The sequence below is a fragment of the Carboxylicivirga sp. M1479 genome (assembly GCF_007097485.1).
Lineage (GTDB): Bacteria > Bacteroidota > Bacteroidia > Bacteroidales > Marinilabiliaceae > Carboxylicivirga.
The window spans coordinates 57,672-146,646 of sequence record NZ_VKDE01000006.1; the positions used below are offsets into that span (position 1 = coordinate 57,672).

Annotated in this window: 73 protein-coding genes (1 of these 73 running past the window's edge); 37 read left to right on the top strand and 36 right to left on the bottom strand. The window is 36.8% G+C overall.

Going from position 1 to position 88,975, the window contains the following annotated elements:
- The 8 genes from FNN09_RS05965 to FNN09_RS05995 form a co-directional block, all read right to left on the bottom strand.
- A protein-coding gene (locus FNN09_RS05965) for a terminase large subunit (protein WP_143300583.1) crosses the window boundary here: on the bottom strand, positions 1-1,063 show its 5' portion. Its footprint begins 605 nt before the window's first position; only the first 1,063 of its 1,668 coding nucleotides appear in the window; it begins with the start codon at positions 1,061-1,063; the stop codon falls past the left edge of the window.
- Positions 1,044-1,457, bottom strand: a complete 414-nt coding sequence (locus FNN09_RS05970) for an HNH endonuclease (protein ID WP_143300584.1) — start codon at positions 1,455-1,457, stop codon at positions 1,044-1,046. The genes FNN09_RS05965 and FNN09_RS05970 overlap by 20 nt, the downstream gene beginning before the upstream one ends.
- Entirely contained in the window at positions 1,444-1,869 is a 426-nt protein-coding gene (locus FNN09_RS05975; RefSeq protein WP_143300585.1) for a hypothetical protein, read from the bottom strand. The genes FNN09_RS05970 and FNN09_RS05975 overlap by 14 nt, the downstream gene beginning before the upstream one ends.
- An 83-nt stretch (positions 1,870-1,952) precedes the next feature.
- On the bottom strand, positions 1,953-2,171 hold the full coding sequence (locus tag FNN09_RS05980; RefSeq protein ID WP_143300586.1) for a hypothetical protein: 219 nt from the start codon (positions 2,169-2,171) through the stop codon (positions 1,953-1,955).
- Entirely contained in the window at positions 2,161-2,328 is a 168-nt protein-coding gene (locus FNN09_RS21095) for a hypothetical protein (RefSeq protein ID WP_185968893.1), read from the bottom strand. Before FNN09_RS21095 ends, FNN09_RS05980 begins: the two co-directional genes overlap by 11 nt.
- Before the next feature lie 60 nt (positions 2,329-2,388).
- Positions 2,389-2,961 (bottom strand): hypothetical protein, encoded by a 573-nt coding sequence (locus FNN09_RS05985; RefSeq protein ID WP_143300587.1) that lies wholly within the window; start codon positions 2,959-2,961, stop codon positions 2,389-2,391.
- Positions 2,962-3,093: 132 nt separating this feature from the next.
- Positions 3,094-3,339, bottom strand: a complete 246-nt coding sequence (locus tag FNN09_RS05990; RefSeq protein WP_143300588.1) for a hypothetical protein — start codon at positions 3,337-3,339, stop codon at positions 3,094-3,096.
- A 25-nt stretch (positions 3,340-3,364) separates the two neighbouring features.
- Positions 3,365-3,658, bottom strand: coding sequence for a hypothetical protein (locus FNN09_RS05995; protein ID WP_143300589.1), 294 nt, complete (start codon positions 3,656-3,658; stop codon positions 3,365-3,367).
- A gap of 501 nt (positions 3,659-4,159) precedes the next feature.
- Here FNN09_RS05995 and FNN09_RS06000 point away from each other — a divergent pair.
- Positions 4,160-7,252 carry a DEAD/DEAH box helicase family protein gene (locus FNN09_RS06000; RefSeq protein ID WP_143300590.1) on the top strand — a complete coding sequence of 1,031 codons (3,093 nt, stop codon included), beginning with the start codon at positions 4,160-4,162 and terminating at the stop codon, positions 7,250-7,252.
- A gap of 22 nt (positions 7,253-7,274) precedes the next feature.
- Here the strand turns inward: FNN09_RS06000 and FNN09_RS06005 are convergent, their stop codons facing one another.
- The gene (locus FNN09_RS06005) at positions 7,275-8,567 is read right to left on the bottom strand and encodes a hypothetical protein (protein WP_143300591.1); all 1,293 of its coding nucleotides are present in this window, start codon (positions 8,565-8,567) and stop codon (positions 7,275-7,277) included.
- Positions 8,568-8,732: 165 nt separating this feature from the next.
- Between FNN09_RS06005 and FNN09_RS21100 the strand changes: the two genes are divergently transcribed.
- The 10 genes from FNN09_RS21100 to FNN09_RS06050 all read left to right on the top strand — a co-directional run bounded on the left by FNN09_RS21100 (position 8,733) and on the right by FNN09_RS06050 (position 11,811).
- Complete coding sequence (locus FNN09_RS21100; protein WP_185968894.1) at positions 8,733-8,903, top strand: hypothetical protein; 171 nt, start codon at positions 8,733-8,735, stop codon at positions 8,901-8,903.
- 176 nt (positions 8,904-9,079) lie between these two features.
- Positions 9,080-9,328 (top strand): hypothetical protein, encoded by a 249-nt coding sequence (locus tag FNN09_RS06010; protein WP_143300592.1) that lies wholly within the window; start codon positions 9,080-9,082, stop codon positions 9,326-9,328.
- 29 nt (positions 9,329-9,357) lie between these two features.
- Entirely contained in the window at positions 9,358-9,726 is a 369-nt protein-coding gene (locus FNN09_RS06015; RefSeq protein WP_143300593.1) for a hypothetical protein, read from the top strand.
- Positions 9,727-9,748: 22 nt separating this feature from the next.
- On the top strand, positions 9,749-10,183 hold the full coding sequence (locus FNN09_RS06020) for a hypothetical protein (protein ID WP_143300594.1): 435 nt from the start codon (positions 9,749-9,751) through the stop codon (positions 10,181-10,183).
- Between the two features lie 232 nt (positions 10,184-10,415).
- Positions 10,416-10,613 carry a hypothetical protein gene (locus FNN09_RS06025; RefSeq protein ID WP_143300595.1) on the top strand — a complete coding sequence of 66 codons (198 nt, stop codon included), beginning with the start codon at positions 10,416-10,418 and terminating at the stop codon, positions 10,611-10,613.
- Positions 10,614-10,620: 7 nt separating this feature from the next.
- Positions 10,621-10,803: a hypothetical protein gene (locus FNN09_RS06030; protein WP_143300596.1), complete on the top strand. Its 183-nt coding sequence runs from the start codon at positions 10,621-10,623 to the stop codon at positions 10,801-10,803.
- A gap of 6 nt (positions 10,804-10,809) precedes the next feature.
- Positions 10,810-11,055, top strand: a complete 246-nt coding sequence (locus tag FNN09_RS06035) for a hypothetical protein (protein WP_143300597.1) — start codon at positions 10,810-10,812, stop codon at positions 11,053-11,055.
- Positions 11,056-11,062: 7 nt separating this feature from the next.
- The gene (locus FNN09_RS06040; RefSeq protein WP_143300598.1) at positions 11,063-11,335 is read left to right on the top strand and encodes a hypothetical protein; all 273 of its coding nucleotides are present in this window, start codon (positions 11,063-11,065) and stop codon (positions 11,333-11,335) included.
- Complete coding sequence (locus tag FNN09_RS06045) at positions 11,328-11,624, top strand: hypothetical protein (RefSeq protein ID WP_143300599.1); 297 nt, start codon at positions 11,328-11,330, stop codon at positions 11,622-11,624. Before FNN09_RS06040 ends, FNN09_RS06045 begins: the two co-directional genes overlap by 8 nt.
- Entirely contained in the window at positions 11,617-11,811 is a 195-nt protein-coding gene (locus tag FNN09_RS06050; RefSeq protein ID WP_143300600.1) for a hypothetical protein, read from the top strand. The genes FNN09_RS06045 and FNN09_RS06050 overlap by 8 nt, the downstream gene beginning before the upstream one ends.
- An 81-nt stretch (positions 11,812-11,892) precedes the next feature.
- Here FNN09_RS06050 and FNN09_RS06055 read toward each other — a convergent pair whose 3' ends face one another.
- On the bottom strand, positions 11,893-13,743 hold the full coding sequence (locus FNN09_RS06055) for a recombinase family protein (RefSeq protein WP_143300601.1): 1,851 nt from the start codon (positions 13,741-13,743) through the stop codon (positions 11,893-11,895).
- Positions 13,744-13,754: 11 nt separating this feature from the next.
- Between FNN09_RS06055 and FNN09_RS06060 the strand changes: the two genes are divergently transcribed.
- On the top strand, positions 13,755-14,153 hold the full coding sequence (locus FNN09_RS06060; protein WP_221932429.1) for a S9 family peptidase: 399 nt from the start codon (positions 13,755-13,757) through the stop codon (positions 14,151-14,153).
- 291 nt (positions 14,154-14,444) lie between these two features.
- On the opposite strand, the gene FNN09_RS06065 is transcribed toward FNN09_RS06060, so the two are convergent.
- Positions 14,445-15,257, bottom strand: coding sequence for a hypothetical protein (locus FNN09_RS06065; RefSeq protein ID WP_143300603.1), 813 nt, complete (start codon positions 15,255-15,257; stop codon positions 14,445-14,447).
- A gap of 157 nt (positions 15,258-15,414) precedes the next feature.
- Between FNN09_RS06065 and FNN09_RS06070 the strand changes: the two genes are divergently transcribed.
- The 4 genes from FNN09_RS06070 (at position 15,415) to FNN09_RS06085 (ending at position 18,767) form a co-directional block, all read left to right on the top strand.
- Positions 15,415-16,371 carry an alpha/beta hydrolase gene (locus FNN09_RS06070; RefSeq protein WP_143300604.1) on the top strand — a complete coding sequence of 319 codons (957 nt, stop codon included), beginning with the start codon at positions 15,415-15,417 and terminating at the stop codon, positions 16,369-16,371.
- Positions 16,372-16,571: 200 nt separating this feature from the next.
- Entirely contained in the window at positions 16,572-17,246 is a 675-nt protein-coding gene (locus FNN09_RS06075) for a hypothetical protein (protein ID WP_143300605.1), read from the top strand.
- A gap of 239 nt (positions 17,247-17,485) precedes the next feature.
- The gene (locus FNN09_RS06080) at positions 17,486-17,800 is read left to right on the top strand and encodes a hypothetical protein (RefSeq protein WP_143300606.1); all 315 of its coding nucleotides are present in this window, start codon (positions 17,486-17,488) and stop codon (positions 17,798-17,800) included.
- A gap of 301 nt (positions 17,801-18,101) precedes the next feature.
- Positions 18,102-18,767: a DUF4386 domain-containing protein gene (locus FNN09_RS06085; RefSeq protein WP_143300607.1), complete on the top strand. Its 666-nt coding sequence runs from the start codon at positions 18,102-18,104 to the stop codon at positions 18,765-18,767.
- A 246-nt stretch (positions 18,768-19,013) separates the two neighbouring features.
- Here FNN09_RS06085 and FNN09_RS06090 read toward each other — a convergent pair whose 3' ends face one another.
- Positions 19,014-19,238 (bottom strand): hypothetical protein, encoded by a 225-nt coding sequence (locus tag FNN09_RS06090; RefSeq protein WP_143300608.1) that lies wholly within the window; start codon positions 19,236-19,238, stop codon positions 19,014-19,016.
- 210 nt (positions 19,239-19,448) lie between these two features.
- Between FNN09_RS06090 and FNN09_RS06095 the strand changes: the two genes are divergently transcribed.
- From FNN09_RS06095 to FNN09_RS06115, 5 genes are all read left to right on the top strand, one after another.
- Positions 19,449-20,135 carry a hypothetical protein gene (locus FNN09_RS06095; protein ID WP_143300609.1) on the top strand — a complete coding sequence of 229 codons (687 nt, stop codon included), beginning with the start codon at positions 19,449-19,451 and terminating at the stop codon, positions 20,133-20,135.
- 183 nt (positions 20,136-20,318) lie between these two features.
- On the top strand, positions 20,319-21,044 hold the full coding sequence (locus FNN09_RS06100) for a fibrobacter succinogenes major paralogous domain-containing protein (RefSeq protein WP_185968896.1): 726 nt from the start codon (positions 20,319-20,321) through the stop codon (positions 21,042-21,044).
- A 46-nt stretch (positions 21,045-21,090) separates the two neighbouring features.
- Positions 21,091-21,522 (top strand): hypothetical protein, encoded by a 432-nt coding sequence (locus FNN09_RS06105; protein ID WP_143300611.1) that lies wholly within the window; start codon positions 21,091-21,093, stop codon positions 21,520-21,522.
- A gap of 219 nt (positions 21,523-21,741) precedes the next feature.
- Positions 21,742-22,161 carry a hypothetical protein gene (locus FNN09_RS06110; protein WP_143300612.1) on the top strand — a complete coding sequence of 140 codons (420 nt, stop codon included), beginning with the start codon at positions 21,742-21,744 and terminating at the stop codon, positions 22,159-22,161.
- 185 nt (positions 22,162-22,346) lie between these two features.
- Positions 22,347-23,021 carry a GPP34 family phosphoprotein gene (locus tag FNN09_RS06115; protein ID WP_143300613.1) on the top strand — a complete coding sequence of 225 codons (675 nt, stop codon included), beginning with the start codon at positions 22,347-22,349 and terminating at the stop codon, positions 23,019-23,021.
- A gap of 729 nt (positions 23,022-23,750) precedes the next feature.
- On the opposite strand, the gene FNN09_RS06120 is transcribed toward FNN09_RS06115, so the two are convergent.
- Positions 23,751-26,405 (bottom strand): hypothetical protein, encoded by a 2,655-nt coding sequence (locus FNN09_RS06120; RefSeq protein WP_143300614.1) that lies wholly within the window; start codon positions 26,403-26,405, stop codon positions 23,751-23,753.
- A gap of 430 nt (positions 26,406-26,835) precedes the next feature.
- Here FNN09_RS06120 and FNN09_RS06125 point away from each other — a divergent pair, with 430 nt between their 5' ends.
- The 6 genes from FNN09_RS06125 (at position 26,836) to FNN09_RS06150 (ending at position 36,100) form a co-directional block, all read left to right on the top strand.
- A complete protein-coding gene (locus FNN09_RS06125; protein ID WP_143300615.1) occupies positions 26,836-27,948 on the top strand; it encodes an efflux RND transporter periplasmic adaptor subunit in 1,113 nt (370 codons plus the stop codon).
- A 109-nt stretch (positions 27,949-28,057) separates the two neighbouring features.
- Entirely contained in the window at positions 28,058-31,225 is a 3,168-nt protein-coding gene (locus FNN09_RS06130) for an efflux RND transporter permease subunit (RefSeq protein ID WP_143300616.1), read from the top strand.
- On the top strand, positions 31,215-32,540 hold the full coding sequence (locus FNN09_RS06135) for a TolC family protein (RefSeq protein WP_143300617.1): 1,326 nt from the start codon (positions 31,215-31,217) through the stop codon (positions 32,538-32,540). The genes FNN09_RS06130 and FNN09_RS06135 overlap by 11 nt, the downstream gene beginning before the upstream one ends.
- 5 nt (positions 32,541-32,545) lie before the next feature.
- Positions 32,546-33,601: a sensor histidine kinase gene (locus FNN09_RS06140; RefSeq protein WP_143300618.1), complete on the top strand. Its 1,056-nt coding sequence runs from the start codon at positions 32,546-32,548 to the stop codon at positions 33,599-33,601.
- Positions 33,594-34,361, top strand: coding sequence for a LytTR family DNA-binding domain-containing protein (locus FNN09_RS06145; RefSeq protein ID WP_143300619.1), 768 nt, complete (start codon positions 33,594-33,596; stop codon positions 34,359-34,361). Before FNN09_RS06140 ends, FNN09_RS06145 begins: the two co-directional genes overlap by 8 nt.
- 89 nt (positions 34,362-34,450) lie before the next feature.
- Positions 34,451-36,100: a sulfite reductase flavoprotein subunit alpha gene (locus tag FNN09_RS06150; protein ID WP_143300620.1), complete on the top strand. Its 1,650-nt coding sequence runs from the start codon at positions 34,451-34,453 to the stop codon at positions 36,098-36,100.
- A gap of 62 nt (positions 36,101-36,162) precedes the next feature.
- Here FNN09_RS06150 and dnaB read toward each other — a convergent pair whose 3' ends face one another.
- Positions 36,163-37,707: a replicative DNA helicase gene (dnaB, locus tag FNN09_RS06155; protein ID WP_143300621.1), complete on the bottom strand. Its 1,545-nt coding sequence runs from the start codon at positions 37,705-37,707 to the stop codon at positions 36,163-36,165.
- Between the two features lie 234 nt (positions 37,708-37,941).
- On the opposite strand from dnaB, the gene ispE reads away from it, so the two are divergent.
- Entirely contained in the window at positions 37,942-38,757 is an 816-nt protein-coding gene (ispE, locus tag FNN09_RS06160; protein WP_143300622.1) for a 4-(cytidine 5'-diphospho)-2-C-methyl-D-erythritol kinase, read from the top strand.
- A 112-nt stretch (positions 38,758-38,869) separates the two neighbouring features.
- On the opposite strand, the gene FNN09_RS06165 is transcribed toward ispE, so the two are convergent.
- The 4 genes from FNN09_RS06165 to tgt form a co-directional block, all read right to left on the bottom strand.
- Positions 38,870-39,193: a biotin/lipoyl-containing protein gene (locus FNN09_RS06165; protein WP_143300623.1), complete on the bottom strand. Its 324-nt coding sequence runs from the start codon at positions 39,191-39,193 to the stop codon at positions 38,870-38,872.
- Between the two features lie 11 nt (positions 39,194-39,204).
- A complete protein-coding gene (locus FNN09_RS06170; RefSeq protein WP_143300624.1) occupies positions 39,205-40,749 on the bottom strand; it encodes an acyl-CoA carboxylase subunit beta in 1,545 nt (514 codons plus the stop codon).
- A 170-nt stretch (positions 40,750-40,919) separates the two neighbouring features.
- A complete protein-coding gene (locus tag FNN09_RS06175; RefSeq protein WP_143300625.1) occupies positions 40,920-42,002 on the bottom strand; it encodes an LptF/LptG family permease in 1,083 nt (360 codons plus the stop codon).
- A gap of 132 nt (positions 42,003-42,134) precedes the next feature.
- On the bottom strand, positions 42,135-43,265 hold the full coding sequence (tgt, locus tag FNN09_RS06180) for a tRNA guanosine(34) transglycosylase Tgt (protein WP_143300626.1): 1,131 nt from the start codon (positions 43,263-43,265) through the stop codon (positions 42,135-42,137).
- Between the two features lie 211 nt (positions 43,266-43,476).
- Between tgt and FNN09_RS06185 the strand changes: the two genes are divergently transcribed.
- The 7 genes from FNN09_RS06185 to FNN09_RS06215 all read left to right on the top strand — a co-directional run bounded on the left by FNN09_RS06185 (position 43,477) and on the right by FNN09_RS06215 (position 49,248).
- Positions 43,477-44,595, top strand: coding sequence for a glycosyltransferase (locus FNN09_RS06185; RefSeq protein WP_185968897.1), 1,119 nt, complete (start codon positions 43,477-43,479; stop codon positions 44,593-44,595).
- Positions 44,586-45,194, top strand: coding sequence for an RNA polymerase sigma factor (locus FNN09_RS06190; protein WP_143300628.1), 609 nt, complete (start codon positions 44,586-44,588; stop codon positions 45,192-45,194). Before FNN09_RS06185 ends, FNN09_RS06190 begins: the two co-directional genes overlap by 10 nt.
- A 52-nt stretch (positions 45,195-45,246) precedes the next feature.
- Positions 45,247-45,867, top strand: coding sequence for a 16S rRNA (guanine(527)-N(7))-methyltransferase RsmG (rsmG, locus tag FNN09_RS06195; RefSeq protein ID WP_143300629.1), 621 nt, complete (start codon positions 45,247-45,249; stop codon positions 45,865-45,867).
- A gap of 132 nt (positions 45,868-45,999) precedes the next feature.
- A complete protein-coding gene (gene rpmH / locus FNN09_RS06200; RefSeq protein WP_143300630.1) occupies positions 46,000-46,158 on the top strand; it encodes a 50S ribosomal protein L34 in 159 nt (52 codons plus the stop codon).
- A 163-nt stretch (positions 46,159-46,321) separates the two neighbouring features.
- Entirely contained in the window at positions 46,322-47,110 is a 789-nt protein-coding gene (locus FNN09_RS06205; protein WP_185968898.1) for a PASTA domain-containing protein, read from the top strand.
- Between the two features lie 88 nt (positions 47,111-47,198).
- On the top strand, positions 47,199-48,251 hold the full coding sequence (locus FNN09_RS06210; protein ID WP_143300632.1) for an RluA family pseudouridine synthase: 1,053 nt from the start codon (positions 47,199-47,201) through the stop codon (positions 48,249-48,251).
- A gap of 25 nt (positions 48,252-48,276) precedes the next feature.
- Positions 48,277-49,248, top strand: a complete 972-nt coding sequence (locus FNN09_RS06215) for a D-alanine--D-alanine ligase (RefSeq protein WP_143300633.1) — start codon at positions 48,277-48,279, stop codon at positions 49,246-49,248.
- On the opposite strand, the gene FNN09_RS06220 is transcribed toward FNN09_RS06215, so the two are convergent.
- The 14 genes from FNN09_RS06220 to FNN09_RS06285 all read right to left on the bottom strand — a co-directional run bounded on the left by FNN09_RS06220 (position 49,249) and on the right by FNN09_RS06285 (position 76,658).
- On the bottom strand, positions 49,249-53,619 hold the full coding sequence (locus tag FNN09_RS06220; RefSeq protein ID WP_143300634.1) for a hypothetical protein: 4,371 nt from the start codon (positions 53,617-53,619) through the stop codon (positions 49,249-49,251).
- Positions 53,620-53,640: 21 nt separating this feature from the next.
- A complete protein-coding gene (locus FNN09_RS06225; protein ID WP_143300635.1) occupies positions 53,641-58,365 on the bottom strand; it encodes a hypothetical protein in 4,725 nt (1,574 codons plus the stop codon).
- Between the two features lie 1,440 nt (positions 58,366-59,805).
- Positions 59,806-60,063 (bottom strand): hypothetical protein, encoded by a 258-nt coding sequence (locus tag FNN09_RS06230; protein ID WP_143300636.1) that lies wholly within the window; start codon positions 60,061-60,063, stop codon positions 59,806-59,808.
- A gap of 116 nt (positions 60,064-60,179) precedes the next feature.
- On the bottom strand, positions 60,180-61,205 hold the full coding sequence (locus FNN09_RS06235; RefSeq protein WP_143300637.1) for a hypothetical protein: 1,026 nt from the start codon (positions 61,203-61,205) through the stop codon (positions 60,180-60,182).
- Between the two features lie 162 nt (positions 61,206-61,367).
- The gene (locus FNN09_RS06240; RefSeq protein ID WP_185968899.1) at positions 61,368-62,087 is read right to left on the bottom strand and encodes a helix-turn-helix transcriptional regulator; all 720 of its coding nucleotides are present in this window, start codon (positions 62,085-62,087) and stop codon (positions 61,368-61,370) included.
- A 2,481-nt stretch (positions 62,088-64,568) separates the two neighbouring features.
- A complete protein-coding gene (locus tag FNN09_RS06245) occupies positions 64,569-66,116 on the bottom strand; it encodes a hypothetical protein (RefSeq protein ID WP_143300639.1) in 1,548 nt (515 codons plus the stop codon).
- A gap of 45 nt (positions 66,117-66,161) precedes the next feature.
- Positions 66,162-67,565, bottom strand: coding sequence for a hypothetical protein (locus FNN09_RS06250; RefSeq protein ID WP_143300640.1), 1,404 nt, complete (start codon positions 67,563-67,565; stop codon positions 66,162-66,164).
- Positions 67,566-67,598: 33 nt separating this feature from the next.
- Entirely contained in the window at positions 67,599-69,011 is a 1,413-nt protein-coding gene (locus FNN09_RS06255; RefSeq protein ID WP_143300641.1) for a hypothetical protein, read from the bottom strand.
- A 136-nt stretch (positions 69,012-69,147) separates the two neighbouring features.
- Positions 69,148-69,828, bottom strand: coding sequence for a response regulator transcription factor (locus FNN09_RS06260; protein ID WP_221932430.1), 681 nt, complete (start codon positions 69,826-69,828; stop codon positions 69,148-69,150).
- 256 nt (positions 69,829-70,084) lie between these two features.
- Positions 70,085-71,095: a DUF4097 family beta strand repeat-containing protein gene (locus FNN09_RS06265; RefSeq protein ID WP_143300643.1), complete on the bottom strand. Its 1,011-nt coding sequence runs from the start codon at positions 71,093-71,095 to the stop codon at positions 70,085-70,087.
- A gap of 564 nt (positions 71,096-71,659) precedes the next feature.
- On the bottom strand, positions 71,660-74,530 hold the full coding sequence (gene gcvP, locus FNN09_RS06270; RefSeq protein WP_143300644.1) for an aminomethyl-transferring glycine dehydrogenase: 2,871 nt from the start codon (positions 74,528-74,530) through the stop codon (positions 71,660-71,662).
- A 210-nt stretch (positions 74,531-74,740) separates the two neighbouring features.
- A complete protein-coding gene (locus FNN09_RS06275; protein ID WP_143300645.1) occupies positions 74,741-75,382 on the bottom strand; it encodes an MBL fold metallo-hydrolase in 642 nt (213 codons plus the stop codon).
- Between the two features lie 140 nt (positions 75,383-75,522).
- The gene (locus FNN09_RS06280; RefSeq protein ID WP_143300646.1) at positions 75,523-75,876 is read right to left on the bottom strand and encodes a four helix bundle protein; all 354 of its coding nucleotides are present in this window, start codon (positions 75,874-75,876) and stop codon (positions 75,523-75,525) included.
- A 131-nt stretch (positions 75,877-76,007) separates the two neighbouring features.
- On the bottom strand, positions 76,008-76,658 hold the full coding sequence (locus FNN09_RS06285) for a protein-L-isoaspartate(D-aspartate) O-methyltransferase (RefSeq protein ID WP_143300647.1): 651 nt from the start codon (positions 76,656-76,658) through the stop codon (positions 76,008-76,010).
- A 524-nt stretch (positions 76,659-77,182) separates the two neighbouring features.
- Between FNN09_RS06285 and FNN09_RS06290 the strand changes: the two genes are divergently transcribed.
- The gene (locus FNN09_RS06290) at positions 77,183-77,893 is read left to right on the top strand and encodes a sugar transferase (RefSeq protein WP_143300648.1); all 711 of its coding nucleotides are present in this window, start codon (positions 77,183-77,185) and stop codon (positions 77,891-77,893) included.
- Between the two features lie 53 nt (positions 77,894-77,946).
- Here the strand turns inward: FNN09_RS06290 and FNN09_RS06295 are convergent, their stop codons facing one another.
- The 4 genes from FNN09_RS06295 to FNN09_RS06310 all read right to left on the bottom strand — a co-directional run bounded on the left by FNN09_RS06295 (position 77,947) and on the right by FNN09_RS06310 (position 86,602).
- Entirely contained in the window at positions 77,947-80,745 is a 2,799-nt protein-coding gene (locus FNN09_RS06295) for an alpha-amylase family glycosyl hydrolase (RefSeq protein ID WP_143300649.1), read from the bottom strand.
- A gap of 71 nt (positions 80,746-80,816) precedes the next feature.
- Entirely contained in the window at positions 80,817-82,073 is a 1,257-nt protein-coding gene (locus tag FNN09_RS06300; RefSeq protein ID WP_143300650.1) for a hypothetical protein, read from the bottom strand.
- Between the two features lie 43 nt (positions 82,074-82,116).
- Entirely contained in the window at positions 82,117-83,595 is a 1,479-nt protein-coding gene (locus FNN09_RS06305) for a RagB/SusD family nutrient uptake outer membrane protein (RefSeq protein ID WP_143300651.1), read from the bottom strand.
- Between the two features lie 55 nt (positions 83,596-83,650).
- On the bottom strand, positions 83,651-86,602 hold the full coding sequence (locus FNN09_RS06310; RefSeq protein ID WP_143300652.1) for a SusC/RagA family TonB-linked outer membrane protein: 2,952 nt from the start codon (positions 86,600-86,602) through the stop codon (positions 83,651-83,653).
- A gap of 521 nt (positions 86,603-87,123) precedes the next feature.
- Between FNN09_RS06310 and FNN09_RS06315 the strand changes: the two genes are divergently transcribed.
- Positions 87,124-88,155 carry a LacI family DNA-binding transcriptional regulator gene (locus tag FNN09_RS06315; RefSeq protein ID WP_143300653.1) on the top strand — a complete coding sequence of 344 codons (1,032 nt, stop codon included), beginning with the start codon at positions 87,124-87,126 and terminating at the stop codon, positions 88,153-88,155.
- The last annotated feature ends 820 nt before the right edge of the window (positions 88,156-88,975 follow it).

Consider the following 88,975-nt stretch of genomic DNA (forward strand, 5'->3'; position numbering starts at 1 on the left):
GACCTTCTAACCATTCATCTTGTGTTATAAATTCACCTGCACCATTCAACCATTGATTTAATAATTTAGTTCTAAATTCTAATTGATATGTGCGTTGATAAATAGCGGTCTTTTTATCTTCCATAAGTCCCTCTAAACTAATCAGGTATGGGATTGATGGATTGCTTTTAATGTAATTGCTTTCATCTTGCCAATCATCACCTTCATCAAGTTCAAATATGAAGGCTAAACTCCTATCATCATCAACTTCACCTGTTAATACACGTGAATAGTATTCATATTGATTATACCCATACCCAACACAGGATAAACCAGCAGTGGTAATTTTTAAAATGTGCCCCTGTTTTCTATGTCGCATGGAGTTTTTAACCACGTTAACTAATTTATCATCAGGGTGTTCATGTATTTCGTCTGCAATTACAAAAGAACCACGAAGGCCATCCATAGACTTGGCATTTTTTCCAAGTGCTAATGCTTTACTATTATTTAGTTTACAGGTGATTTTACTTGCTTCATCCCTTATGAAAAAGATTTTAAATAATTCAGCTAAATTTCTATCATTCTGAATATATTTAGCCAAATCACCGAGAACTATTTTTGCTTGATCTTGCTTGGTTGCTATTGTATATAACTCTTTGCTAACTTCTTCATCTAATAGTAAATGGATAAGTGCAATAACACCCGCAAGTCCTGACTTACCATTTTTTCTGGCTACCTGACAAAAACTTTCTTTAAATCTCCTATATCCGTTATCATCTACCCAACCAAATAAAGATGCTACAAATGCTATTTGCCATTCCATTAATTTAATGGGTGAACCTTCAACTATATTAAATAATGAGCATAGTTCAATAACTTCATCAGCTAATTCATAATCAAAATGATAAACAAATCTTTCATCTTTCTCTATTCTTTCTAAATCTTGAAAATGTCGTGAAGCTGCTAATTTCATTTTCTTACAGCTTTCAACATCACCTGTTAATATTTGTACAAAGTATTTTTCTAATTTATGTGCGCCTTCTGCTTGGTATTGAGTAAGATGTTTAATCTTTCTTAATTCCATTCATTTCAACCATTTTTAATAGTTTTTCTTTCAGTTTTTTTGATTTATATTCTGATAATTTTAACTGTTCACAATGGAAAGGGAAAACTATATTAAACCATGTTTCAATTGTGAATGATATGTTATCTAATTCTGTTTTTGTAGAATGCGATGATATTGATAAACCTTGTAAATTATCAGGAATAAATTTTAAATATGGGGCTAACCTCATTGGGATAATATGGTCAATATGGTCAATTGCATAACCTGAATATGTACATACTTTATCCCGTTGTTTTATTACTTTTTTTAAGTCACCCCAATCTGTTGAGTTATAAACCTGTTTAGCTTTTTTTGATGCTAAATCTTTTGTTCTTGTATTTTTCTTTTTGGGTTTAACGTTAGTCCTTGGCATTTAATCTACTTGCTCTATTTTTTAAGAAGGATTTAATTGAATTATCATCATCATCTTCTTCTTTTTTTGGTAAATACTTTGATGCAGTTATCATTTTTTGGGGTGTTAATGATAGTGTTGTAAATACATCTGTTTGTAGTCTAATAGTTGCGTTTAATTGGCTAACCATTTTTAAGTCACCACCATCTACAGCTGTCTGTAATTTCTTAATATTAGATTCAAGTTTTACGTATTTTTCTATTAACTGCTGATGGGATTTTATCAGGATTGAATTTTCTTTCAAATCCTTAACTACTTGTTTGAATAATTTTTTTTCTTCTTCTGTAAAAATCCTTGGTGCAACCATTCTTTCAACTTGGTTGATATTATCTATAATTTCTCTACCATGTTTTACTTGTGCTGCATTATCCATTTTATAATTCTCATTTCCTTTTTTTACCGTTGTGTAAAAAGCGGTGCTCTATGGCGTTCTGTATCAATGTTTTACAGAAGCATTTACACCCCACCCTTATTAGTATTCTCTTTAGTATTTTTGTACAGCATATACACACCATAAATAATTGCTGTAATCATCCCAAATATTTGAATGAAAGTAGGTATGATTAAAGGTAATAGTACAACGAACCATGTTACATTAACTAACTCCATTACTTTCAATACACCTAACGCTATTGATAGAATAGTAGGTGTAAATAGTTTTAGTTTATTCTTCATCTTTCTTTGGTAGTTCGTTTTGAATCAATTCAGATTTATTAATTAGATCTGTTAGTTCATTAAATCTAAATGGTGTAATAACATTAGATGTTCCAATGATTTTTATTAGTTCATTGATTAAGTCAACATCTATTTTTAAATACTTTTTTTCTTGCATGTTCTATATTATTTTTTTAACATCTCCCTCTATTTATATAACGTTTAAGTCTATAGTAATTCAGGTATTTACATCATATTTTTTCATAATATTTTGTATTGACTTACAATCAATCAAATCTTCAAATGAATTCGCAATAAACATTGACTTTTTACTATTATTCAATTGATACTTCTTTTGATTATAACCTTTTCTTTTACTGTCAATTATTGCATTTCTAACGGATGCACCACATTCTTTTTTTGATTGAATAACATTAGTACTCATCATCTTGAGTAGCTGATTCATAAAGTAATCTCCTTTAGTATAACTCTGGCTATCAATTACTTCAGGTCTAACATTGTACTTTTCAATGTTATCTAAATAAAATTGGGTAATTTCTTCTATGTATTCAGGTGATAGTTCAACAGATGGTGGTGGTTCAATGGGTTCAATATCTTCATCTTTTTCAGGGTTCAAATAAGCTTTACTAACACCTGATGAATACAGTTGCTTAACAGGCTTATCAAATAGTATTTGATTATATTGAATATCTGTTATATTGAAGAATTCTAATAATTCATCATGTGGCATTGTGCCAATGTGTAGGTCTAATAATTCTCTATTTGGCTTAATTTTAATTCTTCTTTTCAATTCATTGGTTATTGTTTTTTAATGGGGTTATAAAGTGGTACAGTAGCTATTATCATGCGTTCTTTTTCTGTGATATCAAAAAGTACTTTCAGATTTTTAGTGTGATAAAAAAGATATTCACCATCTTCTTTTTTATCCCATTGCAATACTACCTGTTGGTTTAACTTTTAATAATTCTATTTTTTTCATTAACATTTTGGTTAATGTTTCTTTTTTCACTCTTTCCATTGGCGTAAATGTCACTGTTACATTATCATATCTATTATTAGCCCAAATAATTTTGGAATTCAAATCTTTTATTTCAGTATTATTAATACCTATTATACATTCATAAATGCATTCATTACTGTTGTGTATTTTACATATTTTTTTATTCATTTTTATCTTCTTCTTTTTTGTCCTATTAAATAGGTGTAGCAATTTTAATTTCTTCAATACCATCACCAAAAGCTATATCAAACTGTACTCTATCCAATTCTATAAACCATCTATAATTTTCAAAATTCATATATTCAAAATCTAACCGATTATGAATAATTACATACTTTATAATATTACCTGATTGATACCATACAAGGGGTAAATTTCTACCATCTACATTGATATAGTATGAATGTATATCATATTCGTTTGATTGCTTATAATCGCTTGAAATAGCCTTAATAACTTTATTCTGTTGTTCTTTTGTTTTTATCATTGTTCATTATTTCATTTTATAATAATCTATAGTATTATATATAAATATTAAATTATGAAAAAGCTGATTATTGATATTATTATGGATTTATTTTAAACTTTTTTCATATTTATATAGTACCATATAATGACTAAAGATTATTGTTTTAATATTATTTGATATTTTATTATCTATAATTTTCAATTTATAGTATGAAATGTGACAGCCACCCCCCAATTTTCTCTATAGTAGATTTTCATGGGGTGGTTGTCACTTTTTTTTAATTATTTTACTTTTTATTATAACCTTACACACAACACATTACATCATTTCATACACTAATTACAACCGATTTCACCTATTTTTAAACTTTTTTGACTTTTTGATATAGATATATAAAGAGGTGTAAATGTTACACGAATTTATTTTATGGTTTTTAGGTGGTAGGAGTTGCAAGCCTACCACCATTTATTAGAAATCATTTAATAGTGTATCATTTCAAAAAAAGACCATTAAAATAAAATGAACATCTATGATGAAGCGTTATTACGAATTAGAAATAATGATAAAGAAGCAATAACAGAATTAAGAAATTCTAACCCTATTTACATATTTCGTGACCATGAATACAATACGGCATACCGTGTATTAAAAGGTGAAAATTCATACCACCAATTGAAAGAAGCAATTATTGAAGAAAATACACCGAAAGATGAAAGAAAGTGTTTTTTATTCAATCGGGTATATGATAAAAAAAGACTATTAACACATTGCCGTTATCCACATACAGTTATAGTTGATATTGATGGAAAAAATCAAACTATGATGGATGCTTTAACCAATGATATGAATGTATCAACACACTCCGAAGCATTGGAAAAACTAAATAACATATTTAAAAATGATGAACATTGTTTACTTACCTCTTATTCAGCATCAGGTAAAGGTTTAAAGGCCGTTTTTCAGGTGATAAATGAATTATGGTTACGCACCATCAACCATCACCCACAAATCAAAAATTGGCTTGAAAAAGACATTAAAACACCAACTGAATTTAAAGCCTATCATGAAGATTTAGTATCAACATGGCAAGAACACAATTATAATAGAGTATTAGAACATTTATCACAATACAATGTACAATACCATAAAGAATTGGGTGTTGAAAATAACTATTTAGATAAAGTTGCTTCAATACCTGTACAAGTAATGTATAGTGTTAATTCAAAAGGTTTTCACATTAATAAAGATGCTTATTTACTTACATCAGATTTAAAAGATTTTGAAGAAGTTAAAGAATTAGCAAAAAAGCGAAATAAGGCTATTTTAAAGGGTGAAAAATCATCCCATGACAAAAGCATCAATAATGAACAGATAGTTAAAATTAACCAATTCTATGTGGATAATTTAACCCACTATTTAAAAGGTTTATCAAAAAAAGAAGCAGGTAAGTTAATTAACAATGAAACACTTAAAACATATTGTGAACATGGTCAATCATCGTACCCTATTCGTTTAGCTGCTAAACATCTAAATAATAAAGGTAGAAGGTTTATCTATGCTATATTCAAAAAGCATTATAAAGGTGATAGATTTGCTAATTTAACAATAGATTTTGAAACATTTAACCACCATCTAAATACATCAATAACAGGTAAGTATATTGAGTTATTATATAACAAGATTAACATCAACATACCCCTTTTAAATACCTCAAATAATAGTGATTTATTTGGTAATAATTACAACACACAATTATCTTTCAATATTTATGTAAGTGAAAGAAAATCAGAACTATTTAAAATATTTGATGATAATAAAAATGTAATACTAAAAGCAAAAGCAGGTGGCGGTAAAACTACACTGATTCAAAAGTATATTGATAACTGTTTTTCAAATGGATATAAAAGAATAGCTTTTGTTATTCCGAAAAACAGTTTAAACCACCAACAAAAAGAAATAATTACCGAACAAATCATTAATGAAGACTTTACCAATGATTTCAAATTAGTTGAAAACTTTGGTAATGGTAATTACTTCAAAAATGAAGATTATGGTGAAGATGAAAATGTATTAATCTTATCATCTACACCTAAATTACAAAACATCACTAAATACTGTGATTTAATAATAGTTGATGAATTACAGAATTTAGTAGCATATGCGAATGAAATCAAATCAAATCTAAAAGGTTATGATGGTAAGTTATTATTAATGACTGCTACCCCCGAACCTTATTTAATAGGTTTAAAAATGGATGAATACCACTATGTAAATCTTATTAAATCAAATGATGAAAAAAAGAATATAATGGTACATCTATCATTAAACCATAACAAGTTATTAGATAGGTTAATAGATAAGGATAAGAAGCAAATGATTTTTTATAATGATTTTGACGAACACACCAAAATTCAAACAAGAAATAAAGGTATTGAGTTCTTCAGCTTATCATCTCAAGAAAAAGAAAAATATCATTGCTATAATGTCATTGAAAGTCAGTTATTAGATAACAATCGTAAATATATTTCAACATCATATATTAGTGATGGTATCAACTTCCAAAATGAAGAATGGGATGATTTAATAATAATGGATAATGGTACTGTCTCAATATTTGAAATTTACCAACTATCAGAAAGATTTAGAAAAGTTGAAAATCTAAATATTTACTACATAGCTACACCACGAATTTTTGGTCATTATCAACCAATTCTATTTAGTGAAATGACTAACCACAATTCATTTAATGAAATAGTTACGCAACTACAAATAGAAGAAAATGAGCTAAACCGATTAAATAAAATAGGTATTGAATTAGTTGATAATAAGTACATGATAAATGATGGTAATGAATATATCTTAAATAAAGATGCTATCAAATTAGATTTACTAACACAGTATTTTAATAGCATCTATCAAACTAACCAACAGGGGTTTAAAGAATTGATAGAATATTATTTTGAAGCTGAATTCAATTATAATGACCTGAAAGAAAAGATATCATCACAAAAGGTAATCAACCAATCAATTGATATTTATAAGAAATACCATAATGAATTAACAATGATTTATGATGAAATTTCCATTAAGCAGAAAATATCAATAAAAGATATTGTGATATTAAATGAACATCAGGATAGGATAAGAAAATACAACAATAGAAAAAAAGAAGTTGAATCTATAGAAATTGAAATTACTGATGATGTATTAAACAAAATAACATTGAACAAATCTAATTACACCAATTGGTTCAATAGAAAAAAGTGTGAAATGTTAGGTAGTAATATGAATGGTGATAATTTGAATAGTGCTTCATTTTTAGAGTGGGAACAACAGAACACCATGAAAGATATAATAGTTAATTCACCGTTTTTAAAAGATTATGAAAGAGGTAAAACATCATATCAATATGTTGATTTAGATGATTTAGTGGATTTTATCAAACGCAGCAATGAAGTATATGAAAAATTTAAAACACAAATGAATTACCATTTTGAATTGAATGCTACATCATTAAATAAATACATCAGAAATATTAAAAGGCATTTTATAACCAAACGTGTAGGGCGTGAAAAAAGAAATATAGTTATAATAAAAAACCCTGATAACTAAAAGCTATCAGGGTTTCATTTTGTTAATTCTCATGTGGGTTTTTGACTTTCTTTTCTTCCCCATTTTTACCAACATAACTTGATGCTGCTTTCAATATACGTTCAACTACACCAACACTATCAAAAGTTAAAGCACCACTTTCATCTTCATTTCTATCACGTAATGGGTCTTTATGAATTTCAGTTAGTACTTTGGTTAAGTATTCAGACACACTTTCATCACTACCACGCTTCTGTATTTCACGTGTAAAAGCTATAATAGATTTAGCTAATGTTGCTTTATACGCATAATCTTCAGCTATGTTTTTTTGTTTTATATAGCGTTTTGAACAAAATGTAGCACCAGCGATTGAAATACCAATTGCTGTTACTTTCCCGACTAACTGTGGAATCCATTTTAAACCTTCTTCATAACTCGCAGTTGCTATAACAATAGTTAGAATAGTAGCAACTACAATTAAACCTATTGCTCCACCTATCCAAGCGCCCAATATATAAGAATTTTTCGCTTCCGTGTATCTTGAAATAAATGATGCAGCAATACCTTCAGCATGTTTTAAATCTAATGCTGTTTCAGCTTTTTCTATTAATTCATTTATTTTATTCTCTTTTCCAACAACTTCAACTATGGAATTATGCATTCCCTCAATTTGTTTTTCGTAGTTTGATATGTTTTTAGCGAATGTTTCTATTTTTAGTCTTTTTTCTTCTGCGGCTTTTAATTCACTTTTAATTAATTCTTCTGTTTTAACAACTTCATCAAAACTTAATTTAGATTTTTTAACGACACTGTTAATTTCAGTTTCCAATTTACTTACATCTTTAGTATCGTTACCTAAATCAATTAGTAAGGAATCTAATTTAAGCCGACTTTGAGCAATATACCTTAAGCTTTCTTTCGCCTGTTCAATTTCACGTATTGATTTTTGGTAGTTTTTACGTGTTTTATTAATCTCTTTGGCTTCTGTTAGATAATCATCAGTAGTTTTAGACATATTATCTAATCCTGATGTAATAATAATTTGTCGTAACATACCAAGTTGATCAATAACATGATTTACATTAGCAACATTTTGATATAATGATGTGTAGTGTTGTAATATCTGCTGTCGCTGCTGCTTAGTAATTAATTTAATTGTATCATTTTCTATAGATAGTAATAACTTCTCCCTAACATATCTGTATCTCTCTGGTATTTCCGATACAAAGACTTCATTTCTTTCAATATGACCATTACTTTCCGTTTGCTTCACAAACGAATCATATAAGTCACCCTTATCTAATATCTTCTTAAGATTTAATGTTGTTGCTATCATAACGCCTTTGTATTAGTAGAATTAGTGGAATAAGTATAATAATTATTTATTACACCTACGTCAGTAAAGGATAGTCCATAATAAATCTAAATAAAAATTTTCATCAAAATCGGCAAAAAATGAGTTTCACCATTTGATATATAATATCAAAACAAACTTATAACCATGAAAGAAGAATTAACTAAACGTGAATTACATGATGTATTTGACCAATTATTAAAAACAGGCGCAACACCATACGAAATATTACATGAATTTGAAGAATACAAATTCAATCAAATTAGGCTGAAGAAAATTAATAAGCTAAAAAATAATATCAGAAACAATGAACAATAATAAAGCAGACCGAATATCAATAATTTCAATTGCCTTTATATTAACGCTATTAGTGTTATTTCTAATGGTAGCACCCATTTTACACCCTTTTTCATTGGTAGTGATACTATGTAGTGTTTATGTAATAGGTGATATTATAATAGCTTATATGAGCTTAAAAAAAGAAACAGAAATGAATGAAAGATAATGTATATGAATTCGGTCAACATATAGCAACAATAGCTGATAGATTAGATTTACCAGCAACTATTGTAAATCATGATAATAATAGCATGGCTATTAAGGTAAGAGTGATTTCACTGAAGAAAAAAGAAAGGTTATTATCATCATTCAATTATGGATATTATAAAAAACTTGGCGTTATTGATACCTATGAAGATACTGATGGTATATTAGATGATGTATATTTTAGAATTATTTGTTAGATTTGAATTAAATATTAAATATAAAATCTATGGATATACCTACAGGCTCTAAAACACTAGTTGATTTACTAAATAATGTCCAATTAGTTGAACACTATAGAGACTGTCTAGTACAACTTTATTCTTTTTCTTCTATAGGTTATAAAATAGATAAAGTAAGGTTAATTAAACACATAATGTACTTTGATTTCATAAATAAATTCTATCAACTTGATGAGATAGAAAACAATAAAACCAGTATGTTATTTAATACAAAAGAGGAGAATGATGAACATGCAAATACATATTTAAAACTTTGTGATGATTGCGTAAAAACAATGGTAAAAAATAAGACCTTCACAAAAGTACTTGATTGTATTTTAATTTTAAGTGATAATAGAGACGAAAGCGAATTATAGATAATAATTAAAACATATAGCTATGAGCGAAAAGGAAAATTTGAAGAAATACAAAAATGCTGAAAAACTTAAAAATGCCAATTTAGGATATGATGTATTTAACGGTAATGAGGTAGGTCGTATTGTTAATAATTTTATCACAACAACAAAACAAGCACAGTTTTATTATCGTGGTTTTAGTTCTGAAATTTCAGTTGATAATACATATAAGTTCCTGCGTTATCTTTTTAAGTTTGGCAGATTTACACCTGAACAATTAGATCATGTTATTAAATTAGCTAATGACGAAAAGGATTTAAAAGAATTAGATTTATTAGATAAATTAGAAGAACAACAAAAGCAATTAGCAGATAAGATTGCCAAAATCAAAGAAAAGAAAACAGCAAAGGGTAAAGGTGATGAACTTAATGAAATCGTGAAAGATTTGAAACCTGCTAAAACAGAAGTAAAGAAATAAATATTTATCTACAATAATGTTTTTGAGGTGGTCATATTGACCGCCTTTTTTTGTGTCTAATCATAAAATAGAGAAATAATTAATAAATTTTCTTTCATTGATATTCAGGTACTTAATGTTCTATATTAAAATAAATAGAAAAATAAATAAAATAAAATGAAACCTTTTAGTAAAAAAAACAGTACCAGATGTAGAAATAAATATTTAAATAAACATTTTAATAAATAGATTTATGAAAAAAGTAAAACAAAATTACAAATTGAAAAAAGTAAAAGAACACACTTACATGTTATATCAAAGTGATAACATTTACACCAACATCATGATTGAAGCAATTAGTGATGATGTAGCTGTTAGTGTAGCAAATGACCACATACCACTATTAGAAGGGTGTGTATTAGAAGAAGAAGTATTAATTAATTTAAAATAAATAAAAAATGGAAAAAGAGAAAACAATAACAATTACCTATCAACAACTATTATCATTTAGTCATAATTTATTAGAGATAGCAGGTTTTGATGATGAGCAACATAACTACTTGGTACAATGCCAAGGTTATGATGAAGATTATGAAATTGAAGATGAAACAAAGGAATTTTTTAATAATAATTTAAAATAATAGAGCATGTACGAAAATTTAAGAACATTAAAAAAAGAAGAATTTAACAGATTAAGTAAAAGTGATTTATTTGATTTAATCCATGGTAAAAAGATTACAAAATCTAAACCATTATCAAAAAATCCTCAAAGAATGAGAAAAGAAGAATTGATAACACATTATCAGCAACATGTTAAAGTGATTGCCAATCTTCAAAAAGAAAATAAATTATTGAATAATAGAATATTAACAATCAAAAATACATTAAAATAAGATAGATATGAAAGAAGAATTATTAGAAGAATTTATTAAAGTGTGGAATTCACAAATACAAGACCAATTCACATCAGTTTATGTGTGTGAAGATTGTTTATCAACTGATGTAAAAACTTATTACAATATGGTTAGCATCAATAAAAACACAGGTGAATATGATGATATAGGTGAATATGATTGTGATGTGTGTAATGAATGTGGTGAATATATTGAGTTAATTGAAGTTGAAAATATTGAAGAATATAAAGAATTATTAAAAGAAAAAGATAATGGATAAAAAAGAATTATTAGAAGAATTTATTTCAGAATTTAAAAGACAAAACAATGATACATCTGATTTTGATTATGATGTATATGTATGTGATGAATGTCTATCAACTCAAGTAAAAGGATTTTACGATATGGCTATGTTATATCATAACAATCCATCAGATGTTGAAGTAGATGGTGAATTAATTGAAAACCATTGTGATGAATGTGGTGGTGATTACGTTGATTTAATTGAAGTTGAGAGTATTGAAGAATATAAAAAAATGTTGAATGAAAAATATGGTGACAATGAGTAGAAATTTTTATAGATGTAAAAAATGTAAATCATTAGATATACAACAGAATGCAGGTGTATGGGTAGATGTAAATTCAGGCGTATGTGGTGAACCAGACTATGAATTTGGTGATGATGGTATATGGTGTGTTAATTGTGATGATTATACAGAATTAGAAGAATGTGTATTAATACCAAAAGGTGAATAACCAACTGAAAAATGAAAACTTTTAATAGTATCATTTCAAATTAAAAACCCTGATAACGAAAGCTATCAGGGTTTTTTGTATTTATTTATTTCTTCTATCATCTGATTTTACTATTTCCTTATATTCATTGTAATCATATACAGTACCATCATCTGTTAAATATTTCTGTAGTTCTATACGCTCTTTAAACTCTCTTTCAATTCTATTGAATGAAGTACTATGTATCTTATCAATATCTTGGTAATATTGCTCTAAATGCTCTCTTTCTTCGCCTTCTGCTTGTTCTAATTTATCTAATCTTGATTGATGGTAATTATACTCACGATTATTAAAAAATCTATTAAATCTAACTTCATTTAAAGGTACAATAAAATCTAATTTACCACCTGTTAAAAAATACCTTTTTAAACCACCTACTAATTCAACACACACTATTACATTATCACCTTTAAATGTATCTTCTTTGATAGTGTATACATGTAATTTACTAACAACATTATCAATCAATCGCCTTAATTTATCACTATCACCTTTTATATTAAATAAGAAAGATTTGTAATCATTGTACTTCTCTTTATACTTTAATAGATTGTTTATTTCTGATTTATATTCTTCAATATCACCTGATAGTTTAGATTGTTTCTTTTTGATTGTACCATGTTGTTTTTCAAGTAATTTAGCATCAATAAAAGATAAGCTACTAACATTTCTAATAAATTGTTCTTCTTCTTTAACTGCTAATTCTAATTCTTTTTTTGATTCAGTTATAAAAATCTTAAAATCATTGATTTTATCATCAATATTATTCAATGATAAATCTTTACTAAATGCGTGATGTAGTGAATTACCTTGATGTATTAGATATTTCCAAACAGCACTATTAAATTTATCAACCCTAATAGAGTGAACACCTTTACATCTTTCAGAATATTTTAACCCATGGCATTTGTATCGGGTGTATGTTTTTTTAATACCCTTATAATTAGTTGTAGTTCTTGCTATGGTCATAGCACATCCACATTCACCACATCTAACCATTTTAGAAGGAAATAGATAATTATATCTATTTGAATGACCAACATTACTACGTGATTTTCTAATTTCTGCTGCTGCTTCAAAAACACTATCTGAAATTATTCGTGGTGTTGGGTATGTACCTTGTTTGATATACTGTTTATTTGCTAATATCTTATTAATAGTAGTATCACACCATTTATCACGCTTTATCATTTTTTTTCTACCTAATAATTTACCTTGATTATGTAGGTTTTGGTGTTTAGTTGGTATTTGGTGACTATCAAGATATTGCATTATCTTTTTACTACCGTATTTTCTATTTATATAAAGGTCAAAAATCAAATTAACTATCTTTTTTTCATCATCATTTATAGATATTACACCTGTATCAATATCAACATTATAACCATATGAAGCATAACTCAAGCCTGGACTTAATCCATCATTTTTCCTTTTTAAAACACCTTTTTCTTTTCTTGCTTCAAGTGTAGATAACTCATTTTCAGCTATTGATGAAATTATTGAAAAAACCATTTTAGTGGATGGATCAGGTACATAATTACCATTTCTATCTATATGAAATAATGATATTTGTTCTTTGAGTGAAAATATATTAACCTGTAAATCAATTAGTTCATCAGTTACAGTCATCACATCGGAATTCTTACGACCAAAACGAGAAATTTCATGTATACCCACTTCATCCACATCATCTTTATTAGTCCTGATGTATTCCATCATTTCTTTATAAATAGGTCTATCAAAAATTGGTAATTTACCTGATTTCTTTTCTTCGTATATTTTTAGAATATTGTATTCTTTGTTATTTGAATAATGTTTTTTTAACATCAAAGTTGATGATGAAGTATCTTGTTTTTTTGTAGACACTCTGGAATAGATAATTACATTCTTCATTTTCAATCAGTTTGATTATTGATATAACAAATGTAATTATTGTTGGGTTATTTTCCTATGATATCGGGCAGTCGGCGCATAAGAATGTGGAAGAATACCGTCGTCGCTCACCAGCATGGAACACCCATAAATTTAAAAACACACCACTGCTCATTCATACAAATACCAACGACAACGATGTGCATGTGTTGGAAGTGGAGCATCTGATTAAATCCTTAAAGGCCGACAATAAAAAGTTTGACTATGAAATTTACCAGGATGTACCGGGTGGTCATTCTTTTGATCGTATGGACACAAAAATAGCCAAAGAGATACGAGTGAAAATTTACAAACACATGAACCAATACTTAAAACCTGAGAATCCGATTAATGATCTCAAGGATATTCAAAAAGCAGGCTATCGGTTTTAGAGGATTGTATTTAATTACCAGTATACCTTGCTCATAATTGGCATTCACCTTAACTACACTCAAAGGCTATACCTCAACATTTAATAGCTAAAGCCATTAAAGAATCAAGCCCCTCAACTGAACCTTGAGGGGCTTTTTAGTGCTTATCATTCAAACCGAGCTTATAAATTAGAACTTCTTCACGAGTATTTAAAGTATCTAAAAACCAGGCTTTAGAACCTGAAGTGAAGCAAGTTGTTTTGAGCGAGTTTCAATGCTCAAAAAATTTAAAAGGCATTTTCAAATCAAACACTACGGCTTCATTACCCCGTTAAAATAAATCACTTGAGTAGTATCTAAAGGTATTTCGTACGACACCTCTAACCCTGTAGGCATAGGAGAAACATGCATATTCAACTTAAATTCATCTTGCTTTGAGTATTTAATGGTGTAACTCTTACCAACACTAAAATCGTTTACTTCATAAAAGCATTTTTGCTTACGGCCATCTTTGAAATAAATGGTAGCCAATTCATCGGCCATCAACTCCAATTGATAAATATTATGTTGTTGTATGGAATCGGGCACTGTAAAGGGGTTATGACTAATCAAACCCGACTGATAAGCATCGCCTGTTGTTTGCATAGGGTTTAAAAATAATTGCCATGTACCAACCAGCTCCTGTTCGGTATTAGGGTATACCGCTTCGCCCAGTTTGCCACTCAAAATATTCAAGTACATTTTATTTTGCACTAACAAATCCTGCCTCTCCTCTACCACCCTATTGAGCGAATCCACTAAATAAATAAGTGAATCTTCATACACGCGCATCTGGCTCGATAAACTGTTCCATACCGCATCAAAGTGCTCTGCACCTTTATCAATGGGCTCATTTACCAAAGAGGCATCTAAAGCTTGTGTTTTTACATGTTGATAAAAGTTATCGTATTGCTTCCAATAGCGAAGTAGTTGCTCATAATCGCCTTTTAGTTTCATATGCGAACTATACAAGGTATCTAAAGTAAACTGAATTTCTTTTTTGGTTTGAGACTGCACATCTGCTAATTGCGCACCACAGAGAATAAGTATACTAAGTGCGAGGCTTTTTATTTTAATAGAATTCATAACTAACACGGTTTAAGTTTTTTATCACTATTCAAGATAAATAATCAAGCGATCAATATCCAGTATCAATTGACCAACGACCAATTTTTATTAACGAGCAGTATATAATACTCTTAACAAAGTAAATATTGTATATTTGACATAAACACCTAATACAATGAAACTAACCACCCTACTCTTTATCATCCTGTTAGGCATCAACAGTAGTGCACAAACAACATTTGATGAATCGCCAATTTCAGTAGAAACAACCACCGGCACTTTAGCAGGCACCTTATTGGTGGCTAAAGGTAAAAGCCCCTCTCACATTATAATAATCATACCGGGTTCAGGCCCTACTGATAGAAATGGCAATGCAGGTTTTACTTTACACACCAACGCCTATCAAATACTAGCGCACGATTTGGCAGCCAAAGGCATCTCTTCGCTTCGGTTTGACAAACGTGGCATTGGCCAAAGCCATCAGGCCGCCATCGCTGAAGAACAGCTACGCTTTGATAATTTTGTTGATGATGTACTGGCTTGGATAAGCTTGGTAAAGCAAGATAATCGCTTCTCAGAAGTATACTTATGCGGTCACAGTCAGGGTGCTTTAATTGGTATGCTGGCAGCTCAAAAAACAAAAGTTGCAGCCTACATATCCATCGCAGGAGCAGGTTTTCCCATCGATGAAGTATTAAAAAAACAATTAAAACCCAAGTTACCTGATGCTCTTTACAGTGAAGCGGAATCTGCCATTGACTCGCTTAAAATGGGAGAAACAGTGAATAAAATCAATCCCTATTTATACAGTCTATTTCGCCCTAGCGTGCAGCCCTACATGATTTCGTGGATGCACTACCATCCTTGCAGCGAGATACAAAAGCTTAACATCCCTATACTACTCATTCAGGGTACAACTGACTTGCAGGTAACTGTAGAAGATGCTGAAAACTTAAGCATGGCAGCGCCCAAGGCTAAATTGGTACTTATCGATGGGATGAATCACATACTAAAGGAAGCTCCTGCAGAGCAAAAAGCTAATATGGCAACATATACCAATGGACAGTTGCCTGTTGTACCTCAGCTAATTGATGAAATCGTGCTTTTTGTACGTGGTGATGAGGAGATATGAATTATCTAACGGCTTATGAAATATTAATTAATCAAAGAAATAAGCACATTAAGCATCAATTATCATACATTCATCATCAAAAACAATCAAATCGCCATACAGCAAATCGTAATGTAAAATAAACACCTTACACTTATCGATTTAGCTACAATTGGGATTCATCGCACACTATAACACCCAAACACAATAATCTTATTCCGATGAACTCAAAACAAAACTGTAGCATTGCTATGCTGATGGCTGTCAATCAGGTGTTGAACACCAATAAAAAACAACTGAACGACATTAAGGCCATGGTAACCTCCATGAAAGAATTTAATGTTATTATTGGCAAAATAAAGGTCATCCATCGACTCCAGTCCTATCATACATGCCATCGTTATTACGAGCAAACAAAAGACGATTGTGAGATGATTAAAACAACAGTGCAGATGGCAGCTGCCCTTTATGTATATGCCAATACCTTTGACGAAAGTGATCTAACATCGCGTGTTATGATTACACCAGCTGGACTGAGAAAAATGCCCAATAATAGTTTGAAAAACGTTTGCAAAAGCATCTATCGAATCGCTCTTTCTGAAATTGATCACTTGTGCAAGTTTGGCATTAATAAAGCACTACTTGAGAAACTAAAACAGGAGATTGACAGTTTTGAAAAGAACACCGCACGACCCAAAAATAACATAATGACTACAACACAAATGCGGTTAGAACTTCAGGAATTACAACACAAAGCAGAAGAATTACTTACTAAACGTTTAGACAAAATAATGCTCTTACTGGAAGTAACTCAACCCAAAGCCTACAAAGCGTATTTAGATGCACGCTCAATAAAAGAAATGGAGAACTCTGTATTGGCAGATGAGGTCGTGTAAAATAAATTCTATTATCAGCAAGGAGCTATTGAAGATGAGGACTAAATCGTGCTAAACAAGCGAACTAATAAATGAATTTTGATAACTAATAACTGTTCAGCAGATACAAAGCTCAAAAGTTTGGTATTTTAGAAGTGAAATAGAAAGCATGAGGCTTTATATATTATAGTTCTGTATAATTTAACGCAACCCAATTGGTATTTCAAAGTCTATATAGAAAACAGACTTAAAGAAGAATTATGAATAACTTAAAACTCATAGGATTATACCTCTTATTTATTCTTTTTACTTCTTGTAATCGTGACGAAGTAAATTTACATGGAGAATTCGAATTTATTGCTGAATATTCAACCACAGTAATCACTGGAGGTTTCGTCGGAATTGCTGAAAGAACTTTTAAAATAGGAGAAGTATATAAAGGTACAGACAAAGGAGAGGCAACAATTAGAATAAGAATAGCAGAGCATACTAAATTAAATGAAGATTGTCCGAAAAGTTGGTGTTATCAGGAATTTATAGAAGTTCCCAATGAATTTTTGAAATTCGTTAAATGACTTGTAAATCATAAAAATATAATAAACTACACACAATAAACCGCAATAAACCATAAGGGCTCCACATAAAGTGTGAACCATCTCAGCTTAGGCGACTAGCGTTAAAGCTTGATTTGACCTATACTAAACTGGAAAGTTTATAGGCTTAAATTCCTTTACGCTTCAAAGCCACGTTCATTTTTCATCAAAAAGCTACGTGAATATTTACTTCCTATCTACTATTGAAGTTGAGCATTTGATTAATTACTCCTAATTTTAGTAAACGTCAATTATAAAGCAGCTCTGACTTAAAAATACAGCGATGTACACTTCTAAAAACACAGGAAGAATTGTCGGGATTTTATTCCTAAGTTTAATGATTGCATATACAATTGGTGCTCTTATAATCGACCCAATTCTAAATTCATCCAATTACCTAATTGAGGCTTCAGAAAGTAAGAACAAGTTATTAATAGGAGTATTTTTAGAACTACTTAATGGGCTTGCTTATCTGGGAATTGCAGTACTACTCTATCCAATCATAAAAAGGTTGAATGAGAGTTTAGCTATTTTATATGTTGGATTTCGAATTATTGAATTTGCCATGCAAATGCTTAGCGATATGAGTCCTCTTGTATTAATTACGGTGAGTCAGGACTATATTCTATCTAACATGCCAGAATCAAGCTCTTTTCAGCCTTTAGGTTCAGCATTATTAACACTTCGTTTTTGGGCTAATCAAATGGTATTTATTACCTATAGCCTTGGAGCTTTAATCTTCTATTACTCGGCTTATCATTTAAAACTTTTTCCACGACTCTTATGCATTTGGGGACTTATTGGTGCCCCTATGGTATTAGTCAATGTATTTTTGGATTCTATAGATCATAGTCTTGTAATAGATTTAGGTGTAGTAATGGGATTGAACGAAATAGTTTTAGGCATATGGCTTATAGTTAAAGGCTTTAACACAATTCAAAGCAAATGACCTATTGCCTGAACCTATAAAACACACAGCACAATAGCTATCTACTGTTGATAAGCCATTACCTTCGTTCGGTAAATGGCGACATGCAGTTGCTAAATCGTTATTGCAAAGCACTAAAGCGATGTATTAAATAGCTGAACTATGTCAGTAAGTCATCAAACCCTTGCTGTAGATAGCTAAATAGGCTTATACGCTATATTAATCGCCTGCTAAAATGGCTAAACCCTATCCTACATTGTAATAATCCTATGTTGCACCCGATAACATGCCATCTACAGTGGTTAAAACGCCATCTGCAAAGGATAAATCGCCTTTTACATTGGATAAAACCCACCTTGCAAAAGAAAGAACCCCTTTGACTGTTACTACAAACCATGTTGCTATACCTAAAACGCCATCTACATTTACTATTACCCCTTCGGCATTAGCTACCAGCCTATTCGCATTCAAACCCACCCTATCTACTATCATTGTATATATTATGTATATGCATAAAAATTTCATTCATCAATAATTTTATTCTCTTCATCATAAAAATCGATACACTTATCACTAAACAGGCAAAAACAGCGATTCAGAGGTGTTACGTTTTTCGTTTTCTGCTATTAACTAAATGAAGGGCCTTTCTTCTCACACAAAGAGATGCCTCTATACTAAACTTTTAATTTTAAACACAACTAAATGGATTCAAGACAAAACAACAAACAGGCGATGTATAGGGCCGTCAACAATGTTTTCAATACATTTCCGCAAGAAGTAGATACCATACCTGCTCTGAAAAGCAATGTATTGGCATTTGATGATTTGCTCAGCAAGATTGATAAAATGCACCAGGTGCAAATGGACTACTCGTCGGCCAATAGCAAACTGAAGCTAAAGGAAGAGGAAGAAATGATACAGGCTACTATTCAGGTAGCTGCGGCCATTTATGTGCATGCGCACAGCAACAACATGCCCGACCTTAAATCGAAAGTGAGCATTACTCCTTCGGACTTAAAACAAATGACTGATAAAGAACTGAGCACTAAGTGCCTGAATATTTATGAGCTGGCACTTAGCCTGGTTGATAATCTGGCTGATTATGGTGTAACTACCGAGAGTGTTGGAAAGCTAAAAAAAGAGATTGATGATTTTACAGCTTTATTAGCAGCACCACGCAGCGAAATAGTTACCCGCTCACAAGCTACGGGCGAGCTAAAGGAATTATTTGCTCAGGTCGACGATTTATTGAGAAATCAAATAGACAAACTGATGCTAATGCTCGAAATGTCTCAACCAAAGGTGTATAAAACTTTTAAGGCAGCCCGCATTATTGTCGACCTCAAAGGCAGTAAAGCCCAGGAGGAAGAAACAACGGTAGAGGTTTAATTTTACAACTCCCCTTTGGGTGTGGAAAGGGGAGTTTGTTTTAATATGTTGATAACTTATGGCTTATCAGCAAATAGAGTAAGAGGCATTTTGGTAGTTTAGGGGGAGAATAGAAATAGAAGAATGCTGTATCGATTAGTTAGACAAATATTAGCATATCCAATAACCCAAAAATATAATACGATGAACAACCAGATTAAATTTATCCTAAGCATTTTAACATTATTTATACTCTTTATTAGTTGCGAAAAAGATGAAGTACAGCCCCAAGGAAAGACAAACGCTATTTTTAATGAATCTTTAACCTATGGGACAGTTATCGATATAGATGGTAATGTTTATAGAACAATTGAAATCGGAAACCAGGTATGGATGGCTGAGAATTTAAGAGTTACTCATTTTAATAATGGAGAATTAATATCTCGTGGCCTTATTAAAATGCATGGATACCCAAGTACAGCAGGTAATGAACCAGAGTATGGTAGTTACAATGAGACAAATGACAAAGACAGTATTGCAACATTTGGACTACTTTACAACTGGGCTTCAGTTTCTGATAGTCGTGGGATTGCACCAAAAGGTTGGCATATACCTTCCAAAGAAGAATGGGAACTATTAATATCAACACTAGGTGGTGGTACTGAAGCTGAATTAAAATTGAGAGAAGTAGGAAAAACACATTGGTATTATTTAAATCTTGGAGATAATACGTCAGGTTTTACAGCTCTTCCTTCAGGTCAATATAATACAGGCAATTTTTATGGTATTGGAGACTGGACAGCTTGGTGGACATCAACTGGAATGGACGACTTAAGTGCTTTTGCAAAACAAAGTAGTACATTATACCCTGGTGAAATAAGGTCTACTCCTTTACACATGGGGTTGTCAATTAGGTGTGTGAAAGATTAAATAACATTCGGCAAGTCGTTAGTGCCTATAAAAAAAATCAAGAACTATGAAATTCAACAAAATTCTATTTGTAGCCTTTTTATTGACCATTAGTGTCAATTGCTTTTCACAAATTTCTGTTACTAGTTATTCAATTTATTCATTAGGAATTAGCACAAGTCAGAATAAGACAATTAGTGGGGAATTAAAAACTTTTGCCAACCGAAGCGTAGATGATCTTCTTTTTGAAGTTGACGTATTTTATAACTTTAAACCAAGTGACTTTCACAGGTTTTCGGTAGGTGTAGGTCTTAATTCTGAATTATTTGCAGGGTCAGACCCTATAAATGCATTTACAATACCTGTCCAATTGGAAATTTATCCGTTACAGGATTTCAAAAGGTTCTCAGTTTTATTCGAATTGACACCACAATTTATTATTGAAGATGATGTGAACGTGAGAAGTCTTTGGGGGCTTAGGTATACATTTGGCAACTAAAAGAATAAAGATTCATAATTATTCTTCCCCCGCTATCGCGCGAAAAAACGTTCGACGAAGTCAATCCTTTCGCGTGGTAATATTAAAACAAACTACACGAGGAGACACGTGCGGCAGCAACTGATAGCACATTCCCCAACATATGTGTAAATGATTAATTACTATCTTTAATTAGATATATGAAGTTGAAATTGCAAGAATATAACAAAACAGAAATAGATGAGTAAAATTAGAATAAAAAGAAATACTGGATGGGTTGGTACATGGAGTGCAATAGAAATTTATATTGACGATAAAAAAGTTGGCGCAATAAATAACCATGAAACCCAAGATTTTATAGTTAAAGATGGGAAGCAAGAAGTTTATGCAAAAAGTGGTTGGGATTGTAGCCAAAAAGTGAAGCTGAATACTAGTGAAAACGAAATAAGAGTTCTGAAGCTGACTCAATTTAAATACCTAGCCTGGGCTTTGCCAATCATTTTCTCCTTAATGTTGTTTTATGGTCTGGGAAAAGATGCACTGAATTTAAACGGGTATTACTTCTCAATTATAATTTTCACATTGGGTTCTTATCCCTTATTCTACAACATAATCGGAAAGAATAATATATTCAGGTTAACTGAAATAGATAAGAAATAAGGTGCTGCAAACCATCAATCCTTTCGCGTGACAATAACAAACCACACAAGGTGACTCGTGCAGCTGCGAAGGGAAATTTATACACTTCGCTTAGCACGCTTAGTATGAATTATGTACTTTAGAACCATTAATTACGATGATTATAGGAACTACATTCATATATCATTCCATCAACACCAAAAGCCATGAAACTAGATATCCTCTCACAATTCCTTTTGATAGCTCATCATCCAAGCAAAAAACGTTTTCTTGTTTCGGAACAGCACATAAATCACGGCATTATAGGAGCAGCCTTGTTAGAAATGAACCTTGCAGAACAGCTAAAAGTCGAAAATGGTAAACTTCGATACATAAAAGGTGTAAGGTCAGATAATGCTGTCATTGCCGATATAGCAGGGCTTATTCGTGATTCTAAAAAAAACAGGAAAATAAGATATTGGATCAGCAAACTTAGTCGGAAATCGCACCACTATAAATGGGCCATTCTATCCGATTTAGAGAAACGCAAAATCGTACACATTGAACATCATAAATTCCTGGGACTCATTTCCTATAAAAAAAGCTACCTGATAGAAAGCAATACACGCAACGAATTAATTTATCAGTTGAATAAAAAAGCTTTACACGGGAGAAACCTGGATAATGAAGACCTATTGATGTTAGGCCTGATTGAAGCCTGCCAAATGCATCGAGTTATTGCTTCGGACCGACAGGAATTAAAAAAATTAAAGAAAGCCCTTAAGGTGATTATAAAAGACAGCCCGATTGCTGGTGCCGTGGACACAACCATTAAAGAAGTTCAGGCAGCCCTGTTAGGTGCCATGGTAGCAACTACCGTTATTACAACAGCCTCCAATTAACAAGTGCTACCAATAACATTCAAGGCCAGATGTAAAAGCCTCCGCTATCGCGTGATAATATCAAACAAACCACACGAGAGGACTCGTGCGGCAGCGTAGAGGGATTTATTATTCAACTAAAGCATTTAACAGCAAGCCGCTCAGCCGTAGGGCATTCATCTTTTGGAGCAGATAAACGCTATTTCTGCACCTATCTGCGTAATCTGCGGGAAATTTCTCTTTAATTAATTACCTCATCTATACTTACTGTCCTTTTGTATGATCCCCGCTATCGCGTGAAACATCGTTAACGAAGTCAATCCTTTCGCGTGATAATAACAAACCATACGAGGTGACTCATGCGGCAGCGTAGGAGGAATTTCTTATTCAACAAAAGCATTTAACAGCAAGCCGCTCTAGCCGTGGGGCATTCATCTTTTGGAGCAGATAAACGCTATTTCTGCGCCTATCTGCGTAATCTGCGGGAAAGTTCTCTTTAATTAATTACCTCATCTACACTTACTGTCCTTTTGTATGATCCCCGCTATCGCGTGAAACATCGTTGACGAAGTCAATCCTTTCGCGTGATAATAACAAACCATACGAGGTGACTCATGCGGCAGCGTAGGAGGAATTTCTTATTCAACAAAAGCATTTAACAGCAAGCCGCTCTAGCCGTGGGCATTCATCTTTTGGAGCAGATAAACGCTATTTCTGCGCCTATCTGCGTAATCTGCGGGAAATTTCTCTTTAATTAATTACCTCATCTATACTTACTGTCCGTTGCGTATGGTCACTGTCGTAATCAAAAACCATATTGCCATTGGGGTACATGGTAATGGAGTTTAAAGGATACCACACAATGGCTTTTCCCACCTCAACACCATTCAGGCATTTCAGCTCATAAGTACCACTGGTAGGCTTGCTTATTTGCAGGTGACTATTGTTTTTAATCTTCATCGAAAACAATAGAACATTGCGTTTCTTATAGGTTTCAATTTTCACCACACCAGCATCGTTAATCACAAATTGCATGCTTAATAAACCTCGGTATACATCTGCATTGTTTTTGTAAAAATCAGGGTTATTCTTATTCATTAAGTTACGAACGGTAATACCTGATATGTGTCCGCCATTTTGCGACAAGAGCTGTAGTGTGGAGAACAAAGCGACCATGTGTCGATTGACAGATTGTTGCTCTAATTTCTTCATATACGACTCAATCTGATCTTCGGCACTAAAAGAAGCACTCGACATTAAAATAGGTACATCCTTGGTCAAGCCCTCAATCTCTCCTACAACGCCACGCACAACCACTTCATTTTTGGAATCAACCGTAATTTTTGGTTCGAAATTCACTTTATCAGTTGGAAAAGATAAGAGGTCTATTTTAGTTCCATCAGATTTGTACTTGCCATAAAACGCCAACTTCTTACCCTCGGGTGCTTCAAAAGTGATGTTTTCATTTAAAATAGGCTGTGCCCTATTGGATAAGCCAAGCACCAAATGAGCTGGCTGATCGCTACTAGCCATTACCCGATTACCAATGTTTACGCGACCAGTATAATTGATTAAAGCATATACATTCCCCTGCTTACCCACGTTAAAAGCCTGGGTGAAAACATTATTACTACAGGCCACAGGCATAAACCACTCCAAAGAGCCTCCCTGATCAAAAGTAGCAAACCATAAATCACGACTGCCGCCCACAGCAGCATACTGTTTGCTTCCTATGGTTATCACATCGGTAAACCACCCGCTTACCACATACTTTCCGTTTTCTGAAACAGTACGATCACCAACAAACAATTGTCCCTCATTACCCTGCTCCAATGATTGCGCAATCATTTGCCAAATATTATTTAGGCGACTATCATTATTAATCTTAATAGCCAAAGGCGTGTAGCCCTCATAGTCGGGCATTACCGATCCAATGGGTGCATTAATATAGGTTGGGTCGGTAATAGTGTAAGGGCGCCCGTCAACCAAAATAGAATAACCTTCAACCTGCTCTGAGAAAGCAACAGCTGCAGCCATATGACTAAAATAAGTTAAAGCCACGGCATCAACACCCAATAACTCATTTACTAAGCGAGTGAATAGAACGGTGCGATCCTCACAATCAGAGTAAGGATAGTAGAATAACTCATCGGGGAAAAACATTTTTTCTTTATTGAACTGATCTCTATCCGTTTTATACTCAAAAGAATTATGTAAGTAATCAAGCAAATAGCTAACAGCCTGCGTCTCACTTTTCCCTTTCAAACGAGGTTTTAAATACTCATATAAGGTTTCTTTTACCGTTGATGACATGGCAGCATTTAAATAGACCGTACTCACTGTTTGAGGATATGAGGCTAAAAATTCCATGACTGTTTTATCCATATTCAGACTTAAAGCCTCTGTTTCGGATGGCAGTGTAGTAGTTCGTACCACAGCATTCTCTGCCTTATTAAAATTAAGCGCATAGGGCAAATGCAAGTCTACCTTATTGCTGGCTCCACCAAAATCCTGCTTATAAGTCATCATGCCATCAATGCCCTTTTTAGCTCCCATCAAGTAAAAGTTACTACCCTCAATGTTGTAATAAGGTAATTCGTAAACCTCTTGCATAAAAGGCACCAATAAATAAACTGAACTGGCAGCATAACCAATTTTAACCTGATAACCTGCTTGATTAAGCATGGCCCATTGCCACATAATTCGATTATTCTTATTCTTATACAAGAGCTTGGCAGAACGATCAACTAACTGATAAATACCCCAATCGTTAAGCTTCTTATCCTCGGCATAAGCTATTAACGATTCAACATAAACCTGGTAATACACCGAGGTAAAGTCATCCCAATAATTAGCAAAAGAAGACGACTTAACAGAGTTTAGGCTGAGGTCTTTCATGCGCTGATCAATTTGCAATGTGGCTGTACTACCAAAGAAATCAACACTCAATGGCACCGCGTATGATGAAGCGCTTGCTGGCACCTGGTAAATCGGTCGTATGGAATAAGCGGAAGCTTCAGATAAAACCACTTCGGGCTGTAATGCTTCGGGTATGGCAACTGGCTCAAGATTATCAACAGGCTTCACCTCTGCTCTAACAGGCTTGTATTCGGGCTGAGCAATTGGCTTGGGCACTTCAACAGATTTCACTTCAGCCTCAGTTGGCTCCACCTCGGTAAAACCTTTTTTCAGATATTTTTTAAAAGCGGTATTCATTTTCTTTAAACGAGCATCGTACTCCTCCTGCATCCGCTTCATATTAGCTGCGTACTCCTTATTCATTTTATTGAGTTGTGCAGCATATTTCTCATCCATCTTTTTAAATGGATCATCCTGATCAATTTGTCCAAAGGCCACATTTAACGCACTTAACAGCACGAGTGACAACAACACTAGTCGCTTCATAATTATGTTATTTAGGTTAGTGACTACCCTATTTGAGTAACACAAAGGTAGGCTAAACAAAAAGTGTTCCAATAATTTTTTTTGTTTCCCGCTGATTGACCTGATAAATGCGGATTTTTATTCACTTGGCTAAGGGCGCACTGATTAAGCAGTTTACCTGCAATACGCATTAACTATTTTATCAAGCACATTTTCAATTCATCAAATTACCATTTTTTCAATTCTCCAGTTCATCGATTTATCAAACAATTCAACCAAATCTATGTTTCATACGTTTTTTTTCTAGATTCATTCAATCGAACTTGGCACTATAAAATAAAACACCAACATTTGCGTCGACTAAAATTCAACAACAGCTTAACTATCAGCTATAGTATTGAATCTTATGTCTTTTATCTTGTATCTATAAAAACAAATTATACCCACTGTTATGAATAAAAAAGGAGTTTCACTGGCAATTGCGGTTGTTATTGTGATTTTTGCCGTTGTATTTTCCAAAATCATCTCGGCTTCAAAAAATGAAGCTGCAAAAGAACTTCCTGCTAAAAAAGGTGTTTTGGTTAATGTTATTTACCCTGAGTTAGAAACAATTGAGCACCACTACAAAGGCACGGGCAAACTAAGAGCCATTGATCGTTTTGAAATATTCTCACAAGTAGACGGTCAGCTATTACCATCGGCCAGAAGCTTTAAAGAGGGTAAGAGTTATAAAAAAGGCGAAGTAATGCTTGAAATTGACCAACAGGAATTTTACATGACGCTACTTTCTCAAAAAAGTGACTTCATTACCTTAATCACTTCCATATTACCCGACTTAAAATCTGATTACCCCGATTCTTATCCTGTTTGGAGGCAATATGTATCATCCATTGATGTTAATAAGAAGCTACCTGCCATACCTGAAGCTAAGAGCGACCAGGAGAAATTCTATTTGTCGGGCAAAGGAATTTTAAGCAAATACTACTCGGTAAAATCAGGAGAAGAAAAAATAATAAAGTACACCATTCGAGCACCATTCTCGGGTGTTGTAACCTCTGTAAGCGCCGAAGCTGGAACAGCTGTTCGTCCAGGCTCTGCAATGGGCACCATGATTAGCACTTCGGGCTATGATTTAGAGATTACCATTCCAATGGCTAACATGGATCAAATAAAGGTAGGTACGGAGGCAAAGCTGAGCTCTTCTGAAATTAGTGGTTTATGGACTGGAAAAGTAGTGCGCATAAGTGGAGATATTGATGAGCAATCGCAAAGTGTAAAAGTGTTTATTCGCACTAAAGGGCCTGAACTTAAAGAAGGTATGTATCTAAATGCTGAAATAGTGCAGCAACCTTTGCAAAATGCCATGCGCATACCGCGTAAAATGATCGACAATAACAATCATCTGTATACCATATCTGACAATGCACTTAAGCTACAACAGGTCCAGGTAATCACTAAGCAAGGTGACTACGCTATTATCAAAGGCCTTGAAGAGGGAACACCAATTCTTTCCACAGTTATTAAAAGTGCTTATGATGGCATGGCTGTAAGGGTTAATGAGTAATAATTATTAATGGTCAATGAATAATTGTTAATTAACTGTTCCCGTTCGGGGTATATCGTTTCGGGTTTCGACCACTGACTAATCACTACTGACAAATAAACTATCAAAAATGAAAAACCTCATAGCCTATTTTATGAAATTTCCAGTGGCTGTTAACCTTATATTGGTTATGACGCTTCTGTTTGGTTTCCTATCCTTAACAGGCATTCAAAAGAACTTCTTTCCCAATACCCCGCAACGTTTTATTTATGTTGACATCGTTTATCCGGGTGCTTCGCCTGAAGAAGTGGAAGAAGGAGCTATTCTTAAAATAGAAGAAAACGTTAAAGGCCTCGAAGGGATGGAACGCATCACTTCCGTATCGCGCGAAAACTCTGGTACTGTAACCATTGAAATGGTAAAAGGCACTGATATGGATGAGGCTTTAATTAAAGTCAAAAACGAAGTAGACCGCATCGCATCATTCCCTATTGCCATCGAATCGGTGGTAACCTATAAACATGATGATGTTAATTTCTCCATCAACTTTGTAATTACGCCCAATGAAAACACTAACATATCACTCAAATCACTGAAGGAAACTGCTCGCAACATGGAGCACGACCTCTTGCGAAAAGATGGTATATCGAAAGTTAGTATCGGAGGCTATCCCAATGAGGAAATTGCCATATTACTGAAAGAAGATGCTCTGGAATCCTATAGCATTACCTTTAGTGAAGTAGCTCGTGCTGTTGCCTCTACCAACTTAATAATGACAGGTGGAAGCATTAAAGATGGTGAAGAAGAATTGTTTATTCGGGTACGAAACCGCGAGTATCAAAGCGAGGGTTTGGAAGACATTGTGATTCGTAATACACCCAACGGGGGAATCATTCGCCTTAAAGATGTAGCCACCATACAAGACCAATGGGCAGATGCCCCATCGGAGGTACTTTTCAATGGCAAGCAAGGTGTAGTGCTTACTATTCAGAATACTTTCTCGGAAGATATTATGACTGCCACAGATGCGGTAAAAGAGTACATTGGCGAATTTAACGAGAGTCAGGATCAGCTGACAGCAACAGTCATTCGCGACCAGAGCGACCTTTTGAATCAACGTATTGAATTGCTTGGTAAAAACGGCATCATCGGTATTGTGCTTGTCCTCTTGTTTTTATCCTTGTTTCTTAATCCGCGTATTGCTTTTTGGGTGGCATTGGGTATCCCATTTTCCATGTTGGGCATGTTCATCCTAATCCCAGGGACTCCGGTTACCATCAATATGTTATCCTTGTTTGGATTAATACTCGTACTGGGTATATTGGTAGATGATGCCATAATAGTGGCCGAAAACATTTACCGACATTGGCAGATGGGGAAAAAACCGATTAAAGCAGCCGTTGACGGTACCTTGGAAGTAACGCCTGCTGTACTGTCTGGTGTACTTACCACCATGATGGCATTCTCGGCTTTTATCTTCCTCGATGGCCGCATGGGCGATATGTTTAAAGAAATATCCATTGTGGTTATTGCCATTTTGTTCGTCTCACTTATTGAGGGACTCATTTTGTTGCCTGCCCACGTAGCTCACTCCAAAGCTCTTAAACCCGATTACAAAAGTAAATGGGTGCAATACATGGGTTGGGCCGAAAGCGGATTGCTTAAGTTGAGAGACATTACCTATATGCCAATGGTTAAATTGGCAGTAAAATACAAAACCATCACTTTAGCTGCGTTTATAGCAATGTTTATCATGGCTATTGGTATGGTGCAGGCACGATGGGTTAATGTTACTTTTTTTCCACAGGTCGATGGCGATCATATATCCATTAGTTTAGCGATGCCTTCAGGTACCGACGAATCGGTCACCCAAAAGGAAATTGACAAAATTACAGAAGCTATTTGGGAGGTAAACGAAGAGATGAAGCCGCTACAACCTAATAGTGCCGGCATCGTCAAACAAACATTCCAACAATTTTCCGGCAGTGGCAGTAAGGCCTCTGTTCAAATAACCTTGTTAGATGGCGAGTTAAGAGCATCAACAACAGATGATGTAACAATACGCATTAGAGAGAAAGTGGGAGACATTGCAGGTGCCGAAGCCTTGTTATTCGAGGGATTTAATCCCTTTGGTAAAGCATTAGTTATTTCACTGGTGGGTAACGACAATGAAACCTTGAGAAAAGCGAAAGAAGAATTTAAGCATGCTCTCAACAACATGCCAGAGGTAACTGATGTGTCAGATAACACCCCAATAGGTAATCGTGAGGTTGAGCTCACTTTAAAAGAGAAAGCACATCACCTGGGCATCTCACTTCAGGATGTAATTGGACAAGTACGTGAAGCTTTTTGGGGCAATGAGGCTCAACGATTACAACGAGGACAAGACGAAGTGAAAGTATGGGTAAAATATAGCGAAGACAACCGTAAATCAATCGGTCAGCTGGAAGATATGAAGATTCGCCTTGGCAACGGAGTGGCCTATCCCCTATCCGAACTGGTAACCATGAAAACAGTTAATGGTTATTCAAGTATTCAGCACCTCGACTTTGATCGTGAAGTACAAATTGAAGCCAACCAAAGCGACCCAACGGCTTCCTTACCCGATATTATCAAGAAAATTGAAAACGAAGTACTAGCACCTATATACGCCAAGTACCCAGGGGTAAAAGCGAACTACGACGGTCAAAAGCGCGAAAGTAAAAAAGTAGGCGATTCAATGGCCAAGGTAATGCCTATCATTCTTTTACTCATGTTTTGCGTGGTTATCCTTACGCTTCGTTCGGTAACACAATCGATTCTGGTTTACCTGATGATTCCATTAAGTTTAGTCGGTGTAATATTGGGTCACTGGATTCACGGTATGTCTTTAAGTCTGATGTCGGGAATGGGTGTTATTGCCTTAATTGGTGTGATGATTAATGATTCCTTGGTACTAATTAATGCTCTCAATATCAATTTAAAAGATGGAATGACATATGAAAAGGCACTTTTAGAAGCGGCCCTATCGCGTTTCCGCCCCATCATTCTTACAACCTTAACCACTATTGCCGGTATGGCTCCAATGCTGCTCGAAACAAGTATGCAAGCACGCTTTTTAATTCCAATGGCCATCTCAGTTAGTTATGGTATGGCCATGGCCACCACTACTACGCTAATACTTTTACCAGTGATGTTGTTAATTGCCAATGGCACACGCCTAAAGTGGAAACAAGTAATACTTGGACAAGAAGTAACACGTGAAGAAATTGAACCTGCTATTAAAGAAATTAAATACATTGAAGAATATGAAAACTAGATATACTGCCCTTGCCATTCTACTTAGCATATGCTTGACATCCTTTGCTCAGCAGGCACCCGATTCAACGGAGCAGCTGACCTTATCTAAAGCTGTTGAGATAGCATTGCTTAATAACTATGATATTAAAATTGCCAGTGCTGATCGTGAAAAGGCTAAAAACAACAACTCCATTGGCAACGCTGGATTACTACCATCGCTTAGTGTAAGCGGTGGCACCGACTACTCTAAGAGCGATACGAAAATGGAAATTCTGGGACAGCCAGAGACCATTGAGGTTGATGATGCTAAATCGATGAGTTACAATGCTAATGCCAGGATTGATTATACACTGTTCGATGGTTTTGGCAATATTTATACCTACAGAAAACTACAAAGTGCAGATGCTCTTCAGGAAACCATTCTGCGTCAGCAAACAGAAAACACCATGGTACAAGTGGCAGAACGTTACTACCAGGTTTGTCGCTCACAACAGAATTTGCACTTGGCCAAGGAGTCGATGCGCATTAGTCGCGAACGCCTGCAAAAAGCACTCGATCAAAAATCCTATGGACAGGCCAACCAACTGGATGTATTAAATGCCGAGGTGGATATGAATAATGACAGTACAACGGTATTACAAACCGAGCAAGCATTTATTCAAAGCATAAAAGATTTGAATTTAGTGTTGGGCGTTCCTATCCAAAACACATACGAGGTGGATAATTCAATTACCTATCGCGACGATTTTAAGGCTGATGAAATTATTGCTGCCGCATTATTAAATAACACACGATTGGTGGCCCAGCAGCAGCAACAGCAAATTAGTAATCTCGATATAAAGATTACCAGTGCCGACAAATACCCCACCTTATCGGCCTATGGCCAGTACGGCTACAATCGCCAGGACAATGATGCAGGCCAATTGCTTTACAACGAAAATATGGGAACAACTGCTGGTCTTGCACTTAAATTCAATGTATTTAACGGACGACAGCAGAATACGCGGGAGAAGAATGCTAAGTTAGATTACATCAGCCAGCAAGAACGCACCTACCAGGTTAAATCGGAGATTGAAAGAGATGCATCTAATGCCTATACCGATTATATTTACAAGCGTAGAATTGTTGAGCTGCAGCAAAGCAGTATGAAGCAGGCTCGCCTTAACTTTGAACAAACACAGGAGCTTTTTCAAATTGGGCGTGTCACATCCATCGAGTTCAGAGCTGCACAGCAAAATCTTTTAAACGTGGCGGCTCAGTTTAACGATGCTCAATACAAAGCCAAAGTGGCAGAATTTTATCTATTGCAATTAAGCGGACAACTTATTCAGTAAGCATTATGGATGCTCTATTTATTAGAAACAATAAGCTTAAACTACTTCTTACACCCTTTATTCTCATTGGAATTATTGTAATTTCAATGGCCTTAACAGTGATATTCCAATATCGTACCATTACCGATATTAGCAATATGCCACTTGAAAGGATGATAATTGGATTTATAGAATCCCTCTTACTGGTTTTCTTTTATAATTATGCCATTCGTAAACTCAATGTTAAGTACCCTTGGAAACGTAACTGGCTAATACGGTCCTTATTGGACTTTGCCTTAGCCATTTTCATTCCCGTACTTATCATTAGCATTATGAATCTGGGACTTAGTAAAGGGTGGATACCAAATCATCATAAAGATGAAGAGTTCAAAGTATTCATCTTTATTATGCCGCTAATGATTAGTGCACTTCTACTGGTAGTGGTTGAAATGATTATTGCCAGTGAAGAACGCACCCAGCTGGAAGTAAAGCTGGCGCACATAGAAAAAGAGCAAATCAACTCCAAGTACACCGCTCTCAAAGAGCAGCTTGACCACCATTTTCTTTTCAATAACCTAAGCGTATTATCATCGCTTATTTATGAAAGTACCGAAAAAGCTGATCGCTTCATTCAGGATTTTGCAGCCATTTACCGCTACGTTTTATCGATAAACAAGCAAGACTTAGTAACAGTGGAAGAAGAACTGGAGTTTATTAAAACCTATTTGAATCTTTACAAATTCAGATTTGAGGATGGTTTTGAATATACTGTTGAACTGGATGATGAATCGAAACAATACCTTTTGCCACCCTTATCCTTACAGGTATTAGTCGAGAATGTATTCAAACACAACATCGTATCGAGCAACAAACCACTTCGACTCTCTATTAAGGCGGTTGATAACACTTTAACCATTACCAATAACATTCAACATAAACACGACAGGCAAGCATCTACCAATACAGGACAGGCTAACTTGCTTGAAAAATATAAGTTACTCAACAGTGATATTCCTGTTTTTAAGGTTGAAAATGATCAATATATTTCGCAAATTCCAATGATAAAGCCAGCTCATGATTAAGGTATTAATTGCAGAAGACGAAAAGCCTTCAGCCCGAAAGCTGAAAGCCATGCTTGAAACAGTTGCTCCTGATTTCCAAATAATAGACATCTGCGAGTCAGTTGAAGAGTTAATTCTATTCCTCAATCAAAACACAGTTGACCTTATCTTCTTAGACATTCATTTGGCCGATGGAAATAGCTTTGAAATATTTAAAAACACCCAAGTTCAAACACCGATTATTTTCACCACTGCCTACGATCAATATGCTATTCAAGCTTTTGAACACAATAGTATTGGATATCTATTAAAACCAATTGCAGCCGATAAACTTTCGCAAGCCATCCAAAAATTCAGAAGTAATTATCACGAAGACACACCTCCAACAATAGACTACGCACAATTGAGCAAAGCCATTGCGCTGCAGCAAAGCGAAACATCCTTTCGCGAGCGTTTTATGGTCTATTATCGTGGTATAATAAAAACCGTTAACACCAACGAAATAGCCTATATTTATGCCGAAAACAGAGGCGTATTTATCTGTACGCATAAGGGGCGTATTTACGATATTAATCAAACCCTGGAGCAACTCAACGAAGAACTAAATCCACGCGTTTTTTTCAGAGCCAACCGCAAATTTATTGTGTCGATAAACGCTATTGTTGAGGCACACCTTTATTCAAAAAGCAAACTCAAATTAGAACTCAAGCCACCAGTTGATAACGACGTTATTATTTCCAGCGAAAGAGCTTCTAAATTTAAACAATGGCTCTCGAAATAGGCAAACATTTAAGGCTTGGTATTGTTACATAAACAAAGGCTAACGCAGATAGCTTCTACTTTAATTTCAACAATAAACAAGCAACATAAATGGGATTTTTCAGCACACTATTAAAAACAAAAGAAAAACCACTCACCCTCAACGTTAAAAATAACATAAGTTGCCCTCCGGTAACGATATTGTATGGCACAAAAACAGGCAATGCACAGTTTATAGCACAGCAGGCACACAAATATTTCCACCAATGTGGCATTGAAAGCGAGTGCCATAATATGGCCAAATACGATGTGGGAAGATTACCTTCAGAAAACAAAGTATTAATCGTCATCAGCACCGATGGAGAGGGAGAATTACCGCCCAATGCCCGCCAATTTTCGCAGTTACTGGATCTTGCCGACATGCCTGCTTTAAACAACTTACAATATTCAATATGTGCCCTGGGCGATTCGAGCTACGATGTTTTTTGTGGTGCGGGCAAATTAATTGATCAACAACTAAAAAAATTACAGGCCAAGCCAATTATTAATCGGGTTGATTGTGATTTAGACTTTAAAAAATCGGCTTTACAGTGGATACAAAATACGCATGATACACTGGTGGGAATTAATAAACCTACTGAAACAATCTCAAAAGCAGAGTTGGAAGCTCCTGACTTTATGACTGCAACGTTAAAAAGTCGAAAACAATTAACAAAGGCTGATGTTGAACAAGCTGTTTATCATATTGAGTTGGATAATTGTCAGAACCAGGTAAAATATGCAGCGGGTGATTGTATCGAAATAATTCCAAGTAACCCCCAAAAGTTAGTTGCCGAAATAATTAGCAAATTAAAACTGGATGGCTCGCAAACCCTAATTTCATATAACCATTCATTGGAGTATGCACTCACTTATCAGTTCGAAATAACCAAACTAAGTCGCCTGGTTATTCGACGATATTTAAAAGTGTACAAGGGCAGTGAGCTAGACAAGTTGTATAACAACAGAGAAGAGCTAAGGGCTTTCATCAGTAATTCCGATGTATTGGATTTAATAACCGACTATCCAGGCTCCATGGATGCCGATGAATTTGTAAGTACACTTCAACCCATCAATTCACGTTATTACTCGATTGCATCGGGCTATCAAAAGAATCCTAAGCAAATCGACTTAACGGTAAAAACGGTGCGTTTTCAACTAAAAGAAAGACAATACCAAGGCGCTGGATCAACCTATGTTAATGAAAGCCTTGAAGAGGGCACCAACATTAATTACCGTCTGGTTGCTAACCCATCGTTTCATCTGCCCGAAACCAAAGACACACCAGTTATATTAATTGGTGTAGGAACAGGAATTGCTCCTTACAGGGCTTTTCTACAGGATTTAGAAGCACAAAACATTCGAAAAAAAGCCTGGTTAATCTGGGGCGATAAACATCAGTCGTCTGACTTTTTGTATGAGGACGAAATAATTGACTACTACAAAAATGACACACTCGCATTTATCAATACCGCCTTTTCACGCGATCAGGAAGTTAAAGAGTATGTGCAAAACCGTTTAGTTGATTATAAAGAGCGCCTGTTAGAATGGTTAGATAAGGGAGCTATCATTTACTTGTGCGGACATAACAAAATGGGCGATGCCATTAAGAAAACACTCATTGAGCTATACATATCGGAAAAAGGGATGAGTGAACAGGAAGCTAAAGCCAAGCTCAAACAACAACGCGACAACAATATTATACGTGAAGATTTATATTAGCATACATTCCAAACGAAACCAAGTATAGATAAGGCACGCCAATTAGCTGTGCCTTATTTTATTTAAAAGGGCACATCGCTATTAAAACCTGGTCCTTCAGGAAACTCTGGCAAATGTTGCCCACCAGCACCTGAGTCACCTCCTGCGGTCTCGTTCATTTTAGACCCAAAGGTTTGGGCTGGCGTAGCTGGCGCCATGGCATTATCATCAAATTCTGTATCTTCCACATCCTGGAAACGGGCTAATTCGGCTCTAAATCGTAAACGCACATCAGCTGTAGGACCAGCACGGTGCTTGGCAATAATCAGCTCGGCCATACCAATCAAGGAGTTACCTTGCTCATCTTCAGTAATTCGATAGTACTCGGGGCGGTGGATAAAACACACCATATCGGCATCCTGCTCAATGGCTCCAGATTCACGAAGGTCAGATAACTGAGGTCGTTTTCCTTCTGCTCCTGCACGTCCTTCAACACCACGGTTCAACTGCGACAGAGCAATAATAGGCACATCCAACTCCTTGGCCAGTCCCTTTAGGTTACGCGAGATTAAACTCACCTCTTCCTGACGAGAACCAGGATTCATACCACTGGCATTCATCAGCTGCAAGTAGTCAATAATCACACATTGTATATCATGCTGCTTCTTTAGGCGTCGACACTTAGCTCGTAACTCAAAAACAGATAGACCTGCCGTATCATCCACAAAAATTGGCGCATCAATCAGGTTCTGAATCTTATGATCGAGCTGCTCCCACTCATAGGGTTCCAGATTACCCTTCTTAATTTTATCGGCCGATAATTCTGTTTCCGTAACTATTAATCGGTTAACCAATTCGATGTTTGACATCTCCAAAGAGAAAATGGCAACAGGCGTTTTATTGTCCAGGGCCATCTTGCGTGCCATGGATAAAATAAAGGCTGTTTTACCCATCGCTGGACGAGCCGCAATAATAATTAATGCTGATCCCTGCCATCCCGATGTAATCTTATCAATAGCCGTAAATCCCGATGATACACCACTCATACCATCCGCACGCTCCGATGCTTCTTTAATACGATCAATGGCATCCTGTATAACGGGGTTAATTTGCGTAGCATCACGTTTCATACTTCCCTGCGAAAGCATAAAAAATGTACTTTCAGCCTCTTCCAGCAAATCATTTACATCAATAGAGTCATCATAGGCCTTACCCTGCAAATCACTGGAAATATGAATCATTTGACGCTGCAGATATTTCTGCCAGATGATGCGCGCATGGTATTCGATGTGAGCAGCCGATGCGACCTTGGAGGTTAGTTGTGTCACATAAAACGGACCACCAACTTCTTCCAGCTTACCCATTTTCTTAAGCTGCTGAGTAACCGTTAACATGTCAACGGGCTGCTCATGCGCTTCCAAATCCATAATCGCTTTATAAACATGCTGATGGGCTTCTTTATAAAAATGTTCGGGCTTCAACAACTCCGACACATTTAAAAAAGCTTCCTTCTCTAATAACAAAGCACCTAAAACCGCCTCCTCAAGATCTGTTACCTGTGGGGGCAATTTGCCCATTTCTAGACCTGCTGCAGGCTTTTTGCGATTTGAATACTTGTTATCTGCCATATGGAATTTGGAAAAATTTGCGGACAGCAAAGATACACATTGCAAGCAAAAGAGCGGTATAAAATCCATATTTTGATGAGATAAAGTAAGGCACAACAGAACCTCATCCCATCAGTCCCTCATGCAAATTAAGTACCCAACAACACTAAATTCCAACACCTTACACCATCATCGAAAGTATTAGTTTTTATAAACCAAACAGATAAGCTTTCTTTGTCAAAAAAATACGAATAGATGATCTGTTATCCCAATGCTAAAATTAACATAGGCTTAAATGTGGTAGAAAAAAGAAGCGATGGCTACCATAATCTGGAAACCATTTTTTATCCTATTCCACTGTGCGATGCCCTAGAAGCTGTTCATACATCCGAGGACAAGGAGCCATACACCTTTAGTTCATCTGGAATTAAAATCGATGGGAAGGATGAAGATAACATTTGCATCAAAGCCTTGCATTTGATCAAAGAACACTGTCAATTGCCAGCTCTAAAAATACACCTGCACAAACTTATACCCTTTGGCGCTGGCTTAGGTGGTGGATCGGCTGATGGTGCGTTTATGCTCAATCTGCTCAATAAAGAGTTTGAACTCAAGCTTAGCGACGAAATATTGCAAGCTATGGCTGCTCAATTGGGAGCCGACTGTGCTGTTTTTATTAAGAATAAACCAGCGTACGCTACCGGCATTGGCGATGTATTACAAACCATCGATTTAAACCTATCGGGCTATTACATGGCACTGATAAAGCCACCCATCCATGTTTCAACACCAGATGCCTACCAAGGCGTTATTCCCACTCCTTCCTCACATCCTTTGACCGAACTTATTAAGTTGCCAATAAATCAATGGAAGCATCATATCAAAAATGATTTTGAGGCCTCTGTGTTTAAAAAATATCCTGAAATAGGTAATATTAAAATGCAGCTCTATAATAGTGGGGCGCAATATGCCTGCATGTCAGGAAGTGGCTCGAGTGTTTTTGGTATATTTAAAGAAGAACCACAACTAAAGGTAAAACCTGATTATTTTACCTGGATAAAGAAACTCTAAGCCTAATTCATTTTTGAATGGCTAGAAGATCAAGCTACAAATCAACATTCGTAGATTTATATGCATATCTGAATAAACTTCATAAAAAAAGCTGCCCGAGGGCAGCTTTTTTCTATTCTATCTCAACCATTAATTGGTTTTTCGGAATTCTATCTCCGGTGGCCACCTTAATTGATTTAACAACACCTGTATGAGGCATGGTTATTTGGTTACGCATTTTCATGGCTTCCAAAATCAATAGTGATTCACCTTCTTTTACCTTCTGGCCCTCTTTCACAAATATTTCACAAATAGTACCTGGTATATAGGACATAATGTGATTTGGATTCGGATCAGTGTATTTAACACGGTTTTCGAATTTCTTAGTTAGTTTCGTTTTATACTTCATACTAAGTATAGCGAAATCAACTAAGCCTTCAGTTTTGTTTGTACTCATATTTCCTTCTATTAAAATGGAGGAATACCATGTTTCTTAGCAGGACGGTGATCATCTTTTCCAGCTGATACCTCAATTGCGTGCAATAATAACGAACGCGTTTCATTAGGCTCAATTACTGAATCAATGTACCCTTTCGCAGCTGCTACATATGGATTAGCAAACTTCTCTTTGTACTCTTCGACTTTGATAGCTCGCATTGCATCCTTATCTTCTGCTTCATCAATTTCTTTCTTAAAGATGATATTAGCAGCACCCTCTGGCCCCATTACTGCAATTTCAGCAGTTGGCCATGCAAACATAAAGTCAGCACCAAGGTGACGCGAGTTCATAGCAATGTATCCACCACCATAAGCTTTACGTAAAATAACAGTTACTTTAGGTACCGTAGCTTCAGAATAAGCATAAAGTACTTTAGCACCATGACGAATTACACCTGCATGTTCCTGATCTGCTCCAGGCAAGTATCCAGGCATGTCTTCCAATGTAATTACCGGCACATTAAAGGCATCACAGAAACGGATAAAACGAGCTGCCTTATCTGAACTATCACAGTCAAGTACCCCTGCTAATACCATTGGCTGGTTAGCAACAAAACCTACCGTTTCTCCATTTAAGCGACCAAAACCAATAATAATATTTGCTGCCCAAAGCTCCTGAATTTCGAAGAAATCAGAATCATCAACTATTGCTTTGATAACATCACGTACATCATATGGCGTTTTAGGATCAGAAGGAATAATATCCTCAATTTTTCCTTTAAACTTAGGTGGCTTTGGAGGGAAAGCTTTTGCCTTTTTAGAGTTGTTCCATGGAATGAATGTAACCAACTTCTTAATTTGCTCGAAACATTCGGTTTCGCTTTCAGCAAAGAAGTGAGCATTACCAGTCGTTTCGGCGTGAACTCGGGCTCCCCCAAGATCTTCCATCGAAATCTTTTCACCAAGAACTGACTCAATCACTCCTGGTCCGGTAATAAACATTTTAGAAATATTCTCAACTACAAAAACAAAGTCTGTTAAAGCTGGTGAGTAAACTGCACCACCGGCACAAGGTCCTAGTATAACCGACAACTGAGGAATAACACCAGAAGCCAATGTATTACGGTAGAAAATCTCACCATAACCAGCCAACGAGTTCACACCTTCTTGAATACGAGCACCACCAGAATCGTTAATACCGATTAAAGGCACACGCATTTTTAAAGCGTGATCCATGATTTTTGTAATTTTACGGGCATGCATTAATCCTAATGATCCCCCGGCAACTGTAAAGTCCTGCGCGAAGATACAGATTGGTGCACCATAAATGGTACCTGTACCGATAATTACTCCATCACCATGTAACTGCTTTTTGTCCATACCAAAATCACGTGCGGTATGCTCAACAAAGAGGTCATATTCGGTGAAAGAATCTTTATCAACCAGTGCAATAACGCGTTCGCGAGCGGTCATTTTACCCATGGCTGCTTGCTTTTCTATGGCTCTATCGCCACCACCCTTTTGCACTTGTTCCTTTCGCTTCCGAAGGTCTAGGATGTGTTTTTTCAATGACATAATCCAAAAATTTGATTTAACCTACTATTAATCAAAATATATCTTTTAACACTTCAACTAATAATTTTCAAAGTGCATAATTACGAATTTTATTTTTTTAACAAAAGAAATAAGGACAGATAGTCATTTCCAGTAACTACACTTTTTAAGCGTAAGCAACTAAAAACAAACTATTTAGGAGCCCTCATATATAAATATATACCAACACAAGTAAATACAATATTGGGTAACCAAACGGCCAGCATAGGGTTCATACTTCCGTTAACGGCAAAGGTGGTTGAAATGGTCATGAACAAAATATACGAAAAACTGAGGGCAATGCCAACTCCAATATGAAGCCCCATCCCCCCTCGTACTTTACGCGAAGCCAGTGAAACGCCTATTAGCGTTAATATAAAGGCGCTAAACGGAGACGCTATACGCTTGTATTTCTCAATTAAAAATTCCTCCAGATTACCAACTCCCCGAGCTTTTTGTTCTTCAATATAAACATTCAACTCAGTATTGGTCATCATTTCAAAATACTTACGCTCCTCCTTAAAATCCTTTGGTGTTACATTTGGTATCAGCGTATCCATTTTTGAGCCACTGCTTATTTCATGCTGAATACCATCAATAAACTCACGCATCACGTAATTTCTTAATTGCCATCTTCCGGATGTTGTATCGAACTTAGCATATCGGGCAGATATTTTAGCAACAAGCTCTTTTTCATTGTATTTTTCCAGGGTAAAATAATCGCCATTACCACTGTATGCCCTATATTTATCCATGTATACAAAAACACCGGGTTCAATTTGCATGTGAATTTTCTCCAGACCTTTTTCTTTTCTGTTCTTTACATACTCATTCTCAAACTTAATACGGGTTTGATTAGCTGGGGGAATAACATAACCACCTAACAAAAATGAAAACACACCAATAATTGCCGCCCCCAAAAAATACGGAAACATCATTCGTTTAAAACTCACTCCACTGGATAGAATGGCAATTATCTCTGTTTGATAAGCCATTTTTGAGGTAAAAAAGATAACAGCAATAAATACAAAAAGAGGTGTGAAAAGATTGGCAAAATAAGGAATAAAATTTTTATAATAATCAAAAACAATGGCATTAACAGGTGCCCCATGTTCGAAAAAATTATCAATCTTCTCTGTTAAATCAAATACCACCGATATACTGATTATCAATAGTATGGCAAAGAAAAATGTTCCTAAAAACTTCTTAAGTATATATAAATCAAGTTTTTTCAAACCTTATTGTTTAATTATTCAAATTGCTGGCTTTGGGTACAAATGAACGAAAATTTAACCAATAGCCAGCTAATTAAATATAAGCACTACAATATAATAGACAATCATTGTGCATTGAACACTCACAATATTTTATAATCGAGTGGTAAGTTTCTTCACCATTACCTCTTTCCATTGAGCAAAATCACCTGCTAAAATATGCTTACGTGCTTCTCCAACTAACCATAAGTAAAAGGTTAAGTTATGCTGACTACCAATTTGCGCTGCTAGCATTTCTTTTGAAACGTATAAATGGCGCAAGTATGCTTTAGAGTACCTCTGATCTACAAACGAAGTTCCATTAGGGTCGACTGGTGAGAAATCATTCTTCCATTTCTCATTACGCATATTTAAGATACCTTCGGATGTAAATAGCATACCATTACGCCCATTACGCGTTGGCATAACACAATCAAACATATCAACCCCCAAAGCAATATTCTCAAGAAGGTTGGCCGGTGTTCCTACCCCCATTAAATACCTTGGTTTATCTTTTGGTAAGATACCGTTGACTAGCTCAACCATTTCGTACATCACTTCCGTTGGTTCACCCACTGCCAAACCACCAATGGCATTCCCCTCTCTGTTCTGAGATGCGATAAATTCAGCCGATTGAGTACGCAGGTCACGATAACCAGCTCCTTGCACGATTGGGAAAAATGTTTGTGAGTGACCATACAATGGTTCTGTTTGATCGAAATGATCAACTCCGCGCTTTAACCATCGATGCGTTAACTCCATCGATTTCTTTGCGTAGGCATATTCTGCATCACCTGGAGGACATTCATCAAGAGCCATAATGATATCGGCTCCAATAACACGCTGGGTATCTACTACATTTTCGGGTGTAAACAAATGTTTAGATCCATCCAAATGCGAACGAAACACAGCTCCCTCTTCGGTTAGCTTACGATTATCACTTAAGGAAAACACTTGATAACCACCACTATCTGTTAAAACTGGTTTGTCCCAACCGTTGAACTTATGTAATCCACCCGCTGCTTTTAAAATATCTAAACCTGGTCTTAAGTACAGATGATAAGTATTACCTAATATTATTTGTGCTTTTACATCGTCTTCTAAATCACGAAAATGCACACCCTTAACGGATCCCACCGTCCCAACAGGCATAAAAATAGGTGTTTCAATTGTACCATGGTCGGTTGTAACTTTACCTGCTCTGGCACTGCTTTTTGCATCGGTATGTTGTAGCTCAAACTTCATTATCCTGCTTATATTTTAAGGCCTTACCTCATTTTCTTTCCTTGAGGCAGCCTGCAAATATACAACAGCTTCTTATATATATAAAACAAAGCCAAGCATCCAATCCAATAAAAAAGCTTGCAAGCAAGTTTTTAGCATCAATCACAAATTTGACGAAGCAAGAACAGGTAATTAATAAAAATATGTTGCACTTTTGACTAAAATTAATTTTGTGGAGCATACAATACTATACACATTAGTTGCCATCTTCCTATTCGCATGGCTTTTTCAGATTTTTTATCTTTTATTTTTCTTGCTTAAACCATCATTGTTTAAAGCAAATACAGTTGAGGGAAAGCAGTTACCTATATCTGTTATTATATGCGCCAAAAACGAAGCTGAAAACTTATTGCAATTTATACCATCTATTTGCCAACAGAATCATCCACAATTTGAAGTTATTGTTGTCAACGACTGCTCAACAGATGATACAGAAATGGCTTTAGCACAATTAAAAACCAAATACAATAATCTATACTACACAAGTATCCCCTTAAGCCAACAGCATTATCAAGGGAAAAAATTAGCTCTAACACTTGGTATTAAAGCAGCCAATTACGAACACCTTTTATTTACTGATGCTGATTGCCAACCTACTTCGGATCAATGGCTAAGTCAAATGGCCAGTCAGTTTAGTGATACTAAAGAGATTGTAGTTGGACATGGTCGATACGAAAAAAGAAAAGGTTTATTTAACTTATTCTTGCGCTATGAAACTTTTTTTAATGCGGTTCAGTACATGGGATTTGCCTTACGCAAGAAACCTTTTATGGCTGTAGGCAGAAATATGGCATTTACCAAGTCATTATTTGAAAAAAGCAATGTATATGCCCAATACTTAAACGTTGCTTCTGGAGATGACGATTTATTTATGCGCCAATGTGCCAACAAGCAAAATACAAGCATTCAACTTAACTACGAAAGTCAAACAAGTTCCATTGCTCCCAAAAACATGGGCGAATGGCTTGATCGAAAATCAAGACACCTGAGCACTGCTCCATTCTATAAATTAGGGATAAAAGCATGGCTTTTTATGGAGGCTCTAACTCGTCAAATATTTTGGGTCTTAACACTTTGTTCACTTTTTTTTCCTACTTTTGCGCCATTAGCATTCGGATTTTTCGTGAGCCGTTTAGTCGTTTTACACATTGTATTAGGCAAAGCAGCTAACAAAATGGGGGAAAACAAACTGTATTGGGCAACCATTCTTTTTGATTTCATGAATCCGCTGTTAATCGGGAGCGTTTGGGTAATTAATGTTTTTAGTGCAAAGAAGAAGAAATGGAAGTAAATCCGAATCTATCTGATAAGGCAAAATATGATTTAGACTTAGTGGAGGTAGCAGTCAAAGGCGATCAAAAAGCGTTCGCTGAATTAATGGGTCGCTATAGAGATGCTATCTATTTTATGCTATTAAAAATGGTAAATAATAAAAGTGATGCCGAAGATTTAACAATTGAAGCATTTGGCAAAGCTTTTAAAAACATTCATCAGTACTCTCCTAATTACGCTTTTAGTACTTGGTTATTTAAAATCGCATCCAATAATTGTATCGACTTCCTAAGAAAAAAACGAAATAATATTGTTTCTATTGATGGTGGCATTACTGATGACAAGGAAAACGATCAGCCAATACATTTAAAAGACGAAACGCCCGATCCGGAAGAGCACCTGATTAAGCAGCAAAAGAAAGTGCTAATGCGTACGGTTGTTCAAAAATTAAAACCACGCTACCGCATACTAATCGAATTACGCTACTTTAAAGAGTTTTCATATGAAGAAATAGCTGAAGAGTTAGATCTTCCATTGGGAACAGTAAAAGCACAGTTATTTAGAGCACGTGAACTACTCTTTAACACGCTCAAAAACTCCGATATTAAATTAAATTAAGTCACACGACTTACCTTTTACTTCTTCAGAATCTTTATTCTGCAAATTGCATATGGAATTAATAAAAAAATATTTCCCTAATCTGGATTCCTACACAGAGGATAAGTTAAGCCAACTGGGAGACTTATACACCGAGTGGAATGCTAAGATAAATGTTATTTCGCGCAAGGACATGGATCATTTTTATGAACGCCATGTACTACATTCATTGAGCATCGCTTCTTTTATTCAATTTGAAAAGGGCACACAAATACTCGATGTAGGCTGCGGAGGAGGTTTCCCAAGTATTCCTTTAGCAATTATGTATCCCGATTGTCAGTTTCACTCGATTGACTCGATAGGAAAAAAGATAAAGGTGGTAAAAGGCGTAGCTGAAGCACTTGGTTTAAAAAACCTTACAGCCGAACAAGTACGTGTTGAGAATCATCCCAAACAATATGATTTCATTATTAGCAGGGCCGTAACAGCTTTTCCAGCTTTTGTCAGTCTGTGTCAAAATAAAATTCTACAAAAAAATAATAATGCCATCTCAAATGGCATCATTTATCTTAAGGGAGGAGACTTTGACGAGGAACTTAAAAACTTTAAGAAACGAGCATCAGTAACACCTTTGGGCACCTATTTTGAAGAGGAATTTTTTGAAACAAAAAAAATCATTCACCTTTCGATGTAAATATTTACCAACAAACAACTAAGGGCAAAGTAAAAAAGCATTCATTTTTTTTTGGAAGATAAAAAAAACGTTTATTTTTGCAGTCCGAAAACGAAAGATAAGGCATTAGTCGAAAGATAAAAAAGCATAAAGATGAAAAGGACATTTCAACCATCGAACAGAAAAAGAAGAAACAAACATGGTTTCCGCGAAAGAATGGCCAGTGCAAACGGTCGTAAAGTTTTAGCTTCAAGAAGAGCTAAAGGACGTAAGAAATTAAGTGTTTCAAGCGAAAAAAGACACAAAGCTTAATTAGTAGCTTACACAATATAAAAAGTAAAGAATCCTCATTTGGGTTCTTTACTTTTTTTATACCCATAAGTTTGGTAGCCAAAGTTTTGTTATTTTTGAACAAACTAAGAAAACCGTAACTCAAATTAGCTTCTAAAAAGGCCAAATATAAAAGGAGATGCTTATGTCATTCTTAAAAGGAATCATTAACAATGTGTTTGTTAAAAATATTGTTATCGCAATTGTCGTCATTACACTGGCTATTGCTGCAACATTTGTAAGCCTTAATGTGTATACAAACCATGGCGAATATTATCCTGTTCCTGATTTTAAAGGACTGACTGAAGATCAATTTAGTGAGCTGATTAAAGAAAAAGGATTCCGCTATAACATCATTGACTCGGCTCATGTCGATGGCTATTTCCCTGGTGCGGTTATTGAACAAATACCGGCTCCCGGAAGCATGGTTAAGGAAAATAGAAATATTCATTTCACCATTAAAGCCATTGCTCCTGAACAAGTACAGATTCCTAATTTGATTGATTACTCGCTCAGAAACGCCAAAGTTATTTTAGAGTCATACGGCCTTGTTGTTGGTGAACTTATATATGTACCTAGCGAATATAGAAATTTGGTTATTCAACAACTCTACAAAGGCAAACCCGTTGAACCTGGCAAGGTAGTTTTAAAAGGATCGGTTATTGACTTGCACATCGGAAAAGGATTAAGTACCGAACGCACCAATGTGCCAGACCTGCAAGCCTTAACATTAAGCGAAGCTCAGGACTATACTGTTTCTGTTTCTCTTAATATTGGTGCTGCTATTTACGACGAATCAGTAACAACGGCAGAAGACTCACTTGCCGCAGTTATTTGGCAACAGCAGCCAGCAGGCGAGTCAGGTGCACGCATTCCATTGGGGGCATCCATTGATGTTTGGTTAAGTGTTGATACAGCAAAAATAAATTACTAAACGCGGAACCTCCTCAAAAAAGCCTTGCGGCATCAAAGCAATTAAGGCTTGGTAAATAAACGATTAACAAATCAGTAAATAAATAAAGATGACTGAGCACATACAAGAAGATGAATTTGAAGAATTAGAAGAGAGCAATGAGCTGTATGAGCATTATCGTTTTGAAACTGATCCAGGTCAAAAACCTTTGCGCATTGACAAGTTTTTGGTTAATCGTATTGAGAATTCATCACGCAATAAAATACAAGATGCGGCTGCCGCTGGAAACATTCGTGTGAATGACATTCCAGTAAAGTCCAACTATAAGATTAAACCCAACGATATTATTACCATTGTGATGTCGTTTCCGAGGCGAGAACTTAAAATCATCGCTGAAGATATTCCATTGAACATACCATACGAAGATGACGATTTAATCATCATCAATAAAAACCCAGGCATGGTGGTTCACCCTGGCCATGGCAACTACACTGGCACCATGGTAAACGCTTTAGCATGGCACCTAAAGGACTTACCTTTATTTAACTCAGAGGATCCTCGCCCCGGCCTGGTGCATCGCATTGATAAAGATACCTCAGGTTTATTGGTTGTAGCCAAAACAGAACATGCTAAAAACTTTTTGGCGCGTCAGTTTTTTGAAAAGACATCAAGCAGAACCTATGTAGCCATTGTTTGGGGACAACCAAAAGAAGAAGAGGGTACGATTGTAGGTAATGTTGGACGCAGTTTGCAAGACCGCAAACAAATGGCCGTTTTCCCCGAAGGAGACCGAGGCAAACATGCCGTAACCCATTATAAAGTTTTGGAGCGATTAGGCTATGTATCATTGGTTGAATGCCGACTGGAAACAGGGCGTACTCACCAAATTAGGGCTCACATGAAACACATTGGTCACCCTCTGTTTAACGATGAACGCTATGGTGGTCATCATATTTTAAAGGGTACTACTTTTACCAAATACAAACAGTTTGTTCAGAACTGCTTTAAAATATTACCTCGTCAGGCATTACATGCCAAAACATTAGGCTTTGTGCACCCAACATCGAAAGAAAGTATTTCGTTCAATACGGAGATACCAGATGATATGATGCAAGCCATTGAAAAGTGGAGGGGATATATAGCAGGCAGAGAAAACGATTAATAAAACTCAAACTCATCATTCTAAAATGAAAAATATTGGTGTCATTTACGGTGGTTATTCATCCGAAATAATTGTATCAGAAAAGAGTAAAGAAGGCGTTATGTCCTTTATCGATGAAACCAGATACAACCGTTATCCCATACTAATAAGCCACGACAAGTGGTGCGCTGTAATTGACAACCAGGAGTTCCCTATTGATAAAAATGATTTTTCATTTACCAAGGATGACAAGAAGGTAAAGATTGATTTTGCCTACATTACCATACACGGTACACCAGGAGAAGATGGCTTATTGCAAGGCTATTTAAGCATGCTTAACATCCCTCACAGTACCTGTGATGTGCAAGCTGCGTCAATCAGCTTTAATAAATTTGCCTGTAATACCTATCTAAAAGGTTTTGGCGTGGCCGTGGCCGACTCAGTATTGGTTCGAAAAGGCAATAGCTACAATGATAAAGACATTGTTGAGCAACTAGGATTGCCTTGTTTTGTTAAACCCAATGCAGGCGGTTCAAGCTTTGGCATTTCAAAGGTAAAAGAGGCCAGCCAGCTCAAATCAGCCATAGAAAAAGCATTTACCGAAAGTGATGAAGTAATAATTGAACAGTTTATTGGCGGCACCGAAGTAACCTGTGGCTTGTATAAAACTAAGGGCAAACAAGAGGTGTTTCCAGTAACAGAAGTGGTAAGTAAAAACGAGTTCTTCGATTTTGAAGCCAAATACACGGCCAGCAAAGTAGAGGAAATAACACCTGCTCGAATTGAGGACGCCGCAAGAGACCGCATCCAATCCATTTCATCACTCATTTACGACATACTGGGCTGCAAGGGCATTGTGCGCATCGACTACATCATCAGCAATAACAAAATCTTTTTGCTGGAGGTAAATACAACACCAGGAATGACGGTGACCAGCTTTATCCCTCAGCAGATTGAAGCTGCCGGGCTTAATATCAAAAATGTATTTTCAGAAATTATTGAAAACGAGTTGAATTAATCAACCAGATATAGTCATCTCAGTTTTATTCACATTAAATACATCAGCATAAATGAGGCGGTCGGTTTGCTCCGACTGCTCCAATCGATTCTGATACTCAGCAGGCAATCCGGCTATTCGACTAGGCCCTCTTTCATATTCCTCAATAATAATCTGATAAGCATCCTTCTTATACTTGCTTGGTAGTTTAAATTCTTTGCTTATTAAGTAACGGTTATTACTCACATATTTGGGCGATATACGAATAAGCAATGTCTCTTCTTGCAAATTCTTATCAACATTACCATCGTTAACAGTTCCATAAATTGGTCGCGAATATTTCGTATCCTGAAAACTAATCTTCAAAAAATTGTAGTTTCCATACTTGACGTACTTTTCGTCATATATAGTTCCTTCTATCGTAATTGTTAATTTATGATGTACATCCGCTTTATCAAAACGTATGGTTGATTGTCTTTCGGGAACCAACTGATTAAAATTAGCACTTACAACAGGTGACAAACACACATCCTGGTCTTCCTTTCTAACAGAATAAGGCTGATAGCGTGCCAATACCAACTTAACGAACGGGAAATACATACTCTGCGGATTGATACGAATATCAGCAAACCACAGCTGCCGCTCATCATCAAACAGCACCGGATAAGCCACTACTTTGGCACGCTTGCTTTTATCTGGATATTGCAAACTCTCATCTATCACCGGATTCATATAAAAATCTTCCAGTTTAGGAGAATGCGCCTGTGGTTGCACAGAATACAACAAGGGATCCATGCCCCAGCTGGTATAATCAGTATCGTACCCAGGCGATTTACTCACAAAATTGGTTGGATTATATCCTTTTTCAGGCAAGACAACACCTAACATCTCATCGTCGCCTGATGAGTACCATGGACGCTTAATAAATATCCGTAAGCCTCCTCCCATGCGCTGATGACGCATAGCTGTCTCATTCTGTGTTTTTCGCCATTCAAATGTTGGAATGATATAATCTATCTCCGGTGCCTTTGGGCGTGCCGAACTCGGAATACTCACTTTTTCTTTCCATTCACTCACTCGGCCAGTTTTCAATTCAGGATTGGCAGCGAGTATTTTATCAAAGTACTCATCGTATCGTGAGGCGGCCAACAGACGATAATCAACCCAGCGGTGCCGTGTATCACCAAACTGATGCTTCAAAGGCGCCAGGCGAAGATTAATGCGTTTAAAGAAGTTGAATTTATATTCTTCCACATCAAATTTGACCCGATTAACCAGGTTGTCAACCGCCTTAACCTTTTCAGATTGAAGCTTCTGATAAGAAGAGTTCTGAGCCTGATAGTCCTTGTTAATGCGTTTGGCCTTAGGCTGTGGCTCTACTTCAAACTCAGACATACTTCTCACTGCAAATACCTTCATTGGCTGTTCTTGTATGTTTTGAACAGGCGCCACCTGTAGTTTTTCAGGTTCAGGAACAGTACCTCGTGTAACCACATCGTCGTGGTAATTTATTATTGTATCCGGAATACTATTGCTTCCCTCCCGCTCTTTGATAGACACAGAAATACCATCATCCCATTGCTCTTTCCAGCGAGCCTGCAATTCGACCTTTTCAGTACTCTCACCATGAATATCAAAGCGAATATTAATATCTGCATGATTGGTGGCAAAATCACGATTAGGCAATAAGTCCTCTATCACAGGTACATCAACAGGCTGCTGCACGGCATGCACCAATTCCATATCTCGCGAAGGACTCACCATCCAGTGGCGCCCCGAAAAGGCCAATTCTTTCGCCTCTTGAATATCACCTTCCTCCTGCGCCAACTGCCAGATAGCCGATAGTTCTTTCAAATCACTTTCGCGCCAAAACGTACTGAAACGAATTCGTGTACGTATACCCTTTGGCAGATAAAAAGTCAATTGTTTATCCGAGGCATTCCATTGTGCATTGTACTCCCCTTCTTCCAATTGAATGCGGATATATCCACTTTTGTACCAATCTTCAGGTATCTCAATCGCATTCGTTTTATCAGGTTTAATTTCATCTTTTGAAAAGAAACTAAATAAACGAGGTTCAAACTCCTGGGTGTGGGTATTTTCACAATCATCGGCTAAAAACAAGGCAACACCGGCCGCCATTGGGTCAGGTAAATAAATAATCTCCACATCAGAAGGTTGATAGACCTTTTCTTTATTCTTCTCGTCCTGCTGATACAAACCTTCATGCTCCGTAATAATCTTATATATTTCTTTTGCTTTTTGCGCATCACCAAAGGCCTTTTCGAACATGCCATGACTCTCGGCCATTTGCTGACTATTCTTAGGTGGCAATAAATACCTCAGCGAATAAGCATCCTTCGGCTGATTATCAACTATAAAATTAGCTTCATAAGCTTCTGTCGACTGATCGAAATTGGAGCGAATCACCATACTCTCCAAAAACTCACCATCTTTTAATTGATTACCAACCAACACAATTGGACTCACCAAAGGTTCGTAACGCAGGTATTTGATATTCGTTCTTTCTGATGAAGCTTTGTCACTTGTCTTTACTTCATGACTCACGCTGTTTCCTGCTAAATCTACCGTTCTGATGCGTAAGCGATAGGACCTTCCAAATCGCAGCATAGGCAAAGTACCTGCTACAGTTTTTGATTCGGCATGAATACGGAAATCCAGTTCACTATCATAAGCATACTTTATATTTTCAAGTGACTTTGATTTATGTACAAAATCCTTCTTTTCAGTCTCACCGTCCTGCAACTCATAATCGTCAGATTCATTGATGGCGTATCCGGGCTTGCGCACCGACAGGCTCCACCCTTCCCAGCGCGCCATGGTTTCAGATACAAACACATCATCAGGATCATCGGGATCTTCAGTCAGCCCCAACTGTATGAATCCTTCATCAGGAATAATGCCCTCAATCGGGTGAGGGGTATTGCTCTCGTCGTACCATTGATACATATCCTGTCGCCAGTGCAATGAATGCCAGCTATCCGGTTCCTCCTCATAGGCTATATCCATTCGGTAGCCCTGCACCACATCATCAGAATACAAGGCCTTACTTGGCAATTTTAGCTTAAACGATTTTAATTCTAACTGCGATTTATTGGATTTAATAGTCTTTAAATCAAAGGACTTCACTTTCACATCCTTAAACTCATTCTTTAGCTCTACATTTCTTTCTATCCGCCTAAATAAATGTTCTGCCATACCGTTCTTGGTTATGGCAATACCGGCAGATCGCACATAAGGCAAGCCTTCTTCTTGCGGCGGCTCCACCTCATCAAGAATCTCCTGACGCACTACTTTACTGCGCGATATTTCACTTTTGACTTCATAGAAACGTGCAATCTCCTGAACCTTACTTTCGGTCATGTTATTTGTTTTTAAGGCAGCTCCGTCAGCATCAATCTGCACCACCTCAAATTCATTGGTATTCACTTTTACAAAACCCTGATTAAAAAGGGAATCTGCTTTATCACGTGTAAAAAAGCCATCATCCGTAATCTCATAAGCCGTATTTGGTATGGACAAAGCATAATCATCACTCAACTCCAGGTTTTGTGGCACAAGACTGATGGTGCCTTTTTTCGACAGCTTATCATCATATGGGATGCTAAAATCCAACACAAAGCCCATTTTTCGCATGATCTGCGGATAACTATTGATGGTTGCAACCACATCGTGAAACTCAAAGCTTGGTTTCTCTAACTGTATCTTAGGCGTCGTTTTTATGGCTTTATCCACCTTATGAAACTGTCGCAACTCCGCAAAGTCACTTTTGGGATTCATATCTTTTTCAAAGCTCTTAAACCTGTTGCTTCTGACTTTTTGGCGAATCTGCACATCCTCATCCTGCTGGCGCATCATAATAGGTGCCGTCGAAGCCTTGCGCGTTTTATTTTGCGAAACACGCTTGACCTCATCACCTTGCAGTTTATATTGACTAATAGCACCTAATTGTGACTCATCCACAAAGCGTTCTGGCTTTATCTTTCGTGATGGATTAACAACAGCCTCCTCCTTAACTGTTTTAAGTATAAAATCCTGCACGTGCTTCACAGGGAAAGAATAGATACGCTTTTGAACGAGCGCTTCATCATCCTTAAAATCATCTACCTTAATATCAGCATGTAATAAGCGCTGAAAGAGTTCAGAATTAATCTGATTCTTATCCAGCTGAGCTTCCAACAAGGTGCCATCGTCCATTCGCAATCCAAAGTCAGCATTTAAAACTTTATCGGGCCAGGTCATTATATCCGGAAACGAAGCAAGCGTGGTATCACTAGGTGTATTCAGCTTCACCGAAACAAAAACAGACAGCTTAAGAACATCATTGTTCAAATCGTGTTCGTGTGGTAATGTGGTTAGTATAATTTCCATATCAATGTGCTTCAATTGTTATTACCCAGCAAATGCCATACAGTATTCCTGCCAGTCATCTTCATCAATCATTTCAATAAACTTAGGATCGGCATCTGCCCCTTTCAACTCACGACGCACCGTTACCGAAACCGTTTTACTAAAGAACAACACCTCCACTTTCACTTTGATGGTGGCCACACCTTCTAGCTTTTGCACTTTACCTTCTGAAAAGACAGCAATAAAAGCTAAATAGAACTCCATGGAGATGGATATAATTCCTAAAATAGATAAGTGTCCATTGATGCGTATGTAACCAATAATAGTTGATGAGCCAATCTCTTCCACCACATCGCCATCAGGCGTAGGTAATACTTTCTCAATAATTTCAAACTTATAATAAATGCCACCCATGACCGATACTCCACCTGATGCCACTCCCACGTTCAAGGAGATAGCGGCTCCAAATTCCAAAGCTGCTTCAATGGACTTAAGGCCTTTTAACGTGGTGATCATCATGAAGTAACCACCGCCACCAAAACAAGAGATGGTCAGCATAAATGGGTTCTCACGCTTGCAGAAGTTAAAGCCCATTTCCAATGGCGCACCGGTAAACGGCAAGGTAACGTGGGCTCCCAAACTAATGTTGCTAATCATGCATATCCCCACCTCCACATTAGGTATACCAATGGTAAAACCGGCCGTAACCTGCGTAGGCTGTAGCTTGATGTAAGGGCCATCATCAGAGAATCCAGTGCTTGGAATAATGTTCTGCAGGTTATTCACAAAACTCAATGCTCCCTTAAACTGAATAGGATTATCTGCATCAATATCCACCTTCACATTTGTTTTCTGCGCATTACCAGTTTTAAACTCCATAAAATTAAAGTTAACCGCTAGCAATGGCACCAGATCAATCCCAAACTTCTCAAAGCGAGCTGATCCGGTGAAAGAAGCCTCTTTAGAGCCATCAAATGGTTTTTCCAGCGATGTGGTAATGGTTAATGCTTTAGTCGGGTCATCCACCCGTACATGCAGAATATCGTCAATAACCTTAATCGGGTTGGACTTAAACTCAGGCTGCCATTTATATTCGGCATAGAAAGCCTCAGCCGTCACAAAGGTTTTAAAGTTTGGTATTTTAGGAATGTTGCCATTGAGCATATCCAAGAGCTCATCCGTTTTATCCTTTATGTTTTGTTTAAGAACGTTAATCTGCTCACTTAAGTCTTCCTGCAATTCCCTGGCCTGATTCTCCAGATAAAGAATCTCCGTCTTGATATCCTCTATCTCGTGCTTAGTTTGCTTAGTCGCATTTTTAATACCATCAAAAGCATCGGCCAGATTCATGTCTCCCAGCAGTAAATCAAATATCTTAATAACGCCAAATATCTTCGCCACAGGAAAATCTTCCAAAGCCTTGAAGAAGTCATCCGGATTAAATGCCAGAGCTTTACTATCCGTTAACTCGCCACCCACTGGCCCCTGCAACTTACTCAAGGCCGAAATACCCATATTGGGCGACATGAAGCCACCTGCTTTGTCGGAACCATTGGAAAAGTCCACCACCGCATCTTTCACCGAGGCAAAAACAGTTCCTTCATTGTTATCATCTTCCAACTGTATGGCAGCTGCCTGGCGTACCCCAGTCATCTCATTCAACTGTTTGATAAATACTTTGGCCTCTTGAATGATGGGATGAAACTTTATATCAGCCTCTCCGCTGGCAGGATATACCTCAGCACCAAAATGAATAGTCTTAGTTTCAAAGGAGGTATCACCATCCAACATACTTTCGGCATAGGCTATGTCCTGCTCATTCAAATTCATGTTATTATACAATTCATTGGGATTGTATTTTTCAATGATCTGCTGAACCAGATTACTCTTTCGAGCTACTTTGTTTTCCAAAAACACCAGCGGCATACGCAAAGCATGCTCAAGACCTTCCTTATCGGTAACGACTAAATCAAATGGAAAGCCTTTTTTATTAACATTGATGTAAAAGTTATAAGATGTATTGCCACCGCTGCCAAACTTCTTGGTCTGGCCCGTTAGCGACATCACTTTCATCTCATTGCCACCCGAAGGCACATTAATAATAGGCTCTTCCAGCGGATTATCGATATTGGGCGTTTGAGTGGTATTAATCTGCACCGCCTGAAAAGCAAAGGGGATAAATTGACTATTCGGATTGTTACGCGCATAAACAACTTCCTTCTCCAACACAACAATATACATACGCTGGCGATTAACGGCCGCTTTTGTCTCTTTGTGAAACTTACGCTCCGTTACCTTCACCAAAGCCGCCCGGTGTCCGAATGGAAACAGGTAACCCTCACGAACAACCTTCACATAATGGTCGCGCCCCAATGTTGCCAGGTGCTCCCACTCAATAATGTTCAACTCCGTATCCGCCGGCAAAGGCACATCAAAAAAGGAATGCCAATCGAGGTAAGCACCCAGTGATGTGAGCATCAGATTTTTCACCTCCACCGCTTTAGGGTAATACTGAGGTATGGAATAGTTGGAGGTGGTATGCACCAGCACATGACGGTCGTTACCATCCAGAGAAGCCATAAAAGGCTTACCCAATGGTGGCAATATTTTATAATCGGCATTGGCTTCATCGGCCCACAAAGCCCTTATGGTTTTAAAAGCCGATAATTCACGTGTAGTCTTGCCGTTTTTCAACTTAACACCCAATATCGTATGCCACAGCTCAGCTACCTCGCCTTTATTAGTACTTAAATTATCAGCCGCTAAATTGAAATTAGCCGGCCCCTTACCTATTAGTTTCGATACTTCCTGATGCTCGCGCAGCTGTAATACTTTTTTATGGATAAAATCACTGACCTGATTAGGCGATATATACATTAGGGTAGGTGCCTCGATGGAGGTGTCAGTTGGCGGCACAGGCTCTACATTCAGGTTAATCTTTTTTACCGCATGAATATTAAACCCGGGCTTAATGGTTTGAACCTTGTCCGATGCTAGTAATCTGCCCAACTGTCCATCATCGTACAATGTTGGTTTTACACTTTTATTGCGCGAGTGTGAATACAGCTTAATGGCATAATCTTTCGATTCTTTATCGAGGTATTCACGTTTTTTTGTTGGCACATCAGCCTTAGTAGTATTGTAGTTGGTTCGCCCCAGCTGCTTCTTTTGAGGTATTTTAATCCATGCACGTGGATTAACACGTAGCTTTAGATTTTTCCAACTCAAGAGATGCTCAATAGACAAGGGTATGCCTTTACTTTTGGCAGGTAATTCGTATACCAAGCGACTTTTACGAGCACGCAAATGTTTGGCTGGCAAAGTAACGCTATCGGAACTGCTGACACCCGGTATTTTGTTCGACTCAAAAAAGGCCTCTTCCAAGGTATGCTGCGAAGTAAAGGAGATAATGACCAGGCCTTTCTTATTCGAATTTGTTAACTCAGCAAAGGAGATGGCTCCCTGTCGCACCATTGAGAAGTTGTGCAATTCAAACTCTAATATCAACATGTCCTCAGGCCGAAGTATTCTAAATCGAAGTGCTTTCTTAGGTTTAAAAACTACTTTATCTTGCGCCACCACTAATTGACTAGTAGTCGTTTTTTTCTTCTTAACTGGTTCCTGTGGCTGTATATCAATTAAGTCAGTTTCTTTGTTTGCACTTAAAACCGTGGCCCCACCAATGAGAGGCTGAAAATCTACTAATTGAGGCTGAAAACGTTCACTATCGATACCTTGTAAACTCCCATAATATTCATAATCTGGCAAATCGGATGCATGATTTAAACGAAAAGAACCCAGATCACTTGGCAACCAACAATCAACAACACTCGCTGTCAGGTAAACCTGAGGCTCCTGATGCAAGTAATACTCAGTAAAAAGGAATGCTTTGGCAAAGGCCCTATCCATTTTGCCAATACGGTGATTGATGCGCCCTTCAGAATCATTGGTCCACATTACCAGCTCGTCTGAGAGCTGTAAATTAACATCAGGCAAGTGCGAACCGGCCTGCGCCAGGTGATGCGATGGCAAATGAATATTTACAAAACGGTACCATTCATCAAACTCTTCGAATTGAATATAGGTGCTTTCCAATGATCGCACCTTCAAAAATGAATCATCTTCAATAGCCGGACTTATACACATTGAACCAGTAAGGTATCGCCCACTTACATTTTTGAAAACAATGGATTGAGGCGACACAATGCTCATCTTCCAATCAGCGTTCAGAGTACAAGAGGAGCTAGTTTCAATTGAAATATTTGCTACTTGCTTATTAACAATGAGTAATGGCTGAATGCGTCCTTTTAGTTCTACACCACCGTCTAGCCAGGCTATAAAATCAACTTCCTGAGAAATGTTTAAGTCAGGTATTTCAATGCTACAGCGCCACTCCCCTCTGAGTAAGAATACACGTGCCTTGAGTGAAAAACGAATATTAGTGTGGTGATACTTCAGGTTGTTGGCATGGATCAGATATTGCTCTTTGGTCTTCTCCAACCTAAGCTGATAACCATCGGAAAATACCTTATCAGAAACTTCCCAAACAGTTTTACCATTGCGCACTACAGATAACTTATTCTTACGCTTTGTGATGACGAAGGGCTTGCGCGATAAGGCGAAGGCCGACTCTATCAAGGGGCTCCATGCGATGGCACCAAAGCCTATTATCTTTAGAAATGAGCGCCTTGATGATGACTGATCGCTCACTTGCTGATGCGTAACTTGCTTACGACATGCTTTTACTTTTAAATACCTCAAACCCATAACATCCACATTTGGCATTTAAGGCAAGACCAGGTTGATGAGGTAAGTTACGAGATAATTGAATGAAAGGGAAGAGAGAACTTAATAAAAGAGTAGTTAATCTTTTATTAGACAAATAAGGACATCTACAGCTCATATTGATGGGTCCCCCAAAAAAAACGCTCCCGCACGAATCCTTTCGTGTGGTACATTGCGCTAGCAAGTGAAAGCTCAACTATGACTAGGTGTGACCTCTTTCATATTTGAGTATTGCGCCGCAATTATAAGTTTTGCAATCCTAAGCAGTTTACTTGTGAATTATACCAATATATTTTGAAATGAGACTTAAATTGTTTGAGCCAATATGGATTATAGTGGGTAAAATTATATTGTAGTACAACAAACACATCGGCCTTGGCTGGTAAGCCATAAAAATAGGTTGATAATAACGGTTAAGAATCGTTTCTGTTTGAGCGTAGCGAGTTTTAACGATTTCAGTTATTCAACCGTAGTTTTATGAGCGTAACCAGGCGTAGCCAAAGATTTTTTTGCTTGCGTTTTTTCATCTTTGAAAAAATGAAGTCGGGGTTTGGGGTGGACAACCCCATCAAGATATAAAACATACAATCCACTAAATATCATATAGAGCCAATTGTTTTGAATATTTTGGACTTATGTGAGGCAAAAATTGTGGCACAGCCTTAGTTACGGAGATATTTTTCAACAGAACATATGTTCTAGAGCGAAAGAATAAGACGCGTTTCAATGTAGTATTGGTATTATTCTGTGACAAAGCAAATACTACACACAATGGCAATAAAACTCAAATAAAGAGGAATGACATAATTCTATAATGGTGAGAAAAACTTGTTGGATGAAATTGTAGTTATTAATAAAAACCACGCGAAAGGATTAGCGCGGCAGCAGAGGGTTGATTCCCTTCTTTGTCCTATGTTGTCTATAGATATGTCATCCCGCTGGGATGAAAATTATAAAGTGAATGAAAATACGCTATAAATGTTTTATTCAGCTGAAGGACAACATCATGTGCATCTGATGCCGGAGGCATCACATATCTATAAAAAATATTCTACCAGAAATAATAACTCCAGCGGAGTTGAAGATACATCAAAAAAATGCTCAACAAACAGAATTACTTACATCCTACAAAAAAAGATGCTGGAGGTACCCCACACGAACCACACAACACCGATTATCATCCCCTTAATACAAAAAAACTACACGATTTCTGAGCCTGCCTAGTACATCATCACTACTTAGTTATTCTTTTAAGATGTTTCTGATTATACCTTTGCGGCATAACAAAAGGGCTATATAAACCCTTCGTACTTTCTAATAAACGTATTAATGTAAGCCATTAACACTTAAATAAAAACAGTATTTTAAACACTATTAGCTTATTTAATTCGAATAGTATTTTATTTTCGAAAAAGATTTTCACTACACTGACAATTCGAGTTCTGGCGATAGTTCGAGGACCTTCTTTAATTTTAATTTAAACAGACTTGAGGGTGTTTCATCCTCCCAATTAAGCTTACCATATTGCCTTAACCAGTTTAAAATGGTCATTTTACCGCGTATGCTATACTTCGCTCTCGCGACCGTTACACTTATCAGGCCGTGCTCAATCTCGTGTACAATATGTAACTTTAAAGGTACGCGATGAGCTTGATCTACATTTCTACCTGGCTTGTTCATACGTGATTTTTTTTTGAAGAATGATTTAGTTATCCTAAATACCATTACAGTATTAATAAATTGAACAAGAAAAGGGAGTATTGGCAAATACCCCCTTTAATATGATATTATACAATTTAGTCAGTAATTTCTAAATCAACATTTTTATTTGACCATCCATCCCATGTAAAATTGAACATGTCTACGTTAGTCATTAAAGCCTCGTCGTTAACTACAACTCTTACCCACTTGCTAGTACCAGCTTCAATCTTCGTATAATCAGTATCTAGCATAATCCACTTCACAGGCACATAATTACCACCTTCATAAGAGTAAATCTCAACAGCAATTGGCAAGCATTTCCCTACTGTTGCATCTGCATTTGACCAATAAACAGTACCTAAATTTTCATTCGAAGTAAAAAAACGATCCCAATTATTTCTAATTTTAAGATAGTCGTAATCAACACCAACGTTATTCATATCAACAGGTTCTTGATAAAACAAACGAGCATGATAATTATCTATTAGTGATGGCTTTTCAAATTCGAACGTTACGATCAACTGTCCAAAAGTGGTTGACATATGAATAGGAATTTGAGTAGGAGAAACAGCATATGCATCATTAATGACTATCGGACTAGACTCACCACTAAACTCAACATAAGGCACCACGTTTGTACGCAATTGCTCTGCCATAACTGTTGGCGACCAGCTTCCACCAGGTCTAACATCTGTAAAAGCAACAAGACCAGGAGCAACCTCTTTGTAAACTCCACTTGGATAGATCATATCACCAAAGAATACTTTATGATCACCATAAGAAGGTGTTGCAATAGTCGTGGCCTTAGTTGTTGCTGAAAAAACATTAGTTCCATACCATACATCAGAAAGCATTGGAGCTGCCATACCTGAAGCATCATCTACAATCGTAAAGTCAGCAGACACATCTGGGTGTACCGACTCGGCCAATATACTCATTTCACTAACAGTAACAGGAATACTTCCTCTATTAAGATCTCCGCTTTTTAAGCCTGTTTCTGTAAGTCCATCAACAACATTAAATTGAACATCAGTAGTTTTTGTGTCACTTACTCTGTCTTCTTTCTGGCAAGCAGAAAATACTAATGCTGCGGCTGCAGCAAATAAAAATACTTTTTTCATAGTTAATAAGTTTGAATAAAAAATTTATAAAAATAATTGTTGGTTAATTAGTATGAGATTTAGGATTTGGGTGTTTTATTCTCAGACTTAAAAACCTTTAACAAACTTATGGTGGTATTTTTCGAAGTTCAATAACCCCAAAGCGGTATTTTACAAAAACACCTAATTTAATAAACTAGATTGCCCTGCTATAAAGGCGAGGCTAGCCGTATTTTTCACATTCAGCTTCTTAAGTATATTCTTACGGTGCTTCTTGGCTGTGTGTAGGCTAATGAATAATTTCTCACCAACTTCCTTATCTGTTTTTCCTTGAACTATCAACTGAAGCACCTCTCGCTCACGTTCAGATAAAGCAATTATCATTTGTTGATAGTGTTCTACCTGATCGAGCTCATCCTCAGTATTATTTTGCAGGGGTGAGTGTTTCATTTGCACACCAATACGAAAGTGATTGGCATGACAGCCCTCAATCTCAGGTTTAACAACTAAAAACTGATACGAACGGTATGAACCGTGATTTTTAAAGCGAAGCACACCGTTTAAAAATGGTGCATGCCCTTTCTTTTGGGCAATACGCTTTACCACCATTAAACGACGTACATCATCATCATGCATGCGAGAAACAATCAAACGCCGCATAGCTGGCCATTCAAATAGTTGTCTTTTTATTCCGTTACTTTCTAAAAAACGCTCATCCGCATAAACAATACCCTCCTTTTTTGTGTCGTATAAAAAGACACCCATATGCAATGAATCAGGAATCACCTGCAAGAAATAATTGGATTTGAGAAAGGTGTTAACAATATTCTTATAAAAAGCATACTTACGCAAGTTCCCCTTACATGCCTTATTTTTACAGATTTGTTCGCAATTGAAATTCATAGGTATAGAGTTTGGTAGATACTCCCAACAAGTAAAAGCCATGTGAAAATAAAGAATAATTCTTTTACATAAGCAAAACAACATAACTTCAATAGCGTAATAGCACATTGATTCGTCACAAAAAAACAGCTATTCATGTATTTTTTTTTCATTTTTGTCAATAACATTTACTTGTTAGCCAAATAGAAAAAATTATTCAATTCCAACTTATGATAAAATAGCTCAAAACAGATCTTGTCAATTAACTAATACCGCCCTTACACACAAAATACCTCTTCCTTACAAGGCAAAAAATTGGATACAATAACGTTTATGAGATAACTACATTTCTTTTCTTCGCTTAAGGATGATTCAAAATTGAAAGAACACCTGCGCTGTAAATACATAACGACAACCAAGGCAACTATCGAATGAATGCCCCCGGAGCAAGCTCTGAGGTATCAAGTGGCATTAATCAAAAATAAACTATATCTCAATTTACGTAGAAGAGTAGATATTTTAGAAAACCATGTAAAGCCCCTACTCGGGTCGTGCAGGGGATCGACTCGCAAATAAGTCAATAATTAAGTATAAATCACACATAATTTAGTCATTGTTTCATCAATTGTAATTGAGCAAACATTGAGTAAACTTCGAAGGAACTTTGAAGATACTATGACCTTAATGCGAGTAAGTCCCCTGTTTGGTAACTGCCAGACCATACTATGCCTAAGATGAAATGGGAGCATAAGCATCAACTCCATAGAAGTTACAATTTAGATATTGCTATTTTCTCTATATATACATGTGATGCCGCAGGTATCTTTTCAGTCTATTACGGCTGTATGTGAATTATTGTCGAATACTCACGAAATACTTTATCATTAAGCATTACTGTACTGCTCTCTAAAGAAACAAATCGAATTTCTTCTAACTACTTGCCAACTCACCTTGTGTTAAATCCTAAAACGATCATCTTATGAGCTTGTCATCCCAGCGAGATGAAATTTTTATAGATGATTGGATATTCAACTCCAGAGGAGTTGATACCCTTTTCTTGACCCAGATATTTTATAGATGTATCATCCCGCTGGGATGAGTGACATGTCGTTGACGAAAGACTGTGACAACATTTAATACGACTGGGATCACGATTCACTGATGCTGGAGGCATCACATATTTATAAAAAACAAGGCCTCTCGAAACAACAACTCCAGCGGAGTTGAATCTCCATCTCACACCTTAATAAAGAATGATTAGCAATGAATACCTAACAAAACATGCTCTCTTTTCGCCTATACCTTCACTTAAGCTATCCACGTTCTTCGGTAAATAATATTTGTTGTATTGGTGACTAATTAACTGCTCGTCGACTCAGCATCGTAGCTGCATCGTACCGGCATCGTATCTTGTTCGGTACGGCTTCGCTAGCGCGCGTTGCCGAAGAAGATACGACCAAGACCCCTAGCGGACTCCTAGCAGACACGACCAGGCTCCAAACGAGCACCAAAAACCAAAACATCAGTCCCGCAATGCCCAGGTATTTTAAAGACTATTTATGGCTCTTAAACAATTCGACTGGTACGGTGTATCGAGACAGATGAGATCGTTGAAATTCACTCAAGCATTAGCGATTGAAAATTGGATGTTTAGATTGGTGTGCATGATCAGTCTACTCAAATCTTTCATCTCTCCCCTAATTTGGGCAAGCCAGAAAGTATCAAGTATCAAGATTTGAGTATCAAGACTATTGCCGGCTCGTTAAAAAATTCTGCCTAAAAATACAAGAATCATTAATAATAGAAGCAGGGAATTCGCTTATAAGCATTTTAACCACCTCCCCACTTCGTGGTACTCCTCCTTGGCAATGAGGAGAGGGATGAAAAACCGTCCCCTCCTGAATTTTAGGAGGGGTGCCGACAGGCGGGGTGGTGTAATTAGTTATAAAAGCAATTTCCCTGATAATAAAAGCCTGAATAAGTAGGAAACGGATGTCATCTTTATGAGTTAACTGCTATTAATGATGACATCCGTCTGTGCTATTAATATGCCAGGCAAGCTGATGAAATAGCTATCTCTCGCATATGGCACGGCGCGACAGTGAGTGATGAACACGCTAACACAAGAGCGATTGCATGCCTGTCAATCGGGCGGTTGAACGATTGCACCCGTGATAAGTGTGCCAGATCAACAAATCAAAAAAGACAAGTAGAAGAAAGGCTTAAGCTTTTCACTCCTTTCCATTAGCCTTTTACTTAAAAAGGTTTAAGCTTTGCAACTAAAAGTCTTAAGCTTTATCATGAAAACCCTAAGGCTTTGAATGCATTGCCTAAGGGGAGTCGAAAAAATGGCTTTTTTTAACAAGAATGACGATCATTTGTCTGAGGATTAGAACAGACTATTTGGAGGACATACATTATAATATTAAGTGAATTGTGAGGTTTTGAGTATGAAAAAAGCCGGCGGGTGCCGGCTTAAACATTACCTCTGATTTAAAATTATCATGGATCAACTACGGTGAACATTATCTGCACTCTATTTGCTTCTTGTCCATCATAAAAGAAAATTGCCGCCCATTCACCTGGTTTAGGGATGTACCCACTACCTAGTGAAGTCGCATTATCACGTAGTGATTGTGCGTCGCCACTTACACCAACACCATCGGTAATCGACCAAATGGCATTTTTAATTACATTACCATATGTTCCTGGTGCACTATAATCAAAGTCCCCAATTACATCTTTAATATGGTTAAACAAATAATTTAACTTTTGAATCTTCAACAGATCAAGGTGTGTCTCAGATAATAAATCCGGATCAATATTAAGCGATGAATATGCTTTTACTGTATAAGGTGTATTCAACCAAATATTCTCAAATTTATCACCACACCATCCGCCTAATTTGGTGCCATTAGTAAGAAAATCATATCCAGTACTTGATGCTCCTGTAAACTCAAGACCTACATAATATCCATCAAAACCACCTCGTACAATCATTGTCAAATCTCCTTGTGGTATATTCTGATGTGGCAAGAATGTATAATCAGGATCATCATATGAACAATTACCAATTACAAAGTCTACAACTCCATCATCTGTATCTGCATCAAACATATTTGTTTGTGGATATGTAGGATCTGTAGTTCCAATTGCATCATCATTAAACATCCAAGTTTGTTGTTCCACATATGTTAATTCATCACCTATTGGCAACAACACCTCAAGAACAAGCTTGTAATCTTCATCTTTTTCATCATAATCTCCCCAGTATACTTGCATACAATCTCCAACTCCTGGCGTATTCCAATCTGCATTTGTATAAGTCCTAACTAATGAAAACTCAGTTTCTCCATCGGTAAGATTCTTCTTATAAACACTTACTTGCATAATTGCTGCAAGGTCATAATTGCCTGCTTGACCAAAATATGGTGAATTATCAAAAATGTACTGCTCTAACTTTCCTGTGCATATATCACCGAAGAAACATAAGCTTTTAACCGTCATTAAATCTAATTTGAACCACGTAAATCCAAAATTCTCATAGAAAAGATCTTCAAAGCAGAGAACATCAATAGCAGCTTCTATTTTCTTAAATTTCTCTACAGTAACGACTAAGTCTAATCTTCTTTCAGGACTAGCAAAGTACCAATAGTCACTTTCAAATTCCGGGGCAGCCCTAACAACAACACCGCCATTATCAGGGTGTGCATCGTACACTAAAAATTTATTTATAGTTATATCAGTGGTTTCATCTTGCCCCATTAATATTTTAAAGGGCTGAGTTACATATTTGTTATTCGCAAAAAATATTTCAACAATCTTATCTTCAGCTTCTCCAACAATACCAATAACAGCAAATTTCAATGGAGCATCACTACACTCAGGAAAATCGCCTGGTGTACCCGGTGCTCCTTTCAATGTCACAAAATCGGCTTCATTGACACTAAAAGACACTTCTGCGAATTGCTCTTCAGGTCCGCTTACTTTTTCATTACAGCTGCTTAGGATTAAAGCAAAGGCTGCCATTAACATTACAATTTTTCTCATGATACTGCGTATTAGATTAATAAATAAAAATATTGGGTATTGTATTTAGTTACAATGAGGCACACTCAAGAACCCATTGTTATAATTATCGAGTACTTTAGCCCATGCAATTAGATCAACAACAGTCGGATCTGTAGGTGCCATAGCTGCAATTTGAGCAGGGGTATAATTTTGAAATAAAATAGTCGCAGAATTAAATTCACTTACAATATCTGAATCATCTGCACCTTTAAGTATATTAAGTTTAGCAGCTATGTATTGCCGTGCCAAAATGTAATACTTACTTGCATTGGAAGGGGTATTAATTACCGTATGATACGATTGATTTGAAAGGAAAAACAATGTACCTTCGCCAATGCTCGCCCAAGTAGGGTCATATGGAGCAGGCCCCAATGCTGAATGTGTTCGCCAATATCCTTGAGTATACGTACAACCCACTTCATCTTGCGGGTATTCTACATCGGTAACTGTTACTAAACAATCTCCTATCACAAAATCATTGACTCCATCGTCACCCGGATCAGGACAATTACCATCCGTAAAAATATATTCATCAATTAGAGTATACTCCACCCCATTATCTCCTGGTAACATCACGTAAAGTTCAAACTTAAACCACTCAACTACATCTTCATCGTTGGGCCAGTATACTTCTAAACAATTCCCTTCTGCTGGATAAGGATCCCAATCATTCGTAAATTCTCTAATCAAGTTCCAAACAGAACCATTCTCATCTTCACCAACTTTTTTAAACACATCAATCCGCATGATGGCTGGCATGTCGAACTGAATTCCATTTTGCTGATACTTATATCTAGAATCCTCATACAAAGAGAAGTCTGTCACGCAAATATCTCCAAACCAACATTGAGACTCAACCCTTACCAAGTTTAACTCAAACCAAGTAAATCCAAAATTTTCATACCGCAATTCATCAAAACACAAAACATCAATTTCAGCTTCAACTTTCTCAAAATCTTTTATTGTGATCTCTAAGTTTAAATCATTATCAGGCGAAACAAATTCATAATACAAACTGCCAGGCAGAGGCGCAGCCCTGACTATTTTATCGGCTGGATCATGTCCATTTTTATTATCATCGTTATAAACGATAAAACTCGTAATGGTTAGCTTATCTTCACTTAGGTTAAGTTCGTCCACTTCATCATAAAGACTTACTTTGATTGGTTGAGTAACAAATTTACCATTCGCACTAAAAATCTCAACCTCAAAAGGGGTAGCTATACCATCAATCATAAATATTGCATAATCCATTGGCAAATCACTGCAAACTGGAACATCTGCCAGATTATTTTTCAGTGTATTAAATCCTACATTATCTACCGTAAATGATATTTCAACCGCCTTCTGCTCCGGGCTTCCCACTTTTTCGTTACAGCTACTCAAAATAAGAGCGAACGCTGCCATTAACATCACTATTCTTTTCATGTTGTTATGTTTTAGGATTATTAATATCTATGATTAGTCGCAATGCTGCGAGCATAACACCCCGTTGTTAAACAGATCGAGTGTTTCGGCGTAATAAACCAGTAGTTCTTTGTCCTCCTGTGTTAATACAGTTGATGGTGTCACACGCCTCAATAGTTCTTCGGCATCAATGTATGCCTCTTGAACATCGGAGCAGCCAACAACACTTAGGCTTACCCCTCCAACTTCCACATTGAGCATGGCTGCGAGGAATTGATGAGCCAGTATATAGTATTTGCTTTCCGATGGTTTTTTCTTGAATACTTGATCATTCGTGAGTGTGGTATTCAGGAATAAATCGTCAGGCTTGGGTTTTGTTTCATCACCCCAATAATGCAATCCCGTTTTTTTATTCGTTCCCGTATGATTCTTCCAAAAACCTTGGGTGTAAGTACACTCGTTGTAGCTTCGGTTATCACAAACGCCAAACTGCAAATTCATGATACCATCTGTACCCGCATCTGGTGCTTCAGCATCCCAAAAAGCATAGGAATTATAGAACTGGTACTCCAGACCACCTTCGTCAGTAGCCATTAGTACATACACATCAAAACGGAAGAGATCGCTCCTCTCTTTATTATCGGGCCAAAACACTTCAAGGCATACATTTTCACCGTATGTTTCAACACTATTATTGGAATGGGTGATTAATAAGTCCCAGTTCACATCATCTTCGTAATCGCCATCGGCAGCACCAATATAGTTGAGTACATTTACTTTTAAAATGGCTGGCATTTGAGCAGCTACTTGTCCATTCAGCAAACTACTATAAGCACCTGCTGCATAGCTCTCAATATTATCAACACACAAAGTACCATACCAACACTGACTACGTATGATTATATCATTCAGGTTGATCCATGTAAAACCAAAATTGATGATATACCATGGATCATAGCAGAGCACATCCAGGTTAATTTCCTCTTTGGTAAATTTCTTAATGGAAAAAACGGTTTCGAGTGTATTACTTACTAAACTAGAGTACTTACTCCCAACGGCGGGTGCAGCTTTAATAATAGCATCTTCAACAGCAGGATCACCATCATCGTGATAAATTAAAAAACTAGCCAATTGGGCAAATTGAACAATCCCCTGATCCATATTTATTTTAACTGGTTGGGTTACCACCTTACCATTCACATTAAATAAGTCGGTTTGAAAAGTTTGGCTTGACAGTTCATTTCCCTGATCATCCAAAAAGTCAATCTCGAATACGGCATAATCCATGGATAGCTCTTTGCACTCGGGTACATCGCCTGTATCACCACCTTTAAGAGAATTGAAATCCACATTATCAATCGCTATACTCAACTCAAGCTGTCTCATATTCAGACTATCGTCTAAATTAATACAGCTATTAATAAGTAATAGCACTAACAGAATTCCTAAATTTCCCTTTTTCATCATATCTTATAACTTCAACGGTAGTTTTTACAGTACTCACTGTAACGGTTCGTTAAGAGATGTAAAATTATGTTGGGATTATTCGGAGTTCAATAACCGAAAAGGGGTAAATTAAAAAGTCAAGAGGGAAAAGAATAATTTAGATTAAACTCGACTTTCCGGCGACGAATGATAATTGGGCAGTATTTTTAAAATCTAATTTCTTAAGAATATTCTTCCGATGACGTTGCGCAGTATTGGGACTAATGTTCAATGCCTCTCCTACTTCTTTATCGGTACATCCTTGAACTATTTGACGTAACACCTCTTGTTCTCGGTCGGACAAACAATTTATTTTCTTTTTACAGAACTCCATCTCAGCATTAACAACGTTATTCTGCGGTAACTGGTGTGGCATGTTGATTTGGATACCAAGGCGTAAATACTGATAGTCCGATTTAATAATATTTAAATTAAAAACCAGGAAATGGTAGCACCTATAAGTATCATCAGCCTGCCTAATACCTATTACCCTATTGGCATATCCGTGCGTAGCCTGATTGCGGTATTGTTCTTCAAATTCGTGAATCGCCAACACATCGCTAGGATGTAAACGAGAAAAGATCAATCGGCGCATACCGGGACGTTGAATGGTATTGATTGACAACTCATGGGTTTTCTGAAAAACAGTATTGACATATACCACTTTATCCACCTCAACATTGTAAATAAAAATGCCAAGTCCGTCGTAATCAGGTATCATTTTTAACAAATGATTCTTTTCGACAAACTCATCAACAATTGCTTCGTACAAATCAACATGAGCTTCTGCGGCTATCACGGTATTTGATTTTATAGGTTGTAATCCCACCATCAACGATTGGGATAAGGCCAATTTAGAAACTTGCTCGTACAATGTCAATAATACATCTTATTTAATAGCAACAGGTTAGTTAGTCAACTGCTCAACTCTCACTTCAGCTTCATTATGCCTGTTCACTATATCCATTACATTACGCACCTGCAACAACTACATTTAAAGCCACAAAAAAGCCTCGCATTAGCGAGGCCATATTTTACATTAAAGAAATAACCCTTTAATAATAGTTATGTGCACCTGTAGTGCTCACTGCTGTGACTAAAATAGGTCCATCGCCCCATTTAAGTTTGCGTTTTTTCGATTTCCCAAAGGCCACCATGTAAGCATGTTGTGATTCACACAAAAACGACAACTCTTCTTTTGGGTTAACAAACTTAATTTTGATTTTCCCTTCAGTCGTATTGATATTCGATGATTCGGTTAGTTTAACACGCGCACCAATAACCGATCCCTTTGTTGAAACTAATTGCAAGCTTCCTTCATAATCAAATAAGTTAAGTGTTCCAGAGGCCGATAATGTTCCTAGACTTCCTTTTGCTTCCGACAACTTCATAGCACCTGACTTAGTCTTCAGGTAGATATCACCATTAATACCCTTGATGGTTTGACTACCATCGGTTGATTCTGTTTTTAGTGAACCATCAATGTTTTCAACCAACATATTACCTCCACTGGTATATAAAGATAAAGCCCCTTTAATATTTCGAGCCACTTGTTCACCTCCCTTACTTGTCAAACTCACCTGACCTGTAATATTATTGACTTTGATTGAAGCAGATTTCGCTTTCAAAGTTACATCTCCCTGAATATCGGAAGCAACAATTTTACCTGATTTTGACTGGGCCAATACCGTGTTACCTGCCAAGCCATTTAAAGTTATATAGCCCGATGTAGTTTGGATGTTTACTTTAACACCTTTAGGCACTGTTACAGTCACAGCTCCAGAATGTGAAGTCCACCCCGAATCAGGTTTACTTACCTCAACTTTTAATACGCCTGCTTCGTTACTACAATTAATTGCGTAACCATCCAATTCTTTTGCAGCAGACATTTTACCTGTTACTTTAACACTCTGGCCTTGTTGCACATTCACTTTGCAAAATTCGCCTTTAATGGCTACATCAACAACATTTTCGAATTGCTGGTTTACTTCAGCCACAACAGGCATATCTTGCGCCATTACACCCAATGGCATGGCTAACAAAAGCCATAAATAGATTTGTTTCATATGATTATAATTTGTTTTCATTTGCCATATGGAACTCTCAAGTAAATTTAATCATCCTCTTGCGTGAAACTTTGGATAATAAATTAACATGGTCGTTTCATTTTTAAAAATTAGTATCAAAATTCAAGTATCAAGACCCAAGACTGATTTACAGAACATATACAAAAGTTCTTTAATCATAGCCCTGCGTGTTTAGAGCTTAATCATGATGATTTCAACATCCTTTATTTAGATTATCTCCTGTTGGTACGATCAATGCTTTCAAAAGTTTCTTATGATCACAAAAAACTGAGTTTAGTTATAAATAATGAATATTTGAACCCACTTTGAAGTATTGGCACAGGTATATATATTTTTCATCTTACAAAGCAGCAAATAAGGAAAAATGAACACAGAGACGCCGAGACACGGAGTATTTTATGAAAAATAAAATCACAACACACACTACTTTTCTCCGTGCCTCTGCGTTTTTTTTTAATTTAGAGAGTTCTAATTCATAAAAAAAGCCTGATAAATCACGAGGACTTATCAGGCTTTAAATTCAATATTATAATGAGACTACTATTAGTCCTCCATATAACTTTCAATTGGCTCACATGAGCAAACTAAATTTCTGTCTCCGTAGGCATCATCAACACGCGCTACATCAATCCAAAACTTGTTTTCACGGATATACTCCAATGGATAAGCTGCTTTTTCGCGACCATAAGAGTGATTCCACTCATCAGATACTACTTTGTAAGCTGGGTGAGGAGCATTTTTCAATACGTTATCCTCCTTATCAGCTGTACCATTCTCCACCTCTTTTATCTCGGCATAAATGGATTTCATGGCAGAAATAAAGCGATCCAGCTCCTGAAGAGATTCACTCTCTGTAGGCTCTACCATTAAAGTACCATGAACCGGGAAGGATAAAGTAGGCGCGTGGAAACCATAATCCATCAAACGCTTGGCGATATCAGTTTCGGTAATGCCTGAGTCGGCTTTAAAGTGACGACACTCTAAAATCATCTCATGAGCAACACGTCCGTTTTTACCAGTATATAAAATGCCATAACCCTCTTTCAAATGAGAAGCCATGTAGTTGGCATTTAAAATGGCCATTTTAGTCGATTGCGTTAAACCTTCGCCACCCAACATTTTAATATAACCATAAGTAATAGGCAATACACTGGCACTTCCCCAAGGAGCAGCAGCAACAGCCGAAATACCAGTACGTCCGTTATCTATAACAGAGTGCTGAGGCAAGAACTCAACCAGGTGCTTAGCCACACCAATTGGACCAACACCAGGACCACCACCACCGTGAGGGATGGCAAATGTTTTGTGTAGGTTCAGGTGACAAACATCGGCTCCAATGTGTCCCGGGCTTGTTAAACCAACCTGAGCATTCATATTGGCACCATCCATGTATACCTGGCCACCATTATCATGTATAATTTGACAAACCTCAATAATAGACTCTTCAAATACACCATGTGTAGATGGGTAAGTCACCATTAGGTTCGACAAGTTCTCTTTGTGTTCTTCAGCTTTGGCACGTAAGTCTTCTACGTCGATATTACCATTATCGTCACACTTAACAACAACCACTTTCATACCAGCCATTACAGCACTGGCAGGGTTAGTTCCGTGCGCCGATGCAGGAATAATGGACACATTACGATGCCCTTCGCCACGATTTTCGTGATAAGCCTGAATTACCAATAGGCCAGCATACTCACCAGCTGCACCTGAGTTAGGTTGCAAGCTAACATCAGCAAAACCAGTAATTTCAGATAAATCACCACGTAACTCATCCATCATCATGTGGTATCCCAATGCTTGATTAGTTGGGATGAAAGGGTGCAATCCGTTAAACTCAATCCAGCTTAATGGGAACATTTCTGTAGAAGCATTCAATTTCATGGTACAAGAACCCAATGAAATCATAGAGTGAGTTAATGAGATATCTCTTCTCTCAAGCTTCTTAATATAGCGAGTCATCTCTGCCTCAGAACGGTATTTAGTAAATACATCCTGGGTTAAAAATGAGCTTGTTCGTAATAATTCTGGTGCTACTGATACTTCATCGCTGAAGTTACCAATGACAGGAATATCTTTTCCTGCTGCTTTGGCAAATACTTCAATTATCCAGTTAACATCAAATAGGTTGGTTGTTTCATCAATACTGATACCAACTTGACCATTTTCAAAATAACGGAAGTTCATTTCCAAGTCAAGACTGAAACGCTCGATATCTTCCAACTTCACACCTTCAGGTAATTCAAAGCGGATGGTATCAAAGAATTGAGCATTCATCTGCTTGTAACCTAATTTCTGAACTTCTCTAGCAATTTGAGAAGCTGCCGTATGGATGCGTTCTGAGATACGCTTGATGCCTTCTTCGCCATGATAAACAGCATAGAAACCAGCCATAGTAGCCAATAAAGCCTGCGCAGTACAGATATTAGAAGTTGCACGCTCGCGCTTAATGTGCTGCTCTCGTGTTTGTAAAGCCATGCGTAAAGCACGTTTACCATTCACATCTTTTGTAACACCAATAATACGGCCTGGCAACTGGCGCTTTAACTCCTCTTTTGTGGCGAAAAACGCTGCATGAGGACCACCATAGCCCATAGGAACACCAAAGCGTTGTGTAGTACCAAATACCACATCGGCACCCCACTCACCCGGAGGTGTTAATAATGCTAATGCCATAAGGTCGGCTGCTACTGCAATACGACAACCATTGGCATGTACTTTTTCAGTTAGCTCTTTGTATGATTCGATGGTACCGTTTGAGTTAGGGTACTGAACCATAACACCAAACACCTTATCGTTACATTCAAAGGCATGAATATCGCCAAACTCAAGCTCAATGCCCATTGGTTTAGCACGTGTGATTAATACCTCTTTGGTTTGAGGCCACATGTTTTCATCGGCAAATAAAACGTTAACACCTGCTTTGGCCTGCTTGCGGCTGCGGGCGTTAAACAACATAATCATCGCTTCAGCTGCAGCAGTTGCCTCATCTAACAAGGAGGCGTTGGCTAATTCCATACCTGTTAACTCAGTAACAACGGTTTGGAAGTTAAGCAATGCTTCTAAACGACCTTGAGAAATTTCGGCTTGATAAGGCGTATAAGAAGTATACCAAACTGGGTTTTCAAGAACATTACGTGTAATTACTGCCGGTGTAATAACATCGTAGTATCCCATACCTATGTAGGTATTGTATACTTTGTTTTGCTGGGCTATATCATGTATTTTTCTGAAATATTGACGCTCAGTTAAGCCTTTGCCAATGTTTAATGGCTTGTCAAGACGAATAGACGAAGGCACTGTTTGTTCAATTAGCTCATCCAATGAAGAAGCTCCAACTTGCTTTAGCATAGTGTCTATCTCATGATCCCTAGGACCAATATGTCGAGAGACAAACTTATCTGTTCCCATATGCTTTATTATTATGTTATTGATTTACTATTATTGCTTATTTTAAACTTCAAATTGAAGAATAAAAACTGAAAAAGACAATGACATTTGCTTGGTTATTAGAAAACAATTGTCAATCAAAAAGTTGACATATCCTATAATTTTCAATTACCAAGTTGGCTCTAAGCCTTATATTTAGCTTTATCAGCATTCATTGGCACTAATACAAGCTTAAGACAAAAATGGATTATTTTTTCGTTCATGACCGATGGTAGAAGATGGTCCGTGCCCAGGATAAACAGCAACCTCATCATCCAATACCAATAGTTTGGTTTTAATATTACTAACCAAAGTATCAAAGTCACCACCTGGTAAATCGGCACGCCCAATACTTTCGCGAAACAATACATCACCCACAATGGCAAACTTCTCAGCTTCGTTATAAAACACAATACCACCTGGCGAGTGCCCTGGTACATGAATCACGCTTAGCTCCGATTGGCCAAATTTCACTACATCACCTTCGCTTAGGTAATTACCTATTGCCGGTGGATTAGAATCGAGCTGCATACCAAAGCTGGCTGCATATTCTACCGTTTGCTCACCCCAAAACTCATCGTCTTTATGGGCCTCTAATTTCAATTGGTATTTATCGGCTATGAATTTACTTCCGAAAACATGATCGAGGTGCATGTGTGTTTGCAGAAGACGAACAGGCGTATACCCTTTGTCACTAATGAACTTAGCAACAGACTCTCTTTCCTCTGGCGATAAACACCCCGGGTCAATAATTACACACTCTTTGGTTTCATCAGACAAGATATATGTATTCTCTTGCCACTGATTGATTGGAATAATATCAATTTGAATCATTTGATTTATGATTTATGATGTTGGATATATGATGTATGATGTTGGATATATGATGTATGATTTTATGATGTTGGATATATGATGTTGGATGAGTGATGTTGGATTCTTGATACATGACTTGCTTCATCTTAAATTAAAACCTATTTCTTTAACATCAGTGTTTTTCGCGTTGTTATAAATATGGACGCCAGTTCATGAGCTTCCTCCAATAGTTCTTTTAAAGAGGAGTGATTTATTAATTGTTTTTCACTTATTAATTCCATCCAAAACTCAGACTCATCAGCTTCCTCGATTACAATACTTAATTTAGCAACAAATGCAGCTTTGGATTGGGCTAAGCAAGCTGCACGATAATTGGCTGCCACTGACGTTGATGACCTTACCAATTGCCCTGCAATGTGCTTACCAAGGTAAGTTCCGGGCAACATTTCTGTTAGTTGTATTATATTGACTGCAAAACGTTTGGTTCTATTTTTCAGCTCTTGCTTATCCATTAATCAATTGCTTAAATGAATTGTAATCGATCCATGTAAATATAAAGCTATTTAAACCATTCATATTATGATATTTATCACAAACTTCACATTACTCACATCATCATTCCTCCATCACACATCTGATATCTCTATCGCCCAACTACTCCATTTAACATGGGAACAAAAGCACAAGCCTCTATTTCCTCCTGCTCAAAATCATCTTCTGCCAAGCGCACAATGCGCGTTAACACTTGTCGTTTATCACCCAATGGAATAACCATAATGCCACCAATTTTCAGTTGCACTAATAGGTCGCGAGGTATAACAGGTGCTCCGGCTGTCACAATTATTTTGTCGAAAGGAGCATGAGCCGGTAAACCTTCGTATCCATCACCTAAAAAAAAGCGCCCCTGGTAACCTAAGCTCCTCAACAAACGTGTAGAGCGCTGATAAAGTTCAGATTGCCGTTCAATTGAAAATAGTTTAATGCCCATTTCGAGCAAAACAGCGGCCTGATAACCCGATCCGGTTCCAACTTCCAATATCTTATCATCTGGCTTAAGCTCTAATAACTGGGATTGCAAAGCAACGGTATATGGCTGAGAAATTGTTTGTCCCGCACCAATTGGAAAGGCCTTATCCTGGTAGGCAAAACTGATAAAACTGCTTTCGAGGAACAGATGACGTGGCACATTGCCAATTGCTTGTAATACTGCTTTATCAACTATCCGTTTTTTCATCAACTCCTGCACTAAGCGCTTTCGAAGGCCTTTGTGACGATAAGAATCTGTTCGCTCCATGCCGCAAAAATAATGTTTTATTCCAATTTGGTGCTTACTTTTTAGATTGGCTACCTATGCTATTCTAAATAGTTTTATCAATTGGGCTATCCGCCCAAAACCGGACTTCATTCTGAAACATTTAAGAATACTCAAACATCAAGAGCTAGCAAAGGATAAGGCCCAATGTATTAGAACCTGACACAGCAAAGTATTCTAATCCCTTGGTATAAAGTATTAGAATACTATACTCCATGGTATTAGAATCCCTTAAACCCTGAAGTTAGAATACTTTGCGCTTAGCTCTAGTAATGCAAGGGCGATCTGACCATAGTAATACCTCTACGGTGGCTACCATTAGCTAGTGCTATTGATGTACCATTACAATGCTACTGTGCATGAATAAGACCAAGAGCAATCAATAAAATCATTTTTTACTGCCTGTTTATGAAACATCTATGGCTGATATCAGTAAAATATTGTGGGGTGATATAATAATAAATGACTGTGTTCGTTTAAATGTTAAAAGATGTTGAAGAAGGGATATGTTGAAGAATAGGGAAACAACAATACAACTAACACCTACATATAGTTATACGTACGAGCAATCTATTGAAGGCACTTTTGAGGAAAGAGCTAGCCAACAGTTAGATCAGGAATTGGCATGGAAAAAAACCACCGCCTTTATTAAACGTACCTGCGATATTGGTATTTCACTTGTGGGAGTGCTAATTACGTTACCAGTACTGCCGTTAATCGCCTTATTAATCAAGCGAGAATCAAAGGGAGCCGTTTTATTTACTCAAGAACGCATAGGCCTTAACAACAAGCCCTTTAACATTATCAAGTTCAGAACAATGTATGTCGATGCTGAGAAAAATGGGCCAGCCCTTTCGTCAGCCATAGACAGTAGAGTAACTCCTTTTGGTCGGTTTTTAAGGCGGTTTAGAATTGATGAATTTCCGCAATTTATCAACGTTATTAAAGGCGAGATGTCGATAATTGGGCCTCGCCCAGAGAGACAATTTTTCATTGATCAGTTAATTAAAGATGAACCAGTTATTGCCGAACTGACTAAAGTTAAACCAGGCATCACGTCTTTGGGCCAGGTGCTTTTTGGCTATGCTGAGAATAAAAAACAGATGCTACAACGTGCCAAACTTGAACTGTTTTACTTACGCAACTATTCATTAACACTCGACTTTAAAATATTCTTATACACATTAAGAACACTCGTTAAAGCAGAGGGAAAATAAAAAGGCCTTAAGCTATAATTACCTAAGGCCTTATCGTTGTATTCAAATTATATTTATCTCTTCAACATCTTTTTTACAACACTTCCGTTTTTACCATTTACCTTAAGTAAATAATGGCCATTGGGCAAGTGTCCCCAATTAACAGTGGTCGATCCACCAGTTAACATACCTTTTTCAATAACTACACCGGTAATACTAAACAATTCATAACTAGCTCCAGTAGCTTCTGAATTAATTGTTACCGTTGAACTAAAAGGATTGGGAAAGAATGTAATTTCTTCCTTTTCCAAGTGATCACCAGTAGATGTATTTGAGTCAAAACCACTTAATCTCTTCTGGCTATACATCATGTATTCACCTGGCTTTAAGCGTACCTCCATATCAACATCTGTCACCTGAATGCTATCTTGTGTAAAGATACTATACCATTTTCCAGTGGTGCTAAATTGAGGACGTATCACAGCGGCTTCCATACCAAAATTACCAATAATGCGCACATCACTTCCTGACATATTTAGCTTGATACGTTTTGAATTACCAGTTACATCAAGGATAAAGTCATTGGTACTAAAAACAGGTTCGTTAACCTTCATTTTTATCAATTGCTGGTAAACTGTAAAAAGTCGCATGCGGTCTTCATCGTCCATATACTCCCATTTTGGTGGTTTTTGGGCCAAACGACAATTATCACTTACCGTGCCATCGGTGCATCGGTTAATGCTTAAATCAAAGCCTAACTCACCAAACTGCCAAATCATTTTTGGTCCAGGTATAGGCATTAGAAATACCGCAGCTGCTTCTGTACGTTGTAAAGCTGTCGGCAAGTTTTTCACATCATAATCACCGCTCGAATTACCATATGCCTGATTTTTATACATAATTCGTTCTTCATCATGACTCTCCATGTAATTTATTATGGCAGGTCTTTCCCACCCTCTTCTTTGGTAGGATGCCCATGAGAAGTCAGAACCTGAATAGCCCATGGTCGCCTGATTAAATTCATGATTAGCATTACCCCAGAAAAGAATCCCTTGCTCGTGATTTGATAATTCCTTTTCTTCAGGATTATCGGATAAGTGCTCAAAAATAATGAGTGCATCGTCTTTTATCTGCCAAATATTGCTGGCCATTCTTTTTAAAATCGCAATACGATCGGCATCATAAGCACTGGCCCAATCGCCAGCTGGATAAGGTGTATTGGTAAATCCTTTAGTGAAATCAAAACGAAATCCATCCACTTTATATTCCTTAAGCCAATAAGAGCAAACACTATCCACCAGGGCTTTTGTTTCCAAACTCTCATGGTTAAAATCATGCCCCCACTGAGCAGCCGGCTCTTCCATGTTATGCTCAGTATTATACCATGGGTTATCCTTTGGTCGCCCATCTTCGCCTAAATACATACGTGCAAAAGGCGACTGACCAAATGAGTGGTTTAGCACCATATCCATAATGACCGCTATTCCTTGCTTGTGACACTCATCTATAAAGGTTTTATAATCTTCAACCGTACCATAGGCTTTATCGGTAGCAAAATAGAATGAAGGATTGTAACCCCAACTATCGTTGCCTTCAAATTCGTTGAAAGGCATCAGTTCGATGGCATTAACACCTAATCGTTTTAAATACGAAATGGTATCGGTAATGGTTTTAATATCCTGGTTATGGGTAAAATCACGAATGAGCACTTCGTAAACAACAAGCGTTTCTGGTTCAGGCACCACAAAGTCGGCTACCTCCCAGTTAAATGTTTGATCAGCTGTTGTGAGAACACTCACAATCTCATCTGTCTTTCCTTCAGGATAAGCCAGTAGGTTTGGATAAATCCGTTCTGGTATGTACTTATCGTTCCAGGGGTCGAGTATTTTTGTGGCATAGGGATCTGCTACTTTTACACCACCGCTAATCCAAAATTGGTAAGCATACTCCTGTGATTGATCTAGTCCATCTATTGTTAGCCAGAAGTAATCACCATCTTTTTTCATCATGGCACTGTTGGATGGCTCCCAATTATTGAAATCTCCAACGAGGTACACATACTCTTTATTAGGAGCAAACAGCACAACATTGACCGTAGTGGCATCCATTACATTAACCCCTCTGCGTAAACCAGCGGGCATTGGTTCTGTTACCACATCACCTTTTACAAAAAAATGGATCTCATCGGTTTCTGTTTCTGAACCGTTGCGTGCAATCGCTTCAATTTTGTACTCATCCAAACTAACATTAACTATATCGTAGGTAATGGACTGTCCAGTGCTTGTTTCAACAGTAGTACCATTCACCTTCAACTCCAATTGTTCATTGAAAATGGCATCTACTTTCACCTGAACAGTAGCCCCTTTCTCATGAATACTATTGTTTAGAGGCTCATGTATCAATACCGATAACTTATCCTGTGCTACATTAACAAAAATATCTTTTCCTCCTTCGTCTTTCCCCTCAAGGGAATTATCATGGCTGCGAAAGACAAAGGCCATTTGTTCAATAATTTCACTAGCAGGCACTCCATAATAATCACGTATACTGCTCCCAATATCCAAAGTGTATGTATTGGGTGAAACTCTAGTTAATTTATATTTTGCACTATTATCCCCCCAATCAGAAGCATATTTCCAATCGCTACCACCAGAGCTATTACTTGTAATAAGGCCAGTATGGGCATAAACTTCGCCTGAATAATCTTTTAAGCCCTGGTTGCCTTGATCGGCATAGAAGGTAATGATTACCGGATCAGAATCAACCGGCAATGGAGGGGTGGAAGAAACGACTTGGGCACTTACTGCAATTCCAGAAAGAAGCATAATAAACAATGCTATTTCACGTAATGCTTGAGGAAAAATAATACGCATAAAAGTGTTGTTTTAATAAAAAAAGCCGCCACAGGGGGCGGCCTTTTTCTTAAATATTTAATAAAATATCACTACTCTGTAATCACTACAGTAACAGCATCTTCATTACCTGCATCAATTGTTAAAGTAATGGTGAATGTGCCTTTTTCAGAAACTGACAAGTTATTTCCAGCGTCAACTACTTTTGTACTACTTGCATCTACATCTAACTTATCATAACCAACATCAATACCTGCACCATCCTTAACACGGAGTTTAAATGAAGCAGCTTGAGCTCCTTGATCAGGATCATCACTTGGATCGTCATATTCCTTTTCAATTACCATGCCAGCCCATGTATAAGTATAAACATCTCCATTTTTAGTTGGCAAACCGCTATTGTCAGCTACAAGGACATTACCCCAATTCCAACCACTCTCATCATCAGCGGCATTCGGATTATCAAGGCTAACAGCAGTTCCTACTGCATCCCAAGCTACTGCTGACCAATCTGTTAATGGTAAATCTCCAGTTCTAGTTGCTACTGCACTATAACCAGAACCTAATTCCCATGTCAAAGTCATATCATACATACCACCTTCATCTGTTACAATGTTAGATGCACCTGCTTCAAGGTTATCTAAAGTACCGCCAAAATTCGTATTAACAGCAACACCATTCTTACTAGGTGAAGTTTCAGTTTCATAATCTAGGAATGCCTTCCAAGCATTTGAATAACGGAATTTCCAATCTGAAGCTTTTACGACTACATCACTAATCGTCCAAGTCATCATTTCTTTATCGAAAGCACCTTCTGTAAAAGCTGTACTTGAACCCCAACCGTCAGGCCATGCACTACCAATTGCTCCCCATTCTGCCTTAGCATAACCTACTTTCATTGTTGCTTTGTCAAGGAAAATATGATACATACCACTTTCAGCAATAGTTAATGCTGCTGCATCAGCACTTAGAGTTCCACGCCAAAAATCACTAGCTGGCTGATCGCTATTTTCGCCGTCTGCTGTTTTATCTACCGCAGTAATATCTGCAGAACCATAAGTTGTTTTGGTTGCACCTGCAACTTCATATATGGTGAATGTTGTCCCACCCTCAATTGGCATATAAATCTCCATTAATGATGGACGATCCGTATCCATATCATTTTCATTGGAAGCCTGAACAAATTTACCGGCACTTTTTGCTACATCAGCAGCAGAACCTGGCGCTACTAGGTATACTCCATCCTCAACTAAAGGCTCTTCAGGCCCACCATTATCATCATCATCGTTACAAGCTGTGAAAGCCACTGCAAAGGCCAATAAAAGGCCAAAAAATTTAAACATTTTCATAATCTTGCTTTTAAAAATTAATTGATTGAATCACTATTTTCTTTTATAAGTTTGGATTGGCATCTTTTGCCCACTTCGGAATTGGAAAAATGGTACGTTCACTACTTGAAATTGCTTTCTCCCACCAAGATTTGGTAAAATCATTCCAGCGAATCAAATCCTGACGACGATGTCCTTCAGCAAATAACTCACGTCCTCTTTCGTTTTTAAACTCATCTACTGTTAAGGTGGCAGTTGTATAGGTATCAAGCCCGGCACGCGTTCGTATAGGGTTAATGTACATCAAAGCATCTCCAGTAACACCATGCATGAGTATTAACTCCGTTTTCATCAACATAAAATCAGTTAATCGGAAAACCACAAAATCATTGCTTAAATTTTCCATAGCTCCCTTGGCTATTTCATACTTTTGCATTCGAGCACCTGAATTTTTCACTTCGGCAGTGGAAGCTGAAGCTGGTATTTCGAGGCTTGGTATTTCTGGCGTTAAGACTAAAGGTGTTCCGTCATAAATAATTTCCGATCCATCGCTCTTAAACTGAGGCCCATACAATAGATAAGCATCTTTGCGTCTATCAGCAGCATCAAACTTATCAAAGAAGTCGGGTTGACAGGCTCCGCCGTTCCAAGGACCAACATTCATATCAAAGGTTTGATTAGAAGAATAATGCAAAGTACGCATGTGGATTCTAAAGCCAGGAGCATTGTTTTCATCAAAATTAATGGTGAAAATATTTTCCTTTGACGACTCATTATTCGTTACGAAAGGATCTGATGCATTGGCATCTAAGTTGTAGGGACCATCAATTACTTTAGTAACAAATTCATCAGCTTTTGTCCACATTGCAGTGCCTGTATAAACTTGAGCGTTCATATATAATTTAGCCAAAATAGCATTGGCAAAATTTTGCGTAGCCAGATATTTATTATTATCGGGTTTTAATAAATTGATATCACCTTCTAACTGAGCAGTGATATTATTAAAAATCTCAGCGCGAGTTACTTTTTCTGGCAACTCTGGGGCATCAATTGCTGACTCCAAGTAAGGTGCATCACCATAATTATCCATTAACAGATAATAGTAATATGAACGCATGGTACGCACTTCGGCTTTTTTTGCCAGAATTAACTCATTCTGATCATATAAACTTAACTGATCATGAATTTGGTTACAAAGGGTAATTCCTTGCCAAAAATGATCCCACATACTGTTCACAGCATCTACATCATCAGTCCATTGATGCTGGTGCAACACGCGCCACTTACCACCATCATCCCAATCTGTTCCACGAGTTGGGAAACAAACTTCATCAGATGTAATAATTTGAGAAAGATACCACCATCCCCAATCATCGGCCAAGTTGTACAAAGTTTTATAGGCGGGCACAGTTAAGGTGGCTACCTGTGCATCATTCTCAGGGTATTGGTCGCCTGGAATTTTATCATACACTTCCTCGGTTAAGTCAGTACATGCACCAAGAAATAGTGTTGCAGCTAATATATTTAGAAGTACTTTTTTCATTTGTATAAATTTAATGTGGCTTAATTTCTGTCTATCAAATAGATTAAACCTTTAATTAGAATGTTGCACTAATACCAAATGAGAATGAGCGTGTTTTCGGATAGACGTTATATTGGTCAATACCAAACGATACACCATCTAAACTTGCTTCTGGATCAACACCAGAATAACTTGTTAATACAAATAAGTTATTCCCTGATAGATAACACTTGACATTCTTTAATATCTTATCATTTTTAGGTTTAAAATTATACCCTAATGAGAAATAATCTAAACGTATAAAAGATGCATCTTCTACATATGAATCAGCTATTGCAGGTGGCGAGGTTCTTCCTTGGTCGGCCCATTGTAAAGCCTCAGGCAATGCATTCAGACCTGATAGTAAAGATGGATCATCAAAGAACATCTTGGTCGCATTATAAACTTCGTTTCCAACCATTGAACGGAAAGTAAAATCGATTGTCCAATTCTTATAAAGTGTCATATTGTTTGACCATCCAAATTCAACATCAGGTAATGGGTTACCTGCCATGTATCGCTGTGCACTACTCAATTCAGAAGTTACTCCACCACTTGTTGAGGTGTAAAGGAACTTACCTTGATCATTTAAACCTCTATATTCAGGCAGATAAAAGGCACCTAATGGTTCGTCAACAATAACTCCTGTCACATAATTATTATTTCCAATTAAACCACGTCCACTTAAAAAGCCTTCTTTTCTGACTCCATCCTCTGGTGCATATTCACCTAGGTCAAGCATAACTTGCTTATTATGTGAGATATTAAAATTTGTTTTCCAGCGGAAATTGGAGTTGTCAATTACAAAGTATTGCAAATTCAATTCAATTCCTGAGTTTTTAAGTTCTCCTGAATTAGCAAAGGTTGTTTGAGCTAAGTTTGGCGGCACAGGCACTTGATAAGCGCCTAATAAGTCTGTCGTTTTCTTCTGGTAGTATTCTAATGAACCACTTAAACGGCTGTTAAAAAGAGCAAAATCAACACCAATATTAACTTCAGCGGTACTCTCCCAACGCAAATCAGGGTTTGAATTCCATGCTGGACGGAAACTGATAACTGGTAAACCAGTCTCTGGGTTAGTTACTAATCCATCTGTTTGGTATAGTATCTGACTTCTATATTCTCCAATATTCTGGTTTCCTGAAACACCATAACTGGCTCTTAACTTAAGGTTATCTAACCAGTTTATGTCACTCATAAACTCTTCTTGAGTTAATGTCCATCCACCAGCAACCGTTGGAAAGACACCCCATTTATTATTTTCACCAAATTTTGTTGAACCATCCGTTCGTACCGATGCTGAAACATAGTACTTATGTGAAAAGTTATACTGAGCACGAGCAAAATAACCAATCAAACGCGACATTCCTTTGTAGGAGCCAACATCTCCAAAATTAACCTGCTCAAAGCCGCCTAAATTATCTACACCCATCCATGGAGAAGAAGGATTTTTCGCTTGTGCATAAAACCCATTATAATTAGTCTCTTGCCAAGAATAACCAGCAATAGCATTTAGGTTATGCTCGCCTCCAAATGTTTTGATATAATTAACGGTAGCTTCCAATAAGGTCTTTGCTGTTTTATCATAGCCTTTTCTACCATAACCATCGTTCGGTTGTGAATAAACATCCATTGGACGAAAGTAGGTGCTTTCGGAATCGTCAAGTGTATACCCAAGGTTTAATGAAGCCTTTAAATCTTTAATAATTTCATAATCGGCTTTAAAATTACCAAAGTACCTTTTGGCATCACGAGTATTATCAATATTATCAATTACAGAAAGAGGATTTTCATAGTTAAATTCTCTATCAGTTTGATAATATGAACCATCCTCATTGTACACAGGATCGGTTGGGTTACGAGAGTATGCCTGGTAAAGGATATCATCTTTGTCATAACCGTCATAACTTTCGTAATCGTTTTTTTCAACTGTGAAAGAAAGACTTGTAGACAAAGTTAATTTATTATCAAGTGCTTTATGTGAAAGATTAATCTTACCTATCGTACGGTCTTTACCGGTACCTTTCATAACTCCATCCCAACCCGTATTAGTTAAGGAAGCATAATAAGTACTAGTTTCATTACCTCCGGAAAAATTGACATTATAATTTTGTGTCATTCCAGTTTGGAAAATTTCATCTTGCCAATTAGTAGTTGCTCCACCATCCAGACTTGTTTGCCCGCTAGAAGCATAGTAGTTTCTTAAATCACTTGCAGAAAGCATGTCTAAACGGTTTGCCACATTATCCATAGACCATGACATATTTAAATTAACGCTACTGCTTCCCTTAGTTCCTTTTTTAGTCGAGATTATAACCACCCCATTAGCACCTTGCGATCCATAAATTGCTGTTGATGCAGCATCTTTTAAGACATTAAAGGTCTCAATATCTTCAGGGGCAATTGTTGTGGGATCTACACCAGGTACTCCATCAATAACATATAGAGGTTGAGTGTTTGAATCAAAACCAGAGGCTCCACGTATTTTAACGGAAAAGCCAGCATTAGGGTCACCTCCTGTTTTTGTAACAGAAACACCTGCCGTTTTTCCTTGAATTGATTGCACAGGATCCTGAATTGCGCCCCTCACTAATTCTTCTGAAGTAACCTGAGCTACTGCACCGGTTTTATCCTCTTTTCTTTGCACGCCATAACCGATAACGACCACTTCGTCCATATCGAAAGTTTCTTCGACCAAAGAAATATTAATAGGTGAGCCAGTTACAATTGTTTCTTGTGACGTATATCCAATAAATGAATATATTAATACCTGACCACTTTCAACTTCAATATTATAAGTCCCGTCTGGCATGGTAATAGTACCATTGGTTGTTCCTTTCACAGCCACAGTAACACCTGGTAATGGCATGCCATCACTTGAATCTGTTACTGTTCCAGTTACTGAAATTACTTGTGCCTGAATAGCTGAAAAGCTAAAGAGCATCACAAGCACAAACAGCATTTTAAAAACATTTGACTGTCTTTTCATAAAACTTGATTTTCGTGTGTTGATAAAACTAATTAATCTATCAATTGAAATATTAATTCATATTTCATTAAACTAAACGTTAAGCTACCCGTTTTAAGGATTTTTCAATTTTTGGATATATTGAGAAGTAATTTCTGTCAATACCTAAAACGGTGTTTAATTTACCACTAAGAACGATACAAATATATGCAATTAAACATTAACTGTAAACACTTATTAACACTATGAAACACTCTTTTGCAGTATTTTTATCGCAAACGTTTGCGGTGTCGTTTGCGGTGTCGTTTGCATTAAAAATACCTGTTATAAAACATGTTTTTATAGAATGTATCTAAACCTCGATTACGTCAAATTGCTTCATTTCTGGTCTTTTTATTATCTTTAATTTTTATCAGACTTTATAAATCTGATTAATAGTAAATATGTCACAAAGGTTATTATTCAATATACTGCCAAATTAATTACAGTACACCACTAATAAACAGTTACAAATCAGCATACTTTGCAAGTAAATCCAAAGCATGAAATCACAACCAATCACCATTAAAGATATAGCTCGTATTCTGGGTATTTCGCCGTCAACGGTATCACGCGCCCTTAAGGATCATCCAGATATTAGTCCGAAAACCAAACAATTGGTTCAAACGTTTGCTGAGAAAGTTAATTATCGTCCAAATGCCCTGGCCTTAAGCCTGAGAAGCAGTAAAACCAACACTATTGGAATTGTGATACCGGAAATAGTACACCACTTTTTTTCATCGGTAATTAGTGGTATTGAAGATGTTGCCTACGGTAGAGGATACAATGCTATCATTTGTCAAACCAATGAAAACTATCAACGAGAGGTAATTGATCTTCAGGCTTTGGTTGACAATCGAGTGGATGGAATTCTTGTTTCGATGAGTAAAAACACCCATGAGTTCACGCACTTTAATAACCTAAAAGACAATGGTGTTCCAGTGGTATTTTTCGATCGCATATGCGATCAAATAAATTCTGACCGTGTAATTGCCGATGACTTTGAAGGCGCACGTATAGCTACGCGCCACTTGATAAGTAAAGGATGTAAAAAAATTATGCATCTCGCTGCTCCTCAACATTTATTAATCGGCAAAAACAGAAAAGAAGGATATTGCAGTGCCTTAAAAGAAAACAAACTAAATTGTGAGGAGCGTTTAATAGTTAAATGTGATACACGTGAAGCTGTTTTTGCAAAAGCCGATGATATTATAAGGCTTGCTCCTGAAGTAGATGGGATTTTTGCTGTAAACGACAGTACTGCCATTGCTGCCATGCAAGTTTTACAACGGAATGGTTATAACATCCCAAAGGACATTGCTGTTGCAGGTTTTGGCGATGGACCGAATGCTAATATTGCCTACCCTCCCTTAACAACTGTTGAGCAAAAGGGTTATGATATTGGACAGGCTGCTATGCGCTTATTAATAGGTCACATTGAGAATACCGTAGAAAATGAAGAATTTGAAACAAAAATATTTACACCTGAATTAGTGGAAAGGATGTCTTCTAACCTGGGGGATGACCCTCGCTAGTAATTAAAAGAATCATCACGAAACACAATGGCATTATCGTTGTATAAAGCTCGCTAATAGCAAACTTGATACAACGATGAACCTTGTAAGCTACAAGTACTATTGAAGCAATAATTTAGCAATAACGTCAATAATAAAGCGTTCAAGCTTACAACTTTCACCTTAGCTATTTTTACCACCTGCAACTACTGCAATTACACTCTATCCTGAAATATAGAAGCACTTTTAACATTCCATATTCTTTTGCTGCAGTTTATCGAAAACGTTTGCATAAACAATTTAACTTGTTTTTTTATTGATTTAATAACTTTTTGAACATCCACCGCAAACGTTTGCAATAGATAAATACGCTGATTACAACACACATACATTCCATCATCGCAACAGAATAAACTGGCATTCCTTATTTTTTTCTCATAAGTTTGTTGTGGATAATATTGAAAAGAAACTTTCCTGTTAATACCTATTACTCGGCTATGATTACTCAAAGCTAGTGGGTGTTCTATGTACTACTGCTACTATTAAAGAATATCGTAGGTGCTGATTTGATTATCAGCTATCTTGGTGTTTCATACTTTAAAACAACGTAAGATGAAACGACCATTTAAATTTAATTATCCAATTTTTCATACAAGTGGATGATAAAATTTATTTGAGAGTTCCATATGGCAAATGAAAGCAAATTATAATCATATGAAACATCCATGGCAAGTAAATTTGACACACAGGGGGATGATTATTGGTGGGAATTCGGAACTTAGTGAATAAAAGAAGGCATGGCTAGGACAAGTAACAACATAGAGTTTGAGCAGGTCATTGA

Bases quoted from the DNA above. Each gene is read 5' to 3' on its own strand.
- FNN09_RS06005 (WP_143300591.1), bottom strand. From the start codon at position 8,567: ATGATAGCAACAACATTAAATCTTAAGAAGATATTAGATAAGGGTGAC.
- FNN09_RS06115 (WP_143300613.1), top strand. From the start codon at position 22,347: ATGAAACTAGATATCCTCTCACAATTCCTTTTGATAGCTCATCATCCA.
- FNN09_RS06205 (WP_185968898.1), top strand. From the start codon at position 46,322: ATGTCATTCTTAAAAGGAATCATTAACAATGTGTTTGTTAAAAATATT.
- FNN09_RS05995 (WP_143300589.1), bottom strand. From the start codon at position 3,658: ATGATAAAAACAAAAGAACAACAGAATAAAGTTATTAAGGCTATTTCA.
- FNN09_RS06210 (WP_143300632.1), top strand. From the start codon at position 47,199: ATGACTGAGCACATACAAGAAGATGAATTTGAAGAATTAGAAGAGAGC.
- FNN09_RS06315 (WP_143300653.1), top strand. From the start codon at position 87,124: ATGAAATCACAACCAATCACCATTAAAGATATAGCTCGTATTCTGGGT.
- FNN09_RS06025 (WP_143300595.1), top strand. From the start codon at position 10,416: ATGAAAAAAGTAAAACAAAATTACAAATTGAAAAAAGTAAAAGAACAC.
- FNN09_RS06015 (WP_143300593.1), top strand. From the start codon at position 9,358: ATGGATATACCTACAGGCTCTAAAACACTAGTTGATTTACTAAATAAT.
- FNN09_RS06250 (WP_143300640.1), bottom strand. From the start codon at position 67,565: ATGAAAAGAATAGTGATGTTAATGGCAGCGTTCGCTCTTATTTTGAGT.
- FNN09_RS06105 (WP_143300611.1), top strand. From the start codon at position 21,091: ATGAAATTCAACAAAATTCTATTTGTAGCCTTTTTATTGACCATTAGT.
- rpmH (WP_143300630.1), top strand. From the start codon at position 46,000: ATGAAAAGGACATTTCAACCATCGAACAGAAAAAGAAGAAACAAACAT.
- FNN09_RS06255 (WP_143300641.1), bottom strand. From the start codon at position 69,011: ATGATGAAAAAGGGAAATTTAGGAATTCTGTTAGTGCTATTACTTATT.
- FNN09_RS06225 (WP_143300635.1), bottom strand. From the start codon at position 58,365: ATGGGTTTGAGGTATTTAAAAGTAAAAGCATGTCGTAAGCAAGTTACG.
- FNN09_RS06095 (WP_143300609.1), top strand. From the start codon at position 19,449: ATGGATTCAAGACAAAACAACAAACAGGCGATGTATAGGGCCGTCAAC.
- FNN09_RS06045 (WP_143300599.1), top strand. From the start codon at position 11,328: ATGGATAAAAAAGAATTATTAGAAGAATTTATTTCAGAATTTAAAAGA.
- ispE (WP_143300622.1), top strand. From the start codon at position 37,942: ATGATCTGTTATCCCAATGCTAAAATTAACATAGGCTTAAATGTGGTA.
- FNN09_RS06220 (WP_143300634.1), bottom strand. From the start codon at position 53,619: ATGGAAATTATACTAACCACATTACCACACGAACACGATTTGAACAAT.
- FNN09_RS06290 (WP_143300648.1), top strand. From the start codon at position 77,183: ATGTTGAAGAATAGGGAAACAACAATACAACTAACACCTACATATAGT.
- FNN09_RS06230 (WP_143300636.1), bottom strand. From the start codon at position 60,063: ATGAACAAGCCAGGTAGAAATGTAGATCAAGCTCATCGCGTACCTTTA.
- FNN09_RS06125 (WP_143300615.1), top strand. From the start codon at position 26,836: ATGAATAAAAAAGGAGTTTCACTGGCAATTGCGGTTGTTATTGTGATT.
- FNN09_RS06110 (WP_143300612.1), top strand. From the start codon at position 21,742: ATGAGTAAAATTAGAATAAAAAGAAATACTGGATGGGTTGGTACATGG.
- FNN09_RS06135 (WP_143300617.1), top strand. From the start codon at position 31,215: ATGAAAACTAGATATACTGCCCTTGCCATTCTACTTAGCATATGCTTG.
- FNN09_RS06305 (WP_143300651.1), bottom strand. From the start codon at position 83,595: ATGAAAAAAGTACTTCTAAATATATTAGCTGCAACACTATTTCTTGGT.
- FNN09_RS06035 (WP_143300597.1), top strand. From the start codon at position 10,810: ATGTACGAAAATTTAAGAACATTAAAAAAAGAAGAATTTAACAGATTA.
- FNN09_RS06150 (WP_143300620.1), top strand. From the start codon at position 34,451: ATGGGATTTTTCAGCACACTATTAAAAACAAAAGAAAAACCACTCACC.
- FNN09_RS06085 (WP_143300607.1), top strand. From the start codon at position 18,102: ATGTACACTTCTAAAAACACAGGAAGAATTGTCGGGATTTTATTCCTA.
- FNN09_RS06040 (WP_143300598.1), top strand. From the start codon at position 11,063: ATGAAAGAAGAATTATTAGAAGAATTTATTAAAGTGTGGAATTCACAA.
- FNN09_RS21095 (WP_185968893.1), bottom strand. From the start codon at position 2,328: ATGCAAGAAAAAAAGTATTTAAAAATAGATGTTGACTTAATCAATGAA.
- FNN09_RS06140 (WP_143300618.1), top strand. From the start codon at position 32,546: ATGGATGCTCTATTTATTAGAAACAATAAGCTTAAACTACTTCTTACA.
- FNN09_RS05975 (WP_143300585.1), bottom strand. From the start codon at position 1,869: ATGGATAATGCAGCACAAGTAAAACATGGTAGAGAAATTATAGATAAT.
- FNN09_RS05980 (WP_143300586.1), bottom strand. From the start codon at position 2,171: ATGAAGAATAAACTAAAACTATTTACACCTACTATTCTATCAATAGCG.
- FNN09_RS06020 (WP_143300594.1), top strand. From the start codon at position 9,749: ATGAGCGAAAAGGAAAATTTGAAGAAATACAAAAATGCTGAAAAACTT.
- gcvP (WP_143300644.1), bottom strand. From the start codon at position 74,530: ATGGGAACAGATAAGTTTGTCTCTCGACATATTGGTCCTAGGGATCAT.
- FNN09_RS06100 (WP_185968896.1), top strand. From the start codon at position 20,319: ATGAACAACCAGATTAAATTTATCCTAAGCATTTTAACATTATTTATA.
- FNN09_RS06280 (WP_143300646.1), bottom strand. From the start codon at position 75,876: ATGGATAAGCAAGAGCTGAAAAATAGAACCAAACGTTTTGCAGTCAAT.
- FNN09_RS06240 (WP_185968899.1), bottom strand. From the start codon at position 62,087: ATGAATTTCAATTGCGAACAAATCTGTAAAAATAAGGCATGTAAGGGG.
- FNN09_RS06120 (WP_143300614.1), bottom strand. From the start codon at position 26,405: ATGAAGCGACTAGTGTTGTTGTCACTCGTGCTGTTAAGTGCGTTAAAT.
- FNN09_RS06070 (WP_143300604.1), top strand. From the start codon at position 15,415: ATGAAACTAACCACCCTACTCTTTATCATCCTGTTAGGCATCAACAGT.
- dnaB (WP_143300621.1), bottom strand. From the start codon at position 37,707: ATGGCAGATAACAAGTATTCAAATCGCAAAAAGCCTGCAGCAGGTCTA.
- FNN09_RS06235 (WP_143300637.1), bottom strand. From the start codon at position 61,205: ATGAAAAAAGTATTTTTATTTGCTGCAGCCGCAGCATTAGTATTTTCT.
- FNN09_RS06030 (WP_143300596.1), top strand. From the start codon at position 10,621: ATGGAAAAAGAGAAAACAATAACAATTACCTATCAACAACTATTATCA.
- FNN09_RS06065 (WP_143300603.1), bottom strand. From the start codon at position 15,257: ATGAATTCTATTAAAATAAAAAGCCTCGCACTTAGTATACTTATTCTC.
- FNN09_RS06300 (WP_143300650.1), bottom strand. From the start codon at position 82,073: ATGAAAATGTTTAAATTTTTTGGCCTTTTATTGGCCTTTGCAGTGGCT.
- FNN09_RS06295 (WP_143300649.1), bottom strand. From the start codon at position 80,745: ATGCGTATTATTTTTCCTCAAGCATTACGTGAAATAGCATTGTTTATT.
- FNN09_RS06055 (WP_143300601.1), bottom strand. From the start codon at position 13,743: ATGAAGAATGTAATTATCTATTCCAGAGTGTCTACAAAAAAACAAGAT.
- FNN09_RS06170 (WP_143300624.1), bottom strand. From the start codon at position 40,749: ATGTCATTGAAAAAACACATCCTAGACCTTCGGAAGCGAAAGGAACAA.
- FNN09_RS06090 (WP_143300608.1), bottom strand. From the start codon at position 19,238: ATGATAGTAGATAGGGTGGGTTTGAATGCGAATAGGCTGGTAGCTAAT.
- FNN09_RS05970 (WP_143300584.1), bottom strand. From the start codon at position 1,457: ATGCCAAGGACTAACGTTAAACCCAAAAAGAAAAATACAAGAACAAAA.
- rsmG (WP_143300629.1), top strand. From the start codon at position 45,247: ATGGAATTAATAAAAAAATATTTCCCTAATCTGGATTCCTACACAGAG.
- FNN09_RS06130 (WP_143300616.1), top strand. From the start codon at position 28,058: ATGAAAAACCTCATAGCCTATTTTATGAAATTTCCAGTGGCTGTTAAC.
- FNN09_RS21100 (WP_185968894.1), top strand. From the start codon at position 8,733: ATGAAAGAAGAATTAACTAAACGTGAATTACATGATGTATTTGACCAA.
- FNN09_RS06285 (WP_143300647.1), bottom strand. From the start codon at position 76,658: ATGGAGCGAACAGATTCTTATCGTCACAAAGGCCTTCGAAAGCGCTTA.
- FNN09_RS06215 (WP_143300633.1), top strand. From the start codon at position 48,277: ATGAAAAATATTGGTGTCATTTACGGTGGTTATTCATCCGAAATAATT.
- FNN09_RS06050 (WP_143300600.1), top strand. From the start codon at position 11,617: ATGAGTAGAAATTTTTATAGATGTAAAAAATGTAAATCATTAGATATA.
- FNN09_RS06010 (WP_143300592.1), top strand. From the start codon at position 9,080: ATGAAAGATAATGTATATGAATTCGGTCAACATATAGCAACAATAGCT.
- FNN09_RS06245 (WP_143300639.1), bottom strand. From the start codon at position 66,116: ATGAGAAAAATTGTAATGTTAATGGCAGCCTTTGCTTTAATCCTAAGC.
- FNN09_RS06000 (WP_143300590.1), top strand. From the start codon at position 4,160: ATGAACATCTATGATGAAGCGTTATTACGAATTAGAAATAATGATAAA.
- FNN09_RS06190 (WP_143300628.1), top strand. From the start codon at position 44,586: ATGGAAGTAAATCCGAATCTATCTGATAAGGCAAAATATGATTTAGAC.
- FNN09_RS06080 (WP_143300606.1), top strand. From the start codon at position 17,486: ATGAATAACTTAAAACTCATAGGATTATACCTCTTATTTATTCTTTTT.
- FNN09_RS06145 (WP_143300619.1), top strand. From the start codon at position 33,594: ATGATTAAGGTATTAATTGCAGAAGACGAAAAGCCTTCAGCCCGAAAG.
- FNN09_RS06165 (WP_143300623.1), bottom strand. From the start codon at position 39,193: ATGAGTACAAACAAAACTGAAGGCTTAGTTGATTTCGCTATACTTAGT.
- tgt (WP_143300626.1), bottom strand. From the start codon at position 43,265: ATGAAGTTTGAGCTACAACATACCGATGCAAAAAGCAGTGCCAGAGCA.
- FNN09_RS06265 (WP_143300643.1), bottom strand. From the start codon at position 71,095: ATGAAACAAATCTATTTATGGCTTTTGTTAGCCATGCCATTGGGTGTA.
- FNN09_RS06075 (WP_143300605.1), top strand. From the start codon at position 16,572: ATGAACTCAAAACAAAACTGTAGCATTGCTATGCTGATGGCTGTCAAT.
- FNN09_RS06310 (WP_143300652.1), bottom strand. From the start codon at position 86,602: ATGAAAAGACAGTCAAATGTTTTTAAAATGCTGTTTGTGCTTGTGATG.
- FNN09_RS06275 (WP_143300645.1), bottom strand. From the start codon at position 75,382: ATGATTCAAATTGATATTATTCCAATCAATCAGTGGCAAGAGAATACA.
- FNN09_RS05990 (WP_143300588.1), bottom strand. From the start codon at position 3,339: ATGAATAAAAAAATATGTAAAATACACAACAGTAATGAATGCATTTAT.